We start from the raw sequence: 114507 nt of genomic DNA, 5'->3' as shown, positions 1-114507 counted from the left end.
CTCGTGCTGAGGCTGCCGCCATTGGCGGCCTTGGTGCTGAGCGCGGTGATTACGTCGCCGAGGCCGTTCGCAGCGTTCTTCGCGTCGGTGGAGTCCAGGTCCTTGGTCTTGTCGTTCAAGGTCTTCTGGAGATCGTCGAGCGCCTTGCGGGCCGCGGCCGGGTCGTTGAGGACACTGCCCAGGTTGGCGATGTCGTTGGTGAGGTTGGTGGCCAGTTCGGCGCACGAGATGGCCTTCTGCGCCTCGCTGCACGCGGCGGTGGCGAACAGCGCGCCCGCCATGGCGGCGGCCGCGATCGCGGTGCGCAGGACCCGGCGGGGACGGTACGTGGCGCGGAACATCGAGCTCCTCGTCGGCACGGGCCGCTCGGCCCGGTCGTGGGGGGGGGGGGGGGGGGGGGGGGGCGCCCCCCCCCCGGGGGGGGGGGGCCCCCCCCCCCCCCCGGGGGGGGGCCCCCCGCCGCGGCGGGGGGGGGGGGGGGCGCACCCCACAGCCCCGGGGGGGCGGGGGGGGGGGCGGGGCGGGGGGGGGGGGGCGGGGGGGGCCCCCCCCCCCCCACGACCGTACTGGTGTCCGGGCCCACGCCGGGCCGACGGTGGCACACCCGGTGCAGGTCGGTTGCGCGTACGTGACACTCGCAACCGGCACGTGATCATCCGGGCGCCGGTATGTCCGGAAGGCCGCTTCGGCGCACCGCCGTTGCCGATTTCCGGCACATTCGGCGGCACGGTTCGGCCGGGCCCTGCCGGGTCTCGACTCAGGACTCCAGGGCCAGCTCCTGAAGCACCGTCAGCTCCGCGCAGCCGGCCGTGCCGAGGTCGAGCAGGTCGTTCAGCAGCGCCCGGTCGAACGGCTCCTTCTCCGCGGTGCCCTGCACCTCGACGAAGCGCCCGTCCCCGGTGCAGACGATGTTCATGTCGGTCTCGGCGCGCACGTCCTCCTCGTACTGGAGGTCGAGCATCGGTACGCCGTCGATGATCCCGACGCTGACCGCCGACACCGAGCCGATCAGCGGGTTGGCGCCCTTGCGGGTGAGCTTGTGCTCGCGCGCCCAGGCCACTGCGTCGGCGAGCGCGACATAGGCGCCGGTGATCGCCGCGGTACGGGTGCCGCCGTCCGCCTGGAGCACGTCGCAGTCGAGATGGATCGTGGTCTCGCCGAGCGCCTTGGGGTCGATCACCGCGCGCAGCGAACGGCCGATCAGCCGCGAGATCTCGTGCGTACGCCCGCCGATCCGGCCCTTGACCGACTCGCGGTCGCCGCGCGTGTGGGTGGCGCGGGGCAACATCGAGTATTCGGCGGTGACCCAGCCCTCCCCGCTGCCCTTGCGCCAGCGCGGCACACCTTCGGTGACGCTGGCGGCGACCAGGACCCGGGTGCGGCCGAACTCGACGAGGACCGAGCCCTCGGCGTGGTCGAGCCATTTGCGCTGGAAGGTGACCGGGCGGAGCTGGTCGGGGGTACGGCCGTCTACTCGTGACATGGCCCCAGCCTAAGCCGTGCCGAGGTGCGGTTCAGACCGTGTGCGAGGCGTCCGGCAGGGCCAGGTCGACGGCGCCGGTGAAGGTCTTGCGGGCGTCGTCGAGGTTGCGTTCGCGGCTGGTCCAGGGCGGGATGTGGGTGAGCAACAGGCGCCCTACGCCCGCCCGTTCGGCGTGTTCGCCGGCCTGGCGGCCGTTCAGATGCACATGCGGCAGGTCCTCGCGGCCGTATTCGAACGAGGCCTCGCACAGCAGCAGGTCGGCGTCCCGGGAGATCCGGACCAGGTCTTCGCTGACCCCCGTGTCGCCGGAGTAGACCAGGGACCGGCCGCCGACCTCGATGCGGTAGGCGTACGACTCGACGGGGTGCGGCATACGGTCGGCGGTGATCCGGAACGGGCCGACCTCGAAGGTGCCGGTGACCACCGTACGGAAATCGAACACGTCGGCCATCCGCCCGTTGTCGATCGCGCCCTCGACGTCGTAGGCGCGCGCGATCCGCTCGTGCGTGTCGGCCGGCCCGTACACCCGCAGTGGTGGCAGCTCGCCGTCCGGGCAGTACTTGCGGGCCACGAAGTAGCACGCGAGGTCCAGGCAGTGGTCCGCGTGCAGGTGGCTGAGCAACACGGCGTCGATCGAGCCGAGCGGGACATGCCGCTGGAGGGCGCCGAGCGCGCCGTTGCCGAGGTCGATCAGGATCCGGACCCCGTCGGCCTCCAGGAGGTAACACGAGCAGGGGCTGTCCGGGCCGGGAAAGCTGCCGGAACACCCGACGACGGTGAGTTTCACGCGAGGACTCCGACCGTGTCGACCAGCACGAGCCCGCGGCCGTACCGCCGGCCACCACCGACCCCGAAGCCGAACTTCCCGCCCGCCGCGCCCTTGAATGCGAATGCCACCCCCCGAGAGTACGCAGTAGGGGGGTACGTCCCGACACACAACGGGCACAGGGGTGACCGACGTCACGGCCCCGCGATAAACACACCACACCCCAACCGACGCGTCCGCACCAGGCACCGCACCACGCGGCTGCCGTGCAGGGGCGGTACGCCCGCCCGGGCCCAGGTGCGGGCGATCCACCCGAGCTCGGCGGCCACCGGGGCCAGGTCGGCGGAGCCGGGTCGCAGGTCGGCGCGGTGGCCCGGCGCCATCCGCAGCCCCGGAGCCGCGGAAGGCACGGGCGGGACATCCCGGGCCCGCGAACTTCGCGGATTTCTCCGCACGCACACCGCTACCCGCAGCCACCCCGGGCAGGACAACATCGACCCATGACGCTCACCATCACCCACGCCGAGCCGGCCGACACCGCCGACCTCGTCTCCCTCGTCGAAGCACTGGAAACGCACTACGGCGTCACCGACTTCCCGCCCTTGGCGGCGCGTCTGGAGCAGACCCGCGCGCTGCTGTTCGGCCCGACCCCGGCGGCTCGCGTGCTCCTCGCCCGTGACGATACGAAGGCCGTCGCCCTGGCCGCCTACTCGTACCTGTGGCCCGCGGTCGGCACGGCGCAGTCGTTGTACCTGAAGGAGCTGTTCGTCCTCGAAACCCACCGCCGCCGAGGCGTTGCAGGACTCCTGATGCGAGAACTGCAAAGCATCGCCGGCGCCACCGGATGTGTGCGCATCGAATGGACCGCCCAACGCGACAACGACGCAGCCCTCAAGTTCTACGCCGCCCTCGGCGCAGCCGTAAACGACGACAAGGCATTCCACCGGCTGGTCCTGGACCGCTGACCGCATGGGCCACGCCCACGTCGTGCGCTCGGTCGCGGCTCAACCTTCCCCCGGCTCCCGCGCGTTCGCGAGCAAGGTGTGTACGGCGGGGTGGAAGCGCATTCGTGCCCATACCGGGTTGCGGAAGAGGACGGGAAGGGAGATCACCTTACCGACGCCGCACTCGTGGCGGACGTGCACGATGACAGCCCTGTCCCGGCGAGCGGGCCCACCGAGGGCGTAGGCCGCCCACTTGGGCCCCAGGTCGTGGACGGACGTGCCGTACGAGAGGATCCCGCATCGCCGATCGCTCAACAGCTTGGCCGCGGAGCCCACGATCCAACGGGAGAACTCGTCCCAGTAACCGCCCTGGAGATCGACCGGACGCAGCACTTCCACCCGTGGACGGTCGCCCGCCGTGCACACACTCACCCGCATCAGGGGTATGCGGGGATACTCGGTATGCCGGATCCGCCGAGGGACGTCCGCGACGAGCGCGGTCAGCACGTCGATCACGTCGGACCGTACGTCCGGAGGCAACTCCCGCAACCAGGCAGCCTCGTATTCGACCGAGACCTCCGCATTACGTTCTTTGCCGCGATCCATCCGCCAAGTCATACCACTTCGGTCCGTCACGAAGTACAGCGTCGGAGTACACCACCGACACATCCCACCCAACGCCTCCGGCAGCACGCCGCCCGCGCACCCCCTACACCTCCAGCAACACCCGCCCCAACTGCGCCCGACCGTCGAGTATCCGATGCGCCTCGACCGCCTCCGTGAGCGGCAACCGGGCATGCACCGCGACCCGCACCCGCCCCGAACTCAAGTACCCCGCAACCTCGTTCATCTCCCGCCGAGCCTGCGCCGGCCGCGCCCCCCGCCACGCCAACAAGGAGAACCCGCCGACGGACCGCAACGCGAACAACTCCGTCACCGGTACTTCCAGCAGCTCCCCCGTCGCCGCGCCATACATCACCACCCGCCCGAACGGCGCCAACAGCCCGAGGCTCTGCCGCAACACATCGCCACCCACCGAGTCCAGCACCACATCCACCACCCCCTGCGGCGCCACCTCCCGCACCCGCTCCGGCCAATCGGCCCTGCCATAGTCGACAACGAAGTCCGCCCCGCACCCCCGGACAAAGTCGAACTTGTCCGCCGACCCGGGCCCGGGCCCGGGCCCGGACCCGGACCCGGACCCCACCGTGGCAATCACCGTCCCGGCGCCCAGCAACTTGGCGAACTGCACCGCCAGATGCCCGATCCCGCCGGCCGCCGCATGCACCAACACCGTCTCCCCCGCGGCCAGTTGCCCGGTACGCACGGCCCGCAGCGCCACCGGCCCGGCCATCGGCAGCGCACTCGCCGCACCTAGGTCGAGCCCGTCCGGCACCTCCACCAACCACGCCGCATCGGCAAGCACGAAGTCGGCGAACGCGTCCTCCGCCAACCCCGCGACCCGACGCCCGACCGGCCACCCCTCGACCCCCGCGCCGACGGCCTCGACCAGCCCGACCACATCCCCGGTGAGCACCCCGGGCAACGGCCGCTGGAAGAGTGGCCCACTGACCGGCCCGCGTCGGAACCTGGTGTCCACGAAGTTGGCCCCGACCACCTCGGTTCGGATCAACACCTGCCCCGGCCCGGGTTCGGGCCGCTCGACCTCCTCCAAGGTGAGAACATCCGGATCGCCGTATTCGTGGTAGCGAACGCGTCGCATAAGGCCCTCCCGGCCGGCACGGAGCATGACTGAAACCCGACCGCGACTAAACTGGACCGCCGGTCAAGTTGATCCGAACGTACTGGACTGCCAGTCCAGTTGTCCACCATCAAGGAACGCGATGACAGCCCCCCGCCCCGAACGCCCCGAACGCGCCGACGCCGCCCGCAACCGACGCGCGATCCTGCGCGCCACCGAGGAACTCCTGGCCCACCACCGCCCCGAGCAGATCTCGATGGAACAGGTCGCCGCGGCGGCAGGCGTCGGCAAGGGCACGGTGTTCCATCGCTTCGGCAACCGGATGGGCCTGATGGTCGCCCTGATGACGGATCGTGCCCTGGCCCTGGCCGAGGCCGTCGAGTCCGGCCCGCCGCCCCTGGGCCCCGGCGCCCCACCGGACGAACGACTGCTCGCGTTCCTGGACGCCGTCGTCGACGTGGTCGCCCGCAACAAGGGCCTACTGGCCGCCCTCGGCCACGCCACGAGCACCGCGACCACACCGCGGTCCACCGAGGACCCGCGAACCGCCCACCCCGTCTACGGCTTCTGGCACGGCCACGTCACCGCCCTGCTCACCGAGCGCCGCCCCGACCTGGACGCCGAACTCCAGGCCCACCTACTCCTCGCCACCCTCCAGAGCCAGTCGATCCTGCTCCTCTTCGAACAGGGCGAGACCGCACGCGTGGCCACCGCCCTACGCACCCTGACCGACGCCCTGCTCAACGCCCCCGGCCGGTGACGACAACCGACCCGAAAAAGCAATCGCCCCCGGCGCCAAATGGCAACCGGGGGCGACGCCCAAACCCAACCAACCGACCAACCGACCGACAAACCAACCGGACCAATCAGGCCCAGAGCTGCCCGTGCAGCCCCTCCACCGCGGCCTCCGTGCTCTCCGCGGTGTAGATCCCGGTCGACAGGTACTTCCACCCCGCGTCCGCGATCACGAACGCGATGTCGGCCGACTCCCCCGCCTTCACCGCCTTGCGCGCGATGCCGAGCGCCGCGTGCAGCACCGCGCCGGTCGAGATCCCCGCGAAGATGCCCTCCTGCTCCAGGAGTTCGCGCGTACGCCGAACCGCGTCGGCCGAGCCCACCGAGTACCGCGTGGTCAGCACGTCGGCGTCATACAGCTCCGGCACGAAGCCCTCGTCCAGGTTCCGCAGCCCGTACACCACGTCGTCGTAGCGGGGTTCGGCGGCAACGATGGTGACCCCCGGCACCTTCTCCCGCAGATACCGCCCGACGCCCATCAGCGTCCCGGTCGTCCCCAGGCCGGCCACGAAGTGCGTGATCGTCGGCAGGTCCTCCAGCAGCTCGGGCCCGGTCGTCGCGTAGTGCGCGTCCGGATTGGCCGGGTTGCCGTACTGGTACAACATCACCCAGTCCGGATGCTCCGCCGCCAGCTCCTTGGCCACCCGTACCGCGGTATTGGACCCGCCCGCCGCCGGCGAGGCGATGATCCGCGCACCCCACATGCGCAGCAGCTCGCGGCGCTCCTCGGAGGTGTTCTCCGGCATCACGCAGACGATTCGGTAGCCCTTGAGCTTGGCCGCCATCGCCAGCGCGATGCCGGTGTTGCCCGAGGTCGGCTCCAGGATCGTGCAGCCCGGCGTGAGCAGCCCGTCCCGCTCGGCCGCCTCGATCATGTGCAGGGCGGGACGGTCCTTGATCGAGCCGGTCGGATTGCGGTCCTCCAGCTTGGCCCACACCCGCACCGTCGACGACGGCGACAGATTCGGCAGGCCGACCAGCGGAGTACGGCCGACCGAGTCGAGCAACGATTCGTACCGCATCAGATCGAGCCGCCGGCGACGGCCGGAAGGATGGTGACCGTGTCGCCGTCGTCCAGCTTGGTGGTGAGGCCGCCGGTGAATCGGACGTCCTCGTCGTTCAGATACACATTGACGAAGCGGCGCAGCTCGCCGTTCTCCTCCACCAGGCGAGCACGCACACCCGGGTGCCGGACCTCCAGGTCGACCAGCAGGTCGGCGAGCGTCTCGCCGGTGCCGGGTACGGCCTTGGCGCCGTCGGTGTAGGTGCGAAGGATGGTCGGGATGCGGACCTCGATGGCCATGGATGCGCTCCTCTGGTTTGACGCGAACGGAGAGAACGCAGTCCGGTCGCGGGCCGCACCCTGAACACCTCGTCGAGGACGGGGCCATGGGGCGGGGGTCGTTCGCGTGCGCCGGTGCTGCGGGACGTGCCTGCTGCCTGGGGTGCCTGGTGGGCCGATCCGGGTGCGGAAAGCGGGATCAGCCCACGCGCGCAGCGCGACAGAGGGCGCTGGAGAGTCGGCACAGATCGACGTGCAGGCGTGCGACGAGATACGCGCCCGGGGCACCGCCCGGGGCCGCTTCCGTCGTATTCACGCCCGCATAACGCATATGGTCATGCTAGCCATTCCTGCTCCGGCTCTCCGATGTGATCTCACGTGTCGGAACACCCCGTATCGACAGGTGAGACGGCGAAGTCCGAATCCGCCCACCGGATCAGGCATATCCGCAAAAAGCCGTCGCCCCGATCGGCCGGCGCGCCCTCGTCAGTAGGCGTCCACGACGTCGACCTCCTCCTCGGTGATCACCCCGTCGACGATCCGGTACGACCGGAACTCGTAGGTCTGCTCGTCCCGCGTCGACACGAGCACGTAGTGCGCGTTGGGCTCGGACGCGTACGACACGTCCGTGCGCGACGGGTACGCCTCGGTCGCGGTGTGCGAGTGGTAGACGATCACCGGCTCCTCGTCCCGGTCGTCCATCTCGCGGTAGAGCTTGAACAGGTCGGCCGAGTCGAACTCGTAGAACGTGGGCGACCGCGCGGCGTTCAACATCGGGATGAACCGCTCGGGCCGATCGGTCCCCGCCGGCCCGGCCACGACGCCGCACGCCTCGTCGGGGTGGTCGGCACGGGCGTGGGCAACGATCCGATCGCGCAGCTCTGCGGTGATGGTAAGCATCCCCCGAGCGTACTGAGCACCATCGATCGACCGGCCGGGCATCGCCCACTCACCCCCCACGCTCACCCCCCGACCACCTGCCGCCGCCGCATCGGCAGATACGCCACCACCAGGAAGCCCACCCAGATCGGCACCACGTACAGCGCGATCCTGGTGTCCGCGGAGAACCCGAGCAGCACCGTCACCATCGCCAGGAAGGCCAACACCGCCCACCCGGTGTACGGCGCCCCCGGCATCCGAAAGCCGTGCCCGGCCAGCCGCCCTCGGTCCACCGCGCGCCGATAGCGCATCTGGCAGGCGACGATCATCCCCCACGTCCACAGCGCGCCCACGGTGGCCACCGACGTGATGTACATGAACGCCTTGTCCGGGACCAACGCGTTGACCAGCACCCCGAAGCCCATCACGATCGCCGACACGGTGATCGCCATGGCCGGCACCCGATGCGAGCTGAGTCGGCTCACCTGCGGCGGCGCCTGGCCCTCGACGGCGAGCGTGCGCAACATCCGGCCGGTCGAGTACAACCCCGAATTGCACGAGGACAACGCGGCGGTCAGCACCACGAAGTTGATGATCGCCGCCGCGGCCGGGATGCCCACCCGGTCGAAGACCAGTACGAACGGGCTCTGATGGGCGTGGAAATCGGTCCACGGCGCGAGCGACAGGATGATGATCAACGCGCCGATGTAGAACAGCCCGATCCGGAACGGAATGGTGTTGATCGCGCGCGGCAACACCTTCTCCGGTTGTTGGGCCTCGCCCGCGGTGACCCCGACCAGCTCGACGCCCAGGAACGCGAACATCACGATCTGCAGCACCAGCAGCGTCTGGCCCACCCCGTTGGGCGCGAACCCGCCGTCCGACCAGATGTGCGAGACCGACGCCTGGTCACCGGCCTTGCCGAAGCCGAAGATCAGCACCCCGATGCCGACCAGGATCATCCCGATGATCGCGGTCACCTTGATCATCGAGAACCAGAACTCGAATTCGCCGAACAACTTCACCGAGATCAGATTGGCCGCGAACAGCACGATCAACACGACCAGCGCGGTCACCCACTGGGGGACGGACGGCCACCAGTACTGGACGTAGACCCCCGCCGCGGTGATCTCCGCCATCCCGGTAACCACCCACATCACCCAATACGTCCAGCCGGTCACGAACCCCGCGAACGGCCCGAAGAACTCCCGGGCGTATTCCGCGAAACTGCCCGCCACCGGCCGATACATCAGCAGCTCGCCCAGCGCGCGCATCACGAAGAAGATCAGTACGCCCGCCACCGCGTACGCGGCGATCAACGACGGCCCGGCCTTCTCGATCGCGCCGCCCGCGCCGAGGAACAACCCGGTGCCGATCGCGCCGCCGATCGCGATCATCTGGATCTGCCGGCCGTTCAGCCCCCGCTCGTACCCCTCGGCATCGACACTCGGCTTGCCCGCCTCGGCGGCGGACCCGGCTGAGGTGTCCGTCATGTGCGCTCCCCTTCGTCGGTACGGAGGCCGTATTACCAACGAACGAGTGCGGAAACGCGGATTCCCGATCTTCCGGCGTGTCCGAAATACCCGGTGAACCCGACGCCTACAACGCCCCGAGCAACGAGTCCTGCAGACCGCCCAGCCAGTGGAAGACCGCGAACAACCACCGCCGCGGATCGTCCTCGGCCAGCTTGGCCTCGAACTCCTCCATGTCCTCGGTGACTTCGAGCCGCGTCCCGATCACCAACCGCAGATCGTTGAGCGTGCCCAGCCACGCCTGCACGCCCGCCTCGTCCAGGACCACCCGGTGCTCGCCGCCTCGGGCGCGCAACTCCTCGGCGTCGGGCGGTTCGGTCAGGTCGACCAGGTCGGCCAGATCGGCGAGCACGATCCGGGCGTTGTCCCGCTTGCGCAGCCGCAGGTCGGTCTCGGTGTACCGGCGGAACTCGGCCGCCGCCTCGGCGTCGTCGGCGTAGGCGTCCGGGAGCAGCCGGGCCAACGCGGGATCGTCCGGGGTGCTCGGCGCGTCGGCCGAGCCGAGCCCGGTCAGCCCCAGCTCGGCGGCCAGCGGGTCGGTCTCCTCGTCGTCCGGCGAGACCATCTCGACCAGTTGACCGCACAGATCGGCCAGCACTCGTACGTGCATGTCCTCCAGGACGATCTCGGGTCGACCCGAGCGTCCGCGCATGAAGAGGCCGTTCACAGGCTGTGCAACTCCCGGGGAAGGTGGGGCGTGGACCGGCAGGACCGGCCCGGCCGAGCGAACCGAGCAGGTGTCACTTGTCGTGCTGGATGGTCGCCCACAGCCCGAACCCGTGCATCGCGGTGGTGTCGCGCTCCATCTCCTCGCGCGTCCCCGCCGAAACCACGGCCCGACCCTTGTTGTGCACGTCGTGCATGAGCTTCTCGGCCTTCTTCTTCGGATAGCCGAAGTAGGACTGGAAGACGTAGGTGACGTACGACATCAGATTGATCGGGTCGTTCCAGACGATGCACACCCATGGGGTCTCCGCCCGGACGTCCTCGTCCGGCTTGTGCTTCTCGACCTCGATGGGAGCGACACTCATGGGTCCCATGCTGCCATCCGGCCAGGGCCCGAGCGAACCGGCTCGACGGGGGGATCGGGGTCGGTCGCGACCCGGGGTGTACCCGTGCCCCCTCGGGTACGGCAAAATCCGGCGCATGTCCTCTGCGCCCGCACCGGGTTGGTACCCGGACCCGGAGATCACCGGCCACATCCGCTATTGGGACGGTGGTGCCTGGGTGCCGGACAGCAGCCGGCCGGCCGAGGAGCCGGGCCGGCCGGCGGGCGAACAGCCCGATCAGCCCGCCCAGTCCGGGCCGCCGGCCGGCCCCGAGGCGATCGAGCAGGGCGGCCGGGTGATCCAGGGCGAGGTGTTGGCCGCGCGCACCGGCGGGCTGTACGACATGTCCTCGACGGGGATGTACGCGCCGCCGACCACGACGCCGGGGCCCGGGGCCGGCCCCGCCGAGCCGAGTGCGGCCCGCTCCGGGCCGACCGCGCCCACCGGCGCGCCACCGCGCGATGCGACGCCGCCGGGCGACGCGGCGGGGCCGTGGCGGCCGGTCCAGGCCGACCTGTTCGGCAGCAACGAGCGGCGGCCCGCGCACCTGGGCCGGCGGCTGCTCGCCCGGGTCGCGGACGCGCTGATCCCGCTGGCGGCCGGTATCGCGGTCGGCATCCCGCTCCTCCCGAAGGCGGTCGACCACATCCGGGACAAGGTGGACCGGGCCCGCTACGAGGGTCGCGACACCACCGTCTGGCTGATCGACGGCACCACCGGCACGGCGCTCGCGGCGGTGCTCGGCACCGTGCTCGCGGCGGCGCTGCTCTACGAGGCGCTGCCCACCTGGAAGTGGGGCCGCTCGCTCGGGAAGACCCTGTTCGGCCTGCGGGTCGCGGACCTGGACAGCCACGACACGCCCACGCTGTGGCAATCGGTGCGGCGGTGGCTGGTGTTGTACGTCCCGGGCGTGTTCGTGGTGGGCCTGTTCGGCGCGTTGTGGGGGCTGTTCGACCGCCCGTGGCGACAGGGCCTGCACGACAAGGCGGCCCGCACGTTCGTCGCCCGGGACTGATTCGTCGCCCGGGGCTGATTCGCCGGCCGGGACCGAGCGGCGCCCGACGAGGGGTGGATCCGAGTCCGGGCGCGCCGCGTCACCCGTCCAGACGCGACACGCCCGGCTTGATCGAACACGTCACGCTCGCGCCGGCTTTGGTCGGCTTTACTCGGATTTATGACAGGAAGCCCGCCTCCCCCACCCCCCGGCCCATCCGGCGACGACCCCTCGGGGCGGAACCCGTACGGGCAACAACCGCCCCCGGGCCAACCGCCGCCGTCGTACGGGCAACAGCCGCCTCCGTATGGGCAACAGCCGCCCGCGTACGGGCAACAGCCCCCATCCGGACAGCAGCAACCCCCGTACGGGCCGGACCCGTCCGGGCAGCCGTCCTACGGCCAGGACCCGACCGGGCAGTATCCGTACGGCCAGGGCGGCCAGGGCGGCCCGTACGGCCAGGAGCCCGGCTACGGGGGCGGTGGCGCCGGCGGCGGATACGGCGGCGGGCCCACGCTCGGCGGGCCGCTGCGTCGGTTGGTCGCGCGGATCATCGACAGCCTGATCGTCGGCGTGGTCGCGGGATTGTTGTCGTGGCCGCTCACCGGCAACGACTACAACGACGTGTCCTTCGGCGCGCAGTTCACCTCGGGGCTGATCTTCTCGCTGCTCTACTTCGTCTACGACGGCTTCCAGAACGACCGGTATGGCCGCACCCTGGGCAAGCGGGCGATGGGCATCAAGGTCGTGCGCGTCGCCGACGGCGGGCCCGTGGCCGGTTCGATCGCCTGGACCCGCGCCGGGGTGTACACCCTGCCCGTCATCGTGCCCTGCCTGGGCACATTGTTCTGGCTGGTCAACGTGCTGTGGCAGTTCTGGGATCAGCCCTGGCACCAGTGCCTGCACGACAAGGCGGCCCGTACCACGGTGATCCGGGGCTCGTGAGCGGCGGTCGGCCGAGGAGCCCGACGCCGACCCGCCACGATCAGCCGCGAGGCGTGATCCGAGGTGTGATCCGAGGCGAGTGATGCCGCGCGCGGATGCCCAACACTGCCGTCGTCGTGCCGAGCGCGACCCCGATGCCCATGGCGACGGCAGCCCCCGCCACGGTGCGCGGCTCCCAGGCCGCCAGTAGTGAGACCGTCAAAACGATCGTGACGAACACGCCGTAGCCCAGTCGGAAGAAGTCTCCTCTCGCCACGACGCACCACCTCCCCTGCACCCCTTTGTGCATGCCCCCCATCTCAAGCTACTGCGCGGGCCGCGCGATGTAACCAGTCGATTGCGATCGGAATTTATCGATCGGAATTTATCGATCGATACTTGTCGCCGGCGCCTTCGGCCGCCCTCCCGCGATCGGTCGGAGCAGACCCGAAGGTCCCCGTGATGCGCAGGCGCGCCACCCGCATCGTCGCCGCCGCATCGTCGCAGCCGAGCCGTGCGCGACGCGGCGGCCCGGGCGCGCCGGCGGAGCACCCGGGGGCGACCACGCGTAGCGTGCCGGCGGGCGCGGGCGCGGGCGCCGCGGGGCGTGGCGGGGGCCGGTGAGACCCGACCCCCGGCCCAGGCGCGGGTGTTCGTGATCCTGGTCGAGTTCGGCGACCGCGCCGACGGGACGCGCGCCGAGGTCAGACGCCCGGGCCGACGGCGTTCCAGCCGTGCTCCAGGAGGTCGAAGGCGCTCTCGACGGCCGTTCGGGGATCGCCGCTCGCGCGGGCGAGGGCGGCGGTCTCAAGGACGAAGTGGGCCAGGGCCGCACAGGCGGGATCCCCCTGTGGGGCACCGCTCGCCTCGGTGATGGCCTGGGCGAGCGCGCCCTCGTGCCGCATCCACATACGGTGCGCGTACTCGCTCAACGCCGGGGTGGAACGGATGAGTTCGAGGAACTGTGCCATCTCCGCGTCCTGGGAGATGCTCGCCCCGGCCAGCACGTACTCCCGGAGGGCAGCCAGGATCGGCTGTTCCTTGGGGCGGTTGTGCACGGTGTCGAGCAGGCCGGTCTCCCGGTCGGCGTCCAAGTCGAAGACGAGCGCCTCCTTGCTCGGGAAGTGCTTGAAGAGCGTGGCGGTCGAGACGTCGGCGGCCTCGGCGATCTCGCGGATTCCCACGTCGTCGTAGCCGCGCTCGAGAAACAGCCGCAGCGCCGCATCGGCGATGGCCTGGCGGGTCGCCGCCTTTTTGCGCTCACGGCGTCCCGGTGTCTGCGGTTCCCGGATCTGTGTCGCTCCCATGCCCGCACTCTAGCCCGGAATGCAAGTCGAATCAAAAAGTAGAGTCGTTGCACTCTTAGGGTTGTTGTGGTTTTGTGGAGTGGTCGCCGCGGTGTTCCTGCCGGCCGCCGGCCTTCCTTTCCAACTTCTCGTTCACCCCACATCCGCACATCCGCATATCCGCACATGCCCACGTCCCCACATCCCCCGAGGGAGTGATTCGCCATGTCCACACCTCCGGCATCCCCCACCGCCGCCCTCGCCGCGGCCCCGGAACGCCCGCCCGGGAACGTCCGCCGGGTGCTGCTCGGCGTCATGCTCGCGATGTTGCTGTCGATGCTCGACAACATGGTCGTGGGCACCGCGATGCCCACGATCGTCGACGATCTCGGCGGTGTGGCGCACATCTCCTGGGTGGTGACCGCCTACACCCTGGTCACTGCCGTCACCACCCCGATCTGGGGCAAGTTCGGCGACCTGTTCGGCCGCAAACCCATGTACCTGGCCTCGATCGCCGTGTTCCTCGCCGGCTCCGCGCTCTGCGGCGCCGCCCGATCCATGTCCGAACTGATCGCCTTCCGCGCGGTGCAGGGCATCGGCGCAGGTGGCATCGGCGCGGGCGCCTTTGCCCTCATCGCCGCTCTCGTACCGCCGCGTGAACGCGGCAGGTACCAGGGCATGACCGCCTCCGTCATGGCGATCGGCACCATCGGCGGCCCGCTGCTCGGCGGTTTCATCACCGGGCACTGGGGCTGGCGCTGGGCGTTCTACGTCAACCTGCCGCTCGGCCTGCTCGCCCTGGTGTGGCTGTGGCGGACGTTGCACCTGCCCACCCGACGGATCAAGGCGAGGATCGACTGGCCGGGCATCGCCCTGCTGACCGTCACGATCAGCGCGATCGTGACGGCCGCGACCTGGGCGGGCACCACCTACGCGTGGGACTCCTGGCAGATCCTGACCCTGGGCGCCGTCGCCGTACTCGGGCCGGTCCTGTTCGTCCGCGCGGAGCGGCGGGCCGTGGAACCGGTGCTGCCGCTGACGATCTTCACCGGCCACCGCAATTTCCCGCTCGCCGCCATCCTGCTCCTGGCCGCCGGAGTGACCATGTTCGGCGCCGGCCTCTACCTGCCGCTGTTCCAGCAGACCGTCCAGGGCGCCTCGGCCACCAACTCCGGCCTTCTGCTGCTGCCCCTGATGATCCCCGTCGTGATCGTCTCCACCATCGCGGGCAAGGTCATGTCCGCCACCGGCAGGTACAAGATCTTCCCGGTCCTGGGCGCCGGCTTCCTCGCCCTGGGCCTCGGGCTCCTCGCGACCATGGGGACCGGCACCTCCCGAATCCTGACCTGCGCGTACATGGCTCTTGTCGGTATCGGGCTCGGCCTCACCCAGCAAATGGCCGGCACCATCGCCCAAAACAGCGTCCCCATGCGCGACATGGGCGCCGCGATGGGCTCGGTCACCCTCTTCCGCACGCTGGGCGGATCCCTCGGCGTCGCAGTCTTCGGCTCCCTGTTCACCCGCGCCGTCCAATCCCACCTACCCGGCACCGGCGCCGGCCCCGAGCACGACGCGCACGCAGCGACCCAGCTGCCCGCAGGGGCCACGGATGCGTACCTGCACGCAGTCGCCGACGGCACCCACCAGATCTTCCTCACCGCAACAATCCTGTGCGCGATCGCATTCATCGCAGCACTACGCATCATCGAAACCCCACTCCGCAAGGCAGGCCCACCGCCCGACACCGAAAAGACCGCCGAAACGACCCCGACACCGGCAGCAGCCACCTGATCCCCTGCCGCGCCAAGCCGCCGGCACCACATCGCCCGGGCACAATTCCGGCACCGGGGGCGGGCTGCGTCCACTGCCGGGCCGACCCACCCCACCTGGGACAACTGGACCAAGAAGTAGCGGCCCTGCGTGAGCCCGACACGGGCACCCGACGCGTGGCGATTCGGACACCGCCTTCGGGCATACATGCTTACATGCGCGCACAACTGGTGGAATGGGCATGGGAGGTGGCGGAGGCGGAGCTGGGGGAGGCACTTCCTCGGCGGTGGGCGCATTCGCAGGGTGTCACGGCCCGCGCAGGCGACTTCGCGGAGGTACTGGGTGACCGTGCCGAGTTGCTCTCCGCTGCGGCGATCCTGCATGACGTGGGGTACGCACCGAGGCCGGCGATCATCGGATTCCATCCGCTCGACGGCGCGCGCCATCTCCGTGACCGGCACTCGGCGGACGATCAGTTGGGGCGGCTTGTGGCGAACCATTCGTTCGCCCTTCTGGAGGCCGAAGAGCGCGGTCTACGTGCGGTGTTGGAGTCAGAGTTCCGCTGCCGGCGGATCCACGCCTCGTGGATGCACTCGTGCACTGTGACATGACGACGACTCCGGATGGCAACCGGACACGCGCTTCCGAACGCGTTGCGGAGATCGCAAGCCGCTACGGTCCGGACAGCGTGGTGGGGCGGTTCATCCGCCGGGCGTCGCCCGAGATCTTCGCGGCGGACACGCGGGCGCAGGCCCTGCTTGTGGCTCAGCCGAGGTGGGGATAGGTACCCGCGAGGTAGTCGCCGATCTGCCGGCGCATGCTGGGGTGGATGTCATAGCGGTCCAGGGTCGCCGGTTCGATCCAACGGACGTCGTCGGCCTCGTCGTTGACGGTGGGGGCACCGCCGACAGGTCGGCCGATGTAGGTGTTCTCGTAGGTTCTGGCCTGTGCCCGAGGCGCCCGGCAAGCCCCTGCTGAGGCGTGATCAACCTTCGATGACACGAATTTGCGTCCTTCAAAGTTCGATGGCACGCGCTCAAAGTTCGATGACACAGGACAGTTGTGCCGGCAGTCGGTGATCGGCAAGCTCGTTGTCCCGTCTCTGTTGATCCGGTCCCAATCTCAGATGAACGGGTCCGATTCGCTTCTCGTCTCGGATGATCTGGTCCGCCACATTGTTCGAGGCGAGGCTTCACCCCTTGGCGGCCATGGCTCCGGACATCGATCCTGCCGATGTTGCCCTGGCGTCCCAGCCCTTCCGGCTCGCCTGGTGTCGGTGTACGGGTCCTTCCTCCCAGTTGCGTCGATCGTCGTGTATCCATCTCCCGCGTGGGCCCTGTCGGAGCCGGCTGGCACCCTGCCGCGCATGACCGTCATTCACGAACCGCCCGGCCACGACGTCTATGCCTGGTTGGGGACTGCCGCCGACCGGATCCACGACGGGACTCTCGTCTTCGTCAAGGGGCTCGCGGCCGACGAGGTGCTGCGGCGGCTCGGCGCGGACCCCGCGTCGGCGCGCCTGATGAGCCGTGACGAGCGCTACGGCCGCCCCGACCTGCTGAGTGTGCACGCCCTCGGCGGGGACTGGCTGCTGGCCTTCGAACCCAACGGGTTCGACGCGTTCGTGGAGCTCCTGCTGCACGACCTGTCCGCCGGGGCGGAGGTGGTCGTGTTCAACCGGAACATCCTGGGCCACTGCCGCTTCCGGCACATCGTCGACGGCGACACCTGGACGTACTTCAGCGAGTTCGAACCCGACCAGCGATACGGCCTGCACCCCGACCGGCTCAACGACGCCATGCGGCGCATCGGGCTCGACCCCGACTACGACGACGCGGATGACTACGACGAGATCGGTGCGCCCATCGGCGACGAAGACCCGGCGCACGTGGAGCACTGGTCCGCGATGACCATGGCCCTGGTCGAGGCGGTGACCGGCGTACGCCTGAACCCGGACGTCCTCGACGCGCCCGCGCCAACCGTCGTCCGACGTTTCCCCTGACACCGGCCGGCGACGCACCATCGGTCGACGACACACCCGGCGCCCGGTTCATCCGCGACCTCAAGGCATCGGCGGTAGCAGGAGGCCGGTACCTCGCCTCCGGCGTGGTCGCCGCCCTCCCGGACCGGACCAACGGAGGAGGCCGCGCGGATCGCTGTCGCCACCCTCAGGTCCTCGTCGGGCAGATCAGGCTCGTAGCCTTTGACCAGCAGGCGCATGACTTGCTGGTTGCTGCGCTCGCTTTCCCGGACCGGTTGCCGGCCATCGGGGACAGACCAGATCAACTGAGACAACACCTTGCATCCCAGCTTCCGGAACCAGATCCCTTGAGATTTTCGGCATCCCGACGTCTCAATTGATCTGGTCGCCGCAGGTCACAGCACCACTCGCAGACCAGATCAATTGAGACGGGACACTCGTGGATGTTCACGAAAAATCGCGGCGCTTCCGCGTCCAAGCAGTCATATTGCCGTGCGTAACGTCCGACCGGGTCTCAGACTGCGGGCATGGATGAAACCACCGAGCGTGCGGCCGGCACGCCTGCAGAGCAGTCGAGTGAGTTACTGGGACATCCGCCCGATGCTCGGCTGCTGATCATCAACTGCGATGACTTCGGGATGTATCCAGCGATCAACGCCGCAGTGATCGAGTCGGTCGAAGAGGGAATCGCCAGTTCATGCAGTCTGATGGTCCCGTGTCCCGCAGCGCCAAAGGCCATGGAATTGCTCGGCCGACGGCCGCAGATCCCGTTTGGCGTCCACCTCACCCTGGTGTGCGAGATGCCCGACATCCCGTGGGGGCCGCTGACTGCCAAGGAACGAGTTCCCTCGCTGCTGGATCCTGCCGGCAAGTTGTTCGCGCCGACACCCGCCGGACGAGCGGCCCTGCTCGGCCAGGCTCGACTCGATGAAGTCGAACTCGAGTTCCGGGCCCAGATCAATACTGTTGCCGACGCCGGGCTCGCCCCGACCCACCTGGACTTCCATTGCCTGGCCGATGGCGGCAGCGACGACATCCTCGACCTGGCCGTAGCGCTGGCTGCGGAGTACGGCCTTGCGGTCCGGGTCTGGCTCGAACCCGGGCGCCGGACGATGCGACAACGCGGACTGCCGGTCACCGACAACGACTTCCTGGACAGCTTCTCCCTCGACGTCGAAGGGAAGGCGGCCCGATACGCTCAGCTGCTGCGCGACCTGCCTACCGGGCTCAACGAATGGGCGGTGCATCCCGGTCTGGGCGACGAGGAGTCGCAAGCCGTCGACGACGGCTGGCTCGTGCGCCGGACGGACTACGAGTTCCTGACATCGCCGCAGGCTCGCGACCTCCTCCAGCAGGAGGACATACGCGTGATCGACTACCGAACAGTCCGGCAAGTCTGGTCCCAGAACCCGAACTCCGGACCAGCCACGCGGTGATCATTCCGGCCCTTCTGCCGTCGCGGGTCCCATTTCCTCGGCCCAACGTCGACTCCAGGCGCCCAGCGGGCTCAGCGCCTCGACAAGATCTTGGCCGAGTTGGGTGAGGTGGTAGCCGTCGCCGTCCAGGGCGAGCAGGCGGGCGCCGGACAGTTCCTCGATCCGGGTACTGAGCACGCTGGAGGACATGCGCTCGCATCGGCGCTGCAATTCACGGAAGCCGGCCGGAGCTTGACTCAGTTCCCACAGGATCCGCATCGTCCAACGCCGTCCGAGCAGGTCGAGTGCGGCCATCACCGGACGACCCGATTCGGACCCCCGCACCGGCACACCCGGACGTGGCGCTCTGGCTTCCATACTCACTCCTTGCGCTTCGATTCTCGAAGCATTATAGTGATTCGAAAATCGAAGCAGGAGGTGTCGCGACGCCACGCATCGAACCACTCACCCCGCCCTACACCGCCGACGTCGACCGGGCGCTCCGCCGATGGATGCCGCCGGGTGTGCCGCACGAGCCACTCGCGCTGTTCCGCGTATTGCACCGTAACCCGGAGCCCGCCTGATCCTCGCTGCGGGCACCGGCCCCGGCCACCTCTCCCCCGACGACAGCGCCTACTCCACCGCGGCACTGGTCGGCATCGGCGCCATGGCGATCACGACGCGGACAAGCCCCGCCCTCGCCCGCCGCCGAGGCTCGTCCGAGACCAACCCGTAAGTCAGATGCACTCGTCCCAACACTGGAGGTTCCATGCCCAAGGGCTACTGGGTCAGCGCCTACCGCACCATTTCAGACCCTGAGAAGCTGGCTGCCTACACCAAGCTGGCCGGTCCGGCCGTCGCGGCCGGGGGCGGTCGGATCCTCACCCGTGGCAGTCGGGTCGTGGCGCATGACGCGGGAATCGCCGAGCGCACCCTCCTGATCGAGTTCGACAGCTTCGAGCAGGCCGTCGCGGCGCACGAGAGTGCGGCCTACCAGGAGGCGCTGGTTGCCCTCTCCGACGGCGTCGAGCGCGACTTCCGCATCGTCGAAGGCATCGACTGACCGAGGTCCGGTCGGATCTTCACTGAAGATCCACCATCTTGGTTTTCGCTGGTGCCGCTGCCGGTGTGGCGGGGTTCGTGGTGCTCGTGCCGGTCGTGAGCGGCTGTCTTCGGTCTTGATCGTCTGTCAGCGGTCGAGTTCGAGGTTCGTCAGGACGAGCAGGGCGCGGAGCAGGTGGCGTTGGGGGCCGTGCTGCTTGCGGTGGCGATGAGCAGGAAAGCGGCTCGGCGGTTGGGTCGCAGCTGACGAGTGCGGCCCCGGATCAGCCGATCAGCTCGCTCACAATCGGAGCCGGTGCAAGGCACCCTGCCGTCGGAACCGGTTCTAACGCGGCGCGGCCGGGTCCAGGAGCAGGACGTCGTGCAGGATCGCGCCGCGCCACGGATGCGCGGCACCCACGCGCCGGTAGCCCAGGCTGCGGTACAGCGCCTGGGCCGGGCCGGCGTCCGGTCGGGCGTTGAGCAGCACCCGTTCGTGGGTGCCCCCACGCAAGACCGCCGCGTGCAGGGCCCGCCCGACGCCGGCCCGGCGGTGGGCGGCGAGGACGGCGAGTTCGATCAGGCCGAATGTGCGGTCACCGGTCTCGCGGCGCAACTCCTCGGGCACGGGCACGGGTTCGGTCAGGGTGTCCCACCAGCCGGTGGCCGGGGAGAGGTTGTATCCGTACGCCATACCCACCACGGCGCCCACCTCGTCACGGGCCAACGCCAGGCGGAAGGTGGTCTTCCTCGTCTGAGTGCGAAAGCGGGTGGCGTTCGCGGTGACCTCGGCGGGCGTCTTGGCGTACGGCGCCTCCGCGAACACCGCAGCGTAGACCGCCCCGGCCTCCGCCTCGAACTCCGCCGCCGCCAGCCCCCGATGGACCTCGAACCTCACTACGCCCACAGCCCGCTCACCCCACGTCGCGTTCTTGGTGGCCCGGTAGATGGATGGGGCGCGGCGCAATGCATCGCGCCCCATCCAGTTTGGTGGTCGGGTAGCGGGGGCGGTCGCGGGTGCTCGGCGACAGGCTCGGCTGATGCTTAGCCCTTGAGCGTCTCGAGCAGGGTCGACCACGAAGTGGGTGTGATCTCGATGTGTCCTCGGCGGCGGGCTTCCGTGTCGCGGACGCCGGTGGTGTCGTCGAGGGGGGCGACCTCGACACATGCCTGATTCCCGTTACTCACACGCGACTTGCGCCAGGCGCGGTTGTTGATGTTGCTGTTCACGGCTGCCCAATCTGTCGGCGATACAGCAGATGGCGGTCTACTCGATGTGATCAACAAGGTATGCCGCGAACCGGGACCAGGCAGTGGCGTCGTACTCGATGATCCGACGGCTGGTGTCCTTGGAGTCGCGGACTCCGATAGCGGCGCGTATCTGTGCCACCTCTACGCATTCGTTTCCGCCGCCGCCGCTGTAAGTGGATTTCCGCCAGGTGGGCTGCTTGTTGATCACTCGTGTCCCTTGCTTGCCGTTGCCCAATGAATTCGATCAAATCAACTCTCTGCAAGGCATGTTCGCCCAGCGGATCAAATCTTCAGAACCCGGACAAGACTGCTCCATGAGGCATCCGTGACCGTCAGGTACCCGCGACTGCGATGCTTGCTGTCACGAACGAGTGCCCGCCGGTCAAGGGCACAGCCCTCCACACAGTCACCATCGACGTTCGAGTACCGGCTCTTCCTCCACGCGCGAGCTTGCGGGTCCAGAGGCATGCTCATGTCAGTCCAGTTCTCTCAGAGTGGCGCTGATGAGTGCACGACTATCTTCGCGACGCTGCACCCCTTGGTGACAGCGGCCGGCCGGCCGGCCGGACTTCCCCGTGAACGGCCAGATTTGGCACCCCGCCGGTGGACATGACCACTCCCCACCGGCGGCCGGTTGCACGTTGCGTCACCCCCGGCCTGTGCTCCCAGCCCGCAGGACGGGCAGCATCGGAAGCGCGCCGATCGATTCTCGGAGAAGCCGCGCAGGGGCCGGGGAGGGGTTCTCACGGTCGGGTGAGGCCGTAGGGACTGCAACCGGCCCACGGGGAAGTCCCCCCATTCGAGTGAAGATCGGTTTGGCGCGCGGACCCTGCCTCGTCGTGGCGGGGAGGATGCGCGTGAGTGGGGCGCGTGGGCGGTTCACCGACTTGCCGAGGAGATGTTGATGGCAGAGAAGCGCGTGAAGTCCTGGGGCAACAACCGTGCCGGCCAGCTCGGTGACGGTACCTGGACCGACTTCCGCACCACCGCCACCACCGTGCTCGGGCTGACCAGCGCCGAGGTGGTGAAGATCGCCGCCGGTGGAGCCGGGCCCGCCAACGGCCACGGGCTGGCTCTGCTGACGGATCGCACCGTGCTGTCCTGGGGCGGCAACAGCTCCGGGCAGCTCGGCGACGGCAGCGTGTTCGGCCACAACGCGCCCGGCCAGGTCGTCAACCTCTCCACCGCCACCGACATCGCAGCCGGCGGCGGCCACAGCCTGGCCCTGCTGGCCGACCGCACGATGGTCTCCTGGGGCAGGAACAACCACGGCCAGCTCGGTAACGGCACCAACATGGACTCCTCCGTGCCGGTCCGGGTCGAGGGCCTCGACAAGGTGGTGGCGATCTCCGCCGGACTCGGCCACTGCATCGCGCTCCGCGAGGACGGCACCGTCTGGGCCTGGGGCTGCAACATCAAAGGCCAGCTCGGCGACGGTACTTCGGCCGGCCGCAACGTGCCCGCCCTTGTCGGCGGCCTGACCGGGGTGACCCGGATCGCCGCCGGCGGCGACCACAACCTCGCTCTCGTCGGAGAGCCCGGCGGCAGCGGAAACACGGTGAGGGCCTGGGGCCACAACGCAACCGGTCAGCTCGGTGACGGAACCACGGAGAACCGGTACGCGCCCGTCGAGACGGCGATCGGGTCCGGGCCCGTCTCGCTGATCGCGGCAGGCGCCAACCACAGCATCGCCGTGACCGGCACCGACGGTGCCCTCATCGCCTGGGGACACAACGCCTCGGGCCAGCTCGGCGACGGCACCACCGACTCCCGCAACAAGCCCGTCACGGTGCGGGGCCTGGCCGGCATTCGGCTGGCGACGTGTGGTCGCGAGCACACCGTTGTGCTGCTGAGCGACGGCAGCGTGCGCTCCTGGGGCGCCAACGGCTCCGGCCAGCTCGGGAACGGCACCACCACCGACAGCGCCACCCCGGTCACCACGCTCACCGCCCTGACGGGCATCGACAAGATCGCCGCCCCTGTGGGCGGCGACTTCAGCATGGCCAACTGAGCCACTCTCGGCGTGGTCTCGACAGCGTTCCCTGTCGAGACCGCGCGGGCTCCCACACATGGTGAAACGAGCAGCCCGACAGTTCCTCCGGCAGCCCCGCCGCACCTCCACCCACCCGATCCGCGGCACATCCCGCGAGAGCCCACTGTTCGAATCGGCCCACTCTCGCCAACACGCCACTGAACTACGAAGAGTAGCGATATGGCGGCCAGTTGGTTTCCCGAAAACTGCCGGTAAGGGCACGGGTTCGGTCAGCGTGTCCCACCACCCGGCGGCCGGGGACAGGTTGTATCCGTACGCCATACCCACCGCAGTGCCCGCCTCGCCACGGGCCGACGCCAGACGGAAGGTCGTCTTCCTTGTCTGCGGCCTACGCGACGGGCGTCATCCGCAGACGTGATACGCAGGGCATTCGGCAGAAAGCCCCGCCACAGCACTCACGAAGCAGGCGAGGAGAGCGTGACGGGGCTTCGGTTAGTTCGGGGAGCCTTCGATCGCCTCGAAGATGTCGGCGTCGGTTTCCTGTTGCCACTTCGGCAGGTCCGGCCAGTCGGCGACGTAACCGGGCTTCGGGTCTTCGAAGTGCCTGAACATCTGCGCCGTCCAGCAGGTGGCGACGAATCGCCCCTTCTGTTCGCGCGTCAGTCGGGCCGCGTGACCCTCGCTCAGGTCCAGGAACTGACGCACCTGTTCGTACACGGCGCCTGCGGCTGCGCGTTCCCACTCGGGAGTGTCGTCCCAGGGCGTCACGTATCCCGGCTTGGGTTCGCCGGGGAAGTGCTTGTGCACGCTTGAGATCCACGTCTCGCGGAACAGTCGTGCCCCGTCGTGCTCCGACATGTCTACCCTCTCCTCACGCCGTATTCAGTGCGATGATCTCGGCCCGCAGATCGGCGATCCGATCATCATGTGCCGGTTGTCCGAACTCGATCAGCAGCCCTTGGAGCCTACGGGCCACGTATCCGGACGAGGACTCACGAGCCAGCCGAAGAGCTTCCCAACCGTAGGCCACCACCTGGTCCGGATCCCGCCGCTTGGCCCCGATGGCCGCAAGATCGGTAAGCACAGCCGCGCGTCGCCGGAACGACTGCCCGGGTGCAAGCACTGCTTGATCAAGGGCATCGACCAAGACCCGTTCGGCCATGTCGAGCCGCCCCAGCTGAACATAGCGAGCGCCGCGTTCCTCTGCGAGTCGGGAACCGTCGAACCGAAGCCAACCGCCGTTGTGGCCAGGGCCGTCGAGTTCGGCCACCCGCTCCGCATCATCCAGCGCGCGTTCGCAGGCCGTCAGGTCACCGAGGCCGGCATACGCCTCTGCCTGCACGCAGGCCACCCAGTGGCGTGTCGAGAGTGTGGTGTCCCCACGGCGTGCAACCCGCTCTGCGCCCAGCAGCGTTCGAGCCGCCTGCCGATAGCGCTGTTCGTACAATTCGACATACGCGTGCCGCACCAGTGCACATGCCCACAGGTCGAACGATCCGGAATCCCTGCTCGCGGTTGCGGCAAGTGTGTAGCAAGCGGTGGCCTCCGAATAGCGATCTCCGTCGAAAGCCAACTCGCCCGCAAGTTGGAAGAGGTCACCCGCAGCGCCACACAGTCCCCGGAAGTCGGAGGCCGACCCGCCTTCGAGCGAACTTCTCAGCGTGGAGAGCTGATCACGCACGATCGGGAACACAGACCCTTTGGTCCGCGCACGCAGGTACACCTGCCACAGGTGTTCGTTCATCCGTAGGTGATCGGACGAGTGTCCTCGCCGAACCCCCTCCGCCAGTGCCTCTGCCTCCTCTACAGGAAGGGTAGCCAGAGCGCTTGCCACGGTAATCGCACGCAGGAAGTCGCGTCGAATCATGTCGTCAATGCTCTCCGAGTCGGAGGGTTCACCTGACGGCGCCCCTATAAACCTCTTGAGAGCGGACTGGACCGGGAGCACCAACGCGTCGAGTTCACTGAGATCGACTTGCAACAACTCAGCCACTTTGGGGCGAAGTTGGGGCTGGGGCGTGGTGTCTCCCCGTTCCCAGCGTCCCACCGTTGTGCGATCGACACCGAGGGCATGGGCGAGGGACTCCTGGCTGTAGCCGAGGAGTTTCCGCCGATCTGCGAGGCTCACCGAGGCCCCTTTCCCTGTTTCACCCTGAACTACCAGGTAGCCCAGCGTGTGCATCGGATCTGCATCAAGAGTGCCGCGACGATGCCGTGGAGAGGACCAGCTCCACGCGGTTCGCTGAGGCAATGAAGGTCATTCACCCCAATCAACCGGTGGCGTCGCCTGTTGGACACGAGTTCGTAGATACAGCTCCGTCGCCTGCAGCGAACGTTCCCCGCTGCCGACAGCCCGGTGCGATGCTCCGGTGGCGGGTGCCTCCCACGACCAGTGACGTCGTCGAGCCGGCGATATCCGAATCGATGAGCAGCACTGTTCGACATGCCGACAGCCCATGGGTGCGAGCTGGCCTCGCCCGCGCGGGAAGCAGGGTGGTGGTCGTAGCCACCGACGGGGGAACTCGCTGCGCGCTGCTGCCCTTCGTACTCGGTGACTGTGGCGACCACGGACGGCGCTCAGCGATCATCGCGGCGGTGTCGCGCGCGCCAGTGACAGCGACGGCTGCATGGGCGGTGCTCGCGTGGTGACGGCCGATTCCCCGGGTGGGTCGAGGTCCGCTGGAGTCGAGGGACGCGACGATGACGGTCTGTACGTCGGGGCCGTCACGGTCGTGGCGACGCCGGATCCCGAGAGGCCCATCGGGCTGCGGTTCGCGTACGAATATGGGCCCGGTCGCCAGACCGGTGTGTGGCATCTGGATCGGCTGACCGAGGCTCAAGCCGTGCGGATACATCGCGAACTTGGTCGGGTCCTCCGTATCCGGAACCGGATCTGAGCATGTTGCCGCCGGGAATCTCTCGCTTTCATTCGCTCGAACTCGCGTGTGGGGATGCAGTGTTGCGCTCGCAAGTTCTCGTACCGCTCACGCCCTCCGACCGGGCCGCGCTGCCCGTGCGCCCTCCCGGAGCCGGACCGTCGCGGGCACGGCGTCCCCTCGAAGGTGTCGTGGTCGCGGCCTCGTATGACCGCAGCGGGCCCGTTCGGCCGCCCACGTCGCCCTGGTGGAATCGCATCGATCTCTCCATGCGGGCTGCGTCCCCTGTCGGGGCGTCGGGCCATGCCGTGGATCGGTGGTGCGAGCCCCGGTTCGAGCCGCGACTGGTGAGCCGGGTCGTGACCACCGGCCTGGAAATCGCCGCCGGGGACGCGCGGGTGGACGAACCCCACATGGCGCACCAGCAGTGGGTACACGACGTCCTGACCGGCGGCTGCGGCCTCCAGCTTCCTATCGCCCTGCTCGGTCCGGATATCGCGATCGAGTCGACCCGCCTCCTTGTACGCGGAGATGGGGCCGTCGGTTGCGTGCCGGTGCACCAACAGGGCCACGCGCCGGGCCTGTTGCTCGATCCGCGTCACACGATCACCGTGGTGTGCCTGCTCGCCCGTGACCCGACGTCACACCCCACGGCCTGGGCGGGTGTCGCCGAGCACACCCCCGGCGGCGGATATCTCCGGCACGACTACCGGCATCACTGCGGCGTGTTCGGGCAACTCCCCCGGCTTCGGCGAATGTCGGTCCCGGCCGCCCGCATACCCGGATCGGCCGTATCCCTGCGGCGCGGACCGGGACCGCGTTGGTACGGAACGTCAATCGGCCTGCACCCGGGCCAGATGCTCGTGGTCGACGCCCGCACGCTCTGGACGTGCGGAGCCGGCGACCAGCCGTGGATGGCCCTGATCGTCCGCCTGATCGCACCGGGTGCGGTGCTCGCCCGCCCCGAACATGCCCCGCCGATCGTGCGGTTGAGCGGGACGTTCGCGCACTGGAACAGCCCAGCCCGTCACCTGCGTGAAGCCCGGCGCGCATCCGATCGACGGCTCGGCCCGTGATCGACGTCGAACGCGAATGGCGTGCCGCACAAGGCTGTTGCGTCGAACTCGCAGGATGTCTGGTGCTGACCGCCGTGGTGATCACCGCACTGGCAGTGGCCACCTGGACGCCCTGGTGAGCCCGCGCGCTCGTGGCGCCGTCGTACCAAGGCGCGAGTTCCGCGCCCGAACCTGACCGCCGCCCCCGCCACCCGACGGCATGGGCGGCCGTGCGGGGCCGGTCGGTCTGATCGCGGGCCGGGTCCGTTCCTTCTTCTCCTTCTTCCTCCTTCCTTCTTCCTCCTTCCTTTGGCCTTGCGCAAGGAGTGGTGTCCTCATGTCGTCCTGGGCAACTGCGGCCCTTGGGCCGCATCTCGACGCGACGCGCCCACCGCCGTGGGTCGTCGAAACGCTCGCCGTCCTGATCGGGCCCGTCCAACGGCCGGTGCTCGTACAGCTCCGTCCCGGATCGAGCGTATGGCGGCTGGAAGGCGCTCGCGGCACCGTCGCCCTCAAGGTGTCGCCGACAAGCGCGGATCGGGGCGTGCCGCGCGAAGGCGACGTCATCGCCGCACTCGACGCCGCCGAACTGCTGCCCCGCCCCCTCCTGGCGGCACGCGGAAGAGGCGACGACGTCGTGTGGGTGGCGACCTGGTGGCAGCGAGCCCCGCATCTACGGGCGGCCTGGGCCTCGTTGCCCAACTCGGGCGACTGCTCCCCCGCCACCACCCGCGCCGTACTGGCCGACGCCGCAGCCTGCGCCCGCACCCTTGCCGACCTCCACCGCGCGGGCGTACGCCACGGGGATCTGCGCCCGGAGCACCTGCTCTGCGCGCCCGGCGACCGCGCGGCCATGATCGTGGACTGGGCCTCGGGCGCGCTCACCCGACGGGTCCCACCGAATGGGTCGGCGGCTCCGGCCTACACGGGCGGCTGCCCGTCGTACGCGCCGCCCGAGATCGGCCGCGCGATCGTCGACGGTCGCGTACCGGAACCATCCGAGGCCGCCGACGTATGGGCCCTGGCCGAGTCGATCCGCATCGCACTCGGCGGCCCGCCACCTCGCATCGGGCAGGGTGAGCCGGTGTGGGAGGCCGTAGCAGCAGGCCACGCACGCCCCCCCCGAAGGGAACCACCCGCCGCCTACCGGAACTTGCCGCGCTGCTGGCCCGCGCCCTCGACCCGAACCCACGCGCCCGGCCCACCGCCGACGAGATCGCCTGCCTCCTACGCGACGCCGTCTCGCATCGCGCCGCCCGAGCGGAGCGGGCCCGCTCGACGCACACCCGCCGCACCTGCCGGACACCGCTGCGATGGGCCGTATGACGCCGCTCCCGCGCCGGGCCACCACCGTCGACGCCACCGATGTCACCACCGATGTCCTCCCCAACGGCGTCGCCAGAGCCCTCACCACCCGCTTCGGCCAGCTCCTGACGCTCACCCACGTCAAACAGCGACCCGGCACCTGGTCGACGGTCGTCGACACGGAGGCCGGCAAGGTCTTCGTACGAGCCGCCACCCAAGACGGCACCGCCCCCGCCGCCGTCGAGAGCCTGCGTCGCGAAGCACTCGTCGCGCACGTGGTGTCCGGCCTGACCCCGCCGCTCCTGGCCCAATACGCCACGTCCGGGTGGCACGTACTCGTGTTCGGCCACGCGCCGGGCCGCCGCGCCGACCTCCGACCCGGTTCCGCCGACCTGGGTCCGGTAGCGGCCGAACTCAAGTGGATGGCCCGCACCTGGCCCCAGGCGGGCGTACCACCCCTGGCCCAGCTCTGGCGCGGCGACGAACGCCACGTCGGCCGGCCCCCGTTCGGCGGGGATGTATTGCTGCATCCCGACCTCGCCAAGAACCTGCGCGTACCCGCCGAGTCCCGGGTGTGGGCGCTCAACTGGGGCAACGTCCTGACCGGACCGGCGTGGGCCCAATTCGCCCTGTTGTACCCGTCGTTGCGGCGGGCCGGACACGACCCGGACGAAGCCCGAACGTGGCTGGCCCAGTTCGACACCTGGCGCCACGCACCACCCGATCGGGTAAGCGGCCTGGCCAACGCCCTGCTCGCCGGCACGTCCGCCAAGCAGGCCCGCTACTGGAGCGAACTCCTCACCCCCTGACGCCCGGGCGCCCACAGCCCCGAACACCCGCACCCGCACCCGCACCCGGAGAGATCCCCCGTGACACCCAAACCAAAAATCACCCTGGCCGAGGTGGACCTGGAATCGGTCGGCCGGCTCCACCCCAACAGCAAGCACGCCGCATTCTGGACGCCCCGCACCGGCAAATCGGCCCACTGGCAGTGTCCGCGATGCCGCCACACCTGGCCCGAAGCCGTCAAGACGATCACCGCACGCAAGCAAGGACTGCGCTGCCCCCGCTGCGGAATCGTCCCGCGCCGGACCTACAGCCTCGCCGCGCGCCGCCCGGACGTGGTCGTCGCCTGGCATCCCACGCTCAACACGCCCCTGACCCCCGACCTGGTCCGGGCCGGCGACACCATCTCGGTGTGGTGGAACTGCACGACGTGCGCTCGCCCGTACCAACGCACGATCCGCCTCCGCTGCGCACGCTCGTTCCCACGATGCCGCGCCTGTCCACCACCCCGATGATCTCGCCCGTGGGCCGGCCCGCAGGCATCCCGCACCCTGCGCGCGAGTCTGCGCGCGAGTCGACGGCCCCGTCCCGGCTCAAGACGCCGCCCGTTCACCCACCACAACCGCCCCCGCCGACCGAAGGTCCGCGAGCGCCGAAGCCACACTCTCGGCCGTGACCCCCGCCGTAAGCGGCAGCAACACCCGCGTCTCGAAGCCCTCCCGCACCGCGTCGAGCGCAGTGGCCTTCACACAGTGATCCGTCGCGATCCCCACCACGTCCACCGAGGTCACCCCACGCTCCCGCAACCACGCGGCCAGCGTCGTACCGTCCTCGGCCGCTCCCTCGAAGCCGCTGTAGGCAGCCGCGTACGCGCCCTTGTTGAAGATCTCCTCGATCCGCCCCGACTCGACCACCGGCGCGAACGCCGGGTGGAACCGCGCACCATCCGAACCGACCACACAGTGCACCGGCCAGCTCGTCGCGAAGTTCGGGGTCTCCGAGAAGTGGTCGCCGGGATCCACGTGGTAGTCCCGCGTGGCCACGATGTGCGCGTACGCTGTCGTCTCCGCGTGTACCGGGTCCGGCGGCTGCTCCGCCGCGTTGACCGCCACGTGATGCCGGATCGCCTCGGCGACCGCGGCCCCGCCCGCGACCGGGACGCTGCCGCCCTCGCAGAAGTCGTTCTGTACGTCCACCACGATCAATGCCCGAGTCATCGCTGCCTGCCTCCTCATACACCGCGCCGCGCGGACCCGTCGCCTCCGACGAACCCGCCCGCCCGCGCCGCCTACTCGTAGATGGTCGGAAGTACCGGTTCCCCGCGCGAGAGCTGCGTAGCCGAAAGCGGCAGTTCTTCACGCGAACGGGCATGCCGAGCCCGCGCCTCGGCCAATGGTTCGCGCCCCACGATCACCCCGTCCGTCACCAGCGGAACCAGCAACTCCCGCTCGCCCGGCACGGGTTCCGCGTCCGCCCGAAACGGGCGCAGCACCTCGGCCTCGGCCACCCCGTCCGCGTCGTAACGCCGTACCGCACTCTTGCGCCCCCCGCGGCTCGGCTTGCCCGGCGACGTCTTGGCCACCGGTACCAGCGGCGCGTCCGGCGCATCGCTCATCGCCCGCGCGACCAGCTTGTAGACCAGCGAAGCGGTGGGCTGCCCCGACCCGATGACCAACTGCGTACCGACCCCGTAGGCGTCCACCGGAGCGGCCTGCAAGGAAGCGATCGCGTACTCGTCCAGGTCGCTCGTCACCACGATCCGCGTCTTCACCGCGCCCAACTCGTCCAACTGCGCCCGCACCCGATGCGCGGTCAGCAACAGGTCCCCCGAGTCGAGCCGGACCGCGCCCAGTTCCTGCCCGGCCACCGCAACCGCCGTACGCACCGCCGTCGCCACGTCGTACGTATCCACCAGCAGCGTGGTATCCGACCCGAGCGCGGCCACCTGCGCCGCGAACGCCTCACGCTCGTCGTCGTGCAGCAGGGTGAAGGAGTGCGCGCTGGTGCCCCGGGTCGGAATCCCGTACTTCTGCCCGGCCCGCAGATTGGACGTACTCGCGAACCCGCAGATGTACGCGGCGCGCGCGGCGGCCACCGCCGCCTCCTCGTGGGTGCGGCGCGAGCCCATCTCGATACACGGCCGCCCGGCCGCGGCCGAGGTCATCCGCGAGGCCGCCGCGGCCACCGCGGCGTCGTGGTTGAGGATCGACAGGATCAGCGTCTCCAGCACGACGGCCTCGGCGAAGCTGCCCTCGACCACCACCAGCGGCGAGCCGGGGAACCAGCACTCGCCCTCGGCATAGCCCCACATATTGCCGGTGAAGCGATAGCCGGCCAGCCAGTCCAGCGTGGCCGGACCGACCACGCCCGCCTCGCCCAGAAAGCGCAGTGTGTCGTCGTCGAAGCGGAAGTTCTCGATGGCGTCGAGCAGCCGCCCGGTGCCGGCGGTCACGCCGTAGCGGCGGCCGTCCGGCAGTCGGCGGGCGAAGACCTCGAACACCGAACGACGGTGCGCCGCACCGCTGCGCAGTGCGGCTTCGAGCATCGTCAGCTCGTAGTGGTCCGTCAGCAAGGCCGTGGTCGCGGTGTCCATGTCGTCAGCATAACACGATTACTCGTCACTTTGACGATTACTGCCAAGCGTGGTGTACGCCACGGAAATTCGTCCGATTTAAACCCTATATCAAGGGATCCATCCACCACGTCGGGGTGGGTCCAGGGTGTCGCAAGGCGCCTGTCCGGCGGCCCGTCGGCCCGGCGGCCCGTCGGGTCCGGCACCCCGGAGGATCCGGATCGCGCCGCCGCCCAGAGTGGTGGCTGACCCGAAATGGCATACGCGGCCGTCGGCCGCGCCGGCAGGCCCCTGGTCCTGCCCGGGGGGGGGTTGCACGTATCGGCTGACCGTCCCCTTACCGGCACTCACCGTCGCCATCACCATCAACGGTCAGGGGGCCATCCTCACCCGCGCCGCCGACGTGCCCGACTTCCGGATCCTGCGCGACGACGGCGCGGCGGTAGCCGTGTCCGACCTGACCGTGACCGGCGGCCGGGCCGAGTCCGGCAACGGCGGGGGCAACGGCGGCGGCACCACCGTCGACGCGGGCACCCTGACCCTGATCCGCACCACCATCGACGCCAACCAGGCCGGAACAGGCGGACACGGCGCGGACACGACGGATCCCGCCCGGAACAGTTGGCCGAACTCCGGCGGCAACGGCGGCGGCATCGCCGCACGTGACGGCTCCCGGGTCACCGCACTGCGCAGCGTGATCTGCGGCAACACCGCCGGGCACGCTCCCGGTCACGACTCGGCTGCCACACACGGCGGCGGGATCAGGACCACATACAGCGAGCCGACCATCACCGACGCAACGATTACCGGCAACCGGACTTCAGACGATGGCGGCGGCATCTCGCCGGCGGTGTTTCGCTCCGATGACGCCGGGTCCATCAACGTCACCTCGACCACACTCGCCGGCAATTTCGCCGGTCGCGACGGCGGTGGCATCTCCTTTCGCAGGCACCGCCACCACTTCGACCGGTCGGGCAAGGGCTACTTCAGCACCCTCACCACCAGCACCGTCACCGGCAACACCGCAGCCCACCACTGCCGCCGGGCGATCCCGCGCCCGATGCCCGCCCCGGAGCCGGTAATCACCGCGGCGTGGTCCCGAAGACACGTCCTGCCATCGTGCTGCTTCCCACGTGGCTCGTTGCGCTCCGTGGGGATCCACAACCACCGAACGAAACAAGGGCCACCGGGTCAGCTGGGCCGCCACTGGTGATCACAGTCCCGACACTTGCGGTCCCCGTACGGCATCGAGGACACCTTGCCCGAGCCGCACTCGGGACACGTGGGCCCGTCGGCCGCGGTCGGCGGTCGCCAGCGCGCGGCGCACGAGCCGCACACGTAGTCCCCGACGATGTCCGTACTCACCTTGGTCGAACCACACTTGCCACACTGCACCTCGACATGCCGCCGCGTGCGGGGGGCGGCCCGCCCGATCGCGGCCTGCCGCTCGCGCTGCGCGGAGAAGCCCCAGTACGAGCGCAGCCGATCGGCCATGTCCGGCCGCAGATCGCCTACTTCGCCGGATCGGGCCTCGGGACGCGGCTGCTCGCTCATGGCCGCCACGCTAGGCCATCCGGGCGATCCCGGGGCACGGATATCCCGTCGATATCCCGTCGACTCCGGCGGATCGTCCCGTTATCGTCGGGACATGGCGATCCACGAGCAGCGAGCTACCGGCGTCGGGCCGGCGAACCGAGCGCGATAGCACCTCTCGGCCCGGCTCGGCGTGTGTGTACACCCCACCGCCCGCCACCCTCGGGAAGGCCGAACCGCCATGCTCTCCCCACAAATCCGCACCACATTCGTGGACTACTTCACCGAGCGCGGACACCAACCGGTGCCATCGAGCTCCCTCCTGCCGCCCGACCCCACCCTGCTGGTATCCAATGCGGGGATGAACCAGTTCAAGCCCTGGTTCCTGGGCGACGTCGAACCCGAATTCCCCCGGGCGACCTCCGTGCAAAAGTGCGTCCGCACCGTGGACATCGACAACATCGGGCTCACCCGTCGGCATTCGACGTTCTTCGAGATGCTCGGCAACTTCTCCTTCGGCGACTACTTCAAGTCCGAGGCGATCCCGTTCGCGTACGAACTCCTGACCGGCCCCTTCGGCCTGTCCCGGGACCGACTGTGGATCACCGTCTACCGGGACGACGACGAGTCGGAACGGATCTGGCGCGCGCTCGGCGTACCGTCCTCCCGGATCCAACGCCTCGGCGCGACGGACAACTTCTGGTCGATGGGTGTGCCGGGCCCGTGCGGCCCGTGCTCAGACATCACCTACGACCGAGGCCGGTCGTTCGGCCCCGAGGGCGGCCCGGTGGTCAACCCCGAGCGCTACGTCGAACTGTGGAGCCTGGTCTTCATGCGCCACATCCGCGGCGCGACCAACCCCGACGGCACGTTCCCGATCCTCGGCGACCTCCCCCGCACCGGCGTGGACACCGGCCTCGGCCTGGACCGCCTGGCCGCGATCCTCCAGGACGTCGACGGCTCCCTCCACACCGACCTACAACGCCCGACCCTCGCAACCGTCGAAGAACTGACCGGTCGCCACCACTCCGCAAATGCCCCCGACCGAGTGTCCTTCGAGCTGATCACCGACCATGCGAGGGCAATCACCTTCCTCCTCGCGGACGGCATCCGCCCAACCAAGGAGGGAACCGGCTACGTCCTACGCCGCCTGATTCGCAGAGCCATCCACCACGGCCAACGCCTGGGCATCACCGAGCCGTTCCTCCCCGAGGTCACCGCATCGGTAATCACCACCCTGAGCCCCGCCTGGCCCGAACTGGCCCAAGCGGCCCCCCAAATCCAAGAAGCAATCACCAAGGAAGAAGAGATCTACACCCGAACCCTCGACCGAGGCAGCCAACAAGCCCAAAAAGCAATCCGCCGCCAACTCCGCTCCGGCAGCCCCACCCTCCCCACCAAAACCATCCAATCCCTCTACGAAACCCACGGCTACCCACCGGCCCTGACCATCAAGGCAGCCAAAACCGCCGGCCTGACAATCGAAGGCCCCAACCCAGACTCCCTCCCCAACTCCCCGGGCGGGCCCACCACTTGACCCCAATCAGCCCAACTACCCACCCACCCACCCCGAACGCCGCCTGAACCCACCCCAACCCCAAACGCCGGCCGAGCAACTCCAGCCCGGCCGGCGTTTGAGCCAACATCAGCCGGGCCGGCGCTTGAGGCCAATCCGGCTCAACCAACACCCAAGGTCAGCCGCGCACATCCAGCCCGGCCGGCGCCAGGGGCCACCTCAGCCCAACCAACACCGATGCCCAGCAACAAGTCTTACGCTTGAAGCCAATAGCCGGGCTGATGCCCGAGACCGCTCACCTCGGCGGGCACTCAAGCCAAATCAGCCCGGCCGGCGCTTGAAGCCACTCAGCCCGGCCGGCGTTTGAGGCCAAGTAGCCCGGCCGGCGCATGAGGCCAAATGACGAGGCCGAATGGCCCACTCCGCACATGAAGCCAACCCCGGCCAACCCTCACCCCACCTCCGCCCCCATCGTCTGCACGCCAACCACCCGAAGCAACGCCAACCGCTCCGCCGCATCGCTCCCGGCCGCCGCCGTATACACAACCAACCGCTGAGCCGCCTCCGCGGCAACAAGCACCTCGCACCGCACCGTGATCTCCCCCACCGCCGGGTGCCGAATCGTCTTGTCCATCCCCCGCCGCACCGCCACATCGTGCGCGTCCCACAACCCGGCGAACTCCGCCGACCCCGCCCGCAACCGCGCGACAAGCGCGGCCGGCCGAGGATCCGCCGGCCGCCGCCCCACCGTCGCCCGCAGATCGGCCACGTGCGAGCGCGACAACCCGTCCGCGTCCGCGGCGCGGAAGCGCAGTCGCGACGCCGGCTCGGTGAACCACATCTCCAGGATGTTCCGCCCGACCGTGGGCCCCATCAGCGCGACCGCCATCGCGTTCTGCGCCAGCACGTCGCCCAGATCGGACACCACCTGCGCCGGTACATCGTGCAAACGATCAAGGACCAGCAACATCGCTGGCGACACGTGCGCGTCGGACCCCGACGTCCGCCCCGGCGGCACCTGCCCGGCCAGGTGGAACAGATGGTCCCGACCGTCCTCGTCCAACCGCAACGCCCGGGCCAACGCCGCGAGCAGTTGCGGCGACGGGTTGGGCCCCCGGTTCTGCTCCAGCCGCGCGTAGTAGTCGACCGACATCCCGGCCAAGCGCGCGACCTCCTCCCGCCGCAACCCCGCCGTACGCCGCCGCGCCCCAACGGGCAGCCCCACGTCGGCCGGGGTCAGCCGTTCGCGGCTGCGCAGCAGAAAGCCGGCGAGTTCCTGACGATCACTCATCCCTCAAGGATCCGCCGGCCGGCGCCCACTATCCAGGGACCACTTGTCCCCGGATCACCGATCCCCGGATCCCCAGTCCGCGGTTGATCAGGTCTCTCCCGCCCCCCGAACATCCCCGCCAAGCTGAAGCCACTCCAAGTCCGGAGCCCAACTTCGACAGTGAAACCCGCCACCCCACCCACCCCACCCACCCCACCAAGGAGCACCCATGACCACAGTCCTGGTCACCGGCGCCACCGGCAACATCGGCACCCGCTTCGTCCCGCGCCTGCTCGCCGCCCTCACCCCCCACGACACCGTCCGCGTCCTGGTCCGCAACGCCGACCGCGCACCGGCCGGTACCGAAGCCGTCGTCGGCGACCTGCTCGCCCCCACCGACCGGGCCAAAGCGCTCGCCGGCGTCGACGTCGTGGTCAACCTCGCCGCCGCGTTCCGGGGCGTCGGCGACGAGCAGGCCCGCGCGGTCAACCACGACGCGGCGGTGGCCCTGGCTCGCGAGGCGTCGGCGGCGGGCATTCGCCGGTTCGTACACACGAGCACGAACCTCGTCTACAGCGAGGACCTCGGCCGCCCGGCCCTGGAGAGCGACCCCATCGAACCCACCCCCGCGTTCGGCAACTACCCGCGGACCAAGGCCGCCGCCGATGCCGAACTGCTCACGCTGCGCGCGGAACTCGGGTTCGACCTGGTGATCCTGCGCCTGGCGTTCGTCTACGGCGACGGCGACTCGCACATGCGCGACTTCCTGCCACTGGGCGCCCGCTGGGCCGCGCACCGCCGGCTGCCGAGCGTGCACCACGCGGACGTGGCTCAGGCGCTACTCCGGGTGCTGCGTACCGAATGGGTGCCGTCGGCGGTGTACAACGTCGGCGACGACGCGCCGCTCACCGTGCACGAGCTCTACGCCCTACACGGCCTGACCTTCACGACCAACGGCGCCGGCGAAACCGAAGGCGTGGCCGGCGACCCGTGGGCGGGCCTGCCCGACACCACCCGCGCCCGTTACGAACTCGGCTACCGCCCGCTCTACCCGACCGTACGCTCCGCGGCCGAAGCCGGCGCCCTCTGACTCGGCGCCGAAAGCCTTATCGCAGGCCGTGCCGAGCACCGCACCGAGAACCGCATCGAGACCCACATCGAGACCCACTCAGCAAGCCAGGCCGACGACAACCGCACCGATAAGCAAAGAACCGGGCCGAAGACTCAGGCCGCCCGGCGGATCGCCGTGACAAGTCGGGCGGTGGCCTGCGCGCGTGCCTGACGCCGCCGCAGCAGCGCGATCGCCGCGACCCGTACCTCTCGACTGTCCCGCTTCTCCACGACCGCCACCTCCAAACGACCCGTCCCGCCCCGAGAGGGCGACACCGTGTGCCCCACCAGGGGCGACTCACCCAAACCTAGGTGTCGCACCCCTCCCACGGCGTCGCCCGCGAGTGCCGATCGCACCTACTACCGAAGGACGACCCGAACCCCGAAGTACCCCCGAAGCGTGCGCCCTGAGAAGTACAGGCACCACCAAAAGGCGCACTCCCACTCCCACTCCCAGGCTCACCCCCGCGCCCACCCTCACCCCCACCACCCGGCACCCCCACCACCCGCCGGCTCAGATCACCTTCCCCGGGTTGAGGATCCCCAGCGGATCGAACGCGGCCTTGACGCCCCGATGCACCTCGACCCCCACCGGCCCGAGTTCCTCGGCCAGCCACTCCCGCTTGAGCACACCCACGCCGTGCTCACCGGTGATCGTCCCGCCCAGGTCCAACCCGAGCCGCATGATCGCGTCGAACGCCACCCCGGCCCGCTCCACCGCCGCCGAATCGGCCGCGTCGAAGATCACGATCGGGTGGGTGTTCCCGTCGCCCGCGTGCGCGCACATCCCGATCACCGTGTCGTGGCGCTCGGCGATCGCGGCCACCCCGTCGAGCAGTTCGCCGAGCCGCGAACGCGGTACCGCGACGTCGTCGATCATGCTCGTGCCCAGCCGCTCCAACGCCGGCAGCGCCAACCGGCGCGCCTGCAGGAACTGCGCGGAGTCCGCCGCGTCCTCCGCCGTGAACGCCTCGAACGCGCCCGCCTCGACGCAGATCGCCTCGATCGCCGCCAACTCGGCGGCCGGCGCCGGAGTGTCCACCGCGACCAGGAGCAACGCCGCGCTGTGCTCGGGCAGGCCCATGTTGGCCATCGCGTTGACCGCGCGCAGCGTGGTGCGGTCCATCAGCTCCATCAGCGAGGGGGTGTGCCCGGCGGCCATGATCGCCGACACCGCGCGCGCCGCCTCGCCGGAGCTCGCGAACTGGGCCACCGTCACCAGCGCGGGCGGCGGCGTGGGCCGCAGTGCGAGGGTGGCCCGGGTGACCACCCCGAGGGTGCCCTCCGCGCCGACGAACAGCCGGGTCAGGTCGTAGCCCGCGACACCCTTGGCGGTCCGCCGCCCGGTACGCAGCAGCCGCCCGTCGGCGAGCACGACCTCAAGGCCCAGCACGTACTCCGCGGTCACCCCGTACTTGACGCAGCACAACCCGCCCGCACCCGTGCCGATGTTGCCGCCGATCGTGCAGGTCTCCCAGCTGGACGGGTCCGGCGGGTAGACCAGCCCGAATTCGGCGGTCGCCTTGGACAGTTCGGCGTTGATCACCCCCGGCTCGACCTCGGCCGTACGGTCCACCGGGTCGATCCGCAGGATGCGATTCATCCGAACGAGCGACAGCACAATGCATCCGTCGATCGCGTTGGCGCCGCCGGACAACCCGGTCCGGGCCCCCTGCGGAACCACCGGTACGCGCAGTCGGGTGGCCACCCGCAGCACGTGTTGCACCTGTTCCGTACTCTCCGCGAGCACCACCACCGCCGGGTGTCCGGCCGCGCACAGGCCGGCCATGTCACGCGCGTACGATGCGGCGATGTCCGCGTCCGTCACCAGAACGTGCGCGGGTAGTTCCTCCCGCAGCGCAGCGATCAGGTCGGTGGTCATGCTGCCTCCCGGTGTGGCCGTGAATGGCCCCAGGGTAGGCACCGGGAAACCAGTACCCCGAGGGAGGGCACTTTGCAGATCGACCGGTTGGATGCCGCGCTGATCCGACTGCTGGTGGAGACGCCGCGGATCGGTGTCGTGGAGTGTTCGCGCCGGCTGGCGGTGGCGCGCGGAACGGTACAGGCGCGCCTGGATCGACTGCGCGAGGCCGGCGTGATCCGGGGTTTCGGGCCGGACGTGGATCCGGCCACGCTCGGCTTCACGGTGACCGCGTTCGCGACGCTGGAGATCCGCCAGGGACAGGGCCGCGATCTGCGCAAACACCTGGAGTGTGTACCGCAGGTGCTCGAAGTGCACGCGATCACCGGCCGGGGCGACCTGCTGTGCCGGATCGTGGCGCGCTCGAACGCGCATCTGCAGCAGGTGATCGAGCAGATCATCGAACTCGACGGCGTGGTCCGCGCGTCCACCACGATCGCGCTGGAGAACCCGATCCCCTACCGGGTGCTCCCGCTGGTCGAATGCGCCGTCGCGGACGGGTGACTCGGGCGCGCCGTGGCGGACGGGTGACGGCGCGCCGAAACGGGTGACGCTCGCGCCCCGCTCGGCCCATCCCGCGTTTCCCCACCGACTACCCGCGGTAACCGCCTGCGGTCGGCATCGGGATCGCGGGAAGGGCCGCCTTGAGCTTCTGGGACTACGTCTCCAGCCGCCGTGAGCAGCTCTGGATCGAAACCTGGATGCATGCGAGCGCGGTCTTCCAGTGCATGCTGATCGCGACGCTGATCGGGGTCGCGGTGGCGATCGCCACCTACCGCAGCCCACTCGCGTCCCGGATCGCGATCGGCACCACCGCAACGATCCTGACCGTGCCCTCGTTCGCGCTGCTCGGCCTGTTGATCCCGATGCTCGGCCTGGGTGTGGCGCCGACGGTGGTCGCGTTGGTCCTGTACGCGCTGCTCCCGATCGTGCGCAACGCGATCGTCGGGCTGGCCGGCGTCGATCCACAACTCGTGGACGCCGCGCGCGGGATCGGGATGAACCGGCTGATGATCCTGCTGCGGATCGAGCTGCCGCTGGCGTGGCCGGCGCTGCTCACCGGGATCCGGGTGTCCACCCAGATGATCATGGGCATCGCGGCGATCGCGGCCTACGTGTCCGGCCCGGGCCTGGGCAACGAGATCTTCACCGGGCTGGCCCGCCTCGGCAGCAAGAACGCGATCAACGCGGCCTGGGCGGGCACGTTGGGCGTGGTGCTGCTGGCCCTTCTCTTCGATGCCGCCTATGTACTCCTCGGCCGGCTGACCGTTCCCAGGGGGATTCGTGACTGACGTCACCGGCGCGACGATTCGACTCGAAGAGCTCACCAAGCACTTCCCCGGGCAGAAGACGGCCGCCGTCGACCGGGTCACCCTGGAGATCCCGGCCGGGCAACTGGTGGTGCTCGTCGGCCCGTCCGGCAGCGGCAAGACCACGACCATGAAGATGATCAACCGGCTGATCGAGCCGACGTCGGGGCTGATCTCGATCGACGACCGCGACGTGACCCACCTGGATCCGGTCAAGCTGCGCCGCAAGATCGGCTACGCGATCCAGAACAGCGGCCTGTTCCCGCACATGACGGTCGCTCAGAACATCGCCCTGGTACCGAGGATGCTCGGCTGGAGTCGGTCGCGGGTGTCCGCGCGGGTGGATGAACTGCTCGAGACCGTGGGCCTGGACAGCGCCGAGTTCCGCAACCGCTATCCGCGCCAGCTCTCCGGCGGTCAGCAGCAGCGGGTTGGGGTGGCCAGGGCACTGGCGGGCGATCCGCCGGTGTTGCTGATGGACGAGCCGTTCGGCGCGGTGGACCCGATCACCCGCGGCCATCTCCAGGACGAACTGATCCGGATCCAGCACGAGTTGCACAAGACGATCGTGTTCGTCACGCACGACTTCGACGAGGCGGTCAAGCTCGGCGACAAGATCGTGGTGTTGCGCGAGCAGTCGCACATCGCCCAGTACGACACCCCCGAGGCGATCCTGACCAACCCCGCCGACGAGTTCGTGGCCGGCTTCGTCGGGGCGGGCGCCGCGCTCAAGCGGCTGACCCTGTCCCGGGTGCGCGACGTGGAGGTCAAGCCGTACGCCACGGCGGGTCTGCGCGACGACATCGCGACCATCCGCCGGGCCGCGCGCGAGTACGGCGGCGACGAGGTATTGCTCCTGGACGATCGGCGGCGGCCCACCCGGTGGTTGCGGCGCGAGGAGGTCCGACGCGGCGGCCCGGGACTCGCGGTGACCGCGCATGAGGTCGGCGACACGGTCACGCGGGATGCGACGCTGCGGGACGCGCTGGACGCGATCCTGACCGAGGGCGGCGGGAAGGTGGCGGTCACCGGGGCGCGCGGCGAATACCTCGGGGTGGTCTCGATCGAGACCCTGATGGCCTCGATCCAGGAGATGCTCGAGGCCGATCGCGAGGCGGCGCGGGCGCACCTGGAGGAGTTGGAGGAACAGCGCGAGGTGCAGCGCATCGAGGAGGAACAACGCGCCGGACACGAGGACGGCGCGCACCCGGCCGAGAGCGACCAGCGATGAACGAGCCGCAGGTGCGGCCGGTGGGGCCCACCGTGGACGCCGACACCCGAGCCGCGCGCCCGCCGGCGCTGCCGTCGCGGTTCGGCTGGACCGACTTCGTGGTGATGCCGGTCTTCCTCGGCCTGGTCCTGCTGGCGCTGTGGCAGTGGATCACCCACCAGGACCTGGACTCGATCGAACGCACCACGCTGGCCTGGTCCAACGTGCAGCGCCGGGTGCTGGAACACATCCGACTGACCGCGCTGTCCACGGTGTTGGTGCTGGTCATCGCGATCCCGCTGGGCGTGCTGCTGACCCGCCGACGGGCCCGCCGCTTCGCGCCGTTCGTACTGGCGCTGGCCAACATCGGCCAGGCCACCCCCGCGATCGGGCTGCTCGTACTGCTCACCCTGTGGCTGGGAGTGGGCGTCAAGGTGGCGATCATCGGCGCGGTCGCCTACGCGGTGCTCCCGGTGCTGAGCAACACGATCGCCGGACTCAAGGACGTGGACCGGCAACTGGTCGAGGCGGCGCGCGGGATCGGGATGTCCATGCCGGGCGTGCTGCTCAGGGTCGAACTCCCGCTCGCCGTGCCGCTCGTGCTGGCCGGTGTACGCAACGCGCTGGTGCTCAACGTGGGTACGGCGACGCTGGCCACGTTCGTCAACGCGGGCGGGCTCGGCGACATCATCCAGGACGGGATCCTGCTCCAGCGCACCCGTGTCCTGATCGTCGGCAGCGTGCTGACCGTGGTGCTCGCCCTCACCGTGGACTGGCTGGCCTCGCTCGCCGAACAGGGCCTACGCCCACGCGGCCTGCGGAACGGGAGCTGAGCAGATGTGGTGCCACGCGAGCCGACGGGCAGCCCTCCCGACCCTCCTCGCCATCCTCGCCGCCCTCCCGGCCTGCGGCCTGACCAGCGGCCTGCCCCTCACGGTCGACGCCAAGCCGGGCTCGATCCACACCGAGCCCTCCCTCAGCGGCAAAACCCTGACCGTCAGCTCCAAGGAATTCAGCGAACAACTGGTCCTCGGCGAGATCGCGGGCATCGCGCTCAAGGTCGCCGGCGCCAAGGTGATCGACAAGACCAACATCAAGGGCTCGATCGGCGCCCGCGAGGCCCTGAAGAAGGGCTCGGTCGATCTGTACTGGGAGTACACCGGCACCGCGTGGATCAACTACCTGGGCCACACCACCCCGATCGCCGACCCCCAGGCCCAGTGGTCGGCGGTAGCCACCCAGGACCTCAAAAACGGCATCGTCTGGCTCCCCCCGGCCCCCCTCAACAACACCTACGCGTTCGCCGGAACCCAGCCGAACATGCTCAAGTACCACCTACAAACCCTCACCGACGTGGCCACCCTCGCCAAACAAAACCCGGGCGCGGTCACCTTCTGCGTGGAAAACGAATTCGCCGCCCGCAGCGACGGCCTGACCGGAGTCCTGGCGGCCTACGGCATCAAGGTCCCCGACAGCAACATCCGCAAAATGCAATCCGGCCTGATCTACACCGAAACCGCCAAGGGCGGCACCTGCCTCCTCGGCGAGGTATTCACCACGGACGGCCGAATCGCCGCGATGAACCTAAAAGTCCTGGAAGACAACAACCACTTCTTCCCGAACTACAACGCGGCAGTGACCATCAACGAAAAAACCTACAAAAAATACCCGGCAATCCGAGAGGTCCTGACCCCGATCACCGAAAAACTGACCACAGACGTAATGCGCACCCTAAACGCAGAGGTAGACGTAGCCGGCCGCGAACCAAGAGACGTAGCCAAGGACTGGCTGAAACAGGAGGGCTTCATCCACTAACCGAGCACCCCGGTCCGGCCGGCAACCCCTCCAGCCCGGGCGGCAAACCATCCAGCCCGGCCGGCGCTTGAGGCCACCCAGCCCGGCCGGCGTTTGAGGCCAAGTAGCCCGGCCGGCGCTTGAGGCCAAAAAACCCGCGCGTCAGCAAGAAGGCACGGGCCCCCCCGAGTTCAACGCATGAAGCGCATCCACCGCCCCCGAAAGCGTCTCCACCGGGATCAACTTCAGCCCACCATGCCCAACCCGCCCAGCCTCGCCACACTCCCCCTTGGGCAAAACGAAAACCGTGGCCCCCGCCCGCTTCGCAGCAAGCAGCTTCATCGGCAACCCCCCGATCTCCCCCACCTTGCCATCCCCGTCGATCGCCCCCGTACCGGCGATCGTCCGCCCCCCGGTAAGCCCGCCCTCGGTCAGCTTGTCCACGATCCCGAGCGCGAAGAAAAGCCCCGCACTGGGCCCACCCACATCGGTCAGATGCAACGTCACCTTGACCTGGTCCGGCGACTTGCCGAGATACTTCAAGGCCGCGACCGTCGCGTTGTCCTGCGACTTGACCATGTCCTTGACATTGCCCGCGACGACTTCCTTGACCGACTTGCCGTCCGGGTAGATCGACTTCTTCGGCACCACGGCCTCGTCCGTGTTCCACCACGCGCTGATCAACGAGCCCAGCCGATGCGTCTCGTCCCGCCCGCTCGCATGGATCGTGGTGAGCAGCAGACGCCCGTTCGTCGGGTACACCGGCACGGGCCCCGAGATCTCGACCACCGGCCGCCCTCCGTCGTCGCCGAGCGTGTCGGCGACCGATCCCGGCGTGATCAGGACGTACGGCATCGGCACCAGGAACGCGAAGCCGAACAGGATCGCGACAAGGAGCAGAGACACCGGCAGGGTGAGCTTGGTTCGGGCCACGCTTGGCAATTAAACACGGCGCGCCCCCGCCCCTCGTACCGGACTCGCGCCAACCCCGCCCGCAACCCGCGCCACCACGCCCGCCGCGCCCGCCACACCCGCCACGCGCCCGCCGACCGGCGCGCCACCCGAACCCGCCGCCCCGCCGGAGGCGCCCGCGCCGCGCTACGCCGCGGAGACCCGAACCCCACCGAGTTCGTCGGAGAGTTCGGCCGCCGCCTCGGCCACCCGATGTCCCAGCCGCTCGGTGTCCAGGTTGCCCAGCGAGACGATCCCGACACTCGATTCCACCGCCGCCAGATCCGGCACCGAGGCCGCGATCCCGGGCACCGTGTGCCGACCGTCGCCGGGGGCGTACACATACGACCGAGGCCCGTCGAGGCCCGCCATCACGCGCCGCGCGGCCAGGATCGCCAGCCCCGCCGCCCCCGCCTCCAACGCGTGCCGCGAGCCCACCCGGTAGGCCACGTGGTAGTCGGTCCAGGTCGGTTCGGCCACCGCCACCACCAGCGCCTCCATGCCGTCCACGATGGTCAGGTGCGCGGTGGCCCCGGTCTCCTCGGCCAGCCGACGCAGACACGGCACCGCCGCGTCCCGAACCAACGGATGTGCCCGCCGGGCCAGTTGCAGGGCACCCAGGCCGAGCCTGGTCCGGCCGCTCTCGTCGCGTCGGATCAGACCGTGCTGCTCCAGCGTGGCGAGGATGCGATAGACGACGGTGCGGTTGACACCGAGCGCGGCGGCGATGTCGTGCACGGACAGTCCGTCCGAGGCATCGGCGAGCAGTTCGAGAACCTTGAGTCCTCGGTCCAGGGTCTGTGACGTTTCGGCTACCACCGGGCCCCTCCCTTCGCGTGACGTTGCATTACGTCCAGGGGCGTTCGCTCCCCGTACGGAACGCCACATTCGCGAGGCTGTGCGGCGCCAGGTCATGGGGCCAGGACACGTACTCGTCGCCACTCGGCGGGCAGGCCGAACGGATTCCCACGCCCACGCAGGACGGTTTCTCCTTCGCAGCGCGTCGGAAGATCACGCTAACCAGAGGGGGCATTTTTGGCACCGGATATCCGGGATACGGACAGGTAAAATATCAAATCAATGAGGACAAATAACACAAGCAACGCAATTCCCCAAACGCGATCCTCATCACGTCCGACTCGAACCGCCTTGAGCCCACCAGCCGGACACCCCGTCCCACACCCTGAGACCACTTCCCGAGCACCCGACACAACCCGACCCCACCCGACCCGATCAACGGGCCCAACGCGGCCGACCGGGCTCACCGCCCCGACGTGGCCCACTCCCGAATCTTGCCGATCCGAGCCTCCAACTGCCCCGCGGAAGCCTGCGCCACCGCCGGCCCCCCACACACCCGCCGCAGCTCGTTGTGAATCTGCCCGTGCGTCTGCCCGGTCCGGTGATGCCAGGCGGCCACCATCGTGTTCAGCTCCTTGCGCATCGCGGTCATCTGACGATGCGTCACCACCGGGCGCTGGTCCGCCGGTTTCTCCGACAGGTCGGCCTGGTGGTCGGGCTTGCGCCGGCTCTTGGCCACCTGCTTGGCCTGCCGCGACTGGAGCAACATCTGCACCTGATCGGGTTCGAGCAGCCCCGGCAGACCCAGGTACTCCTCTTCCTCCTCGCTGCCCACATGCGCCTGAAGCCCGAACTCGGCGCCGTCGAACAACACCCGGTCGAACCGCGCCTCGCTCTCCAGCGCCTCGAACGCGAACTCCTCCTGCTGCCCCGGTTCGTCCTTGGTCGCGTTGGCCTGCGCGACGAGCGCGTCCTCCTCGTCGTACAGCCCGCCCTCCTTCTTCGGGCGGTCCAACACGTGATCGCGCTCGATCTCCATCTCGTTCGCATGCTGAAGCAACGTCGGCACCGACGGCAGGAACACCGAGGCGGTCTCGCCCCGCCGCCGAGCCCGCACGAAACGACCGACCGCCTGGGCGAAGAACAACGGCGTGGAAATCGTGGTGGCGAACACCCCGACCGACAGCCGCGGCACGTCCACCCCTTCCGAGACCATCCGCACCGCGACCATCCAGCGATCCTCGGACCCGGAGAAGTCCTCGATCTTCTTGGACGCGCCGACGTCGTCGGACAACACCAGGGTGGCGCCCTCGCCGGTGATCTCGCGGATCATCCGCGCGTACGCCCGGGCCGACTCGTGGTCGGTGGCGATCACCAGGCCGCCCGCGTCCGGGATCGCCTTGCGTACCTCCCCCAGCCGCTTGTCCGCCGCCCGCAACACCTGCGGCATCCACGCGCCCTGCGGGTCGAGCGCGGTCCGCCAGGCCTGGCTGATCGCGTCCTTGGTCATCGGCTCGCCCAACGACGCGGCAATCTCGTCGCCGGCCTTGGTCCGCCAGCGCAGATCGCCCGAGTAGGACAGGAAGATCACCGGCCGCACCACGCCGTCCCCGAGCGCGTGGCCGTACCCGTAGGTGTAGTCGGCGGACGAGCGCCGAATCCCGTCCCTGCCCTCCTCGTAGGCCACGAACGGGATCGGGTTGATGTCCGAGCGAAACGGCGTACCGGTCAGCGCGAGCCGTCGGGTGGCCGGCTCGAACGCCTCCATGCACGCCTCGCCCCACGACTTGCTGTCGCCCGCGTGGTGGATCTCGTCCAGGATCACCAGCGTCTTGCGGTTCTCCACCCGGCGGCGATGCAACATCGGATGCACGCCGACCCCGGCGTAGGTGACCGCGATGCCGTGATACTCCTTCGACACCGGCCCGGACGAACTCGAATAATTCGGGTCGATCCGCAGGCCGATGCGCGCGGCGGCCTCGGCCCACTGCTTCTTGAGATGCTCGGTCGGCGCGACGATGGTGACCTGGTGGATCACATGCGCGTCCAACAACTCGGAGGCGATCCGCAGCGCGAACGTCGTCTTGCCGGCGCCGGGCGTGGCCACCGCGAGAAAGTCCCGAGGCTGCCGCTCCAGATAGGCGTCCAACGCCCCCTGCTGCCACGCACGCAGCTTGTTCGCGGTGCCCCAGGAGGCACGATTGGGAAAGGCCGGGGACAGATGGGACGCGGCTGCGGTACTCACTACGACGTTTCCGCTCCAACCCGGGAACCCACCAAAGACAAACGCTCAGCCTACCCGAGCCCCCATCGGGTCCCCGGCTGTCCGGCCCGCGCGCGGGCCGGAAACCGGTTCGCTGGACGCCGATTCGGCCCGGCACGCCGGGTCGGCCGCAGCCTCGCCGACCACGTCACCGACCCGGCTCCGGCACGTCGCGGGCGCGTCGCGACAAACCGCCCGGTGGGCAGCGGGTGACGTGTCGTTGCTCACGACGCCCGCTGCGCCACGACGATGCCCCGCACCTACACCCGGCGAGTCCCGTACCGGGCCTTCGCCCGCGGACACCGTCGCGCGGTCACGCCACCTCGGACACGCGATCCATCACCACGACGCTCCAACTCACCCCGCCCCGCCCATGCGGGTCCCCCCGCTCCCCCACCCACACCGGCACGAAGCCGAACCGGCCGCCCAACTCGACCGTCTCCGCCGCGGACACGTCCCACATCAACCGCCCGGCCGGCACCGGCCCATGACGCAACACCAGCACCATCCGCCCGCCGGGCACCACCAACTCCCCCAGCCGCTGCATCCCCGCAGCCCGCTCGGCCGGGTCCAGATGCATCCACACGGCGGTCAGCAGCACCAATTCGAACGGCCCCCGAAGCGTCCCGAGCCCGGGCAGCGAGTCGTCGACCCACTCCACCCACGCTCCGGCATGCACCCGCTGCCCCGACTCCCGCAATTCCGGCGTCGGTTCGACGGCTACGACCACATGACCGAGCGCGGCCAACGCGGCGGCGTCCCGCCCACTGCCGGAGCCGACATCAAGCACCCGGCACGGCATCTCGGGCAGCAGGTGCAGGACGTCCCGATGCACCTCCCGAAAGCTCACGCTCTCGTACTGCTCCACCAGCTCCGAAGCGTCCGCCCCGTACCCGACCGTCCCCCGAACTCGCAAAGCCCCGTCACCGACCACGTCATCCATCCCCGTACGATCCATCCCCGCACGCTACGACACATCCCCCACGTGCGACCCACTCGGCCTCGGGAGTCCCGCAAAGGCATCGACGACTGCACCCTCGGACGCGACCACCGCCGGCTGTCCCAGGGCGCACCACCGAATGCGCTCACTCGGAAGTGGTCGGACGCCGTCGCACCCTCGGAGCCAGGAGTGCCCCGACCAATGCCACCACGAGCATGATCGTGAAGATCACGGTGAAGACGCCGCCGTCCCGGCCGGTGCCCTCGTGGAGGGCGGCGAAGATGGCGCCGGCCAGGCCGACCAGGACGATCGTGCCGAGCGAGTCGGCCACCTGGAGGGACGAGGAGTTGGCGCCGGCCTCCTCGGGTGTGGACAGGTCCAGGGTGAGCACACTGACCGAGGAGACGGCCATCCCCATGCCCATGCCGCCGAAGAACCAGCCCACCGTGACCGTGTAGGCGGGCATCCCCGGCGCCAGCGCAAGCAGCGCCCCGCCGATCGCGAGCGCCACGCATACGAAGCCCGCCTGGACCAGGCGCGGCCGCAGTTCGTGCGGTGAGCGGCCCTGGATCCAGGAGCCGATCGCCCAGGACAGCGCGCCCACCGTCAGGGTCAGCCCGGCCCGCGTCGGCGACAGGCCGTGTTCACTGATCAGCATCAGCGGCACGAACGACTCGACCGTGAAGAACGCCCCCGCGAGCACGCCCCGGGACAGGATCACTGTCGGCAACCCGCGCGCCGCCCGCAGCGTGCCCGCCGGCAGCAACCGCGACACCGTCGCGGCCATCAGCGCCAATCCCACCACCAGCAACACCACGCCCACCGCGTCCAGATGTTGCCCGCCGTACTGCAGCAACCCCGCGCCCGCCGAGGCCCCCACCGCCGCGCCGATCCGCCGCCGGTTCATCCGCACGCCCGCATCCGGCGCGCCCGCCATCCGCTCCACCTGCGGCAACATCATCACCAGCGGCAGTACCACCAGCACCGGGATGGCCAGGAACACCCAGCGCCAGCCCAGGTGATCGGTGACCAACCCGGACACCGGCGGCCCGACGATCGAGGGCAGCACCCATGCCGCGGAGAACGCCGAGAACACACGCGGGCGCAGCGCGGACGGATACGCGCGACCGACCACCACGTACAGCGAGACGATCACCAGCCCGCCGCCGAGGCCCTGCACGGCCCGACCCGCGATGAACGGCCACATCGACTGCGCCGTGCCGGCCAGCAGCAGCCCGGTGGCGAACGCGCCGATCCCGCCGAACAGCGGCAGCCGCGGTCCACGCGCGTCACACCACTCGCCGGAGACCACCATGGCCAACAGGCTGGTGGTGAAGAACGCGGAGAAGGCCAGGGCGTACAGCGGCACTCCGTCGAGTTCCTTGACCGCCACCGGCATCGCGGTGCCCACGGCCATCGCCTCGAAGGCGATCAGCAGTACGACCGACACGATGCCGAGCGTGAGCGCGCGATAGGGCCGGGTCAGTACCCCGGGTGCCCGGTCGGACGGTACGGCGGGCTCCCCGTCGGGCTGTTCCGCCCGATCCGGTATTCGCTTCGAATCCCCGACATTCGACTCTCCGACTGCTGTCACCTCGACAGCGTAGAGCTTGGTCGGATCAGCCTCTTATCACACCAATAGCCGCAACCTCTCGATCCCCGACCAAGGCGACAGCCCGAGCCGAAGCCCCGCCTCAGTCCACCACCACATCCCGAGGCCGCAGCGGCAGCCGAGGCAGCTCCAACCCGGTCGCGTCCCGCACCGCCGCCGCCACCGCCGCCGGCACCGGCACGATCGCCGCGTCGCCCAACCCCTTCGCCCCGAACGGCGCGCCCGGTTGCGGCTCCTCGATCCACGCGGCCACCCGGATCGGCGGCACGTCCCACGTCCCCGGCGGCGACCACACCGACTCGGCGTCCTCGGTCAGCGCCAGCCCGACCCCCATCGCCACCGAACTCTCCACCCGCACCCGCGCCTGCGCCGGATCCAGCACCCGGCCCGCGTCATAGGCGCCGGTCACGTCCACCACCCGGATCGTGCCCAGCTCCGGATCCAGGTCGACCACCACACGACACGCCGCGAACGCCACCGCCGGATACGCGTTGCCCTGCCCCGCGTCGTCCAACGGCTCCGTACTCGGCGCCCGATACGCGCCCGCCGTGGTCACCGTCGCAGTGTCCTCGTACATCACATCCACCGACAGGTCGATCAGCCCGTCATAGGACCTGATCCGCCCGTCCCGCACGTCCAACAACCGCGCCGTCATCCCATAACGCGCCGCCACCGGCGCCAACAACCGCTCCCGGATCTCCCGCGCCGCCTGCTCCACCGCGCCCGCCGTCAGCCACGTATGCCGCCCCACCCCCGGCGCCCCCGCCGTCGGCAGCGCCGTCCCGGCCTGGAGCACGATCGCGTCCGACACGCCCAGCACCTCGTCCACGATCTGCCGAACCAGCGTCACGAAGCCCTGCCCGACCTCGACCGCCGCACAGGTCACCGTCACCACGCCGCCGTCGAGGCGCACCGTCGCCGTCGAGGACTCGTCCGCCCCCTCGATCCCGAGCAGCGGCATCAGCCCGACCGCGTACCCCGTCCCGCGCAACGTCCCCGGTGCGGGCGGCGCGGCCGGCGGCGCCGCCTCGGCCACCGCGCGCAACGCGGCCCCCACCGGCACCGGCCCGTCCAGCACCTGACCCGTCGTCAGCATCGTTCCCGAACTGAGCGCGTTGCGCAGCCGCAACTCCACCGGGTCCATCCCCAGCGCGTCCGCCAACTTGTCCATCTGCGCCTCGTGCGCGAAGCACACCTGCACCGCGCCGGGCCCGCGCATCGCCCCCGCCGGCGGGTTGTTGGTGCGCACCGCCCACGCGTCCACCGCCGCATACGGCACCATGTACGGCCCCGCCGCACACCCGATCAGCCGCCCGATCACCTCCGGCGACACCCCCGCGTACGCGCCGCCGTCCAGGATGATCTGCGCCTCCACCGCGAGCAACCGCCCGTCCCGGTCCGCGCGATGCGTGTACTTCATCCGCGCCGCGTGCCGATGCCCGCCCGACCGCAACGACTCGTCCCGATCGAGCACGGCCTTGACCGGCCGCCCGGTGCGCAGCGCCAACAGCCCCACCACGGCGGTGAGTCCGACGTCCTCGCGGGTGCCGGAGGAGCCGCCCGCACCGGTGGGCATCAGCCGCACCATCCCGGCGGGCAACCCCAGGCACTCGGCGACCTGGTCCCGGTCCGAGTGCGGATACGGCGAGGCCACGTGCAACTCCACGCCGCCGTCCGACGAGGGCAGCGCGAGCGCCGCGTCGGTGGCCGGGTTGGCCTGGTACTGCGCGGGCACCTCGTACAGCCCCTCGACCACCACCTCCGCCACCGGCGTGCCGTCCCGGCGCAGCTTGACCGGTCGCCCGTGGCGCAGCGCGATATGCCGCAGCACATTGCCGTCGGGGTGCAACGGCGGCCCGGCGAAGGCGTGTTCGGGATCCGTGGCGACCTCGAGCGGCTGGTACGACACGAGCACCGCCGCGGCGCCGGCCCGCGCCGCCTGGAGGGTCTCCGCCGCGACCGCCGCGACCGCCTCGCCGGCGAAGCGCACCACGCCGTCCGCGAGCACCGGCCGATCCGCCACGATCACCCCGTGGCAGGCGCCCGGCGGCAGGTCCGCGGCGGTGACCACGCGGTGCACGCCCGGCACCGCGTAGGCCGGCGCCGCGTCGATGCCCAGGATCCGGGCGTGCCGATGCGGCGAGCGCACCAACGCGCACCACAGCAGGCCCGGGGCCCACAGGTCGCCGGTGTAGGAGAACCGCCCCCGGGACTTGGCATCGCCGTCGGGCCGCGGCACGGACTCGCCGATCACCGTTTCCCACCGCTCACTCGGCGCCGCCGGGCGGTGGCGCGATCACGTTGAACATCATCGTCGAGTGGGTCTCCTGCGGTACCCGCCGGCGGGCCGCCGCCCGGACCGCGTCCACCATCGGGTGCGGCCCCGCGCACCGGCACGGGTGCCCGTCCAGCGCCCGCCGGATCTCCACCTCGCCCGGTTCGCTCACCCGCGCCAGCAGCGCACACGCCGAGGCGACCACGCCGGGCACGCAGTAGCCGCACTGGACCGCGCCGGCCTCCACCAACGCACGCTGCACGTCCGCCGTCTCCGGGTCGTTGTCCAGATCCTCGATGGTGCGTACCTCACGATCGCCCAGCGTGGCGGCGGCGATCAGGCACGCGGCCACCGCGACCCCGTCCAACTGCACCGTGCAGGTCCCGCACACGCCCTGCCCGCAACCGTCCTTGGCGCCGGGCAGGCCGAGCCGCTCGCGCAGCACGTACAGCAGGTTCTCGCCGATCCAGGCGTTCTCGATCAGCCGGGCCTCGCCGTTCACCCGCAGTACGTACGACGTGGTCGGGGTCGTGCCGGCGTCGAATCCGGGCTCGCTCATCCGCCGAACGCCCGCTGTACCGCACGCCGCGCGCACACCGCGACCACGTGCCGCAGATGCGCCCGGGCGGCCCGCTGCTCCGCGTCCGGCCGGACCTCGTCGGCGACCAGGCGCCCGAAGTCGGCCGCGTCGCGCGCGTCGAGCAGTCGCCCGGTACGCGTGTCCATCCGCCCCGCCAACCACTGTTCGGCCTCGAACGCGCGCACGGGACCGGGATGCGCCCCGCCCACCGCACAGCGCACGTCCCCGACCACGGGACCGGCCACCAGGGCCAGGGTCAGGTACTTCCCCCCGCCCACCGGCGCCTTGACGAACTCCTGCACGCCGCGCAGCAGCGGCACCCGCACCCCGGTGATCAACTCCCCGGGGCGCAACAGCTGTTCGGCGATCGGACCCGCCTTGGGCGCGAGCAGATGCGGGGCGACCTCGCGCACTCCGCCCGGCGAACGGCACGACACGGTGGCCTCCAGGGCCGCGAGTACGGGCAGCGAGTCGGCGGCTCGGCCGCTCGCGAGGATGTTGCCGCCGAGCGTGCCCATCGCGCGGACCTGCGCGGTGCCCACCTCGTTGGCGGCGGCGGCCAGGGCTGGGACGAGCGAGGCCAGATCGGCGTCCGCGAGCCGGGCCCAGGTGAGCCCGGCACCGAGCATGGCGAAGCCGTCCTCGTAACCCCACCGCCGCAGATCGGCGACCTTCGCGAGACCCACCAGGGCCGGCGGCCGCAACGTTCCGGCGTTGACGCGGGGCATGAGGTCGGTCCCCCCGGCCACCGGCAGCGCCCGGGGATCGCGCGCGAGGGCATCCACGGCCTCGTCGAGCGACAGCGGCATCAAGATCGTCGCGTCCACAGCGCCGCCCACCCTATTGCCCCGCCACCCACGAACGACCCGCCCAAACCGAGATTTGAGCCAACCCAAATCCGCGACACAACCAAGGACCAGACCCACCCCGAAGCCCTAAAACCCCAGCCTCGACACATAACGCAACGGGTGGGCGGGCGGGCAAAACAAATCCCAACCCAACCAAGACGCAACGCAAGAGGCGCCGGCCACAACCTCGACCGACGCCTCCGACCAACCTCAGCGACTACTTCTTGCCGCCGCCCTGCCCGCTTTTGTCCTTGTCCCCGCCGGCCCCGCCGGCCGGCATCGTCTCGTAGATCTCCTTGCACATCGGGCAGACCGGGTACTTCTTCGGGTCGCGACCCGGCACCCAGACCTTCCCGCACAAAGCGATGACCGGACTCCCGGACATCGCGCTTTCCATGATCTTGTCGCGCTGGACGTAGTGCGCGAAGCGCTCGTGGTCACCGTCGCCGTGGGAGAGCTTCGGCGTCTCCTCGATCAGCGTGCCGGTGCCCGTCCCGTGCTCCGGCTCCGGGAAGCTCTGGGGAGTGGTCATACCCACCAGGATAGCCAGACCCCGACGGTGCCGATCGGCGCCCGGTTCACGCGCCTCCCCACCTCCGGTGCCGCGCACTAGTTCAGCGTCGGATCCTCGGGATAGGTGGCCACCATCGCCAACTCGCCGACCTGCCGGCGCAGTACCGCCCGCCACAACCGGTCCGGCGTGGGCGTGAACGCGTCGCCCGGCTCGGACTCGACCACGTACCACGCGCCCGACTTGAGTTCGGCCGCCAACTGCCCGGGGCCCCAACCCGCGTAGCCGGCGAAGACCCGCATCGACCCGAAGTCGGCGGCGACCAGTTCCGGCGGCACGTCCAGGTCCACCAGCCCCAGGCCGCCGTGCACCCGACGCCACCCCAGCGGCTCCGCCCCGCCCGGCACCGACGCGATGGCCAGCGCCGAGTCCATCGCCACCGGCCCGCCCTGGAAGACCACCGACGGCGCGCTGACGAGCCCCGACCAGGGCACCAGTACGTCGTTGACGTCCACCGGACTGGGCCGGTTGATCACCACGCCGAGCGTGCCGTCCTCGTCGTGTTCCAGGAGGAAGACCACACACCGGTCGAAGTTGGGATCGGCCAACGCGGGCGTGGCCACGAGCAGGCGTCCGGTGAGCGATACCTCGGTCATGGCCTCATGATCCCGCAACCGCCGGGTCGTGGTGCGCCGGTCGGCGAGGAAGTCGGCGGGCGAGGAGCAGCCCGCCGCCGGCGCCGCACACGTCCGCGATCGCATCCCACGGATCGCCGCTGCGCTGCGGCACCACGAAGTGCTGCACCAACTCGCTCTCCACCGCGTGTGCGGCCAGTGCCGCAGCCAGCACCACGGAACCGATGCCGACACGCCGACCGGTCCAGGCAATGGCCGCGAACGAGAGAAAATGCACGATCTTGTCACGATGCGGAACAAACGGAGCCGGGTCGCCCGGACTGCCCGGATTGAACAGGAGCAGCAGATTCACCAGCACCGCTCCCGCGAACGCGCAGTACGCGAGCCGGTTACCGCTCGTCCCGCCGGTCATCGCAACCCTTCGACGCGGCTCGCCCACGGGCCGAACGACCCTGTTTCCCGGGCCCTTCGGCCCCCCGAGCCGGCACGGGAGCGGGACGGATCCGACTACCGTGTAGCGCTGTCGGCCCATCTCCCCGGTCGGGTTTCGGTACCCACGGAAGTGCGAGGATTCATGCAAGACGACGTGCTCTTGGTTCACGGCGGTTCCCCGCTCGAGGGCGAGGTTCGGGTCAAGGGCGCCAAGAACCTGGTGCCGAAGGCGATGGTGGCCGCGCTCCTGGGCGAGGCGCCGAGCCGACTGCGCAACGTCCCGGAGATCAGCGACGTACGCATCGTCAAGGGCCTGCTCCAGCTGCACGGCGTCGCGGTGCGCGACGGCGAGGAGCCCGGCGAACTGCTGATGGACCCCACCCAGGTGGAACAGGCCAACGTCGCGGACATCGACGCGCACGCCGGCTCCAGCCGGATCCCGATCCTGCTCTGCGGCCCGCTGCTGCATCGCCTGGGCCGCGCGTTCATCCCGGACCTGGGCGGCTGCATGATCGGCGACCGGCCGATCGACTTCCACCTGAGCGTGCTGCGCGAGTTCGGCGCGGTGATCACCAAGCGGCCCGAGGGGCTCTACATCGAGGCGCCGAACGGCCTGGAGGGAGCCAAGGTCCGGCTGCCGTTCCCGAGCGTGGGGGCCACCGAGCAGGTACTGCTCGCGGCGGTGCGCGCGGAGGGCACCACCGAGCTGTCCAACGCGGCGGTGGAGCCGGAGATCATAGACCTCATCTGCGTGCTCCAGAAGATGGGCGCGATCATCTCGGTGACCACCGACCGGGTGATCCGGATCACGGGGGTGTCCAAGCTCGGCGGCTACGACCACCGCGCGCTGCCGGACCGCCTGGAGGCGGCCTCCTGGGCCTGCGCGGCGCTGGCCACCCACGGTGACATCTACGTCCGCGGCGCCCGCCAGCTGGACATGATGACCTTCCTGAACGTCTTCCGGCAGGTCGGCGGCGCGTTCTCGATCGACGACGAGGGCATCCGCTTCTGGCACCCGGGCGGCCCGCTGAACGCAATCGCCCTGGAGACGGACGTACACCCCGGCTTCCAGACCGACTGGCAGCAGCCGCTGGTGGTCGCGCTGACCCAGGCCACGGGGCTGTCCATCGTGCACGAGACGGTGTACGAGCGGCGGCTCGGCTTCACCTCGGCGCTGAACCAGATGGGCGCCACCATCCAGCTCTACAGCGAGTGCCTGGGCGGTACGCCGTGCCGCTTCGGTCAGCGCAACTTCCAGCACTCCGCGGTGATCTCCGGCCCGGCCAAGCTGCACGCCACCGATCTGGACATCCCCGACCTGCGCGCGGGCTTCTCGTACCTGATCGCCGCGCTCGCCGCGGAGGGCACCTCGCGGGTCACCGGGATCGATCTGATCGAACGCGGCTACGAGGACTTCCAGGCCAAGCTGGAGGCGCTGGGCGCCCGGGTGGAGCTGCCGGTGCGGGTCGCCGAGAGCGTCGCGTAGTCGTTTCCGGGCCCGGCGCGGCCCCCGATGCCCCGTCCCGGGGCCTCAGGGGCCCGACAGGGCCCGGAAACGGGCCCGGTGGGCCCGAACACGCCGGAAGGGCGGCTCCCCGAGGGGAAGCCGCCCTTCCGGTTTTCCACCGGGGCGCTACGGACCTACTTGCCCGAGGCCGCGGCCTTGAGCTTCGAGCCCGCCGAAACCTTTACGCCGAAGCCGGCCGGGATGTCGATCGGGTCGCCGGTCTGCGGGTTCCGCGCGGTGCGGGCGGCGCGGTGGGTGCGCTCGAAGGTGAGGAAGCCCGGGATCGAGACCTTCTCGTCACCCTTGGCGACGATCTCGCCGACGACGTCGGCAAGCGCGCTCAGTACGGCGTCGGCGTCCTTGCGGGTCACGTCGGCGCGCTCCGCGAGGGCGGCCACCAGCTCACTGCGGTTCATGTGTCACTCCCGTGTCTTGCTGACCTCCGCCGACGACCACGAACGTGGTCGCAAACGTGGTTCAGTCCAACTCGCTGTTCTTGCCCCGGGGACGAATCCTGCACTCATCCATGCCCGGAAGCTAATCAAGGACACGCGAAATCACTGGGAAAGCCCCGTGATTTCGCGGTTCCGGCAGATTACGGGGCCGTTCGGGGGCCCCTGCAACCGGGATACGTACGGACAGTACGACGATCATCCCGCGGGGTTCTGACGCTCCGCCAACACCGCGTCCCGCACCGCCGCGGCGACCACCGCGGACACCTCCGGGTGGAAAACACTCGGAATGATGTAGTTCGGGTTCACTTCGTCGTCGGAGACCACCGACGCCAGCGCCCGCGCGGCGGCGAGCAGCATGTCGTCGCTGATGTGCCGGCTCTGCGCGTCCACCAGACCGCGGAAGACGCCCGGGAAGACCAGCACGTTGTTGATCTGGTTGGGGAAGTCGCTACGGCCCGTGGCGACCACCGCGGCGTGCTCCAGGGCCGCCGCCGGGTCCACCTCGGGATCCGGGTTGGCCAGCGCGAACACGATCGAGTCGGCGGCCATCGCGGCGATGTCGGAGCCGTCGAGTACGTTCGGCGCCGACACGCCGATGAACACGTCCGCGCCGACCACGGCCTCCTTGAGGGTGCCGGTCAGGCCCTGCTCGTTGGTGTGCTCGGCAACCCAGCGCAGGTCCTCGCCGAGGTCCTCGCGACCGGCGTGCACCACACCCCGCACATCGGCGACCACCACGTGTGCGGCGCCGGCCGACAGGAGCAGCTTGATGATCGCCGTGCCCGCCGCGCCCGCGCCGGACATGACAATGCGCACATCCTCGATCTTCTTGCCGACCACGCGCAGCGCGTTGGTGAGCGCGGCGAGCACCACGATCGCGGTGCCGTGCTGATCGTCGTGGAAGACCGGGATGTCCAGCGTCTCGCGCAACCGGCGCTCGATCTCGAAGCAGCGCGGCGCGGAGATGTCCTCGAGGTTGATCCCGGCGAACCCGGGCGCGATCATCTGCACGGCCCGGACGATCTCGTCCGGGTCCTGGGTGTCCAGGCAGATCGGCCATGCGTCGATCCCGGCGAACCGCTTGAACAGGGCCGCCTTGCCCTCCATCACCGGCAGCGCGGCCTTGGGCCCGATGTTGCCCAGGCCGAGCACGGCGGAGCCGTCGGTGACCACCGCGACGGTGTTGCGCTTGATGGTCAGCCGGCGGGCGTCGTCCGGGTTCTCCGCGATGGCCAGACACACCCGGGCCACCCCCGGGGTGTAGATCATCGAGAGGTCGTCACGGTTGCGGATCGGATGCTTGGACTGCATCTCGATCTTGCCGCCGAGGTGCATCAGGAAGGTACGGTCCGAGACCTTGCCGAGGGTGACCCCCTCGATCTCCCGGATCGACTCCACCAGGCGATCGGCGTGATCGGTCGAGGTCGCGGCGATCGTGACGTCGATCCGCAGGCGCTCGTGACCGGACGCGGTGACGTCGAGCGCGGTGATCGACCCCCCGGCGGATTCGACCGTGTTGGTGAGCAGACTGACCGACCGGCCCCCTGCGGGGACCTCCAGTCGAGCCGTGATCGAGTACGAGGCGCTGGGCGCTGCGGGCATGAACTCTTTCTCCTCCGATCGCTGCGACCCCCGTCTCCCACGGCGTCGCATCGCTCCCGATGGTCTCACTTCGTGGACACCCCCGGCCCCGGGGCCCGCCCCATACCCGACCGACACACCCCCGCAAACTGTGATCCTCATCCTCCACAGATCATTCCGACCCGGCCGCCGAGGTCGGTTACGCTGTCCGAAGACACCGACTCGATCCAAGCCCCCGGGCCCAACCATTAGTCCCCTAGAGGGACCACTTGCCGAGAGGCGAGCATTGGCGGGTCGGTGTCCTCGACATAGCAAAGCGGCGGCCCCCAGGGGTCGCCGCTTTTGCATGCACGGGACGCGTCAAACGCCCAGGATCTCATCCAGCATTTCGTCCATCCGCTCCTCCCCGAGGCCGGGGTTCCTGGCCGCGATCGCGGCCGTGTCGACGTCGTCGAGCAGTTCGAGCAGACGGTCGATAGGCAGCCGAGCGTCCCGGATTGCGGATTCCCGAACCCCCTCGTCCGGGTCACGCGTGAGGTGGGCGATCAGTTCCGGTGCGATCTCGGGGTCCCGTAGCGCGACCGTGCGCAAGCGTGGATTCGGGTCGTCTGCGTAACGGGCCATTCCGACGGCCGGGAAGTTCGGCTGCAATACCAAGTACCCCCACCACTTGCCCGAGTCGTGGGCGTACATGTCCAGGAGCAACTCGGACGGCGCGTCATCGCACGACCGACACAGAGTGAGGCGGACGTAGTAGTCCGGGTCGGCGGCAAGGCGTGCGACGAGGTCGGGAGGCAGGTGCCTGGCCTCGGCCGCGTTGCGTCGCAGCAACACATGCGTCGAGGTCGCCGCCCGTCGCACGACGTCGGGATCGTCGAGCCGGCTTCGGATCCAGCCCAGACCGAGCTGCCGCGTCTCGGGAATGGTGTAGTCGATCGTGGCGCGCTGTTCCTCGGTGAGGTCTTCCCGGGTGGACACCGCCAAGCGGACCCCGTTGTCCGAGTCGGTAGCCATGGACAGCGCAAGTTCGGTGCGCAGGGCGGGATTCCGGGCGACCACCCGACGCACCTCGACGTCCTCGTCCCGGATCAGTGATCGAGCGAGTTCGTCATCGAGTTCCGCCTCGTCCGCAAGTTCCCGGCGATCCTTCTCCGCTTCGTCGATCGCGCCACCGGAGTCGGCCGGTCCGGCTGTCGCCCCGTCGATCTCCGCGAGCAGTTCTCGGATGTCGGGGTCAGGGTCGTTGCGTAGAGCTTCCTGGACCTCGGGCCGCAACCGACCCCAGATCCGCTCGTGCAGCGCCGCGTAACGAACCTTGGTCTCCGGGTCTTCGACCAGGCGCATCCGCACCTCGTCCGGCGTATCACGGTGCATGACCGCCCAGTACCGGGTCGACGCCTCGGGCGCCGCGCACAGGGCCGCAATCGCCTCGGGCGGCATCGGCACACCGAACTCGCCGGCGTTGACCGCGCACACCAACCGCACCTTGGGGTCCGGATCCAAGGCCATCGCGGCGAACAGGTCCGCCGGCAGCTTCCGGTTCTCCAACAACCTTGCGCGAGCGGCCGGGTCCGGGTGCACGACCGCCCGTTGGAAGAGCTCCCTGGGCCACGACACCCATGCCAGGCAATACCCGTGCTCCGGAAACGGATCGATCTCCAACACCCGCAGCAAAACGGACACGGAGGCCGCAGGGTTACGAACCAGCCCACCTCCCCACGCCTCGGCCCGCCCGGGCCGGTGTACTTGTCGCCGCACGAGTTCCCCCCGGTCCGTCGATCGGTCACCCCAGTCACGTCACAGAATGCAGCGGGCTCGCTCCCAGCGCATTGCCGCCTGGCGCAGATCCGGGCACGTCGGCCGCCGGGCCGGTGGACGGGCGTGGCCTGCGGTGGGATTCGGCCGGGTCGCCGCCGGCGGCGACCTCGGGGCCGGCCGGGCCCACTGCGGGTGTGCTGTCGTTTCCGGCCTGTGGGCGCTGCGGGTTGGGACGCGGGCGGCCGTGTCCTTCCGCCGGTGGCGGTGAACGCGCGGCACGCTCGCCCGGGGCGCCGGGGCCTTGTTCAGTTGAGGTCGAGCACGAACCAGACTCGCTTGCCGATACCGAAGGGGATTGCCCCGCAGTCGGCGGCGAGCGCGCGAAGGAGCGGCAAACCGTAGCCGCACTCCGCGTCGCCGGGAGGCAGGTCGGCGTGGTCGGGGACGACCACCGCCGATCGACCGGTGTCATCCACGGAGACCGCCAGGCTGTTGGTCGCGATGTCGCGGAAGAGGGCAACGCGCACGTCGGTATCGGGCGCGTGCCGAACGCAGTTGGCGAACAACTCGCCGGTGAGCAGCCGCACGGTGTCGGCGGCGTCGGCTCCGGCACCCGCCTGTCCCGCCGCTTCCCTCGTGAGGTCGCGCACGGACTTGGCGTAGGCGCCCGTGGCCGCGCATTCCACGGCGATCACGGGCTGGTATCCCTGCCCGGCAGTTGGCCGGGCCAGGGGGTCGAAGGGGCTTCTTGCTGCGGACATGTCCTCTCCCAGGGGTTGGTGGGCAGGTGGCACATGTCGCTGCGCGCAGCGTGACTTGCCGGTCACGAAGTGTTCCGTCGCACATCATGCAGCTCCGAAACGTTTCCAGAGAAGTCACCCGGACTATTTCCACTCCGATGAGTGAAAACTTCTCGTTTCGAACGACAACCGCAGGTGGACCACGTCATGATGCGGGCGCACACTCGACGATCAGGGGGTGACGACGTGTCAGCCGTGCCGACCTACGCCCAACGACGACTCGGCGGCGAGTTGCGTCAGTTGCGCGCCAAGGCAGGATTGAGCCTCGAAGGGGCAGCGGGCGCATTCCATTGGAGCAAGTCGAAACTCAGCCGTATCGAAACGGCGAAGCTCCCCATCTCGCGACACGACATGAATCGGCTGGCGATTCTTTATGGCGCGTCCGCAGAGGAACTGGCTCGTCTGGAAAACTGGGCGGCTCGAAAGCCGCAGTCGTATACGTGGTGGAGCGAATACTCGGACGTCATCAGCTCCACCTACGAGGAATTCATCACACTGGAGGCGCAGGCCACCGAAATTCATCTGGTGAACTCGAGCGTAGTTCCCGGAATTCTTCAAGTCCGAGGCTACGCACACGCAATCACAACCAGCGGACCCTTTATTCCGGATCCAGACATTGCAGATGCACTGGTGGATGTTCGACTGAAACGACAGAGCGTGCTCACCGAAGCGAGCCCGGTGCTGGTTTCGGCAACGCTGAGCGCGACAGCTCTGCACATCAACCTAGGAGACCCGCGCCTACTTCGGGAGCAGCTTCGACACCTCCTGGAAGTCGGCGACCTCCCAAACGTTGAAATGAGAATCATTCCACTCGACTCACCGCTCGGAGCGTTCATCGGTGGCCTGACTCTCTTCGAGTTCGAGCACAAGCAGGAGCCGAGCGTCGTCTATATTGAGTACCACGGAGGCATGACGCCGAAAGAAAGCAATCGCGAAGTCCGTCAATACCGCCGACACATCCAGCATCTACACCAAAACGCACTATCGCCCGACGAATCCAGAAAACTGATCAACCGACGCTTGGAGGACCTTCGATGAGCATGCCCTCGCATTGGCGCAAGTCATCCTATTCGGCATCGAATCAGGAATGCGTCGAGATCGCTTTATTTTCTGCAGCCACCGTGGTGCGAGACACGAAAGACCGGGAGCGCGGTCACTTGACAATGCCCCCAAAGGCATGGGTGGCGCTGCTGGGCACCGTGAAGAGCGCGCGCTGAACGTCACCTGGGTACCCTCGCCGTCTGGAGTTGCGTCGAGAGAAGCAGCCAAGGCCCGGTCGGCCAGACCAGAAGCGGGGGGCGGGACGGTGCCGGTGCCCCCGGTTCCGAAGATCGTCCTCCGCGTGAGCCGCGCACGATCAGTTCAGTCACTTCATTCCGGATGAGACCGAGCCCCCCGGTACGGCACTCGTAGACCCGCAATCTCATCGCTCAGCGAGCGGTGGCCGTCGCATCCTGGGTTGCGTTTGTCGAGTCCATAAAGCACGTCTGATCCGCCGCTGCGCGCGCCGTGAAGTGGCGGCACTGATCAAGCCGCGTCGGTGTGGTGCGCGATGAGCTTGATTCGGGTGTCCTCATTGCCCAAGGCGATGTTGCCAGAAGAGTCCAAGGCCCTGGCCAGTTTGGCCAAAAGCGGAAGCGTCGGGACGGTGTCGGAGCCCTCGATCCCGGAGATCTGCACTTTGCCGAGCCCCGCCCGATCGGCCGGTTCGTCCCGAGTGAGGCCAAGCTCGGTACGGCCCTCGAAAACGGCTTTGGCCGGCGCCATCGAAAGCCGGATCTCACGACGGGCCTCGGCGACGCCGTCCGCTTCGGTAAAGCCCTCGGCGAGTTCGCGCTCTCGCCGGGTCTTCCAGCGACCGTGGCTCATCTCTCGGCTTCACCTTCCGCAATTACCCGGTGGGCGACAAAGAAGAGCCCGGTGTGCGGACACACCGGGCTCTTCTTTTCAACAGGGGTGGAGGTGGCGGGAATTGAACCCGCGTCCTACGGTGCAAAACCAGAGCTTCTCCGAGCGCAGTCCACAACGATTTTCTCGGCCCCGGTGTTCATGTGGACAAGACACCGACGGGCTCAGCTACTGTTTAGTGTTCCGTATGACCCCGTAGCCGGGTCGTACGGTGGAGTCCCCTAAATTATGCCAGGGTCCGGGGCGGGGACGCACCCGGTCTGACACCTTCGGATACTCGCTTAGGCAGCGAGGGCGAAGGAATCGCGCTTGGTATCGGCGATTATTTGTTTGCGACAGGTGGTTAACGAGATCATTGTCGCTTCCTCGGCTCGCTTCCTCTGCTTCGACAGCCGCAGTCGAAACCGATCACCCCCTATTGAGTTTTCAAGCAACCACCCGAGGGTGTCCTGCTCGACGGCCCGACCCGCCACACTTGCTCGGCCCGAACCAGGCACATCGTACGGTCCAACGCCGGACCGGTCCACTTCATTCCTCGTCGGTCACCGTCATTGCCGACGGCCGCGCACGTACTTCGACATCGCGCGCTCCGCCTCGCGCCTGTCCTGCTGTTCGCGCAGGGTCTGTCGTTTGTCGTAGTTCTTCTTGCCCTTGGCCAACGCCAGTTCGAGCTTGGCCCGGCCGTCCTTGAAGTACAGGCTGAGCGGCACGAGCGTGTGACCCGTTTCCTGGGTCGCCTGCACCAGCTTGTCGATCTCGTGCCGGTGCAGCAGCAACTTGCGCTTGCGCCGGGCCGCGTGGTTCGTCCACGTGCCCTGCGAGTATTCCGAGATGTGCACGTTGTGCAGCCACACCTCGCCGCCGTCGATGCTCGCGTAGCCGTCCACCAGGGAAGCCTTGCCGGCCCGCAACGACTTGACCTCGGTGCCGGTCAGGACGAGGCCGACCTCGAGGGTGTCCTCGATCAGGTAGTCGTGCCGCGCCTTCTTGTTCTGTGCGATGAGCTTGCGCCCGGTCTCTTTCGCCATGATCCCTGAATTGTCGCGCATGGCCGCAAGCTCATTACCCCGCCCGGACCCGGTCCCGGAGCGGGCTTCAGATCCACACCTTCGGGTCGACGAACTCGCCGTCGACCAGGACCTCGAAGTGCAGGTGGGCGCCGGTGGACCAGCCGGTGTCACCGGAGCGGCCGACCTGGTCGCCGCGGCCCACCCGTTGGCCCTCGCGCACCGTGATCCGGGACAGGTGGTTGTACGTCGTGGTCAGCGCGACCCCGCCGACCCGGCCGTGCGAGAGCACCACGCGGTAGCCGTACGCCGCGTTGTAGCCGGTCTGTACCACCGTGCCCTCCCGGGCGGCGCCCACCGAGGTGTCCTCGGGGACCGCGAAGTCGGTGCCGGTGTGCAGCTTCGTGTACTCCAGGATCGGGTGGTAGCGCATCCCGAAGCCCGAGCTGATCGGACCGCGCACCGGGTAGGACAGCGCGCCGCCCTGCGCCGAGGACCCGACGGGCGATCCCGCGCCCGCCGGCGCGTTGCGCCGGTTGACCAGTTCGGTCAGCCGCTTCTGCTCGGCCCGGGTCGCCTCGTAGCGCTGCTGGTCGGCCGCCTTCTCCTCGCGCGCGGTGGCCAGCGCCGCCTCGCGTTGCGCGGCGAGCCCGGCCACCCTCGCCGCCGCGTCGCTCGCCGTCTTCTCCAGGGCGACCACCTCGGCCAGCTTCCGACCCGCCTCCGCGTGCCGGACCCGGGCCTCCGCCCGGCGGCGCTCCAACTCGGCCCGCCGGGCGTCGATCGCGTCGCGGGTGCGCTCCAGTCGGTCGATCGTCTCGTGGTCCGCCTGCAACATCTGCCGGTAGGCCTGGAGGTTGCTCAGCAACTCCCCCGGGGTCTGCGCCCGCAACACCATCGACAACTGCGCCATCTGCCCGTTGCGGTACGCCCGACCCACCAGGCGCGTGACATCGTCCCGGACCTCCTGGGTCGCCGCCGCCACGTCGCGCAGTTCGGCCTCGGCCCGGCCCACCGCGGCCACCGCCAGTTCCTCCCCGTGGCTCAGCTCGGCGGACCGGGCCCGCGCCTCGGCCACCCGCGCCCGGGCGGCCTCCAGGGCGGCGCGCGCGCCCGGCCCGGCGGTCTCCGCCTCGGCGAACGCCTTCTCGGCTGCGGTCAGCCGGGCCAGCGAGGCGTCCAGGTCGGCCCGCATGTCCCGGGCCGCGGCGTCGGCGCGCTGCTTGCGGGCCCGCGCGTCACCGTCGTCGTCGCCGTCGGCGTACGCGGGCACGAAGCCCACCGCGGCGGCCGTGATCACCACGAGCACCGACAATCCGAGTCGCCTGGACCGAGTTCTCCGCATGATGTTATTAAAGGGTATTTGTTATTAATTGCCGGAAAACACACCGGTATGGAAGTAATACGAACCCGTCCGGATGCACACAGACGTTCGAAGGCCCCGCTTCGCCCTGCCGAAGCAGGCAGGAACGAAACGGGGCCTTCGAAGCGCGGTCCGGGTCGGCCGGACCTCAGACCTTGAGGTATTTCAGCAGCGTGAAGAACGACGCGATCGCCGACATCAGCACGCCGAACGCGACCAGCAACGGCAACGTGGTCAGCACCGGTCCCCACCCGATCAGCTCGAATGCGTTGAACTGCTGCCCGAGACCCTTCTTGACGCCGAAGAAGAATCCGGTGCTCAACAGACCGGAGGCCAGCACGCCGCCCAGGAGTCCGGCGATGGCGGATTCCATGATGAACGGCAACTGGATGTACAGGTTCGATGCCCCCACGAGCCGCATGATGCCGGTTTCCCGCCTGCGGCTGAATGCGGATACCCGTGCCGTGTTGACGATCAGCAGGATCGCCACCAGGAGCATGAATCCCATGACGCCGTAGGCCGCGTATTGCGCGTTCTTCAAAAGCTTGAAGAAGGGCTCCAGGATCTTGCGCTGGTCCTGCACGGACTGCACGCCCGGCCGGCCGGCGAAGGCGCTGGCCACCACCTGGTACTTGGTTGCGTCCTTCAACTTGACCCGGTAGGACTCCGGCAGCTGGTCGGCGGTGATGTTGCCGGAGAGCGGGGAATCCTTGTTCGTGTCGTTGAAGTGCTTGAACGCTTCCTGCTTGCTTTCGTAGTAGACCTTCTTCACGAGCGGCATCCGGCTCAGTTCCGCCTTGAGCCCCTCGCGCTGTTCGTTGTTGACCTCGCCGCCCGCACAGCTGGGGACCTTGTCGCTCTTGCCGCACAGGAAGATCGAGACCTCGACCTTGCCGTACCAGAAGTCCTTCATCTGGTTCACCTGAGTGCGCAACAGCAGACCCGCGCCGGCGAGGGTGAGGGAGAGCGCGACACTGACGATCACCGCGATCGTCATGGTCAGGTTCCGGCGGAGACCGACTCCGATCTCCGAGAGGACGAACTGGGCGCGCATGATGTCCTAGTCGCTCGGGGCGCGGCCCAACTGCCGCGCCGTGGGGGTCCGCTGGATCAGTGCTGGTAGCCGTAGACACCGCGGGACTGGTCGCGGACGAGTCGGCCCTGCTCCAGCTCGATGACGCGCTTGCGCATCTGGTCCACGATCGCCTGGTCGTGCGTGGCCATCAGAATCGTGGTGCCCGTCCGGTTGATCCGGTCGAGCAGCTTCATGATGCCGACACTGTTCTGCGGGTCCAGGTTGCCGGTGGGTTCGTCGGCGATCAGGATCATCGGCCGGTTCACGAAGGCACGGGCGATCGCCACGCGCTGCTGCTCACCGCCGGAGAGTTCGCCGGGCATACGTTCCTCCTTGCCGCCCAGCCCCACCAGGTCCAGCACCTCGGGCACCACCTTGCGGATGGTGCCCTTGGGCTTGCCGATCACCTCGAGCGCGAACGCGACGTTCTGGTACACCGTCTTGTTCGGCAGCAGGCGGAAGTCCTGGAAGACGGTGCCGACCTGGCGGCGCAGCGCCGGCACCTTCCAGTTGGACAACCGACCGAGGTCCTTGCCCGCCACGAAGATGTCGCCCTGGGACGGCCGTTCCTCTTTCAGGACCAGCCGCAGAAAGGTGGATTTGCCCGAGCCCGAGGACCCGACGAGGAAGACGAACTCACCCTTCTCCACTTCGAGGGAGACGTCGTGCAACGCGGGGCGCGGCTGCTTCGGGTAGGTCTTGCTGACGTTGTCGAATCGGATCACGGTTGCATCACGGTGCGCCAGTGTAGGGGGCAGGGCATGCCGCCGGGGGCAGGGAACAGACCAAGGGACCGGACTGTCGGGAGCCGGGCGCCCAGGCTCGAACAGAGTGGTCGTCGGGCATGGCCATTCCGTGAGTGTAAGCGGCACAGTGGAACGGGACGGGAACTTCCCACCGCGTCGTGAGCGTTATGGGTAGTGATGCGCGATAGCGGAGCAACGGAGGCGGAGGAGTCGAGATGACCTTGGACCGCCTGGTGTGCGCGAACTGCGCCGGACTGGTCGCGGAGGGTCGCTGCCCGACGTGCCGGGCCAGCCGCGAACGACTTCAGCGTTCCGGCGGGCTCAATCCCGCGATGCTGGCGGCACTCGCGCTGCTCGTGTTGGTATGCGCGCTGCTGCTGACCCGCGTGGGCGGCTGAGCCGCCGCAGGGCCCCCTGACGGACGATCGACGAAACACGAAGGCCCTGGGTGCCCCCAGGGCCTTCGCGCTGTTCAGCGGCGCTCCGCGGCTTCCGGAACCCGGATCGGCCGACGTCGTCAGCTGTCCGACGCAGACCGCCCCGAGCGGGCGCCCCGTTCTCGACGCCGGGCACAGGGCCCGACCTCACACCGCGGTGCCGCCCACCGCCCCCGATTCCGAGCCGACCGTTTCACAGACGCACTCGCGATGACGCGGTGCGCCCGGCTCGGAACGCCGGGACGGCGCATTCAGTGCCCCGGAACCGCCGCGCCGGGGCACAAGTCTTCGACTCAGGCCGCGGTGGCCTGCTGCCGGCGCTTGAGCCGCGCGGGCAGCACGGTGAAGGTGAAGCCACCGGCCGCCATCGCGGCGCCGCCGACGATCAGGAACGCCACGTTGGCGCCGGAACCGGTCGAGGCCAGCTCCTTGTTCGCGGCCTGCTGGGCCGGCGCGGTGTCGCCGCCGCCGAAGTCGCGCACGGGGGCGTTCTGTTGGTCGTTGCCGCCGCTCGTCCGGGTGTTCCCGTCGCCGCCGCAGTTCAGGTCTAGGCCACCGGAGGCGTGCGTGGCGTCACACGTATTGCCGCCGGTGCTGCCACCGGAGGTGCCGTTCGAGGACCCGCCCGAACCGCCCGAGTTGCCCTTGGAGGTACCGCCGCCACTGGTGGTGCCACCGGTGGTGGAGGTACCCGTGGTGCCGCCACCCGTGGTGGACGTACCCGTGGTGCCGCCACCTGTAGTGGACGTACCCGTCGTACCGCCGCCGGTGGTGGACGTACCGGTCGTACCACCACCCGTGGTGGACGTACCCGTGGTCCCGCCACCCGTGGTGGAGGTACCCGTGGTGGACGTACCCGTCGTACCGCCACCGGTGGTCGACGTACCGGTGGTACCGCCACCCGTGGTGGACGTACCCGTGGTCCCGCCACCCGTGGTGGACGTACCCGTCGTACCGCCACCCGTGGTGGACGTGCCGGTGGTCCCGCCACCCGTGGTGGACGTACCCGTGGTCCCGCCACCCGTGGTGGAGGTGCCCGTGGTGGAGGTACCGGTCGTACCGCCGCCCGTGGTGGACGTGCCGGTGGTCCCGCCGCCCGTGGTGGACGTACCCGTGGTGCCCCCACCCGTGGTGGACGTACCCGTCGAACCGGAGGTCCCGCCCGGGCACGTGTGCGTCTGCTCGCACCCGTCGTCCGGACCACCGTCGGGCGACGCGCTCGCGACGCCCGCGACCGCGAAGGACGCGCCCGCCGCAAACAGCGCGGCAGCGGCTATCCGAGCCGTCCGGACGCGCATTTTGGTTGTCATCAATTAACCCCCAGTTGGATGAGATCCCCGTGTCCGCGCCGGCGCGGGTGGGGTCCCAAACGCCGATGGGCATCACCTCGACGCGCGCCCGTGCCCATCTGTCGATGTGCCCCGCGCTCCCGATCGGATGCGTCGCGGTAATGCCGCCGTTCAGACTGGTAACCGGGTGGATGCCGCGTCAAGGGCGTTCGGAGAGGGTTGCGGGGGTTAATTCCGATTCGCCGAGAAAATCGGCACGAAAGCGCAACGCCGGACGGCCCGAAGGCCCCCGCGAATACGCGAGGGCCTTCGGGTCGTGAATCCGGTCGAGACCTGGGTTTTGCGACTACGCGGCGGCCGTCTGCTGGGTCTTGCGCCAGCGGATGCCCGCCTCGATGAAGCCGTCGATTTCGCCGTCGAGCACCGACTGCGGGTTGCCCACCTCGAATTCGGTGCGCAGGTCCTTGACCATCTGGTACGGGTGCAGCACATACGAGCGCATCTGGTTGCCCCAGGACGAACCCTCGCCCTTGAGCGCGTTCATCCGGGCCTGCTCCTCCTGGCGCTGGCGCTCGAGCAGCTTCGCGGAGAGCACCGCCATCGCCGAGGCGCGGTTCTGGATCTGCGAGCGCTCGTTCTGGCAGGACACCACGATGCCGGTCGGGATGTGCGTGATGCGCACCGCCGAGTCGGTGGTGTTGACGCCCTGGCCGCCGGGACCGGAGGAACGGTAGACGTCGACCCGCAGTTCGGACTCGTCGATGTCGACCTTGTCGCTCTGCTCGACCACGGGCAGCACCTCGACACCCGCGAAGGAAGTCTGTCGGCGGCCCTGGTTGTCGAACGGCGAGATCCGCACCAGGCGGTGGGTGCCCTGCTCGACGGACAGCGTGCCGTAGGCGTAGGGCACCTTGACCGCGAAGGTGGCCGACTTGATGCCGGCCTCTTCGGCGTACGAGGTGTCGTAGACCTCGGTGGGGTAGCCGTGTCGCTCGGCCCAGCGGGTGTACATCCGCAGCAACATCTCGGCGAAGTCGGCGGCGTCCACGCCACCGGCCTCGGAGCGGATGGTCACCAGTGCCTCACGCGAGTCGTACTCGCCGGACAGCAGCGTGCGCACCTCGAGTTCGCCGACCGACTTGTGCACGGCGGTCAGCTCGTTCTCGGCCTCGGCGCGGGTGTCCGCGTCGTCCTCGGCCTCGGCCAGCTCGAACAGCACGCCGACGTCGTCCAGTCGGCGACGCAGCTCCTCGACGCGGCGCAGCTCGCCCTGGAGGAAGGAGAGCCGGCTGGTCACCTTCTGGGCGGCCTCGGGGTCGTCCCACAGGTCGGGAGCCGCCGCCTTTTCGTTGAGCGTGGCCACGTCGGCCCGCATCTTGTCGAGGTCGAGGACGGCCTCGATCGACGCCATGGTCGACTCGACGGACTTGAGCTCTTCGGAAGGATCAACGGCAGCCACGCCCCCATCCTAAGTGGACGAGGACCCGCTCCGGGACTCAGCCCGCGTCGGGGCTCGACGCGGCGGTCTGCAGACGGCCGTTGTCGGTACGGATATAGACGTCCACCCGGTCGGGTCCGCCGGCCACCGCGGCGGGGGCGTCGGCGGTGGCCGTGTTCGGATCCACCGGCCGCCATCCCCCCTCTCCGGGCACCGCGCCGAGCAGTCGCCCGCCCGCGTCCCGGGCCAGCACGACCAGGCCGCGACCGGTGCTGTAGGCGGCGGCCGGCCGCGCGGACGCGGCGAGCCCGACCCGCTCCGGCTCGCGCCAGGTGCCGTCCACGCACGGGATGTGCAGCACCGCGTGGTCGCCCGCGCGCACCACGAACGCGTCCAGCGTGCCGGCGGCGCTCGCGGTGAGCGCGGGGGCGGCCTCGATCCGGCCCGCGCTGGGCACCGTGGTGAAGCCGCTCCAGCCGGACCCGGTCAGCGATCCGGCGGCCAGCCCGTCGGTGCTCGTGCGCGCGACGACGTCGATCCGGTCGCCGGTGGCCACCGCGGCGGGCGCGCCGCCCAGCTTGGTCTTGCCGTCGGTACGGGTCCACTCGCCGAACCGGCCGTCGGCCAGCGTCGTGCGATACAGCAGTTTGTCGCTCGACCCGACGGCGAACACGTCCATCCGCCCGGGCGCGGTGCTCACCGCCGCGGGGTCGTCGGCGGTCCGGAAGGTGGGCAACCGGCGCCACTCGCCCCAGCGCCCGCCGTCGCCGGCGAGGTACCAGAGGCCACCGTCGCCGTCGCGCTGTACGACGTAGTTGTGCTCGGCGTCGGCGCGGGTCGCCGCGGGGCCGCCCTGGAGCAGTACGGGAGCCGGCGGCAGCGCGGCGAACGCGGGCCATGCGTAGCCGCCGGCGCGGGGCGCGGCGGACGGGTCGGCGGTCCGGCCCGGCCCGGCACCGGCCTTGCCCGGCGGGCCGGAAGTCTGCCCGGCGGGTTTGGTCGGGGTGCCGTTGTCGCGGGTGAACCACACGGCGCCGGCGCCGACCGCCGCGACCGCGAGCACCCCGCAGACGATCACGATCAGTCGGCGGCGGGCGACCGCCGGGGTGCGGACCGGTTTGCCTCGGCGGTGCGACTGCACCGGCACCGCGTCGTCGAATACCGGGCGGGTCAGGTTGGTGTGCGTGTCCCGGCTGCCGTCGGCGGCCTCGGCGGTGCCGGACACCAGCGGGACCACGCCGGCCGGGCGCGGCACGGGGGTGTCCTGGCGGCCGACGTTGCCGTTGGGGTCGGGGACGTCGAAGGCGGGCAGGCCGATCAGCGCGGGCAGCGCCGAGCGCAGTCGTTCGCCGAACTCGCGGGCGGTCAACCGGGCGGCGGGCGCCTTGGACAGGCAGGACGCGAGCACCGCGGCCAGCGGGTCGGGCAGGCCGGGGATGCCGGGCACCGGTTCGGTGACATGGCGCCGCAACACCGCGCCGGGGTGGCCGCCGCCGAACGGGGTCCAGCCGGTGAGCAGTTCGTAGAGCACGGTGGCCAGCGCGTAGACATCCACCGCGGCGGTCGGTTGCAGGCCCTCGATGATCTCGGGGGCCAGGTAGTCGGGCGTGCCGATGATCCGGGTGGCCCGGGTCCGGCGCGGCGCGTCGACCAGGCGGGCGATGCCGAAGTCGGTGAGGCGGGCCCGGGAGACCCCGGCCGAGTTGTCGATCAGGATGTTCTCGGGTTTGACGTCGCGGTGGATCACCCCCTCGGCGTGCGCGGCGGACAGACCGTCCGCGACGTCCGCCACGATCGCGGCGGCCAGGCGCGGGGTGAGCACCCGGTCGCGCTCGAGCCGGGCGCGCAGGTCCGGGCCGATCACCAGGTCCATCACCAGGGCCAGGTCCGTGCCGTCCACGACCAGGTCGTGCACGCCGACGATGTTGGGGTGGTCCAGGCTGGTCAGCGCGGTGCGCTCCTGCACGAAGCGGGCCACCAACACCTGGTCGGACGCCAGGTCTTCGCGCAGCAGCTTGATCGCGACGGGTCCCTCGGGGCCCTCGCCCTGCCAGACGGTCCCGCTGGCGCCGCGCCCGAGCACCTTCAGGGCGACGTATCGGCTACCGATCTTGCGTGCCAAAGCAGCTCCGTGGACCCAGCGAGCGTGGTGCTCACAGCGGACTTCCCCGACCGCACCCTACGCGGCCGGCCCCCGGATCCGGGGACCGTCGGGCAGGACGGCGTGTACGAGGTCGCCCTCGACGCGGGCCGACCGGGGATGACTATGCGTCAGTTCTTGGTACCACCACTGCCGCCCGAACTGCCGCCGCCCTTGCCGCTGTCGCCGCCGGAGACGAAGTCCTTGACGTTGTCGTACCAGCCTCGAACGGTATCGAACCAGTCGATAGCGTCGTTCACCCAGCCGTGCACCGGGCTGAACCAGTAGACGGCGAACAGGATCGCGCCGATGATCACCAGCCGCAGCAGGCAGCCGAGCGTGCAGCCGACACCCGGGATGCTGGTGAGCCGGAAGCGGCGCCGACGCGGCTCACGGTCACGGTCGCGGTCGCGGCGGTCGCGCGGCTCGCGGTCCCTGGAGTCGCGCTCCCGGCGCTCCTCGGCCTCGCGTGCGGCGCGTTCGCGCCGGCTGGGTTCACGCTCGGCCCGCTCCTCGCCGCGCCGGCGCGCCGGCGGGGGTGGTGGAGGCGGCGGTGGTCCGGGGTCGACGCGCGGCGGCGCGGCGGGGGGTGGGGCGGGTCGGACCGGCTCGGCGTAGGCCGGTTGCGGCGGGTAGTTGGGCGCGGGTTGCGGGTGGTTCGGCGCGGGCGGCGTCGGTTGCGGGTAGCCGGGCGGCTGGGTGCCCATCACCCGGGTCGCGTTCGGCACGCTCGGCGGCGCGGGCGGCGTCGGCGGCGGGGTGGTCGGCGGGGTCGGATAGCCGCCCCGGGTCTGCGGGATGGCGCGGGTGGCGTCGGTCGCGCCGGGATGCGCGCCGAACGCGCTCGCCGCCAACACCCCGGCCAGCGAGCCGTCGTCGGGTCGTACGCCGGAGACGATGTCGGCGGCCAGGCGCAGCGCCCGGCCCAGGCCCACCGCGTCCGGTCGGCTGTCGGGCTGTTTGGCCAGGCAGCGCTCGGTGATCAGCCAGTAGGCGTCCGGCATGTTCGCCGGTCGGGTGGGCGCCTCGGTCAGGTGGTGGTGCAGCACCGCGATCGGGTTGGTGTCGCGGAACGGCGGGTGCCCGGCGACCAGTTCGTAGAGCACCACGCCCGCCGCGTAGACGTCCACGGCCGGGGTGAGCGGGCGGCCCTCGGCGGTCTCGGGGGCGACGTAGCTGGGGGTGCCGACGAGTTCGTGGGTGCGGGTGAGCGCGGGCGAGTCGGCGAGGCGGGCGATGCCGAAGTCGGTGAGCATCGGGTAGAGCGAGTCGCCGTTGCGGGCCAGCATGATGTTGGCCGGCTTCAGGTCGCGGTGGATCACCCCGTCCGCGTGCGTGACGGTCAGCGCGTCGCAGATCTGGGCCATCGTCAGCGCCGCCGCGGCGGGCGGCAGCGGGCCGTTGTCGCGCAGGTAGGTACGCAGATCCGGCCCGTCGATCAGGTCCATCACCAGGGCCAACGTCTCGCCCTCGACGACGAGGTCGCGTACGTGGACCAGGTTGGGGTGGCGCAGCTTGAGCAGCAGCGAGCGCTCGCGCAGGAAGCGGGTGACCACGTCCGGGTCGGCGGCCAATTCCTCGCGCAGCACCTTGACCGCGACGACCTCGCCCGAATCGCGCACGCTCGCGCGCCAGACGGTGCCACTGGCACCGCGCCCCAGCGTCTCCTGGAGCAGATACTTGCTGCCGACCGGCCGATCCACGAAGCTCCCCACTGTCCTGTCCGCCACCTGGGGCGTGCCGCGGTTGCCGTCCACCCTAGGCGCTACGAAGCTACGGACGCATCGCCCCCGGGTACGGTTCGGCGGCTCGGGTCGAAGCTTGTTCGACGTGTACCGGGCGGATACTCGACGGCGTGGTCGGCCCGGGGTGGGCCCCGGGTCGGCGTGGCGTTCGGGCGATTCGCCGGCGACTCGGTCCTTTGTAGTCGAAATTAGGACAAGGTCCTCCGTCTGTTCGGCTTCCGTCCGGCCGTGGGCGACATGACGGTCGCGGGTGCGAGGATGCCTCTTGTTTTCTGCTCGGAGGAGGGAGGCGCGCATGCAGATCCGGCTCACCGTGCACGGACCGCAGCGGACCGGACCGGGCGCCGACGTGCTCGTCACCGCGCCGTCCGGGACAACTTTCGCGGGGATCGCGGGTGCCCTGCGGACCGCCTCCGGCACCGACGGGCGGCGCTTTTGGGTGGGCGACGTGCGGCTGCGCGACGACACGCCCGTGGGCCGGCCGCCGCTGGTGGACGGCGCGCTGGTCACCGTGGACGCGCTCGGCTCCCCCTCCCCCGCCGCCGGTTCGCCGCAGCTGCGGGTGGTCGGCGGGCCGGATGCGGGCGGGGTGCATCTGTTGCATCAGGGCGGGGTGCGGATCGGCCGCGCGCCCGAGGCCGAGGTGCGGCTCGGTGATCCCGATCTGTCCCGGCTGCACGCCGAGTTGTGGATAGAGCCTGGCCGGATCCGGGTCGCCGACCTCGGCTCGACCAACGGCACCACGGTGGACGGGATGCCGATCGGCCGCGAACCGGTCGAGTTGCCGCCGGGTTCGCTGCTGCGGGTCGGCGAGTCCACCCTCCAGACCTTTCTGCCCCTGCCCTACGGTTCGCTCGAGGACGCCCCGGGCGAGCCGGCCCGGGCCGACGGCACCGGGCATCTCGAGGTGCGGCGGACCGCCCGGGCGCAGTTGCCGGTGCCCGCGCGGGCCCGCTTCGAGCTGCCCGAGGAGGCGCCGGGACGACGGCGACCGTTCGCGCTGCGCCGCAAGGCCGCGGGCGACGAGCGGGAGACGATCGAGGCGGCCGCCCGCTCGGCGCTGCTCGACGAGGTGCGCTGGCGCCGTGACCAGTCGCCCGACCCGGCCACCCTGCTCCTGGACGCGCTGGCCACCGGCGAGCCGGGTCCGGCGGGGCGGTTGTGGGAGCGGGCGGCCGGCCATCCGGAGGCGCTGAGTGTGCGGCTGGGGGTGGGTGATCTGCCGTCGCGGGTGACCGTGGTGCGGACGGCGGACGGTGCGGGCACCGCCGCCGAGGAGCGCACGCTGACCGCGTTCTCCGTACCGGTGACCGTCTCGCTCAAGGACACCGTGCTCGGCCTGACCGGCCACCGCCCCCGACTGCTGGGTCTGGCCCGCTCGGTGGTGGCCCAACTGGCCGGGCTGCACGGGCCGCAGGACGTCGAGTTGGTGGTGTTGTGCGCCGACCCGGGCACCGCCGCCGACTGGTCCTGGGCACGCTGGTTGCCGCATCTGCGGCCGGGCGAGGGCCAGGACTGCCGGCTGCTGGTCGGCCTGGGCCCGGATCAGGTCTCGGCCCGGGTGGGCGAATTGCTCGATCGCCTCGACACCGCCGAGCGGGTGCCCACCCGGCGCACCGTGGTGGTGCTCGACGGGGCCGGCCGGCTGGCCGCGCGGCCGGAGATCGTCCGGCTCCTGGTCGAGGGCCCGGCGGCGGGCGTACACGCGCTGTGTCTGGACGAGCGGGCCGAGGAACTGCCGCCGCAGTGTTCGGCGGTGGCGCATGTCACCGGCGAGGTGGGCACCCGAATCGACCTGCTCGGCCCGGGCACCCGGCGGATCGACGACGTGGTCGCGGACGCGGTGTCCTCGGCGTGGGCGGACCGATTCGCCCGCGCGCTGGCCCCGTTGCGCGAGGCCACCCGGCGGGTCACCTCGCCGCTGCCGGAGTCGGTCCGGCTGCTCGACCTGCTCAACCTGGACCTGCTCACCCCCGCCAAGCTGCTCGCGGGCTGGCGCGAGGCGGGCCGCTCGCCGCGCATGGTGCTCGGCTCGGACGCCCGCGGGGCGGTCACGGTGGACCTGTCCACCGACGGGCCGCACGTGCTGATCGGCGGGGCGGCGGGCTCGGGCCGCTCCGAGTTGCTGGCCTCGGTGCTGTGTTCGCTCGCGGTGGCGAATCGACCGGACGAATTGGCCATCGCGCTGGTCCGCGGCCCCGAGGGGCTGGCCGAACTGCCGCACGTGGTGGGCTCGCTCACCGACGCGGCCGGCCCGGCCGGCGGCGATGCGATCGCCGCGGTGCGGGACGAGTTGGACCGGCGTGAGCGGCTGCTGCGCGGCACCGCGTTCGAGGCGTACCGGGCGGGCCCCGGGCATCCGCTGCCTCGGCTCGTGGTGGCGGTGGACGACATAGACCTGCTGGCCGAGGCGTACCCGGGGTTCGTCAAGAGCCTCGCCGATGTGGCCCATCGCGGCGGCGCGCACGGCGTACACCTGCTGCTCACCACGGGTCGGCCCGCTCGCGCCATGGAGATCGAGGCCGCCGCCGGCGCCGAACTGCGGATCGCACTGCGGGTGGACGACCCGCAGTCCTCGCGGGTCCTGATCGACGTCGAGGACGCGGCGGGCGTCGACGAGGACTATCCCGGCCGAGGCTTCGTCCGCGGCCGGGACGGCGCGGTGGTCCCCTTCCAGGCCGGCCGCGTGACCGGCCGCATGCCCCGTACCGCCACCCTGCGCCCCACGGTGGTCCGCCAGGAATGGCAGGAGATGGGCAACCGCCTGTCCCGCCGCCCCACTCCGGTGGGCGGCGGCAACGGCCCCACCGACCTGGCCCTGCTCACCGGCGCGGTCCGCCGGGCCGCGGAACAGCTGGGCACCCCCCACCCGCCCCGCCTCTGGCAGGAATCCCCCCTACGCCTGGCCCACAAGGCCCGATAACCCGCACAACGCGGGCCACAATGCACCGGCCGACCCACCGGACCCGATCAGATATCCCCGCCACAACAATCCCGCAGTCGCCACCGCGCTAATCCCGCAACCCCCGCCCCAAACGCAAGCACCCGCAACACCGGGCAAAGGCGCCAACCCGGCCGCCGGGCCCCATCGGGCACCCCCGCCGCAGTAATTCCGCAGCCTTCGCCGCAAACGCAACGGGTGGGCCCGCGGGCCCAAAAACCCCTCCCCACACACAGCGCGACCACCACCGCCGAACCGATTACGCAGCGATGATCGAAAGTCACGAATCAAGCTCGTTGCCCGCGCCGGGGGTTGTGGCGAGCGCCACACCAGGCGTAACACAGGACATCGGAAGGCGATGTCTGCCCACCATCGGGGGAAAATTACGTGGCGGAAGTGATTCTCGAACGGGTCGGAAAGGTTTACCCGGACGGCACGAGAGCGGTCACCGCACTCGATCTGACCGTGGCGGACGGGGAGTTCCTGGTATTGGTCGGACCGTCCGGATGCGGGAAAACCACCGCGTTACGGATGGTGGCCGGCCTCGAGGAGATCAGCGAGGGCACGGTCAGCATCGGCGATCGGGTCGTCAATCGAGTCCCCTCGCGCGACCGGGACGTGGCGATGGTGTTCCAGAGCTACGCCCTGTATCCGCATCTGAATGTCCGGGACAACATCGGATTCGGGCTCCGATTAAGGAAGTTGCCCAAGGCGGAGATTCGCGAACGGGTCACCGCGGCGGCCCGGACCCTTGGCCTGGAGGAGCATCTGGGCCGCAAGCCGCGCCAACTCTCCGGCGGCCAACGGCAACGCGTGGCGATGGGCCGGGCCATCGTGCGCGAGCCGCAGGCGTTCCTGATGGACGAGCCGCTGTCCAATCTCGACGCGAAGCTACGCGTGCAGATGCGCGCCCAGATCGCCCGGCTGACCCGCGAACTCGGGGTCACCACGCTGTATGTGACGCACGATCAGACCGAGGCGATGACCCTCGGCGATCGGGTCGCGGTGATGAAGAAGGGGGTGCTCCAACAGGTCGCCCCACCGCAGGAGCTCTACGACCACCCGGTCAACCTGTTCGTGGCCGGCTTCATCGGCTCACCCGCGATGAACCTGCTCACCGGCACCCTCACCCACGACGACGGCGCGGGCACCACCGCGGTGACCGTGGGCAGCCAACGGCTGATCGTGCACCCCGACGTAACCGCCGCCCGGCCCGCCCTGGCCCGCTACCGCGACCGGTCGCTGATCGTCGGCATCCGTCCCGAGGACCTGCACGACGCCGCGTCGGCGGGCACCGAGCCCGCCGACGGCGCGATCTTGCGGGCCGAGGCCGACCTGGTCGAGGCGATGGGCTCCGAGGTGCTCGTACACGTGAGCGTGGACGCGCCGCCCGCGCTCACCGAGGACGTCCGGGAACTGGCCCGCGACGTGGGCGCGGACGAGCGGATGCCCGACGCGAGCGCCGCGCGTTGCGAGATCGTCGCCCGCTTCGGGCCGCGGACCCGGGTCCGCGAGGGCTCCGCCGTGGTGATGCGGGTGGCGACCGACCGGCTGCACTTCTTCGACCCGGAGACGGGTCTGTCCATTACGGAGGATGCGTGAAGCGGCTTGTGGGCGCCTTGGCGGTCGCCTCGATGCTCGCCATGGGTCTCGCGGCCTGCGGCGACGACGGTGGCAGCAAGGACAAGAAGAGCGACGGCACGCCGAGCGGGAGCGGCGCGCCGGCCGTTCCCCGACTGGACGGCACCACGGTCAGCGTGGCCGCGGTGTGGACCGGCGACGAGCAGGCCGCGTTCAAGAAGGTGCTGGCCGACTTCGAGAAGCGCACCGGGGCCAAGACCGAGTTCGTCCCCACCGGCGACAGCGCCTCCACGTTCCTGGGCCAGCGGGTCGAGGGCAACGCGCCGCCGGACGTGGCGTTCCTGGCCCAGCCCGGCGTACTCCAGCAGTTCGCCCAGAAGGGCTGGATCAAGCCGCTCGCCGCGGACGTGCAGCAGGCCGTGCAGGCCAACTTCGCGCCGCAGTGGCAAAAGCTGGGCTCGTACCAGGACAAGCTCTACGGCGTCTACTACAAGGGCGCCAACAAGTCGCTGGTCTGGTACAACGCCAAGGTCTACGCCAACGCCGGTGCCACCGAGGCCAAGACCTGGGACGACCTGCTCAAGAACGCCGGGCTGATCTCCGACTCCGGCACCCCGCCGTTCGCGATCGGCGGCGCCGACGGGTGGGTGCTCACCGACTGGTTCGAGAACGTCTACCTGAGCCAGGCCGGGCCGGAGAAGTACGACCTGCTGACCAAGCACAAGATCCCGTGGACCGACCCCTCGGTCAAGGCCGCCCTGGAGACCCTGGCCCAGGTGTTCGGCAAGAGCGACTGGTTCCCGGGTGGTACCGGCGGCGTGCTGCAGACCGAGTTCCCCGCGTCCGTACCGCAGGTGTTCGGCGACCCGCCGAAGGCCGGGATGATCCCGGGCGCCGACTTCATCGGCACCAACATCATCAAGGACACCAAGGCCAAGATCGGCGCCGACGCGAAGTTCTTCGCGTTCCCCGCGGTCGGCACCGGCAAGGCGCCGGTGGTCACCGGCGGCGATGTCGCGGTGGCGATGAAGGACTCCCCCGGCGCCCAGGCGCTGCTGAAGTACCTGGCCTCGCCGGACGCCGCCAAGGTGTGGGCGCAGCAGGGCGGTTACCTCTCGCCCAACAAGAACCTGGACTTCGCGGCCTACCGGGACGACAACACGCGCGGGATCGCCAAGAATCTGATCGCCGCGGGCGACGACTTCCGCTTCGACCTCTCCGACCAGGCGCCGGCGGCGTTCGGCGGCACCAAGGGCGAGGGCGAGTGGCGCGACCTCCAGGACTTCCTGCGCAACCCCTCCGACGTGGCGGGGGCGCAGGCCAAGCTGGAGGCGGACGCCGCCAAGGCCTACTCGGCCGGGTGATCGACGGCCATGAGTGACAAGGCACCCGTCAAGGTCGCGGTGCCCGAGAAGACAACACCGACGCCCGCGCGCGAGTCGCGCGGGCTCGGTTCGGGCGCCCTGTTGGGCTGGCTGTTCCTGCTGCCGGCCCTCGTCGTACTCGCCGTCCTGGTCGCCTATCCGATCGTGTGGTCGTTGCTGCGCAGCCTGTTCGGCGCGGCCGGCTGGTCGGACTTCGTGGGTCTGGACAACTACAAGGAACTGTTCACCGACGACAACACGTTCACCGCGCTGAAGAACAACCTGATCTGGGTGCTCGTGGTGCCCGCCGCGGTCACCTCGCTGGGCCTGGTCTTCGCGGTGCTGACCGAACGGGTGCGCTTCGCCACCGCGTTCAAGCTGATCGTGTTCATGCCGATGGCGGTGTCCATGCTGGCCGCCGGCATCACCTTCCGGCTGGTCTACGACCGCGACCCCGACCAGGGCGTGGCCAACGCGGTGCTCACCAGCGTGCACGACGTGTTCAGCGAGGGCGCGCCCTATCCCGGCGCCCGCCCGCGCGGCGACACCGTGCTCACCCCACAGGACGGCGGCTTCATCAGCCGGGCGGGCACCGGGCCCGGCGGCACCGCGCTGCTGCCCCTGGTCGCGCTGAGCGCGGACAAGATCCCCGCCGACGCCCGCCAGGCAAGTCCCGGCGTACCGCCCGCCGGCGGCGTGGGCGGCGTGGTGTGGATCGACTTCACCAAGGGCAACGTGGGCAAGCCGGGGGTGATCGACCCCGGCGAGAAGGGCCTGCCCGGGGTGCACGTCGAGGCGGTGCGCAACGGCCGGACCGTGGCGAGCACGACCACCGGCAAGGACGGCTCGTTCACCCTGCCCGCGTCCGCCGTCAAGGACGGCCCGGTGCAACTGCGGCTGACCGCGGCCAACTTCGCCAAGGCCTTCGGCGGCTACGACTGGCTGGGCCCGAATCTGATCACCGCCGCGATCATCGGCGCCTACATCTGGATGTGGGCGGGCTTCGCGATGGTGCTGATCGCCGCGGGCCTCGCGGCGATCCCCCGGGACGCCCTGGAGGCCGCCCGGGTGGACGGCGCGACCGAGTGGCAGGTCTTCCGCCGGGTCACCATCCCGCTGCTCTCCCCGGTCCTGGTCGTGGTGATGGTCACGCTGGTGATCAACGTGCTGAAGATCTTCGACCTGGTCTACATCATCTCGCTGGGTTCCTCGCAGAAGGAGGCCAACGTGCTGGCCCTGCAGATGTACATCGCCTCCTTCGGCGGCGGCAACAACCAGGGTCTGGGCAGCGCCATCGGCATCCTGCTGTTCCTGCTCGTGCTGCCGGCGATGTTGTTCAACATCCGTCGCTTCCGAAGGGAGAACCGGTGAGCGCCCCCGCGACCCCCGCCCCGACGAAGCCGGTACGCCCCCCGGTACCCCCGGACGGCGGCATCAGGCGCGGCCTGGCCGCGCGGATCGTCGGCCGCACCGGCGGCGGCCTGGCGAGCGTACTGCTCGTGCTGATCGCGCTGTTCTGGCTGATGCCCACCTTCGGCCTGCTGGTGTCCTCGCTGCGCGATCCGCAGGAGCTGAGCAAGTCGGGGTGGTGGAAGGTGCTCGGCAAGCCGAGCGAGCTGACCTTCGCCAACTACAGTCATCTGCTCGACAACAAGGACATGACCCGGGCGTTCTTCAACACGATCTGGATCACCGTGCCCAGCACGGTGCTGGTGATCCTGCTCGGTTCGCTGGCCGCGTACGCCTTCGCGTGGCTGGAATTCCCCGGTCGGGACTGGTTGTTCCTGATCGTGGTCGGGCTGCTGGTGGTGCCGGTACAGGTGGCGCTGATCCCGATCTCGAAGCTCTACGGCAACACCGGGTTGTTCGGCACCATCACCGGCGTCGTGCTCTTCCATGTCGCGTTCGGGCTGCCGTTCGCGGTATTCCTGCTGCGCAACTACTTCGCGGGCATCCCGCGCGACCTGCTCGAGGCCGCCCGGATGGACGGCGGGACCGATCTGACCATCTTCTTCCGGGTCATCCTGCCGCTCGGGCTGCCCGCGATCGCCTCGCTGGGCATCTTCCAGTTCCTGTGGGTGTGGAACGACATGCTGATCGCGCTGATCTACGCGGACACCGAATCGGCGCCGCTGACCGTGGCGTTGCAGTCCCAGTCCCGGGCGTTCGGCGCCAACATCAACGTGCTGGCGCCCGGCGCGTTCCTGTCGCTGATCGTCCCGGTGGTGGTCTTCTTCAGCTTCCAGCGCTACTTCGTCCAGGGTGTGATGGCGGGCGCCGTCAAGTAGTCGAACGGCGCCTTTCGTACGCCATCGTTACGGATATCGGGCTCGGGAACTCGATTCCGTGTGGCATCGTCCGAAGGCGTAGGGTGCTCCCCGCCGCTGCGAACCGGCTCCGGGGAGCATCACGCGGGGGGCAAACGTCATTTCGGGGGAACAATGAGGGGAAGTCGTCGAATCGGTTTTCTGCGGACCCTGCTGATCGCGCTGGCCGTCGAGACGCTGCTGATGAGCGCGACCGCGATCACGGTGGCGGTCATGTCGTTCGCGGTGCGCGACGATCAGACGAGCCTGGAGGGGCTCGGCGACCTGCTGCTGGTCGCGTCGGTGTTGTGCGCGGGCATCGCCGTGGTCTGCGGGCTGGCCGTGGCCGGCGTGTTGGACGCGATGCGGCGCGGCACCGGAGCCCTGGCACGCGCGGCGGCGGTGGGCCTGATCCACGTGTTCGTCGCGCTGGTGGCGGCCCTGATGAGCTGCCCGACCTGGTCGATCCTGGTGGCCGGGCTGCCCGCGGTGATCTATCTGCCGTGCTGGTGGGCGGTGCGCGAACGCAGCCGGCACGAACTGCTGATGCTCGAACCGTAGGAGTTCGGCCCGAACAACGGCCGCCGGCCCGGAACCCCAGTGGGTTCCGGGCCGGCGGCCGCACCGATCGATCACTCCCGCACCGATCAGCTCTTGGCGCCGGTGCGCAGCAGCGTACGGATCGTGCGCATCGCGACCGAGAGCGTCGCGAGGTCGTAGTTCTCCGCCTCCTGCAACTCGTCCAGCGTGGACCGGGCGCGGGTGATCACCGCCGCGTTCTTGTGCTCCCACGCCTTGAACCGCAGTTCCGGGGTGTCCTCCGGCTCCCCGGAGGCGAGCACGTCGGCGGTGAGTCCGGCCTGCGCCGCGTACAGGTCCTCGCGCAGCGAGGCCCGGGCCATCGACTTCCACCGGTCGCTGCGCGGCAGTTCGATGATCCGGTCCAGCAGGTGCGCGATCGGCAGCCGGTCGGCGATGTCGAAGTAGACCTGGGCCACGTCGACCACCCCGCGCCCGGAGTCGTCCGCGACCTCGACGATGTCCAGGGCCGCGTACGCCGAGGACATCCCGGCCACCGCGGCGGCCAGTTCGGTGGGCACCCCGGCCGCGGTGAACTCCTCGTGGAGGCCGTCCATCCAGGCCAGGTCCGAGCCGCGGAGCACCTTGGGCAGGTGCGCGATCACCTCGGCCACACCGTCCCGGAAGAACTCCACCTGTGCGGCGATGTCGATCTCCCGCCGGCTGCCCAGGAACCAGCGGGTGGCCCGCTCGATCAGCCGCCGGCTGTGCAGCCGCAGTGTGGTCTGCATCTCGGCCGGGACCCGGTTGTCCAGTGCCGCGATCGCGCCCATGATCCGGTCGGCGCCGAAGATCTCGCGCGCGGTGATGTGCGCCCGCGCGACCTCCTCCGCCGTGGCGCCGGTCTCCTCGCGCATGCGGAACATGAACGACAGACCCGCGAGGTTGACCACCTCGTTGACCACGACCGTGGTGATGATGTCCCGGCGCAGCGGGTGCCGGTCCATCTGCGCGGCGAACTTGGCCCGCAGCGCGCTCGGGAAGTAGCGGTACAACTCCCGGGCCAGGAACGGGTCGTCCGGCAGGTCGGAGGCGATCAGGTCCTGGGCCATCACGATCTTGGTGTACGCGAACAGCACGGCCAGTTCGGGCTGGGTCAGCGCCTGCCCGTTCTGCTGCCGCTCGCGCAGCTGCCGGTCCGTCGGCAGGAACTCGATCTCCCGGTTCAGGTGCCCCTCGCGAACCAGCCGGCGCATGTACCGCATGTGTACGTGCAGCAGGCTGGAGGCCTGCGCGACCGCGTTGGAAAGCGCCCAGTTCTGCCCGTAGTTGGCGGCCAGCACCAGGTGCCCGACCTCGTCCGTCATGGCCGCGAGCAGCGCGTTGCGCTGCTTGAGGGTCATGTCGCCGGCGGCGGTGACCTGGTTGAGCAGGATCTTGATGTTGACCTCGTGGTCCGAGGTGTCCACGCCCGCCGAGTTGTCGATCGCGTCGGTGTTGATCCGGCCGCCGGCGAGCGCGAACTCGACCCGCCCCAGCTGGGTGCAGCCCAGGTTGCCGCCCTCGCCGACGACCTTGACCCGCAGGTCGGCGCCGTTGACCCGGATGGCGTCGTTGGACTTGTCGCCGACGTCGGCGTGCGACTCGTTGCCCGACTTGATGTAGGTGCCGATCCCGCCGTTCCAGAACAGGTCCGCGGGGGCCTGCAGGATCGCCTTCATCAGCTCGGCCGGGGTGAGCCGGATCAGCCCGTCCGGCAACCCCAGGGCCTGGCGTACCTGGGCGTTGATCGGCACCGACTTGGCGGTGCGCGGGTAGACCCCGCCGCCGGCCGAGATCAGCGCCTTGTCGTAGTCCGCCCACGAGCTGCGCGGCAGGTCGAACAACCGGCGCCGCTCGGCGAAGGAGGTCGCCGCGTCCGGGTTGGGGTCCAGGAAGATGTGCCGGTGGTCGAACGCGGCGACCAGCCGGATGTGCTCGGAGAGCAGCATGCCGTTGCCGAACACGTCGCCGGACATGTCGCCGATGCCGACGACGGTGAAGTCCTCGGTCTGGGTGTCGTGGCCCAGTTCGCGGAAGTGCCGCTTGACCGACTCCCACGCGCCGCGCGCGGTGATGCCCATGCCCTTGTGGTCGTAGCCCGCCGAGCCGCCGGAGGCGAACGCGTCGCCGAGCCAGAAGCCGTAGGACTGGGCCACCTCGTTGGCGATGTCGGAGAACGTCGCGGTGCCCTTGTCGGCGGCCACCACCAGGTAGGTGTCGTCGCCGTCGTGGCGCACCACGTCCGCCGGCGGCACCACGGCGCCGTCGACGAGGTTGTCGGTGATGTCCAGGAGCGCGCCGATGAAGGTGCGGTAGCAGGCGATGCCCTCGGCCAGCCAGGCCTCGCGGTCCGCGGGGTCGGGCAGCTGCTTGCAGACGAAGCCGCCCTTCGCGCCGACCGGCACGATCACCGTGTTCTTCACCATCTGCGCCTTGACCAGGCCCAGGATCTCGGTACGGAAGTCCTCGCGCCGATCCGACCAGCGCAGCCCGCCGCGCGCGACCGCGCCGAAGCGCAGATGCACACCCTCGACCCGGGGCGAGTAGACGAAGATCTCGAACCGCGGCCGGGGCGCGGGCAGGTCCGGGATCGCCTGCGGGTCGAACTTGAGCGAGAGGTAGTCGTGCGCGTCGCCGTCGTCGCGGTGCTGGAAGAAGTTGGTCCGCAAGGTCGCCTTGACCATCGCCAGGAACGACCGCAGGATGCGGTCCTCGTCCAGACTGGCCACCTGATCCAGGGCGCCCTCGATGGCCTCGACGATGCCGTCCACCAGCTCGGTGCCGGCCTGCTGGTGGCCGGGCGAGAAGCGGGCCTCGAACAGGTTGACCAGCAGCCGGGTGGTGTGCGGGTTGGAGACCAGGACACCTTCGATGTACTCCTGCCCGAAGGTGACGCCGGCCTGGCGCAGGTACTTCGCGTAGGCGCGCAGCACCATCGCCTGCCGCCAGGTGAGCCCGGCCCGGAAGACCAGCGCGTTGAACCCGTCGTTCTCCGCGCGCCCGGTCCAGGTCGCCGAGAACGCGTCCTGGAACAGCTCCTTGACGTCCTCGGGCTGTCCGTACACCGTCGCCGCGTCGTAGCGCAGCCCGAAGTCGTAGACCCAGGCCACGCTGCCGTCGGCGCGGCGCAGCTCGTAGGGCCGCTCGTCGACGACCTCCAGGCCCATCCGCTGCAGGATCGGCAACACCTCGGACAGCGAGACGTGGCCGCCGCTGCGGTAGATCTTGAAGCGCCGCTCGCCCGGCAGTGCTCCTATCGGTTCGTACAGGTGCAGCTTGAAGTCCGCCTCGGGGGTCAACTCCTCGACCCGCTTGAGGTCGGCGACCGCGGTCCGGGGCGGGAAGTCGGACTTGTAGCCCTCGCTGAACGCGTGCGCGTAGCGGCGGGACAACTCGGCCGCGCTCTCCTCGCCGCATTCGGCGACGAGGGCCTCGCCGAAGTCGTCGATCCACGAGCGGGTGGCTTCCGACAGCAGTCGTTCGATGTAGTCCACGTCCGGGTCGCCCAGTTCGGCGCCGGTGGGCACGCGCACGGTGAAGTGCAGGCGGGCCAGCACGGACTCGGTGTTGCGCGCGGTGTAGTCGACCACCGAGCCGGTCAGCTCGGCGAGCAGGATCTCCTGCATCTTGAGCCGGACCTCGGTGGTGTAGCGGTCGCGCGGCAGGTAGACCAGGGCCGAGTAGAACCGGCCGTACTCGTCCTTGCGCAGGAACAGCCGCAGCCGGCGGCGCTCCTGCAGGTAGAGCACGCTGATCACGATGTCGTGCAGCTCGTCCACGGCGATCTGGAACAGGTCGTCGCGCGGGTAGGTCTCCAGGATCTGGAGCAGGTCCCGGCCGTCGTGGCTGACCGGCGGGAATCCGGCCTGGTCGAGCACCGCGTGCACCTTGCGGCGCACCACGGGGATCCGCTGCACGCTGTCCGTGTAGGCGGCGGAGCTGAACAGCCCCAGGAAGCGGCGCTCGCCGACCACGTTGCCGGCCGCGTCGAACTTCTTGACGCCGATGTAGTCCAGGTAGGCCGAACGGTGCACGGTCGCCCGCGAGTTGGCCTTGGTCAGGATCAGCAGCTGTTTTTCCCGGGCCTTGGCGCGGGCCCGGGAGGAGAGCCGGCTGAAGGACGCGGACAGGTCCTGGTCGGCGCGCAGGATGCCGAGCCCGGTGCCGGGCACCGCGCGCAGCACGTCCTCGTCGTCCTCGGTGACCAGGTCGTACTCGCGGTAGCCGAGGAAGGTGAAGTGGTCCTCGGAGAGCCAGCGCAGCAGCTCCCACGCCTCGCCGATCTCCTCCTCCGGCAGCGTGGCCGGCGGGTCGTTGGCGAGTTCGTCGGCCAGGCGCAACGACGTGTCGCGCATCTTGGTCCAGTCCTCGACCACCTCGCGCACGTCGCGGATGATCCGCTGCAGCCCGCTCTCCACCGCGCGCAGGTCCTCGCGGTCGCTCTCGCGGTCGATCTCGATGTGCATCCAGGACTCGATGACCGCGTCCTCGGGCACCCCGTGCGCGTCGGTGGTGTCCACGATCTCCAGCAGCTCGCCGGCGATGGTGCGCCGAACGATCAGCTGTGGGTGGATCACCACGTGGATGCTGCGTTCCTGGCGGGAGAGCTCGTTGGTGACCGAGTCCACCAGGAAGGGCATGTCGTCGGTGACCACCTCGACCACGGTGTGCCCCGACGCCCAGCCGTTCTCCTCCACCGTGGGCGTGTAGGCCCGGACCCGCGCGGTGCCCTGGGGGCGCTCCGCCGCGAGTCGACAGTGCGAGATCGCCGCGCCGTACACGTCGACCGGATCACGATCGATCAGGTCGTCGGGTGCGGTGTGCCGGTAATAGCGGGACAGGAGGACGTCGAGGTCCACCCGGTTCGGGCCCTCGGGCCCGCCGCCTCCGTGCTGTGACGATGCCGCTCGTGCCGCTTCCGCCGCTCGGGCGAGAAGCTCCGCCTTCGCCTCGTCCAGCTTGCTCTGCATGATGCTGCCGCTCCTGTCGCGCGCCGTTGCGTGACCATTGCCGTCCCCGGGCGTGCCCGGCCGTGTACTGCCGGTACCCGCCGACGGCGGGTACCCGTTGCAGGCGACGTCCCCGGGCAAGTGGTGGTTCCGGGACTCCGTCGTCCCGGCCCGCGAGCCGCACGGCGTCGCCGCATCGTCAGGCTACTCGCGTGCCCCCGGGCCGCCGAGAGGGGATCTCGGATCACCGGGTAAGTAATTTCCGGGTCGGTCCGGACACCTCGTACCCATTGCCCCGAAGGCGACCCTCGGGGCACCGTGGATGCGGGTGCGAGGACGCCGCGCACGGCGGGACGAACGAGGTGGGGAGACGATCGTCATGGCCAGGAAGGTGCTGCTGATCACCGGGGACGCGGCGGAGTCGCTGGAGGTGCTGTATCCGTACCAGCGCCTGCGCGAGGAGGGCTACGAGGTGCACGTGGCCGGTCCCTCGCGAAAGAAGCTGAGTTTCGTCGTGCACGACTTCGTCGACGGCTTCGACACCTTCACCGAGAAGCCCGGCTATACGTGGCCGGCCGACTTCGCGTTCGTGGAGGTGCGGCCGGAGAACTACGTGGCACTGGTGCTGCCGGGCGGACGGGCGCCGGAATACCTGCGCAACAACCCGGTCGTACAGCGGATCGTGCAGCACTTCTTCACGGCGGACAAACCGGTCGCGCAGATCTGTCACGGCCCGCTGGTGTCGGCCGCGGCCGGGGTGCTGACCGGGCGCCGCACCGCCGCCTATCCGGCGATCGCGCCGGACATCCGGGCGGCGGGCGGCATCTGGGTGGACGGCGAGGCGGTCGTCGACGGCACCCTGGTGTCCGCCCGCAGCTGGGTGGACCACCCGGCCTGGATGCGCGAGTTCGTCCAGGTGTTGCGGGCCAAGGCGCCGGCCTGAGCACGCGACGCGGGGTTCAGCCCATGTGCGGGTAGCGGTAGTCGGTCGGCGGGTCGAACGTCTCCTTGATCGTGCGGGTGCTGGTCCAGCGCATCAGGTTCTGCATCGCGCCGGCCTTGTCGTTGGTGCCGGACGCCCGCGCGCCGCCGAACGGCTGCTGCCCCACCACCGCGCCGGTGGGCTTGTCGTTGAGGTAGAAGTTGCCGGCCGCGAACCGCAGGAAGCCCGACGTGTGGGCCAGCGCGCGCCGATCGCGCGCGATCACCGAGCCGGTCAGCGCGTAGGGCGCGGCCGACTCCATCTGCCGCAACATCGCGTCCCAGTCGCCGTCCTCGTAGACGTGCACGCCCAGGAACGGCCCGAAGTACTCGGTGGTGAACACCTCGTCCCACGGATCCTCGGCGAGCACCACGGTCGGCCGGACGAACCAGCCCACCGAGTCGTCGTACGTCCCGCCCGCCAACACCCGCAACCCGTCGTCCACGTGCGCCCGATCGATCGCCGCCTTGAGCTTGGCGAACGCGCGCTCGTCGATCACCGCCCCCATGAAGTGCCGCAGATCCGTCACATCGCCCATCGACAGCCCGTCCACCTCGGCCAGGAACGCCTCGCGGAACTCGCTCTCCCAGATCGAGCGCGGAATGTACGCACGCGAGGCGGCCGAGCACTTCTGCCCCTGGTACTCGAACGCGCCACGCACCAACGCGGTGCGCAGCACGTCGTGATCGGCACTGGGGTGGGCCACCACGAAGTCCTTGCCGCCGGTCTCGCCGACGATCCGCGGATAGCCGCGGTAGGTGTCCAGGTTGGCGCCGATCGAGCGCCACAGATGCTTGAACGTCGCGGTCGACCCGGTGAAGTGCAGCCCGGCGAAGTCCGGATCGGCCAGCGCCACATCGGAGACCGCGATCCCGTCCCCGTGCAGCACGTTGATCACCCCCGGCGGCAACCCGGCCGCCGCCAGGAGGCGGATCAACTGCTGTGCGGCGAACGCCTGGGTCGGCGCGGGCTTCCACACCACCACGTTGCCCATCAGCGCCGGCGCGGTGGGCAGATTGCCCGCGATGGCGGTGAAGTTGAACGGGGTCACCGCGTACACGAAGCCCTCGAGCGGCCGATGGTCCAACCGGTTCCACACCCCGGGTGAGTTGATCGGCTGCTCGGCCAGGATCCGCCGGGCGAAGTGCACGTTGAACCGCCAGAAGTCGACCAGTTCGCACGGCGCGTCGATCTCCGCCTGCTGCACGGTCTTGCCCTGACCGAGCATGGTCGCGGCGGCGACCGTCTCGCGCCACGGCCCGGCGAGCAGATCGGCGGCCCTGAGCAGGATCGCGGCCCGGTCGTCGAAGTCGAGCGCCCGCCAGTCCGGCGCGGCCTCCTTCGCCGCGGTCAGCGCCGCGCGCGCGTCCTGGTGCGTCGCGTTGGCCAGCGTGCCGAGTTCGGCCGCGCGCCGATGCGGCTGGACGAGCTGCACCCGCTTGCCCGCGCCCATCCGCTGCTCACCGCCGATCACGTGCGGCAGATCCACCGGCGCGGCGGACAACTCGGCGAGCCGCGCGATCAGGCGGGCCCGCTCGGGCGAGCCCGGCGCGTAGCCGTGGACGGGTTCATTGCTCGGCCGGGGCACCCGGGTGACAGCATCCATGGATGCGCAGTGCCCACGAACCGGACAATCGATGCGAAACCCCGACGGTCAGGCCGCCCGGCCACGCGCGAGCGCCACCGCGTCCGCGAGCGAGTCCACCACCGGCACGCCGGCCCCCTCCAGACTGGCCCGGGCATGCGAACCGCCCGAGTACAACACCGCCCGCGCCCCCACGTGCCGCGCCGCCGCCGCGTCGTCCGCCGCGTCGCCGATCAGCACCACGTCGGCGGGCTCCCGGCCCAACGCGGCCAGATGCCGCACCAGGTGCTCGGCCTTGCCACCACCCGGCGGACCCACCCGCCCGTCCACCCGGACGAACCGCTCCTCGATCCCGAACCGCCGCACGAACGGCATCAACGCCTCGTGCGCGGTCAGCGAGAGCAACGACTGGGTGCCGCCGTCGCGCTGCCAGCCGCGCAGCAACTCATCGGCGCCACCCGCCAGTTCGCAGCGCACACTATGCGCGGCGTAGACCTCCTGGAAGGCCCCGTCCAACAGCGCCCACTCGCCCGGATCGGGCACCCGACCGGTGACCTTCTCGTAGAACCTCGGCACCGGCACGCAATAGAGCTCGCGATAGCGCTCCAGCGTCATCGGCGGGAATCCGAGCAGGGCGAACGAGGCGTTGGTGGCCGCGATGATCGCGTCCAGGTCGTGGAACAGCGTGCTGTTCCAGTCCCAGACCAGGTGCGGGGTTCGACTCTCCATGGACCTTCATTGTGCCGTGGGCGCCCTCACAGCAGGTCGGCCAGCTCCTGTGTCGCGAACCACAACAACTCGTGCTCCTCGGTCGCCTCGATCAGCTCGTCGGTAAGCCCACCGGCGAGCGCGTCGCCGATCGTGCCCTCGGCCGCCGCGGTATCCATGTGCACCGCCGCGATCCGCTTGCGCGGCACGGTGGCCGCCACCACCACCGCCCCCGGCCCCTCCTCCGGTACGGCACGCACCAGCCCATCCGGCACATCCGCCGCAAGCACCACCCGCCGCCGCCGAGCCCCCGGCCCATCCGCGGCCAGCAACCGCAACGAAGCCTCGGCCGCCCGGGTCAGCGCCCCATACTCCAACTCCTCCTCGTCCTCGCTCCCGTACCACGCGCGAAACGCCTCGGTGACCGCGTACGCCGGCAGCGGCGCCGACTCGAGCCCGCCGGCGGCGTGCACCGCGGCCAGGCCGGCGGGCGTCGTAGGGATGAACACGCGCATCGGGCGACTCCAATCGGGTGAAATCCCGGCATCCCTTCGGGTTCGAAGGCGACCGGGGCAACGGCCGACCCACCGCCACAGTGCGTGAGTCGACGCGCGTCAGCGTAATCACTTAGGGCGATCGAACCCGGCGCCACCCCGGAAACACCGGCCACGGATGGTCACCACGAGTGCCCAGACGAATGGTTGACCGAAAGCTCCCGGCCGGCTAGGAAGTCCCTGCACACGACCCGGTCGGGGGAACGAGCGGGACGACGTGCGCGCACACCGACGCCTGCCTTTTTTCACCTTTTCGGGGAGGACCCATGGTCCACAAGAACACGCCACCGCACCTGTACGTGGTACCCGCGCCCGCCGCCGAGACCCCCTTCGACCCGCCCACGGCCGAGGTGGTCCCACTACGCCCGTGGGCCCACCGCCGCCCACTCGTGCACGGCACGCTCGCCCTGGCCGGCCCCGCTCCCGAGCCCGCGCTCCGGCCCGCCCTGCGCCTGATCCACACCCCGGCCGACCCGGACCCCGCCGAGGGCCGCCTGCGCGCCCGCCGCCTGGCCCACGCCCTGGCCGAGATCGCCTCCGGCCTACGCGCGATCAGCCAACTGCGCCCACACGCCTCGGCAGCGGTCTACACCACCACCCAACACCTGGTCCGCCGGCTGGCCGCGCGCAAAATCGGCCGACTACGCGTCGAATCCTGCGGCGCCCACGCCCCGGCCGACGGCGTAGCCGAGGCCTACGCCCGCCTACACGCCCAGAACTGGATCCTGACGGTCGCCTTCCGCCTGGAACGAGACGCCCCAACCCGCCACCCGACCAACACGTGGCTGTGCACCGCCCTGGAACACGACAACCGAGCCTGACCCCAAACAAAAGAGACCCGGACCGCAACCAACGCACCCCAGCCGGTGGGCCCACGGACAGACGCCCCGCAGCCCCTCGGCCGAGGTCCGCAAAAATCCAGCCCGTCCGGCGCTTGAGGACAATGCAGGCTGCGGGCCGGCCAACCCACCAACCAAGTCATCCGCAGCCCTCGGCCAAAGGCCCGCAATCCCCCCGGCCCGTCCGGCGCTTGAGGACAAGCAGGCCGCAGGCCGGCCAAGACCGACCCACCCAAACCGCAGCGGGGCCCGGACCGAAACCACCGATCCGGGCCCCGCACACCACCACACGTCAAGCCACAACGCCCGCCGACCGGGCCGTCCACAGCCCTCGACCAACGAGCCATCCGCAGCCCTCAACCAAAGGTCCGCAAACCCCCAGCCCGTCCGGCGCTTGAGGACCAGCGGGCCGCCGGCCGGCCAGGACCGACCCGCGCCACCGCCGCGAACGCCGCCTACTTCTTCTTGCGCTTCGCGCGTTGCGCCCGCCGCCGCTCCGCGCGAGTCGCACCCTCGTCCACCTCGACATCGTCCTCGTCGAAGCTCTCCTCGGAGGTGATCACGCCACCCTCGCCGTCGATGGTCGGCGCGCTGTACTGAAGGTGTGCCGGCCGCTGCGGCGCGTCCAGCCCCTTCGCGTGGATCTCCGGCAGCGGCGCGGCCTTGTCGATCGAGATGCTCGGCGCCTCCGGCACCTGCTCGATCTCCACCTCGACGTTGAAGAGGTAGCCGACCGACTCCTCCTTGATGCCCTCCATCATGGCGTTGAACATGTCGAAGCCCTCGCGCTGGTACTCCACCAGCGGGTCGCGCTGCGCCATCGCGCGCAGCCCGATGCCCTCCTGGAGGTAGTCCATCTCGTAGAGGTGCTCACGCCAGCGGCGGTCCAGCACGGACAGGATCACCCGGCGCTCCAGCTCGCGCATGACCTCCTCGCCGAGCTTCTCCTCGCGCAGCGCGTACGCCGCCTGCGCGTCCGCCCGCAGCAGTTCGACCAGCTGCTCGGTGTCCAGCTCGGAGCGGTCGCCGAACTCCTCCTCGACCTCCTCGATCGTGATGCTGACCGGGTAGAGGCGCTTGAGGTTGGTCCAGAGCGCCTCCAGGTCCCACTCCTCCGCGAAGCCCTCGGTCGCACCGTGCACATACGCCTCGACGGTGTCGTCGATGAAGTGCCCGATCTGCTCCTGCAGGTTCTCCCCCGCGAGCACCCGGCGCCGCTCGCCGTAGATCACCTCGCGCTGCCGGTTCAGCACCTCGTCGTACTTGAGCACGTTCTTGCGGATCTCGAAGTTCTGCTGCTCGACCTGGGTCTGCGCGGACTTGATCGCGTTGGAGACCATCTTCGACTCGATCGGCTGGTCCTCCGGCACGTTGGCCAAGGTCAGCACCCGCTCGACGATGTTCGCCTTGAACAGGCGCATCAGGTCGTCGCCCAGCGAGAGATAGAACCGCGACTCGCCCGGGTCGCCCTGCCGGCCGGAACGACCACGCAGCTGGTTGTCGATCCGTCGCGACTCGTGCCGCTCGGTGCCCAGTACGTACAGGCCGCCGAGGTCGGAGACCTCCTCGTGCTCGGCCTTGACCGCCTTCTTGGCCTTCTCCAGCGCGGCCGGCCAGGCCGCCTCGTACTCTTCCGGCGTCTCGGTCGAGGTCAGCCCGCGCTGCGCCAGTTCGGCCGCGGCGAGGTGGTCGGGGTTGCCGCCGAGCATGATGTCGGTACCGCGGCCGGCCATGTTGGTGGCCACCGTGACCGCGCCCTTGCGGCCCGCCTGCGCGACGATCTGCGCCTCGCGCTCGTGGTGCTTGGCGTTGAGCACCTCGTGCGGCACGCCGCGCTTGCGCAACTGGGCGGAGAGGTATTCGGACTTCTCCACGCTGGTCGTGCCGACCAGGACCGGCTGGCCCTTCTCGTGCTTTTGGGTGATGTCCTCGACCACCGCGTCGAACTTGGCCTCCTCGGTCTTGTACACGAGGTCGGACTGGTCCACACGCTGCACCGCGCGGTGCGTGGGGATCGGCACCACGCCGAGCTTGTAGATCTGGTGGAACTCGGCGGCCTCGGTCATCGCCGTGCCGGTCATGCCGCCGAGCTTCTTGTACAGGCGGAAGAAGTTCTGGAGGGTGACGGTGGCCAGGGTCTGGTTCTCGTCCTTGATGTCCACCCCCTCCTTGGCCTCGATCGCCTGGTGCATGCCCTCGTTGTAGCGGCGACCGGCGAGGATGCGGCCGGTGTGCTCGTCGACGATGAGCACCTCGCCGTCCACGACCACGTATTCCTTGTCCCGCTTGTACAGCTCCTTCGCCTTGATGGCGTTGTTCAGGTAGCCGACCAGCGGGGTGTTGACCGCCTCGTAGAGGTTGTCGATGCCCAGGTAGTCCTCGACCCGGCCGACGCCCGACTCGTGGATGGCGACGGTGCGCTTCTTCTCGTCGACGTCGTAGTCGCCGGTCTCCTCGATGCCCTTGAGCGGGTTGGCGGCCTCGCCGCGCTTGAGCCGCTTGACCATCACGGCGAAGTCCGCGTACCACTTCGTGGCCTGGTCGGCCGGGCCGGAGATGATCAGCGGCGTACGGGCCTCGTCGACCAGGATCGAGTCGACCTCGTCGACCACGGCGAAGAAGTGGCCGCGCTGCACCAGTTCGTCGGCCGACCACGCCATGTTGTCGCGCAGGTAGTCGAAGCCGAACTCGTTGTTGGTGCCGTACGTGATGTCGTAGCCGTACGCCTTGCGCCGCTCGTGCGGCGGCATGTTGGCCAGGATGCAGCCCACCGACAGGCCCAGGAAGCGGTGCACCCGGCCCATCCACTCCGAGTCGCGCTCGGCCAGGTAGTCGTTGACGGTGACCACGTGCACGCCCTGGCCGGCGAGCGCGTTGAGATAGGCGGGCAGCGTGGAGACGAGGGTCTTGCCCTCACCGGTACGCATCTCGGCGATGTTGCCCAGGTGCAGCGCGGCGCCACCCATCAGCTGCACCTTGTAGTGCCGCTGGCCCAGGGTGCGGCGCGCGGCCTCACGAACGGTGGCGAAGGCTTCCGGAAGCAGGTCGTCGAGGGTCTCCCCGTCGGCGTAGCGCTGCTTGTACTCGTCCGTCAGTGCCCGAAGCTCGGCATCGGAGAGGTCCTTGAAGTCTTCTTCGATCGACTCGATCTGATCTGCGATGCGGTTGAGCTTGCGCAGGATTTTGCCCTCGCCGGCGCGCAGGACCTTGTCGAAGATAGACACGCTGGATGAGCTCCTTGCCCGACGGCGCCCGCCCGCCTTTCGGACGTGACGGCACGGCGGGGCCCGTCCCGCCGATACGGCCATCGTATGCGAGGAGGCAAGCCGGGATCGAGCCTCGCGGGCCGGCACAGTGACGGGCATGGAACCTGTGGAGATCGCGGCGGGCCGCTTTCAGCTCCGCCCCTGGAACGAACACGACGCCGACGTGCTCACCCGCGCGCTCGGCGACCCTCGGATAGCACACCACCCGCCCGAGCCGGAGGACGCGGATCCGCAGGCGTGGCTGGCCGAGCGCGAGCGGCGCTGGGCGAGCGGCGAGGGGCCCTCGTTCGCCGTGATGGACGCGGTGACCGGCGAGATCCGGGGCCATGTGGCGCTGCGCAACGTGGCCCCGAGGTGGCGCACGGCGGAGATCGGCTACTGGACGCTGCAGGACGCACGTGGTCGCGGGGTGGCCCGGCACGCGGTGGGCGCGCTGACCCGATGGGCGTTCGGCGCACTCGACCTGCATCGCGTCGAACTGCGCCACGCGGTCGCCAACGAGGCCTCCTGCGCAGTGGCGAAGGCGTGCGGATATGCACTCGAAGGAGTACTCCGGGGCTGCGTCACCGGCTTCGACGAGGACTTCACCGACGTCCACCTGCACGCCCGGCTCGCCACGGACCTCTGATGCGAACATACGTTCTAAGGTGGCGCCCATGACCACACCGCCGCCTCCCGCCGCCCAGGTCGAGCTCACCGCCGACGAGGCCCGCCGGATCGTGCTGGCCGCACAGGGTTTCCTGGGCGCCCCCGATCGCCGCGCGGGCGTACCCGGCGTGCTGCGCGCACTGGGCGCGGTACAACTCGACACCATCTCCACGCTGGCCCGCTCGCACGAATTGGTGCCGTACGCCCGCCTGGGCGCGATCGGCCGCCCGGCCGTCGAGGCCGCCTACTGGGCGGGCGACACCGCGTTCGAGTACTGGTCGCACGCGGCCTGCGTACTGCCGATGTCCACCTGGCCGGACTTCGCCTTCCGCCGCCGGCACTTCCGCGGTCGCGGCGGGCTGTGGAACCACCGGGTCACCGAGGAGGCGTACAAGACCGTCCTGGAGCGCCTCCGCACCGAGGGCCCGCTCACCGCAACCGCCCTGGGCGGCGCGCTGCAAACATCGGGGGACGACCCCCGGACCCCCGAGGCCAAGGGCGAATGGTGGGACTGGAGCGACACCAAGATCGCCGTCGAACGCGCCCTGGCCTTCGGCGACGTCGTCTGCGTGCGCCGCGAGGGCTGGAAGCGGGTGTACGACCTCCCGGACCGGGTGATCCCGGCCGCGCTGCTCGCCGAGGACCCCGACGACGCCGAGTGCCTACGCCGCCTGGTCCGCCTGGCCGGCCGCCAACTGGGCGTGGCCACCCGGACCGACCTGATGGACCAGTACCGGCTGACCCGAGCCCAGGTGGACGCCGCACTGCCCGGCAGCGGCCTGATCCCGGTCACCGTCGCCGGTTGGGGCGAGCGGGCCGCCCGCGAGGGCACCTGGGCCGACCCGGACGCCCTCGCCGCTCCCCCACGCGGCCGGCACCGCACCACACTCCTGTCCCCGTTCGACTCCCTGGTGTGGGACCGCCCGCGCACGGCCCGAGTCTTCACCGGCTTCGAACACCGCCTGGAGGCCTACGTACCGGCCGCCAAGCGCGTACACGGCTACTTCGTCATGCCACTACTCGCCGGCGGCCGACTACTCGGCCGAGTCGACCCGGCCCGAGACGGCCAAACCCTGGTGGCCCGCCGCGTGTCCTTCGAATCCGGCCCGAAGATCCCCACCCGCACCCTCCAGTCGATGTCCGAAGCCCTCCGCACGGCCGCGGAATGGGTCGGCTGCACCAACGTCCGCATAGAACAACTGACCCACGAACAAACCAGAAAGCCCTTGACCGCCCTACTCGCAAGCTGACCCGGCTCCGCCGCCACAACCCCAAGCGCCGACCAGGCCACCAACAGCCCGGCCGGCGCTTGAGGCCAACCCAACGCAACCAAAGCCCAAGGCCGGCCGCACACTTCCAGCCCCGCCGGCATTTGAGACCACCTCAGCGCAACCAACACCCAAATCGAGCCGCACACTTCCAGCCCGGCCGGCGTTTGAGGCCAATCCAGCCCCGCCGGCGTTTGAGGCGACCAGCCCGGCCGGCACTTGAGGCCACCTCAGCGCAACCAACGCCCAAGCCGAGCCGCACACTTCCAGCCCGGCCGGCGTTTGAGGCCAAGTAGCCCGGCCGGCGCGTGAGGCCAAAATCAGCCCGGCCGGCGATTGAGGCCAAATCAGTCGCCGATCTCCAAAATCTTCTCGCGCATCGCGTAGACCACGGCCTCCATCCGAGAGTGCAACTGCAGCTTCTCCAAAATGTTCCGCACGTGGTTCTTCACCGTGTTCTCACTGATGAACAACTGCTTGGCGATGTCGCGATTGTTGCGCCCGGTCGCCACCAACCGAAGCACCTCGATCTCGCGATCCGTCAACCGAGGCGCCGGCACCAACCGCCGCTCGTCGTCCCGCCGACTCATCGACTTGAACTCGGTGAGCAGCTTGACCGCCATCGACGGACTGATCTGCGACTGCCCGTCGGCCACCGCGCGAATCGCCGAGGCCACCTCGCCGTGCGAGATCTCCTTCAGCAGGTAACCGGTCGCGCCGGCCTTGATCGCGTCGTAGAGGTCGGCCTCTTCCTCGCTCATCGTGAGCATGATGATCTGCGTACTGGGCGCGACTTCCTTGATCGCCGTACAGGCCTCGATGCCGCCGCGTCTGGGCATCCGCACGTCCATCAGGATGATGTCCGGCAACAGATCCTGCGCGGCCTCGAGCGCCTCGGCGCCGTCCCCGGCCTCGCCCACCACCGTGATGTCCGGTTCGGGTGCGAGCACGATGTCCAGACCCCGGCGAAACAGATCGTGGTCGTCGACCACCAGCACGCGAATCGGTTCGCCCGCTGAGCCGTGCTCCACGCGGGTCGGAACGAACTGTTCACCCACCGTGTTTCCCCCCTGGGTCGGCACGATCCGTGTCCAGGACATGATCCCACGTGATCGCCACGACGCCAGGCCCTGATGGGCGTTATGTGCGGAACCTACTTGCGATGCGGAACATTCGCCAGGCAACGCCAGGGTCGAAGACGCAACCGGCGCCGAAACCTCGGGGGGTTTCGGCGCCGAATCACGGCCGAAGGGCACGCGTCGACGGCCCGACCGCTGCTACTGCGGTCCGCCGTCCTCGCGGTCCTCGGGCTTGAGGTGGATCACACCGTAGTCGTAGCCGTGCCGGCGGTACACCACGCTCGGCCACTTGGTGCTCGAATCGATGAACAGATAGAAGTCGTGGCCTACCAACTCCATCTCGTACAGCGCCTGGTCGAGCGCCATCGGACGCCCGGCGTGTACCTTCTCGCGAACCACGAGGGGGCCTTCGCCATCCACCTCGATCGGGCCCGCCATGTGCGGCTGGGGCCGGAGTTCGCCGTTCTTCACTGCCTCGATGTCTTCCGCTGACGCCACCACGGCCCCGTTGAGCCGGTCGGCGTGGTTGATCTCCGCAGTGGCCGCGCCCACCGATACGGGGGAGCGGTGACCATGGTGCACGCGCCGCCGGTCGGCGGCCTTGCGCAACTGCGCTTCGAGCCTCGCGCACGCCATGTCGAGTGCGGCGTATGGGTCGGACGCGGCGGCTTCGCCCCGGATGACGGGACCGCGCGTGTTGAGCGTGATCTCCACCCGGTCCGAACGCTCCGCCAGCCGCGGGTTCCGCTCCTTGGACACCTCCACGTCAACGCTGATCACCTTGTCGTCGAGCTTGCGGATCTTGTCCAGCTTCTCGACGCAGTGCTTGCGGAAACGCTCGGGTACCTCGGTCTTGCGGCCCTTGACGACAATGTCCACGCAGAACTCCATCCATTGCGCCATGCCGGAGGGCTGGGCACCCGTCCGGCCGACCAGGTCGACGATGGCCCTGCTCCGCCCCGCGCCGCCGGGCGGTCGCGGCCACCACGGCCGCCGCCTCGACTCGCCCTCCCACGGCTCGGACCGCACGGGTCGCCTCCGCGAGAGTTGCGCCGGTGGTGCAAACATCATCGACGACGATCACCACACTAATGCCCGTAAACAAGGGCGCCAACCTGGTCGAAACGATCATTGCTCGACCGACGTTCATCCTCCGTTCATGTGCGGAAAGGCCCGCCTGGTCCCGAATTCGACGGGTATGACGCAGTGCCGGCAGCACCCGCGCCGGCACGCCGGCCGCGCGCAGTCGCCGGGCGGCACGCAGCGCCAACTCACCCGTTGCGTCTCGGCCGCGACGCCGCAGCGCGGCGCGGGACGAGGGCACCGGGACCAGCAGGCACGGCCGGTCCGGATCGGTCAGCCCGGCCGCGGCGGCGCGGGCGAGCGCGTCCCCCAGCGGGTGGGCCAGCCGATGGGCGCCGCGCTCCTTGTACGCGGCCAACACCGAGCGCACCGGCTCCTGGTAGGCGGTGATCGCGTATACCGGCGGCAGGCCCGGCGGGGCGGGCGTGGGTCCGGCGGGCCCCGGCGCCGGGGCGAACACCTCCCGGCACCGCGCGCACAGCAGCGCGCCGGGCTCGGCGCAGCCCGCGCACCGCACGGGAAGCACCAGGTCGGCCCAGGTCGCGAGCACCCGAAGCGGTTCCATCTCCCCAAGCTCGCACGCCGGGCCCCGAAGCGGACCGGGCACCGCCGGAACCACCCGATCCGGTCATGGCGCGCCCTGGCGAACCCGCGCGCCGAGACCCGAGCGAGGTCCAGGGCGTGTCGTCAAGCCCTGGGTCGTGTCGTCAAGCCCTATCCGGGATAGACCGGATACAGCCCGCTGTGCACCTTGGTCCAGTTGTTGCCCTGGGACAGCTGGTAGATGTTCTCCTCGCCCGAGTCGGCAAGCAGCGGCTGGTCCGCGCCGTCCGGGGCGGCGATCCGCAACATGCCGCTGACCGGGGCGATCGAGACCGAGATGCCGCCGTCGATGTCCACGATCTGCGGCTGCAGCGCGCCCTGACCGTCCTTGCCGAGCACCGCGATCCGGTCCGCGCCGTTCCAGGAGATCGCCTTGACCTCCACCAGCGAGGGGAGCACCGAGCGCGGCGCGGCGATCGTGATGGCCGGCGCGCCGTTGCTGACGTGCCGCTCGACCCGGCCGATCAGCACCTTGGCGTTGTCCACGATCAGCGCGGCGCGGGTGCCGTCCGGGGACAACCGCAGGCCGGTGATCCGGGACGCCGGTACGTCCGGTACGTCGACCGAGACCTGGGTGACCTGGTGACGCTCGTCCTCGTACAGCGCGAGCACCCGTTCGGCGTTCTTCGTCCGGTCCAGCACCCACAACACGCCGCGGCCGTCCCAGGTCGGGCTGAGCAGTGCGGCCGGGCCCGCGCTCAGCCATTCCTTGACCTCGCCGCGGCCGTCCACATCGCCGACCACCAGCTTCTGGCCGCTGGTGTCGATGCCGGCGATCCGGCGCCGGAAGGGGTCTCGCGAGACGGCGATCTGGTCGACCTTGTAGGTGCCGTCACCGAACGGGCCGGGCAGTACGGGCGGATTGCCGTTGGGGCCGGGCACCACGTTGACCACGTTGCCCTTGGCGATGAAGTAGCCGGTCGGCGCGGCGATCTTGGCGGCCCGGCCGGGGTCGTACTGCGCGGCGTCGGCGTCGGAGAGCGAGCACATCGGCGAGCCGCCGCCGGTGATCGAGACCCGGTCCACCCCGGAGACCTGACGCAGCGTGTAGAGCAGTTGCGCGGCCATCCGCTCACAGCCCTTGGTCTGGGCCAGCTTGGCCTGCCGGTTGAGCTGGATCCGGGCGATCCGGTTGTCCTCGATCGTGACGACCCGGTCGGCGGGCTCGGTGCCCGCCGGGAACGCGGTCTCCACCACCGGGCGCAGCCAGTCGGTGGGGCCGTCCACGAGCTGTTGCACCAGCGCCGAGGTCAGGCCGACCCGACTGCGCAGGTAGACCGGGTCGGGGACGAGCATGTCCTTGCCCACCGGCAGCGCGGTGGCGAACCAGTAGGTGTTGACCGAGCGGTAGATCCGGTGGAACTCGGCCTTGGACAGGATCAGTCCGTCGGGCAGGTCGGCGATCCGCCACTGGTTGTCGGTACCGAGGCGCACCTGCAACATCGCGTGGTAGGACGTGCCCGCCTGCTGCTCGGGCTGGTAGGCGTTGCGGCCGTCGACCGTGCCGATCCGGGTGCCGGACACCTCCGCCAGGTAGGTCTTGTCGTCGCCGCCGGGGACCGGTTCGATCCTGGCGATCGAGTCGAGCACCACGATCTCGCGGGTGGGCACCCACTTGGCCCGGGCCTCCGGGGTCAGGTAGGCGCGCGCCGTCGCGTAGTCCGGCTCGTCGCTGGTGACCGCCTCCAGGAAACCCGCGACCATGCCGCGCGGCTGCTCGCCGGGCTTGGGCGGCACGGCGAACACCCGTACCTGCTGCTCGGAGCCCTGGTCCTTGGTACCGCCCTTGCCCGCCTCGCGCACACTGCCGCTGTGCGGCATGGACGCGCACGAGGTGAGCACGCACAGCAGGCCCAACAGGGCCAGGAACGGGGTGATGCGCCTCATCGATTGCCTCCCGCCGGGCCGACCGCACGCACCCCGCGCCGATAGGGCGAACCGGCCGGGCCCAGGCCCCGGTTGGCCCGCGAGTCCTCGGGCTCCAGCGGCAGCGGCGAGCGCACCAGTTCACCGCCCGCGGTCTTGGGCAGGCTCAGCCGAAATTGCGAGCCGCCGCCGGGCTCCCCCCACGCCTGCAGCCAGCCCCCGTGCAGATGCGCGTCCTCCAGCGCGATGGAGAGCCCCAGACCGGTACCGCCGGTGGTCCGGGCCCGGGCCGGGTCGGCCCGCCAGAAGCGGGCGAACACCAGCGAGGACTCGCCGGGCTTGAGCCCCACGCCGTAGTCGCGCACCGCGACCGCCACCGAGTCCTCGCCGCCGGCGACGGTGACCACCACGTCGTGCCCCTCGCCGTGCTCGACCGCGTTGACCACCAGGTTGCGCAACACCCGGTCGATCCGGCGCGGGTCCACCTCGGCCACGCACGGCTTGTCCGGGGCGCGGATCACCAGCCGGCTGCCGCGCCGCTCGGCCAGCGGCTCGGCGCCCTCGACCACCCGGCGGACCAGGTCGCGCAGGTCCACCGGCTCGGCGTCGAGCACGGCCGCGCCCGCGTCGAACCGGCTGATCTCCAGCAGGTCGGACAACAGCGCCTCGAACCGGTCGAGCTGGTTCTGCAGCAGCTCGGCCGAGCGCCGGGTGGCCGGGTCGAAGTCCTCGCGCGCCTCGTGCAGCACGTCGGCGGCCATCCGCACGGTGGTCAGCGGCGTACGCAACTCGTGCGAGACGTCCGAGACGAAGCGGCGCTGCACGCGCGAGAGTTCCTCCAGCTGTCTGATCTGGTTCTGCAGGTTGGAGGCCATCTTGTTGAACGAGGAGCCGAGCCGGGCCAGGTCGTCCGCGCCGACCACGCGCATCCGCTCCTCCAGCCGCCCGGCGGCCAGCCGCTCGGCGATCCGCGCGGCCATCCGCACCGGGGTGACCACCTGCCGGGTCACCAGCGCCGCGATCGCCACCAGGAGCAGCACCAGAAAGACCCCGGCGGTGGCCAACGTGCTGCGCACCAGGCCCAGGGTCTTCTCCTCGGGGCCGAAGGAGAAGAAGTAGTAGAGCTGGTACGACCCCCCGTCGGGGTCCTCCAACTGCGCGCCGACCACCAGACCCGCCTCGCGGGTGGTGCCGGCCGAGCCCTCGCCGCGCTGGCCGTCGCGGACGATCTGGGTGTACTGCAGCAGCGCCACCCTGGGCTTGAGGCCGACCTCCCGGCGCAGCTCGGCGGGCACGCTCTCGTCCGGGACCACGTCACCGGACGCGCGGGGGCTGCGGCCCGAGCCGGGCGGGTTGTCCGCGGGGTCCTGGCTGGTCGCGGCCACGTCGTAGACCCCCTGTCCGCCGCTGGAGAGCTGCTTGACCAGCGCGTTGAGCCAGTCGCCGGTGTTCACCCGGTTGCCCGCCGCCGGGGTGCCGGCCGGCACCCCGGCGGACATCTGGAGATGCCGGCCCGGGCTGGTGGCGATCTCGTCGGCCTGCGCGCGGGCATCGGCGAACCCGCCCTTGGCCTGGGACCGGGCGGAGGCCACCTTCGCGTCGAGCAGGCCGTTGCGGACCTGGCCGACCACCACGACCCCGAGCAGGACCATGACGGCGACGGACAGGACCAGCGTCATGGCCACGACGCGAAACTGGATGGATCTGTTCCACAGCGCCATGCCCCGGCCCACCCCACCGCGCACCCGACGCAGGGCGAGGGACCAGGCCGACGGCGAGGGCGGCCGCCGTGCGGTGCTCATCGGGACGATCTCGATCTCAAGGTCAGGCCGGTCCCGCCTTGTAGCCGACCCCGCGCACGGTGACCACGGTCTCCGGACGCTCGGGGTCGCGTTCGATCTTCGAGCGCAGCCGCTGGACGTGCACGTTCACCAAGCGGGTGTCGGCCGCGTGTCGGTATCCCCAGACCTGTTCGAGAAGCACCTCGCGGGTGAACACCTGCCAGGGCTTGCGGGCGAGTGCGACAAGGAGGTCGAACTCCAACGGGGTCAGCGCGATGTTCTGCCCATCCCGCTTCACGGCGTGGCCGGCCACGTCGATCACCAGATCGCCGATCACCAGCTGCTCCGGGGTGGGTTCTTCGGCTCTGCGCAGGCGGGCCCGCACACGAGCGACAAGCTCCTTGGGCTTGAACGGTTTGATCACATAGTCGTCGGCTCCGGATTCGAGACCGACCACGACATCCACCGTGTCGCTCTTGGCGGTGAGCATCACGATCGGTACGCCGGACTCGGCCCGGATCTGGCGGCAGACGTCGATGCCGTCACGGCCGGGCAGCATCAGGTCCAGCAGCACCAGGTCCGGTTTTACATCCCGGAAAGCCTGGAGTGCCTTGTCGCCGTCCGCCACGAACGACGGCTCGAACCCTTCGCCACGCAGCACGATGCCGAGCATCTCGGACAGTGCGGTGTCGTCGTCAACGATGAGGACGCGTCCCTTCATGTGCATCATCGTCGCATTACCGGATTGTGACCTGCACTCATCCGACCGATTCCGGCCGCGTCCATCGCTGACAAAACGCTCTTTATGGTGACGATTGCCGTGATCGAGGAGGGCGGAGTCACCTCGAACACGGGGTCGTACGCCGCAGCGCCCACCGACGCAACGGACGTTTCGGCCACGCCCGTGGCTTCCGGGGGCGCCCGGCGCTCGACCGCGATGTCCGCGCGGGTCGCGATACGACCACGGGCCGTGATCGAGACGACCACGACGAACGACACCGTGGGCGGGCGGGCACGGCCATGGCGGGTCCGGCGGTGCCGGCGCCGACCGGCACGGACCGGCGCGCGGTCGACGCCGTACGCCGGATTCGCTGCGGTCGGCCGGGCGGTGGCCGGCGCGCACCGCGGCCGGTACGTACCCGCCGGTGTCGCGGCCGGCGCAAGCCCGTACACCCCGGACGGCCCCGAGCCGCGGCGCCCCACGTGTCACCAACCGCCGGATCGCGGCGGGCACTTCGGGCGTATCCGGACGGATCACCTCGGTCGGCTCGACCGGTGACCGCCCCGAGCGAGCGGATTCGGCGCCGGCTCGACCGCGTCCACCCGGCACACCGGAACGAGCGGTGTGCGCCCCACGTTGTCCTCGCGGCCGGTGTCCCCCGGCCGCGAACCAAAACCGGTGACCGCCCGTTCATCAAGGGCCGGCAAAGGCATGCCACGATGAGTCACCACCAGATCAGGACGAGGAGCGCAATCGCATGACGGACTCGCCCGGCCGGCCCGCCCCGGACGCCCCGGGGCCGGACGGAGTACGCCCGGCGGACGACGCCACGTCACCCGACGGGCCCGCCCCCACGTCCCCTTCGCCCGCGCCTGCGCCTGCGCCGACCCCGCCGGCGTCGCCCCCGCCGACGTCGGCATCGGCGGACGAGCCCGCGTCGCCGGGTGAGCCTGCGGCCGCGAACCAGCCCGCGCCGGCGGACGCCCCTTCCTCGGCCGCGAACGGGTCCCCGTCCCCGGCCGCGCCTTCGGCCACGGACCAGCCCGCCTCGGCGGACCAGCCCACCCCACCGGCCCCGTCCGCGTCCTCGGGCGACGCTTCGGCCCAGGCCACTCCCCCGTCGCCGGCCACACCCCCGTCCCTGGCCAAGCCGCCGTCCCCGGGCGAGCCCTCGTCCGCCGGCCAGGGCCCGTCCCTGGACAAGGGCGAGCCCAAGGCCACCGGGCAGACCGGCTCGCCGGCTCCCGCTCCCGGGTGGGCGTCCGTACAGCCGCCCGCCGCCGGGTGGGGGCCGCCCGCCCAGGGGCCCGCGACCGGGTGGGGGCCGCCGCAGTCGGGACCCGATCCGCGCTGGGGCGGCCCGCAGCAGCCGCTGTGGAATGCGCCTCCCGGCTGGAACGGACCCTACGTACAAGCCGCCAAGCCCGGCGTGATCCCGCTGCGCCCGCTGAGCATCGGCGAGATCCTCGACGGCGCGTTCGCCGCCATGCGGGCGCACTGGAAGGTCATGATCGGCATCGCCGTCGTGGTCGCCCTGGTCACCCAGTGCCTCGAGGTGCCGATCACCTGGCTGCTCGACCAGAAGATCTCCCCCAGCGACCTCGGCGACCACCCCACCGGCGACGAGGCGTGGCGCTACCTGCGCGACACCGCCGCGGTGACATTCGTGCCGCTCGTGGTCGCCACCCTGGGCCAGATCGCCGCCACCGCCATGCTCACCGTCCTGGTCAGCCGCGCCGTGATCGCCAAGACGATGTCCGCGGCGCAGACCTGGACAGCGGTCCGCCCGCTGCTCCCGCGCCTGCTCGGGGTCACCTTCGCGACCTGGCTGATCCCGGTCGGCACCCTGCTGATCGCACTGCTGCCCGGACTGGCCCTGCTCGCCGTCGGCGCCGACGGACTCGGCGCGCTGCTGCTGCTCCCCGGCATCATCGGCGGCGTGGTCGCGGCGATCTACCTCTACGTCTGCTTCGCCCTGGCCGGCCCCACGCTGATGCTGGAGAAGCAGTCGATCCGCCGCTCCCTGGAGCGCTCGCGCAAACTGGTCACCGGCTCGTGGTGGCGCGTGTGCGGCGTCCTGCTGCTGATCGCGCTGATCATGACGATCGTCGGCGGCATCATCCAGACGCCGTTCCTGCTCGCCTCCGACGGCTTCTCCGCGCTCACCGCGTCCAAGCCCTCCGAGGTGCCCACCCGCTCGTTCGTCGACCTGCTGATCACCGGCGTCGGCGCGGTGATCTCCGCCGCACTGCTCTACCCCTTCGCGGCCGGCGCCACCGCGCTGCTCTACATCGACCAGCGCATCCGCCGTGAGGCCCTGGACCTCGAACTCGCCCGCGCGGCGGGGATCCCGACCCAGGACGCGGCCTCGGGACCCACGTCGGCGTGATCGGCTTCGCACTCCCGATCCTGGCTCGGGACCGGCCCCCGGTGGACATCTCGCGCGATGACGCGCGGGATGCCGCCCGGGACGAGCTGTCCCGCAGCGAGTACCACCGCAACGACCCCAGTCCGGTCCGCAAGGCGCTGGACTGGGTCTTCGACCGGCTCGGCGAGCTGATCTCGCGAGCCGGCGACCACACCCCCGGCGGCGCTGTCGGCCTGGTGGTGATCCTGCTCCTGGTGATCGCCGCGATCGTGGTACTGCGGATGCGCCTGGGTCCACTGCGCACCGCCCCCCGCGTCGACCTCCCGCTCTACGGCGAGGACGGCCCGCTGTCCGCCGCCCGACACCGCGCCGCCGCCGACGCGCACGCCGCCGCGGGCCGCTGGGACGAGGCGGTGCGCGAACGTTTCCGCGCCATCGTGCGCGCCCTGGAGGAACGCGCCGTCCTGGACGTACGCCCCGGCCGTACCGCCGACGAGGCCGCCGCCGAAGCCGGTCGCGCGCTGCCCGAGACCGCCGCCGAACTGCGCGCCGCGGCGGCCGGCTTCGACGCCGTCCACTACGGCGGACGTGCCGCCGACCCGGCCCTGGACCACGAGCTGCGCGAACTCGACGCCCGCTGCGCCGCCGCCCGCCCGCACACCCGCGAGCGGGTGCCCGGATGAGCAACGTGGCACTGAGCCCCACCACCGACCAACTGTGGCGCCGAATCCGCCTCCCCCTGGCCGTGATCGCACTGATCCTGATCGTGGTCTCCGGGCTGATCCTGATCCGGGGCGACCGATACGAGGGCCGCCTCGACCCGCGCTCCACCGGCAAACAGGGCAGCAAGGCACTGGCCCAACTGCTCCGCGAGCGCGGCGTCGAGGTGAACCTGGCCCGCTCCGCCGACGAGGCGAGCCGCGCGCTCGGCCCCGACAGCACCCTCGTGGTGGCCTTCCCCGACCTGGTCACCGAGCCGCACCTGCGTACCCTCGCCGCCGCCGCGCCCGCCCGTACGGTCCTGGTCCGCCCCGGCGAGGACGCGCTCGCGATCCTGGCCCCCGGCGTACACACCGCCCGCGACGCGGGCCGCCGCACCCTGGAGCCCGACTGCCCGCTCCCCGCCGCGACCCGCGCGGGCGACGCGGACACCGGCGGCGCCCGCTACGACACCGACCTGCTCCCCGGCGCCACCGGCTGCTACCCGTACGCCGGCCGACCGACACTGGTGCTCACCCCGCCGACCGCCGGCCACGACACCGTCGTGCTCGGCTCCACCAGCCCATTGGTCAACGACCGCCTCGACGCCCACGGCAACGCCGCGCTCGCGCTCAACCTGCTCGGCGCCCACCCGCACCTGGTCTGGTACCTGCCCGGCGCCGACGAACTCCCGCCCGCCAAGGACTCGTTGTGGAGCCTGCTGCCCGCCGGGTGGCGCTGGGGCGCCGCCCAACTTGCCATCGCCGTCGTCCTGCTCGCACTGTGGCGGGCCCGCCGGCTCGGCCCGGTGGTGGCCGAACCGCTGCCGGTGGTGGTCCGTGCCGCCGAGACCGTGGAGGGCCGCGCCCGGCTCTACCGCCGGGGCCGCGCCCGCGACACCGCCGCCGAACTGCTGCGCGCGGCAACCCGCGAACGCCTCGCCCGCCTACTCGGCAGCGACCCCACCGAGGCCGCCCTGATCGCCGCGATCACCGCCCGCACCGACCACACCGCCGCGCACCTGCACGCCCTGTTGTACGGTGCGATCCCGGCGGACGACGAAGCCCTCGTCACCCTCTCCGACGAACTCGACGCGCTGATAAGGCAGGTACGCACGACGTGAGCGCACCCGAGCAGACCCGTGGGCCGCGCGACGCCCTCGAAGCCCTGCGCGGCGAGATCGGCAAGGCCGTGGTCGGCCAGGACGCCGCCGTCACCGGTCTGGTGATCGCCCTCCTGTGCCGGGGCCACGTGCTCCTCGAGGGCGTCCCCGGCGTGGCCAAGACGCTGATGGTCCGCGCCCTCGCCCGCAGCCTGGAACTGACCACCACCCGCGTCCAGTTCACCCCCGACCTGATGCCGGGCGACGTCACCGGCTCGATGGTCTACGACGCGCGCACCGCGGCCTTCTCCTTCCGCGAGGGCCCGGTGTTCACCAACCTGCTGCTCGCCGACGAGATCAACCGCACCCCGCCCAAGACCCAGGCCGCGCTCCTGGAGGCGATGGAGGAGCGTCAGGTCTCGGTCGACGGCACCACCCGCCCGCTGCCGGACCCGTTCCTGGTCGCCGCGACGCAGAACCCGATCGAGTACGAGGGCACCTACCCGCTGCCCGAGGCCCAGTTGGACCGCTTCCTGCTCAAGCTCACCCTGCCGATGCCCGAACGCGACGACGAGATCGTGGTCCTGCGTCGGCACGCGGAGGGCTTCGACCCGCGCGACCTCGAGGCCGCCGGGGTGCGCCCGGTGGCCGGCCCCGCGGACCTGGCGGCGGGCCGCCGCGCGGTGGCCGAACTGCGGGTCGAGCCGGACATCCTGGCCTACGTCGTCGACATCTGCCGAGCCACCCGAACCTCCCCGTCCCTGGCCATGGGCGTATCCCCACGCGGCGCCACCGCGCTCCTCGCCGCCGCCCGCGCGTGGGCCTGGCTCGCGGGGCGCGACTACGTCACCCCCGACGACGTCAAGGCGCTGGCCCGGCCGGCGCTGCGACACCGGGTACGACTGCGCCCCGAGGCGGAGATGGAAGGCGCCGGCGCCGACATGGTGATCGACTCCGTACTCGCCCACACCCCGGTCCCGCGTTAACCGCCGATGGCCCTGACCGGTCGCGCCGCTCTGGCCGCAGCACTGGGCGTGTTGGTGGTCGGCCTGCTGCTGCCTTCCTTCCTCGGCCTGGCCGTGGTCGAGGGCGCCCTGCTGCTCGCCATCCTCACCGACCTGCTCCTCGCCGCCGGCGTCCGCGGCCTGACCTTCGAACGCACCGGCGACACCGCGGTCCGCCTCGGCGAACGCGCCGAGGTCACGCTGACCGTCACCAACCCGGGCACCCGCCCGCTCCGCGGCCGACTGCGCGACGCCTGGCCACCCAGCACCGGCACCACCACCCAGCGGTACGACCTGGCCATCCCGGCCGGCGAGCGCCGCCGGCTCACCACGACGATGACCCCGACCCGCCGCGGCGACCGCCACGCACACCGGGTCACGGTGCGCTCGGTCGGCCCACTGGGCCTGGCCGCCCGCCAGGGCTCCCACCAAGTACCTTGGCGCGTACGGGTGTTGCCCGGCTTCCCCAGCCGCCGCCTGCTCCCCTCCAAGCTCGAACGCCTCCGCGAACTCGACGGCCGCTCGGCCCTGCTCACCCGAGGCGCCGGCACCGAATTCGACACACTCCGCGAATACGTCCCCGGCGACGAAGCGAAGTCCATCGACTGGCGCGCCTCCGCCCGCAACCAGGGCGTCGTGGTCCGCACCTGGCGTCCCGAACGCGACCGGCACATCCTGGTCGTCCTGGACACCGGCCGCACCTCCGCCGGCCGCATCGGCGACGTCCCGCGCCTGGACGCCGCGATGGACGCGACACTCCTGCTGACGGCGGTGGCCAACCACGCGGGCGACCGAGTCGATTTGCTCGCCTACGACCGCCGAGTCCGCGCCGAGGTCCGCCGCGCGCCCCGAAACGCGATACTCCCCGCCTTCGTCCAGGCGATGGCCACCCTGGAGCCGGAACTGGTCGAGCCCGACGCCCGCGGCCTGACCGCCGAAATCCTCCGCCGCTCCCCACGCCGCGCACTGATCGTCCTGATCACCGGCCTGGAACGCGAGGCGATCCAGGAGGGCATCCTCCCGATACTCCCCCAACTCGCCGCCCGCCACGAGGTGATCGTGGTCGCGGTAGCCGACCCGGCAATCACCGAAATGGCCACCCACAGAGGCACCCCAACCGCCATCTACGAGGCCGCAGCCGCCGAAAAAGAACTGGCCGAACGACGCACCACGGCCACCGACCTACGCCGCCGAAACGTCACGGTGGTAGACGCCCCTCCCCACGAACTGGCCTCAACCCTGACCGACACATACCTGTCCCTGAAACTGGCAGGACGCCTGTAGCAACGACGACTCGGCGGGGGGACGAAGGCTACTGCGGTCGCGCCGGTCTGCTGGGTGGCCGGTGCTGCCTCGTTGGCTTTTGCTGATTCGTGGTCGGGGGCGGTTGGCGGGTTGGGCGTGGCGGTGTTGGGCTGCTGTCGTGGTTGGCGCTGGGTCCGTTCGGCGGGGCTGGGTCGTGGGGGTGCCGCCGTGTCGTCGTTGCTCGTCCCCTCCGGGGCCCGGGGTCTTTTGCTTGGTGCTCCGCATCCGTTGTTGCCCGTCCACTACGTGGCCGTCACTGCCCTGGTCGGCATCCCCTGGCTCGCGATCGGGAGCCGTTGTCCGCTTGGCGGCCTCGGTGGCCGGTGGCCATGCCGCGTTTCGCGGCCCGTCACGGCTCCCGCTCTCTCCTCGGGTCCGAAAACGGATCGCGACGAGACTCCCAGGGCTTGGGTCGATGCGTGACCTGCGGTTTTACCCGGCGCTCGGGTCTGCGCGAGCCGGCGAGTGCGGGTTTCGTGCCCTCCGAGTCGAAACCGAGGCACGACAAGGCAGAAAAGGCCGCGCACCCCGCTGAAACCCGAGCGCTGGAGACACACCCGACCCAAGACCCCGAGCCGGCGCTCCACATGCACACCGCAACACCCGCCACCCAACCCCAGCGGGGCCGGAACGCCTGCGCAGCGGCCGAACACCCCGACGCCCCACGGACAACGGCTCCCGACCGCGAGTCAGGGGAAGCCAACGAGGGCAGTAACGGCCACGTAGTGGACGGGCAACAACGGATGCGAAGCACCAAGCAAGACCCCGGCCCCGGAGGGGACGTGCAACGACGAGGCGGTGGCAGCCGCCACGAGTCGGCCCCGCCGAACGGACCCGGGGCAAGCGCAGCACCAGCCCAACCCCACGACGCCAAGCGGCCAACCGCCCCCGACCACGAGTCAGAGGAAGCCGTCCAGGGCAGTAACGGCCACGTAGTGGACGGGCAACAACGGATGCGAAGCACCAAGCAAAAACCCCGGCCCCGGAGGGGACGAGCAACGACGACACGGCGGCACCCGCCACGACCCAGCCCCGCCGAACGGACCCGGCAGACCCGCGGAGCGGCCCCGCAACACAGCCCGCCACGAACCTGGTTGCGCCACCTGCCCCGCCGCGGCCCCCGGATGGTTGCTGGGCAGCCCCCCGGCAGCGTTCCCGCGCGAACCGTGCCCGAGGACTCCGGCCCCGGCGCTCCATCGCTCCGCCGTCCCGCTCAACGCCTGCGAAGTTTGTCGCCCCCGTCGGCGATCAGTTTTCCGTCCCGCCCGTAAGCCATGAGCAGGGCGTGGTCGGTGTTGGTGGCGGCGATCGAGAAGCCACGGGCGCCCGCGATGCGGCGGTCCTCGATCGGTGTGGACGGGGTCATGCCGGGAAGTTCGTGCCGTGGGGCGCGTACCGGTCCGTTGCCGGGGCCGGGTTGGGGCAGGAGGGGGACGTCGATCGCCTTCGTGCCCTCGACGGGGACGAAGACCAGGCGGGCCACTTCCGGGCCGACCTGACCCTGAATGGTGTCCATCCCGCCCGGACCACCCGCCCCACCACCGAAGTTGAGCTGCCGTCCGCCCACCGGATCCACCACGCTCCGGCACGCGTAGCCGACGGTGCCGTCCGCCCGTTGTACCGACCCATACGATTCGCACCCGTCCGTCGCCGGCCCCCACAACGCCTCGTCGCGATGATCGGGCGTCTCGAACCGCACGTCGATCGGCGATTCCCGGACCAGGAACACCACCGCGCCAGCAACCACCGCGATGACGCCCGCGTACACCATCGCCGTGCGCGGGCGTACCACCAACCGCACGCCCGGCAGGAGTCCGACGGTCGCCGGGGCCCGGTCCCGCAGCGGCGCGAGCCCCCACGTGCACACCGCGAGCGCCGCGAACAGCCGCACGTTCTCGCGCGCGAACCCGCCCGGAAGCCACCCGCCCACGCTCACCGTCATGGCCACGAGTAGCACGACACCCCACGCCACCCGCGCCTTGCGCGGGCCCGCGATCAGCAGGGGGCCCGCCAAGACGAGCCACACCTGGTGGTGCGTCCACGAAACGGGAGAGGCCACCACCGTCGCGCACCCCACGACCACCACGCCATGCGTCGTACGACCCTCGCGATGGCACTCACGCGCGCCGATCAACGCCACCACACACACCATGGCGGACAGGACCAACCACGCCACAGCACGCTCCGGCGGCACCACCCCGACCCGGATCAGCGCGCCGTTGAGCGACTGGTCCCCGGTCGCGGCCAGGTTCCCGATCCGCGAGGTGCTGAAGATCGCGTCGGTCCAGAACGTCGCGGACGCGGCCGGCCACACCAGGTGGGCCAAACCCGTACAGGCCACGAACGACACGCCCCCGCGCACCGCGTCGCGCCGTCGACCGGTGATCCACAGATACAGCAGGAACAACAACGGGGTCAGCTTGATCGCCGCAGCGACCCCGATCAACACCCCGCGTACCGGACGCGGCGTCAGATCAAGCGCGTCCACGAACGCCAACAGCACCAGGAACACACTGACTTGGCCCAACCTCAGGTTGCTCTGCACCGGCGCCGACAACATCAAGACCGCGGCCCCCACGAGCATCGGCGTCAGGAACCAACGCCGCCCCACGATCCCGTGCTACGCAACAAGTGCAGCCACAGTCCCGACAACCGCCACCAGCGTGGCCAGGGTCCACACCACCCGCGCGACCGGCTCCGACACCCACCCCAACGGCCAGAACACCACAAGCGCGAACGGCAGATAAAGAAACTGCGCCGAAGTTCGGAGCACCAGGGTCCGGAAAACGCAAAAGGCCCGCCCCCGAAAAGGGGCGGGCCTTCCACACGAAAATTCCGGCGGCGTCCTACTCTCCCACACCCCTTCGAGTGCAGTACCATCGGCGCTGGAGAGCTTAGCTTCCGG

General features: G+C 70.3%; 106 protein-coding genes, 1 other RNA gene and 3 pseudogenes (1 of these 110 only partly in view). 42 read left to right on the top strand and 68 right to left on the bottom strand.

Annotated features, from left to right (window positions below):
- The 4 genes from ABIA38_RS31290 to ABIA38_RS31275 form a co-directional block, all read right to left on the bottom strand.
- Positions 1–341, bottom strand: the 5' portion of a protein-coding gene (locus ABIA38_RS31290; protein ID WP_424642245.1) for a hypothetical protein. The gene continues 58 nt to the left of window position 1, outside the view; 341 of the gene's 399 nt are visible here — the first part of the coding sequence; the start codon lies at positions 339–341; its stop codon lies off the left edge, out of view.
- 416 nt (positions 342–757) lie between these two features.
- A complete protein-coding gene (gene rph / locus ABIA38_RS31285) occupies positions 758–1483 on the bottom strand; it encodes a ribonuclease PH (RefSeq protein WP_424642244.1) in 726 nt (241 codons plus the stop codon).
- A 31-nt stretch (positions 1484–1514) separates the two neighbouring features.
- A complete protein-coding gene (locus ABIA38_RS31280; RefSeq protein ID WP_424642243.1) occupies positions 1515–2270 on the bottom strand; it encodes an MBL fold metallo-hydrolase in 756 nt (251 codons plus the stop codon).
- Positions 2271–2443: 173 nt separating this feature from the next.
- Positions 2444–2659: a hypothetical protein gene (locus tag ABIA38_RS31275; RefSeq protein ID WP_424642242.1), complete on the bottom strand. Its 216-nt coding sequence runs from the start codon at positions 2657–2659 to the stop codon at positions 2444–2446.
- A gap of 90 nt (positions 2660–2749) precedes the next feature.
- On the opposite strand from ABIA38_RS31275, the gene ABIA38_RS31270 reads away from it, so the two are divergent.
- Positions 2750–3214, top strand: a complete 465-nt coding sequence (locus ABIA38_RS31270; RefSeq protein ID WP_424642241.1) for an N-acetyltransferase family protein — start codon at positions 2750–2752, stop codon at positions 3212–3214.
- Between the two features lie 39 nt (positions 3215–3253).
- Here ABIA38_RS31270 and ABIA38_RS31265 read toward each other — a convergent pair whose 3' ends face one another.
- Together ABIA38_RS31265 and ABIA38_RS31260 are read right to left on the bottom strand one after the other, a co-directional pair.
- Positions 3254–3799, bottom strand: coding sequence for a hypothetical protein (locus ABIA38_RS31265; protein ID WP_424642240.1), 546 nt, complete (start codon positions 3797–3799; stop codon positions 3254–3256).
- Positions 3800–3902: 103 nt separating this feature from the next.
- Positions 3903–4916, bottom strand: coding sequence for a quinone oxidoreductase family protein (locus ABIA38_RS31260; RefSeq protein ID WP_424642239.1), 1014 nt, complete (start codon positions 4914–4916; stop codon positions 3903–3905).
- A 121-nt stretch (positions 4917–5037) separates the two neighbouring features.
- Between ABIA38_RS31260 and ABIA38_RS31255 the strand changes: the two genes are divergently transcribed.
- Positions 5038–5655, top strand: coding sequence for a TetR/AcrR family transcriptional regulator (locus tag ABIA38_RS31255; RefSeq protein ID WP_424642238.1), 618 nt, complete (start codon positions 5038–5040; stop codon positions 5653–5655).
- Positions 5656–5761: 106 nt separating this feature from the next.
- Here the strand turns inward: ABIA38_RS31255 and ABIA38_RS31250 are convergent, their stop codons facing one another.
- From ABIA38_RS31250 to clpS, 7 genes are all read right to left on the bottom strand, one after another.
- Positions 5762–6712, bottom strand: coding sequence for a PLP-dependent cysteine synthase family protein (locus ABIA38_RS31250; protein ID WP_424642237.1), 951 nt, complete (start codon positions 6710–6712; stop codon positions 5762–5764).
- Entirely contained in the window at positions 6712–6993 is a 282-nt protein-coding gene (locus tag ABIA38_RS31245) for a MoaD family protein (protein ID WP_424642236.1), read from the bottom strand. Before ABIA38_RS31245 ends, ABIA38_RS31250 begins: the two co-directional genes overlap by 1 nt.
- A gap of 178 nt (positions 6994–7171) precedes the next feature.
- A complete protein-coding gene (locus tag ABIA38_RS31240; RefSeq protein WP_424642235.1) occupies positions 7172–7288 on the bottom strand; it encodes a putative leader peptide in 117 nt (38 codons plus the stop codon).
- Between the two features lie 170 nt (positions 7289–7458).
- Positions 7459–7872 (bottom strand): Mov34/MPN/PAD-1 family protein, encoded by a 414-nt coding sequence (locus tag ABIA38_RS31235; protein WP_424642234.1) that lies wholly within the window; start codon positions 7870–7872, stop codon positions 7459–7461.
- Positions 7873–7934: 62 nt separating this feature from the next.
- A complete protein-coding gene (locus ABIA38_RS31230) occupies positions 7935–9344 on the bottom strand; it encodes an amino acid permease (RefSeq protein WP_424642233.1) in 1410 nt (469 codons plus the stop codon).
- Between the two features lie 106 nt (positions 9345–9450).
- Complete coding sequence (locus tag ABIA38_RS31225; protein ID WP_424642232.1) at positions 9451–10050, bottom strand: DUF2017 domain-containing protein; 600 nt, start codon at positions 10048–10050, stop codon at positions 9451–9453.
- A gap of 73 nt (positions 10051–10123) precedes the next feature.
- A complete protein-coding gene (gene clpS, locus ABIA38_RS31220; RefSeq protein ID WP_424642231.1) occupies positions 10124–10414 on the bottom strand; it encodes an ATP-dependent Clp protease adapter ClpS in 291 nt (96 codons plus the stop codon).
- A 115-nt stretch (positions 10415–10529) separates the two neighbouring features.
- Between clpS and ABIA38_RS31215 the strand changes: the two genes are divergently transcribed.
- Together ABIA38_RS31215 and ABIA38_RS31210 are read left to right on the top strand one after the other, a co-directional pair.
- Positions 10530–11447: an RDD family protein gene (locus tag ABIA38_RS31215; protein ID WP_424642230.1), complete on the top strand. Its 918-nt coding sequence runs from the start codon at positions 10530–10532 to the stop codon at positions 11445–11447.
- 159 nt (positions 11448–11606) lie between these two features.
- A complete protein-coding gene (locus ABIA38_RS31210; RefSeq protein ID WP_424642229.1) occupies positions 11607–12371 on the top strand; it encodes an RDD family protein in 765 nt (254 codons plus the stop codon).
- Positions 12372–12411: 40 nt separating this feature from the next.
- Here the strand turns inward: ABIA38_RS31210 and ABIA38_RS31205 are convergent, their stop codons facing one another.
- Together ABIA38_RS31205 and ABIA38_RS31200 are read right to left on the bottom strand one after the other, a co-directional pair.
- A complete protein-coding gene (locus ABIA38_RS31205) occupies positions 12412–12627 on the bottom strand; it encodes a hypothetical protein (protein WP_424642228.1) in 216 nt (71 codons plus the stop codon).
- Positions 12628–13054: 427 nt separating this feature from the next.
- Entirely contained in the window at positions 13055–13657 is a 603-nt protein-coding gene (locus ABIA38_RS31200) for a TetR/AcrR family transcriptional regulator (protein WP_424642227.1), read from the bottom strand.
- A 204-nt stretch (positions 13658–13861) separates the two neighbouring features.
- Between ABIA38_RS31200 and ABIA38_RS31195 the strand changes: the two genes are divergently transcribed.
- Positions 13862–15427: a DHA2 family efflux MFS transporter permease subunit gene (locus ABIA38_RS31195; protein ID WP_424642226.1), complete on the top strand. Its 1566-nt coding sequence runs from the start codon at positions 13862–13864 to the stop codon at positions 15425–15427.
- 194 nt (positions 15428–15621) lie between these two features.
- A pseudogene (locus ABIA38_RS31190) lies at positions 15622–16190 on the top strand (HD domain-containing protein).
- Here ABIA38_RS31190 and ABIA38_RS31185 read toward each other — a convergent pair.
- Positions 16172–16342 (bottom strand): annotated as a pseudogene (locus tag ABIA38_RS31185) (NUDIX hydrolase); the annotation flags it as partial. The pseudogenes ABIA38_RS31190 and ABIA38_RS31185 sit on opposite strands and share 19 nt — an antisense overlap.
- Positions 16343–16772: 430 nt before the next feature.
- On the opposite strand from ABIA38_RS31185, the gene ABIA38_RS31180 reads away from it, so the two are divergent.
- Both ABIA38_RS31180 and ABIA38_RS31175 read left to right on the top strand, forming a co-directional pair.
- Positions 16773–17408 carry a DUF6461 domain-containing protein gene (locus ABIA38_RS31180; protein ID WP_424642225.1) on the top strand — a complete coding sequence of 212 codons (636 nt, stop codon included), beginning with the start codon at positions 16773–16775 and terminating at the stop codon, positions 17406–17408.
- Between the two features lie 506 nt (positions 17409–17914).
- Entirely contained in the window at positions 17915–18823 is a 909-nt protein-coding gene (locus ABIA38_RS31175) for a polysaccharide deacetylase family protein (protein WP_424642224.1), read from the top strand.
- On the opposite strand, the gene ABIA38_RS31170 is transcribed toward ABIA38_RS31175, so the two are convergent.
- Positions 18824–19180, bottom strand: coding sequence for a winged helix-turn-helix transcriptional regulator (locus tag ABIA38_RS31170; RefSeq protein ID WP_424642223.1), 357 nt, complete (start codon positions 19178–19180; stop codon positions 18824–18826).
- A 391-nt stretch (positions 19181–19571) separates the two neighbouring features.
- On the opposite strand from ABIA38_RS31170, the gene ABIA38_RS31165 reads away from it, so the two are divergent.
- A complete protein-coding gene (locus tag ABIA38_RS31165) occupies positions 19572–19865 on the top strand; it encodes a DUF1330 domain-containing protein (RefSeq protein WP_424642222.1) in 294 nt (97 codons plus the stop codon).
- Between the two features lie 324 nt (positions 19866–20189).
- Here ABIA38_RS31165 and ABIA38_RS31160 read toward each other — a convergent pair whose 3' ends face one another.
- The 4 genes from ABIA38_RS31160 to ABIA38_RS31145 all read right to left on the bottom strand — a co-directional run bounded on the left by ABIA38_RS31160 (position 20190) and on the right by ABIA38_RS31145 (position 21562).
- A complete protein-coding gene (locus tag ABIA38_RS31160) occupies positions 20190–20750 on the bottom strand; it encodes a GNAT family N-acetyltransferase (RefSeq protein ID WP_424642221.1) in 561 nt (186 codons plus the stop codon).
- A gap of 137 nt (positions 20751–20887) precedes the next feature.
- The gene (locus tag ABIA38_RS31155; protein ID WP_424642220.1) at positions 20888–21073 is read right to left on the bottom strand and encodes a DUF397 domain-containing protein; all 186 of its coding nucleotides are present in this window, start codon (positions 21071–21073) and stop codon (positions 20888–20890) included.
- A 37-nt stretch (positions 21074–21110) separates the two neighbouring features.
- Positions 21111–21302: a DUF397 domain-containing protein gene (locus tag ABIA38_RS31150; RefSeq protein WP_424642219.1), complete on the bottom strand. Its 192-nt coding sequence runs from the start codon at positions 21300–21302 to the stop codon at positions 21111–21113.
- Between the two features lie 74 nt (positions 21303–21376).
- Positions 21377–21562 (bottom strand): DUF397 domain-containing protein, encoded by a 186-nt coding sequence (locus ABIA38_RS31145; RefSeq protein WP_424642290.1) that lies wholly within the window; start codon positions 21560–21562, stop codon positions 21377–21379.
- 436 nt (positions 21563–21998) lie between these two features.
- Between ABIA38_RS31145 and ABIA38_RS31140 the strand changes: the two genes are divergently transcribed.
- A complete protein-coding gene (locus ABIA38_RS31140; RefSeq protein WP_424642218.1) occupies positions 21999–23105 on the top strand; it encodes an RCC1 domain-containing protein in 1107 nt (368 codons plus the stop codon).
- Positions 23106–23579: 474 nt separating this feature from the next.
- Here the strand turns inward: ABIA38_RS31140 and ABIA38_RS31135 are convergent, their stop codons facing one another.
- From ABIA38_RS31135 to ABIA38_RS31125, 3 genes and pseudogenes are all read right to left on the bottom strand, one after another.
- Positions 23580–23945: a hypothetical protein gene (locus ABIA38_RS31135; RefSeq protein WP_424642217.1), complete on the bottom strand. Its 366-nt coding sequence runs from the start codon at positions 23943–23945 to the stop codon at positions 23580–23582.
- A gap of 13 nt (positions 23946–23958) precedes the next feature.
- The gene (locus tag ABIA38_RS31130; protein ID WP_424642292.1) at positions 23959–24831 is read right to left on the bottom strand and encodes a transcriptional regulator; all 873 of its coding nucleotides are present in this window, start codon (positions 24829–24831) and stop codon (positions 23959–23961) included.
- Between the two features lie 216 nt (positions 24832–25047).
- Positions 25048–25269, bottom strand: a pseudogene (locus ABIA38_RS31125) (helix-turn-helix transcriptional regulator); the annotation flags it as partial.
- A gap of 1041 nt (positions 25270–26310) precedes the next feature.
- Here ABIA38_RS31125 and ABIA38_RS31120 point away from each other — a divergent pair.
- From ABIA38_RS31120 to ABIA38_RS31105, 4 genes are all read left to right on the top strand, one after another.
- Complete coding sequence (locus ABIA38_RS31120) at positions 26311–27039, top strand: hypothetical protein (protein WP_424642216.1); 729 nt, start codon at positions 26311–26313, stop codon at positions 27037–27039.
- The gene (locus ABIA38_RS31115) at positions 27036–27158 is read left to right on the top strand and encodes a hypothetical protein (protein ID WP_424642215.1); all 123 of its coding nucleotides are present in this window, start codon (positions 27036–27038) and stop codon (positions 27156–27158) included. The genes ABIA38_RS31120 and ABIA38_RS31115 overlap by 4 nt, the downstream gene beginning before the upstream one ends.
- Before the next feature lie 1182 nt (positions 27159–28340).
- Entirely contained in the window at positions 28341–29132 is a 792-nt protein-coding gene (locus ABIA38_RS31110; RefSeq protein ID WP_424642214.1) for a hypothetical protein, read from the top strand.
- A 60-nt stretch (positions 29133–29192) separates the two neighbouring features.
- Positions 29193–29624, top strand: a complete 432-nt coding sequence (locus ABIA38_RS31105; RefSeq protein WP_424642213.1) for a zinc-ribbon domain-containing protein — start codon at positions 29193–29195, stop codon at positions 29622–29624.
- Positions 29625–29702: 78 nt separating this feature from the next.
- Here the strand turns inward: ABIA38_RS31105 and ABIA38_RS31100 are convergent, their stop codons facing one another.
- Both ABIA38_RS31100 and ABIA38_RS31095 read right to left on the bottom strand, forming a co-directional pair.
- Positions 29703–30326: an isochorismatase family protein gene (locus tag ABIA38_RS31100; RefSeq protein WP_424642212.1), complete on the bottom strand. Its 624-nt coding sequence runs from the start codon at positions 30324–30326 to the stop codon at positions 29703–29705.
- 71 nt (positions 30327–30397) lie between these two features.
- A complete protein-coding gene (locus ABIA38_RS31095) occupies positions 30398–31702 on the bottom strand; it encodes a nicotinate phosphoribosyltransferase (protein WP_424642211.1) in 1305 nt (434 codons plus the stop codon).
- Between the two features lie 220 nt (positions 31703–31922).
- Between ABIA38_RS31095 and ABIA38_RS31090 the strand changes: the two genes are divergently transcribed.
- Positions 31923–32894 carry a hypothetical protein gene (locus tag ABIA38_RS31090; RefSeq protein WP_424642210.1) on the top strand — a complete coding sequence of 324 codons (972 nt, stop codon included), beginning with the start codon at positions 31923–31925 and terminating at the stop codon, positions 32892–32894.
- Here the strand turns inward: ABIA38_RS31090 and ABIA38_RS31085 are convergent.
- Positions 32873–33235 (bottom strand): hypothetical protein, encoded by a 363-nt coding sequence (locus tag ABIA38_RS31085; protein ID WP_424642209.1) that lies wholly within the window; start codon positions 33233–33235, stop codon positions 32873–32875. The two genes, ABIA38_RS31090 and ABIA38_RS31085, sit on opposite strands and share 22 nt — an antisense overlap.
- A gap of 220 nt (positions 33236–33455) precedes the next feature.
- Here ABIA38_RS31085 and ABIA38_RS31080 point away from each other — a divergent pair, with 220 nt between their 5' ends.
- Positions 33456–34751: an alanine--tRNA ligase-related protein gene (locus ABIA38_RS31080; protein ID WP_424642208.1), complete on the top strand. Its 1296-nt coding sequence runs from the start codon at positions 33456–33458 to the stop codon at positions 34749–34751.
- Between the two features lie 430 nt (positions 34752–35181).
- Here ABIA38_RS31080 and ABIA38_RS31075 read toward each other — a convergent pair whose 3' ends face one another.
- The gene (locus ABIA38_RS31075) at positions 35182–36021 is read right to left on the bottom strand and encodes a helix-turn-helix transcriptional regulator (RefSeq protein ID WP_424642207.1); all 840 of its coding nucleotides are present in this window, start codon (positions 36019–36021) and stop codon (positions 35182–35184) included.
- Between the two features lie 208 nt (positions 36022–36229).
- Between ABIA38_RS31075 and ABIA38_RS31070 the strand changes: the two genes are divergently transcribed.
- Positions 36230–37090, top strand: a complete 861-nt coding sequence (locus ABIA38_RS31070) for an NAD-dependent epimerase/dehydratase family protein (protein WP_424642206.1) — start codon at positions 36230–36232, stop codon at positions 37088–37090.
- Between the two features lie 534 nt (positions 37091–37624).
- Here ABIA38_RS31070 and ABIA38_RS31065 read toward each other — a convergent pair.
- A complete protein-coding gene (locus tag ABIA38_RS31065; RefSeq protein WP_424642205.1) occupies positions 37625–38992 on the bottom strand; it encodes an FAD-binding oxidoreductase in 1368 nt (455 codons plus the stop codon).
- Between the two features lie 72 nt (positions 38993–39064).
- Here ABIA38_RS31065 and ABIA38_RS31060 point away from each other — a divergent pair, with 72 nt between their 5' ends.
- The 5 genes from ABIA38_RS31060 (at position 39065) to ABIA38_RS31040 (ending at position 43366) form a co-directional block, all read left to right on the top strand.
- Positions 39065–39535, top strand: a complete 471-nt coding sequence (locus ABIA38_RS31060) for an Lrp/AsnC family transcriptional regulator (RefSeq protein ID WP_424642204.1) — start codon at positions 39065–39067, stop codon at positions 39533–39535.
- Positions 39536–39675: 140 nt separating this feature from the next.
- Positions 39676–40323, top strand: coding sequence for an ABC transporter permease (locus tag ABIA38_RS31055; RefSeq protein WP_424642203.1), 648 nt, complete (start codon positions 39676–39678; stop codon positions 40321–40323).
- Complete coding sequence (locus tag ABIA38_RS31050) at positions 40316–41572, top strand: ATP-binding cassette domain-containing protein (protein WP_424642202.1); 1257 nt, start codon at positions 40316–40318, stop codon at positions 41570–41572. The genes ABIA38_RS31055 and ABIA38_RS31050 overlap by 8 nt, the downstream gene beginning before the upstream one ends.
- Positions 41569–42384 (top strand): ABC transporter permease, encoded by an 816-nt coding sequence (locus tag ABIA38_RS31045; RefSeq protein ID WP_424642201.1) that lies wholly within the window; start codon positions 41569–41571, stop codon positions 42382–42384. The genes ABIA38_RS31050 and ABIA38_RS31045 overlap by 4 nt, the downstream gene beginning before the upstream one ends.
- A 4-nt stretch (positions 42385–42388) precedes the next feature.
- Positions 42389–43366 (top strand): glycine betaine ABC transporter substrate-binding protein, encoded by a 978-nt coding sequence (locus ABIA38_RS31040; protein ID WP_424642200.1) that lies wholly within the window; start codon positions 42389–42391, stop codon positions 43364–43366.
- A gap of 141 nt (positions 43367–43507) precedes the next feature.
- On the opposite strand, the gene ABIA38_RS31035 is transcribed toward ABIA38_RS31040, so the two are convergent.
- The 11 genes from ABIA38_RS31035 to ABIA38_RS30985 form a co-directional block, all read right to left on the bottom strand.
- Positions 43508–44200 carry a S16 family serine protease gene (locus ABIA38_RS31035; protein WP_424642199.1) on the bottom strand — a complete coding sequence of 231 codons (693 nt, stop codon included), beginning with the start codon at positions 44198–44200 and terminating at the stop codon, positions 43508–43510.
- Positions 44201–44443: 243 nt separating this feature from the next.
- Positions 44444–45115, bottom strand: a complete 672-nt coding sequence (locus ABIA38_RS31030; protein WP_424642198.1) for an IclR family transcriptional regulator — start codon at positions 45113–45115, stop codon at positions 44444–44446.
- Positions 45116–45557: 442 nt separating this feature from the next.
- The gene (locus tag ABIA38_RS31025; protein WP_424642197.1) at positions 45558–47339 is read right to left on the bottom strand and encodes a DEAD/DEAH box helicase; all 1782 of its coding nucleotides are present in this window, start codon (positions 47337–47339) and stop codon (positions 45558–45560) included.
- 331 nt (positions 47340–47670) lie between these two features.
- On the bottom strand, positions 47671–48315 hold the full coding sequence (locus tag ABIA38_RS31020) for a class I SAM-dependent methyltransferase (RefSeq protein WP_424642196.1): 645 nt from the start codon (positions 48313–48315) through the stop codon (positions 47671–47673).
- A 127-nt stretch (positions 48316–48442) separates the two neighbouring features.
- On the bottom strand, positions 48443–49891 hold the full coding sequence (locus tag ABIA38_RS31015; RefSeq protein ID WP_424642195.1) for an MFS transporter: 1449 nt from the start codon (positions 49889–49891) through the stop codon (positions 48443–48445).
- 100 nt (positions 49892–49991) lie between these two features.
- Positions 49992–52163: a xanthine dehydrogenase family protein molybdopterin-binding subunit gene (locus tag ABIA38_RS31010; RefSeq protein WP_424642194.1), complete on the bottom strand. Its 2172-nt coding sequence runs from the start codon at positions 52161–52163 to the stop codon at positions 49992–49994.
- 13 nt (positions 52164–52176) lie between these two features.
- Positions 52177–52743, bottom strand: coding sequence for a (2Fe-2S)-binding protein (locus ABIA38_RS31005; RefSeq protein ID WP_424642193.1), 567 nt, complete (start codon positions 52741–52743; stop codon positions 52177–52179).
- Positions 52740–53573 carry an FAD binding domain-containing protein gene (locus ABIA38_RS31000; RefSeq protein WP_424642289.1) on the bottom strand — a complete coding sequence of 278 codons (834 nt, stop codon included), beginning with the start codon at positions 53571–53573 and terminating at the stop codon, positions 52740–52742. Before ABIA38_RS31000 ends, ABIA38_RS31005 begins: the two co-directional genes overlap by 4 nt.
- Before the next feature lie 256 nt (positions 53574–53829).
- The gene (locus ABIA38_RS30995) at positions 53830–54144 is read right to left on the bottom strand and encodes a DUF3039 domain-containing protein (protein ID WP_424642192.1); all 315 of its coding nucleotides are present in this window, start codon (positions 54142–54144) and stop codon (positions 53830–53832) included.
- A 77-nt stretch (positions 54145–54221) separates the two neighbouring features.
- A complete protein-coding gene (locus tag ABIA38_RS30990; RefSeq protein ID WP_424642191.1) occupies positions 54222–54779 on the bottom strand; it encodes a YqgE/AlgH family protein in 558 nt (185 codons plus the stop codon).
- A gap of 4 nt (positions 54780–54783) precedes the next feature.
- Positions 54784–55170: a hypothetical protein gene (locus tag ABIA38_RS30985; RefSeq protein ID WP_424642190.1), complete on the bottom strand. Its 387-nt coding sequence runs from the start codon at positions 55168–55170 to the stop codon at positions 54784–54786.
- Positions 55171–55332: 162 nt separating this feature from the next.
- On the opposite strand from ABIA38_RS30985, the gene murA reads away from it, so the two are divergent.
- The gene (murA, locus tag ABIA38_RS30980; protein ID WP_424642189.1) at positions 55333–56676 is read left to right on the top strand and encodes a UDP-N-acetylglucosamine 1-carboxyvinyltransferase; all 1344 of its coding nucleotides are present in this window, start codon (positions 55333–55335) and stop codon (positions 56674–56676) included.
- A gap of 155 nt (positions 56677–56831) precedes the next feature.
- On the opposite strand, the gene ABIA38_RS30975 is transcribed toward murA, so the two are convergent.
- From ABIA38_RS30975 to ABIA38_RS30960, 4 genes are all read right to left on the bottom strand, one after another.
- Complete coding sequence (locus tag ABIA38_RS30975; RefSeq protein WP_355539945.1) at positions 56832–57113, bottom strand: HU family DNA-binding protein; 282 nt, start codon at positions 57111–57113, stop codon at positions 56832–56834.
- A gap of 234 nt (positions 57114–57347) precedes the next feature.
- Positions 57348–58754 (bottom strand): NAD-dependent malic enzyme, encoded by a 1407-nt coding sequence (locus ABIA38_RS30970; protein WP_424642188.1) that lies wholly within the window; start codon positions 58752–58754, stop codon positions 57348–57350.
- Positions 58755–59093: 339 nt separating this feature from the next.
- Positions 59094–60416: a hypothetical protein gene (locus ABIA38_RS30965; protein ID WP_424642187.1), complete on the bottom strand. Its 1323-nt coding sequence runs from the start codon at positions 60414–60416 to the stop codon at positions 59094–59096.
- A 380-nt stretch (positions 60417–60796) separates the two neighbouring features.
- Entirely contained in the window at positions 60797–61318 is a 522-nt protein-coding gene (locus ABIA38_RS30960; RefSeq protein WP_424642186.1) for an ATP-binding protein, read from the bottom strand.
- A gap of 159 nt (positions 61319–61477) precedes the next feature.
- Between ABIA38_RS30960 and ABIA38_RS30955 the strand changes: the two genes are divergently transcribed.
- Both ABIA38_RS30955 and ABIA38_RS30950 read left to right on the top strand, forming a co-directional pair.
- Positions 61478–62329: a helix-turn-helix domain-containing protein gene (locus ABIA38_RS30955; protein ID WP_424642185.1), complete on the top strand. Its 852-nt coding sequence runs from the start codon at positions 61478–61480 to the stop codon at positions 62327–62329.
- On the top strand, positions 62326–62508 hold the full coding sequence (locus ABIA38_RS30950; protein ID WP_424642184.1) for a DUF397 domain-containing protein: 183 nt from the start codon (positions 62326–62328) through the stop codon (positions 62506–62508). The genes ABIA38_RS30955 and ABIA38_RS30950 overlap by 4 nt, the downstream gene beginning before the upstream one ends.
- A gap of 310 nt (positions 62509–62818) precedes the next feature.
- On the opposite strand, the gene ABIA38_RS30945 is transcribed toward ABIA38_RS30950, so the two are convergent.
- From ABIA38_RS30945 to ftsE, 6 genes are all read right to left on the bottom strand, one after another.
- Entirely contained in the window at positions 62819–63160 is a 342-nt protein-coding gene (locus ABIA38_RS30945; RefSeq protein WP_424642183.1) for a helix-turn-helix domain-containing protein, read from the bottom strand.
- A gap of 85 nt (positions 63161–63245) precedes the next feature.
- Positions 63246–63615: a transfer-messenger RNA gene (gene ssrA / locus ABIA38_RS30940) on the bottom strand.
- 132 nt (positions 63616–63747) lie between these two features.
- Entirely contained in the window at positions 63748–64227 is a 480-nt protein-coding gene (gene smpB / locus ABIA38_RS30935; RefSeq protein ID WP_424642288.1) for an SsrA-binding protein SmpB, read from the bottom strand.
- Between the two features lie 67 nt (positions 64228–64294).
- Entirely contained in the window at positions 64295–65551 is a 1257-nt protein-coding gene (locus ABIA38_RS30930) for a peptidoglycan DD-metalloendopeptidase family protein (RefSeq protein ID WP_424642182.1), read from the bottom strand.
- A gap of 166 nt (positions 65552–65717) precedes the next feature.
- Complete coding sequence (gene ftsX / locus ABIA38_RS30925; protein WP_424642181.1) at positions 65718–66623, bottom strand: permease-like cell division protein FtsX; 906 nt, start codon at positions 66621–66623, stop codon at positions 65718–65720.
- A gap of 56 nt (positions 66624–66679) precedes the next feature.
- Complete coding sequence (gene ftsE / locus ABIA38_RS30920) at positions 66680–67369, bottom strand: cell division ATP-binding protein FtsE (RefSeq protein ID WP_424642180.1); 690 nt, start codon at positions 67367–67369, stop codon at positions 66680–66682.
- Positions 67370–67605: 236 nt separating this feature from the next.
- On the opposite strand from ftsE, the gene ABIA38_RS30915 reads away from it, so the two are divergent.
- The gene (locus ABIA38_RS30915) at positions 67606–67788 is read left to right on the top strand and encodes a hypothetical protein (RefSeq protein WP_424642179.1); all 183 of its coding nucleotides are present in this window, start codon (positions 67606–67608) and stop codon (positions 67786–67788) included.
- Between the two features lie 332 nt (positions 67789–68120).
- Here ABIA38_RS30915 and ABIA38_RS30910 read toward each other — a convergent pair whose 3' ends face one another.
- Positions 68121–68309: an LPXTG cell wall anchor domain-containing protein gene (locus tag ABIA38_RS30910; RefSeq protein WP_424642177.1), complete on the bottom strand. Its 189-nt coding sequence runs from the start codon at positions 68307–68309 to the stop codon at positions 68121–68123.
- Between the two features lie 85 nt (positions 68310–68394).
- Between ABIA38_RS30910 and ABIA38_RS30905 the strand changes: the two genes are divergently transcribed.
- Positions 68395–69144 (top strand): hypothetical protein, encoded by a 750-nt coding sequence (locus ABIA38_RS30905; protein ID WP_424642176.1) that lies wholly within the window; start codon positions 68395–68397, stop codon positions 69142–69144.
- A 318-nt stretch (positions 69145–69462) separates the two neighbouring features.
- Here the strand turns inward: ABIA38_RS30905 and prfB are convergent, their stop codons facing one another.
- The 3 genes from prfB to ABIA38_RS30890 all read right to left on the bottom strand — a co-directional run bounded on the left by prfB (position 69463) and on the right by ABIA38_RS30890 (position 74451).
- Complete coding sequence (gene prfB / locus ABIA38_RS30900) at positions 69463–70575, bottom strand: peptide chain release factor 2 (protein ID WP_424642175.1); 1113 nt, start codon at positions 70573–70575, stop codon at positions 69463–69465.
- Between the two features lie 37 nt (positions 70576–70612).
- Positions 70613–72676 (bottom strand): protein kinase domain-containing protein, encoded by a 2064-nt coding sequence (locus ABIA38_RS30895; RefSeq protein WP_424642174.1) that lies wholly within the window; start codon positions 72674–72676, stop codon positions 70613–70615.
- A 149-nt stretch (positions 72677–72825) separates the two neighbouring features.
- Complete coding sequence (locus ABIA38_RS30890) at positions 72826–74451, bottom strand: serine/threonine-protein kinase (RefSeq protein ID WP_424642173.1); 1626 nt, start codon at positions 74449–74451, stop codon at positions 72826–72828.
- 283 nt (positions 74452–74734) lie between these two features.
- Here ABIA38_RS30890 and ABIA38_RS30885 point away from each other — a divergent pair, with 283 nt between their 5' ends.
- The 6 genes from ABIA38_RS30885 to ABIA38_RS30860 all read left to right on the top strand — a co-directional run bounded on the left by ABIA38_RS30885 (position 74735) and on the right by ABIA38_RS30860 (position 83192).
- A complete protein-coding gene (locus ABIA38_RS30885) occupies positions 74735–77362 on the top strand; it encodes an FHA domain-containing protein (RefSeq protein WP_424642172.1) in 2628 nt (875 codons plus the stop codon).
- Positions 77363–77767: 405 nt separating this feature from the next.
- Positions 77768–78982 (top strand): ABC transporter ATP-binding protein, encoded by a 1215-nt coding sequence (locus ABIA38_RS30880; protein WP_424642171.1) that lies wholly within the window; start codon positions 77768–77770, stop codon positions 78980–78982.
- Entirely contained in the window at positions 78979–80325 is a 1347-nt protein-coding gene (locus tag ABIA38_RS30875) for an ABC transporter substrate-binding protein (protein ID WP_424642169.1), read from the top strand. The genes ABIA38_RS30880 and ABIA38_RS30875 overlap by 4 nt, the downstream gene beginning before the upstream one ends.
- 9 nt (positions 80326–80334) lie before the next feature.
- Positions 80335–81696, top strand: coding sequence for an ABC transporter permease subunit (locus ABIA38_RS30870; RefSeq protein WP_424642168.1), 1362 nt, complete (start codon positions 80335–80337; stop codon positions 81694–81696).
- The gene (locus ABIA38_RS30865) at positions 81693–82613 is read left to right on the top strand and encodes a carbohydrate ABC transporter permease (RefSeq protein ID WP_424642167.1); all 921 of its coding nucleotides are present in this window, start codon (positions 81693–81695) and stop codon (positions 82611–82613) included. The genes ABIA38_RS30870 and ABIA38_RS30865 overlap by 4 nt, the downstream gene beginning before the upstream one ends.
- Before the next feature lie 153 nt (positions 82614–82766).
- The gene (locus ABIA38_RS30860) at positions 82767–83192 is read left to right on the top strand and encodes a hypothetical protein (RefSeq protein WP_424642166.1); all 426 of its coding nucleotides are present in this window, start codon (positions 82767–82769) and stop codon (positions 83190–83192) included.
- 86 nt (positions 83193–83278) lie between these two features.
- On the opposite strand, the gene ABIA38_RS30855 is transcribed toward ABIA38_RS30860, so the two are convergent.
- A complete protein-coding gene (locus ABIA38_RS30855; protein WP_424642165.1) occupies positions 83279–88162 on the bottom strand; it encodes an NAD-glutamate dehydrogenase in 4884 nt (1627 codons plus the stop codon).
- Positions 88163–88520: 358 nt separating this feature from the next.
- Between ABIA38_RS30855 and ABIA38_RS30850 the strand changes: the two genes are divergently transcribed.
- Complete coding sequence (locus ABIA38_RS30850) at positions 88521–89084, top strand: DJ-1/PfpI family protein (RefSeq protein ID WP_424642164.1); 564 nt, start codon at positions 88521–88523, stop codon at positions 89082–89084.
- A 16-nt stretch (positions 89085–89100) separates the two neighbouring features.
- Here the strand turns inward: ABIA38_RS30850 and pruA are convergent, their stop codons facing one another.
- Genes pruA through ABIA38_RS30835 form a run of 3 tightly spaced genes read right to left on the bottom strand, consistent with a single transcriptional unit; the run spans position 89101 to position 91931 of the window.
- Positions 89101–90729, bottom strand: a complete 1629-nt coding sequence (gene pruA, locus ABIA38_RS30845; protein ID WP_424642163.1) for an L-glutamate gamma-semialdehyde dehydrogenase — start codon at positions 90727–90729, stop codon at positions 89101–89103.
- A 48-nt stretch (positions 90730–90777) separates the two neighbouring features.
- A complete protein-coding gene (locus tag ABIA38_RS30840) occupies positions 90778–91437 on the bottom strand; it encodes an HAD family hydrolase (RefSeq protein WP_424642162.1) in 660 nt (219 codons plus the stop codon).
- A gap of 26 nt (positions 91438–91463) precedes the next feature.
- Entirely contained in the window at positions 91464–91931 is a 468-nt protein-coding gene (locus ABIA38_RS30835; protein WP_424642161.1) for a DUF6912 family protein, read from the bottom strand.
- Positions 91932–92236: 305 nt separating this feature from the next.
- On the opposite strand from ABIA38_RS30835, the gene ABIA38_RS30830 reads away from it, so the two are divergent.
- The gene (locus tag ABIA38_RS30830; protein ID WP_424642160.1) at positions 92237–92791 is read left to right on the top strand and encodes an Rv3235 family protein; all 555 of its coding nucleotides are present in this window, start codon (positions 92237–92239) and stop codon (positions 92789–92791) included.
- A 473-nt stretch (positions 92792–93264) separates the two neighbouring features.
- On the opposite strand, the gene secA is transcribed toward ABIA38_RS30830, so the two are convergent.
- Positions 93265–96033, bottom strand: a complete 2769-nt coding sequence (gene secA, locus ABIA38_RS30825; protein WP_424642159.1) for a preprotein translocase subunit SecA — start codon at positions 96031–96033, stop codon at positions 93265–93267.
- A 139-nt stretch (positions 96034–96172) separates the two neighbouring features.
- Between secA and ABIA38_RS30820 the strand changes: the two genes are divergently transcribed.
- Complete coding sequence (locus ABIA38_RS30820; protein WP_424642158.1) at positions 96173–96703, top strand: GNAT family N-acetyltransferase; 531 nt, start codon at positions 96173–96175, stop codon at positions 96701–96703.
- A gap of 28 nt (positions 96704–96731) precedes the next feature.
- Positions 96732–97973: a winged helix-turn-helix domain-containing protein gene (locus tag ABIA38_RS30815; RefSeq protein WP_424642157.1), complete on the top strand. Its 1242-nt coding sequence runs from the start codon at positions 96732–96734 to the stop codon at positions 97971–97973.
- A 365-nt stretch (positions 97974–98338) separates the two neighbouring features.
- On the opposite strand, the gene ABIA38_RS30810 is transcribed toward ABIA38_RS30815, so the two are convergent.
- From ABIA38_RS30810 to ABIA38_RS30780, 7 genes are all read right to left on the bottom strand, one after another.
- A complete protein-coding gene (locus ABIA38_RS30810) occupies positions 98339–99049 on the bottom strand; it encodes a response regulator (RefSeq protein ID WP_424642156.1) in 711 nt (236 codons plus the stop codon).
- 219 nt (positions 99050–99268) lie between these two features.
- Positions 99269–99949 (bottom strand): ribosome hibernation-promoting factor, HPF/YfiA family, encoded by a 681-nt coding sequence (hpf, locus tag ABIA38_RS30805; protein WP_424642287.1) that lies wholly within the window; start codon positions 99947–99949, stop codon positions 99269–99271.
- Positions 99837–100202, bottom strand: coding sequence for a phosphoribosyltransferase family protein (locus tag ABIA38_RS30800; protein ID WP_424642286.1), 366 nt, complete (start codon positions 100200–100202; stop codon positions 99837–99839). The genes hpf and ABIA38_RS30800 overlap by 113 nt, the downstream gene beginning before the upstream one ends.
- A gap of 665 nt (positions 100203–100867) precedes the next feature.
- Positions 100868–102643: an LpqB family beta-propeller domain-containing protein gene (locus ABIA38_RS30795; protein WP_424642155.1), complete on the bottom strand. Its 1776-nt coding sequence runs from the start codon at positions 102641–102643 to the stop codon at positions 100868–100870.
- Positions 102640–104424 (bottom strand): MtrAB system histidine kinase MtrB, encoded by a 1785-nt coding sequence (gene mtrB, locus ABIA38_RS30790; RefSeq protein WP_424642154.1) that lies wholly within the window; start codon positions 104422–104424, stop codon positions 102640–102642. The genes ABIA38_RS30795 and mtrB overlap by 4 nt, the downstream gene beginning before the upstream one ends.
- A gap of 22 nt (positions 104425–104446) precedes the next feature.
- On the bottom strand, positions 104447–105124 hold the full coding sequence (gene mtrA, locus ABIA38_RS30785) for an MtrAB system response regulator MtrA (RefSeq protein WP_026219725.1): 678 nt from the start codon (positions 105122–105124) through the stop codon (positions 104447–104449).
- Positions 105125–105129: 5 nt separating this feature from the next.
- On the bottom strand, positions 105130–105390 hold the full coding sequence (locus tag ABIA38_RS30780; protein ID WP_424642153.1) for a hypothetical protein: 261 nt from the start codon (positions 105388–105390) through the stop codon (positions 105130–105132).
- A 491-nt stretch (positions 105391–105881) separates the two neighbouring features.
- On the opposite strand from ABIA38_RS30780, the gene ABIA38_RS30775 reads away from it, so the two are divergent.
- Genes ABIA38_RS30775 through ABIA38_RS30755 form a run of 5 tightly spaced genes read left to right on the top strand, consistent with a single transcriptional unit; the run spans position 105882 to position 111581 of the window.
- Positions 105882–107513, top strand: a complete 1632-nt coding sequence (locus ABIA38_RS30775) for a hypothetical protein (RefSeq protein WP_424642152.1) — start codon at positions 105882–105884, stop codon at positions 107511–107513.
- Positions 107510–108175, top strand: a complete 666-nt coding sequence (locus tag ABIA38_RS30770; protein ID WP_424642151.1) for a DUF4129 domain-containing protein — start codon at positions 107510–107512, stop codon at positions 108173–108175. The genes ABIA38_RS30775 and ABIA38_RS30770 overlap by 4 nt, the downstream gene beginning before the upstream one ends.
- On the top strand, positions 108172–109314 hold the full coding sequence (locus ABIA38_RS30765; protein WP_424642150.1) for a DUF4350 domain-containing protein: 1143 nt from the start codon (positions 108172–108174) through the stop codon (positions 109312–109314). The genes ABIA38_RS30770 and ABIA38_RS30765 overlap by 4 nt, the downstream gene beginning before the upstream one ends.
- A complete protein-coding gene (locus ABIA38_RS30760; RefSeq protein ID WP_424642149.1) occupies positions 109311–110279 on the top strand; it encodes an AAA family ATPase in 969 nt (322 codons plus the stop codon). Before ABIA38_RS30765 ends, ABIA38_RS30760 begins: the two co-directional genes overlap by 4 nt.
- Before the next feature lie 6 nt (positions 110280–110285).
- Positions 110286–111581, top strand: coding sequence for a DUF58 domain-containing protein (locus ABIA38_RS30755; protein WP_424642148.1), 1296 nt, complete (start codon positions 110286–110288; stop codon positions 111579–111581).
- 1234 nt (positions 111582–112815) lie between these two features.
- Here ABIA38_RS30755 and ABIA38_RS30750 read toward each other — a convergent pair.
- Both ABIA38_RS30750 and ABIA38_RS30745 read right to left on the bottom strand, forming a co-directional pair.
- The gene (locus tag ABIA38_RS30750; protein WP_424642147.1) at positions 112816–114213 is read right to left on the bottom strand and encodes a glycosyltransferase 87 family protein; all 1398 of its coding nucleotides are present in this window, start codon (positions 114211–114213) and stop codon (positions 112816–112818) included.
- A 9-nt stretch (positions 114214–114222) separates the two neighbouring features.
- The coding region (locus ABIA38_RS30745; protein WP_424642146.1) for a hypothetical protein at positions 114223–114507 on the bottom strand (285 nt) is incomplete at its 5' end.

It is taken from the genome of Embleya sp. AB8 (genome assembly GCF_049739465.1).
In the GTDB taxonomy this organism is placed as follows: domain Bacteria; phylum Actinomycetota; class Actinomycetes; order Streptomycetales; family Streptomycetaceae; genus Embleya.
The sequence above is the reverse complement of the archived record's forward strand: the minus strand, read 5'-3'. Positions and strand labels throughout refer to the sequence as shown.

Coding starts and splice junctions, on each gene's coding strand:
- rph (WP_424642244.1), bottom strand. CDS start 1,483: ATGTCACGAGTAGACGGCCGTACCCCCGACCAGCTCCGCCCGGTCACC.
- ABIA38_RS31270 (WP_424642241.1), top strand. CDS start 2,750: ATGACGCTCACCATCACCCACGCCGAGCCGGCCGACACCGCCGACCTC.
- ABIA38_RS31265 (WP_424642240.1), bottom strand. CDS start 3,799: ATGGATCGCGGCAAAGAACGTAATGCGGAGGTCTCGGTCGAATACGAG.
- ABIA38_RS31260 (WP_424642239.1), bottom strand. CDS start 4,916: ATGCGACGCGTTCGCTACCACGAATACGGCGATCCGGATGTTCTCACC.
- ABIA38_RS31255 (WP_424642238.1), top strand. CDS start 5,038: ATGACAGCCCCCCGCCCCGAACGCCCCGAACGCGCCGACGCCGCCCGC.
- ABIA38_RS31250 (WP_424642237.1), bottom strand. CDS start 6,712: ATGCGGTACGAATCGTTGCTCGACTCGGTCGGCCGTACTCCGCTGGTC.
- ABIA38_RS31245 (WP_424642236.1), bottom strand. CDS start 6,993: ATGGCCATCGAGGTCCGCATCCCGACCATCCTTCGCACCTACACCGAC.
- ABIA38_RS31235 (WP_424642234.1), bottom strand. CDS start 7,872: ATGCTTACCATCACCGCAGAGCTGCGCGATCGGATCGTTGCCCACGCC.
- ABIA38_RS31230 (WP_424642233.1), bottom strand. CDS start 9,344: ATGACGGACACCTCAGCCGGGTCCGCCGCCGAGGCGGGCAAGCCGAGT.
- clpS (WP_424642231.1), bottom strand. CDS start 10,414: ATGAGTGTCGCTCCCATCGAGGTCGAGAAGCACAAGCCGGACGAGGAC.
- ABIA38_RS31215 (WP_424642230.1), top strand. CDS start 10,530: ATGTCCTCTGCGCCCGCACCGGGTTGGTACCCGGACCCGGAGATCACC.
- ABIA38_RS31210 (WP_424642229.1), top strand. CDS start 11,607: ATGACAGGAAGCCCGCCTCCCCCACCCCCCGGCCCATCCGGCGACGAC.
- ABIA38_RS31200 (WP_424642227.1), bottom strand. CDS start 13,657: ATGGGAGCGACACAGATCCGGGAACCGCAGACACCGGGACGCCGTGAG.
- ABIA38_RS31195 (WP_424642226.1), top strand. CDS start 13,862: ATGTCCACACCTCCGGCATCCCCCACCGCCGCCCTCGCCGCGGCCCCG.
- ABIA38_RS31180 (WP_424642225.1), top strand. CDS start 16,773: ATGACCGTCATTCACGAACCGCCCGGCCACGACGTCTATGCCTGGTTG.
- ABIA38_RS31175 (WP_424642224.1), top strand. CDS start 17,915: ATGGATGAAACCACCGAGCGTGCGGCCGGCACGCCTGCAGAGCAGTCG.
- ABIA38_RS31170 (WP_424642223.1), bottom strand. CDS start 19,180: ATGGAAGCCAGAGCGCCACGTCCGGGTGTGCCGGTGCGGGGGTCCGAA.
- ABIA38_RS31165 (WP_424642222.1), top strand. CDS start 19,572: ATGCCCAAGGGCTACTGGGTCAGCGCCTACCGCACCATTTCAGACCCT.
- ABIA38_RS31145 (WP_424642290.1), bottom strand. CDS start 21,562: ATGCCTCTGGACCCGCAAGCTCGCGCGTGGAGGAAGAGCCGGTACTCG.
- ABIA38_RS31140 (WP_424642218.1), top strand. CDS start 21,999: ATGGCAGAGAAGCGCGTGAAGTCCTGGGGCAACAACCGTGCCGGCCAG.
- ABIA38_RS31135 (WP_424642217.1), bottom strand. CDS start 23,945: ATGTCGGAGCACGACGGGGCACGACTGTTCCGCGAGACGTGGATCTCA.
- ABIA38_RS31130 (WP_424642292.1), bottom strand. CDS start 24,831: ATGAACGAACACCTGTGGCAGGTGTACCTGCGTGCGCGGACCAAAGGG.
- ABIA38_RS31110 (WP_424642214.1), top strand. CDS start 28,341: ATGACGCCGCTCCCGCGCCGGGCCACCACCGTCGACGCCACCGATGTC.
- ABIA38_RS31100 (WP_424642212.1), bottom strand. CDS start 30,326: ATGACTCGGGCATTGATCGTGGTGGACGTACAGAACGACTTCTGCGAG.
- ABIA38_RS31095 (WP_424642211.1), bottom strand. CDS start 31,702: ATGGACACCGCGACCACGGCCTTGCTGACGGACCACTACGAGCTGACG.
- ABIA38_RS31085 (WP_424642209.1), bottom strand. CDS start 33,235: ATGAGCGAGCAGCCGCGTCCCGAGGCCCGATCCGGCGAAGTAGGCGAT.
- ABIA38_RS31080 (WP_424642208.1), top strand. CDS start 33,456: ATGCTCTCCCCACAAATCCGCACCACATTCGTGGACTACTTCACCGAG.
- ABIA38_RS31075 (WP_424642207.1), bottom strand. CDS start 36,021: ATGAGTGATCGTCAGGAACTCGCCGGCTTTCTGCTGCGCAGCCGCGAA.
- ABIA38_RS31070 (WP_424642206.1), top strand. CDS start 36,230: ATGACCACAGTCCTGGTCACCGGCGCCACCGGCAACATCGGCACCCGC.
- ABIA38_RS31065 (WP_424642205.1), bottom strand. CDS start 38,992: ATGACCACCGACCTGATCGCTGCGCTGCGGGAGGAACTACCCGCGCAC.
- ABIA38_RS31045 (WP_424642201.1), top strand. CDS start 41,569: ATGAACGAGCCGCAGGTGCGGCCGGTGGGGCCCACCGTGGACGCCGAC.
- ABIA38_RS31040 (WP_424642200.1), top strand. CDS start 42,389: ATGTGGTGCCACGCGAGCCGACGGGCAGCCCTCCCGACCCTCCTCGCC.
- ABIA38_RS31035 (WP_424642199.1), bottom strand. CDS start 44,200: ATGCCGTACGTCCTGATCACGCCGGGATCGGTCGCCGACACGCTCGGC.
- ABIA38_RS31020 (WP_424642196.1), bottom strand. CDS start 48,315: ATGGATCGTACGGGGATGGATGACGTGGTCGGTGACGGGGCTTTGCGA.
- ABIA38_RS31005 (WP_424642193.1), bottom strand. CDS start 52,743: ATGAGCGAGCCCGGATTCGACGCCGGCACGACCCCGACCACGTCGTAC.
- ABIA38_RS31000 (WP_424642289.1), bottom strand. CDS start 53,573: ATGCCGCTGTCGCTCGACGAGGCCGTGGATGCCCTCGCGCGCGATCCC.
- ABIA38_RS30995 (WP_424642192.1), bottom strand. CDS start 54,144: ATGACCACTCCCCAGAGCTTCCCGGAGCCGGAGCACGGGACGGGCACC.
- ABIA38_RS30990 (WP_424642191.1), bottom strand. CDS start 54,779: ATGACCGAGGTATCGCTCACCGGACGCCTGCTCGTGGCCACGCCCGCG.
- ABIA38_RS30985 (WP_424642190.1), bottom strand. CDS start 55,170: ATGACCGGCGGGACGAGCGGTAACCGGCTCGCGTACTGCGCGTTCGCG.
- murA (WP_424642189.1), top strand. CDS start 55,333: ATGCAAGACGACGTGCTCTTGGTTCACGGCGGTTCCCCGCTCGAGGGC.
- ABIA38_RS30975 (WP_355539945.1), bottom strand. CDS start 57,113: ATGAACCGCAGTGAGCTGGTGGCCGCCCTCGCGGAGCGCGCCGACGTG.
- ABIA38_RS30970 (WP_424642188.1), bottom strand. CDS start 58,754: ATGCCCGCAGCGCCCAGCGCCTCGTACTCGATCACGGCTCGACTGGAG.
- ABIA38_RS30950 (WP_424642184.1), top strand. CDS start 62,326: ATGAGCATGCCCTCGCATTGGCGCAAGTCATCCTATTCGGCATCGAAT.
- ABIA38_RS30945 (WP_424642183.1), bottom strand. CDS start 63,160: ATGAGCCACGGTCGCTGGAAGACCCGGCGAGAGCGCGAACTCGCCGAG.
- smpB (WP_424642288.1), bottom strand. CDS start 64,227: ATGGCGAAAGAGACCGGGCGCAAGCTCATCGCACAGAACAAGAAGGCG.
- ABIA38_RS30930 (WP_424642182.1), bottom strand. CDS start 65,551: ATGCGGAGAACTCGGTCCAGGCGACTCGGATTGTCGGTGCTCGTGGTG.
- ftsX (WP_424642181.1), bottom strand. CDS start 66,623: ATGCGCGCCCAGTTCGTCCTCTCGGAGATCGGAGTCGGTCTCCGCCGG.
- ABIA38_RS30915 (WP_424642179.1), top strand. CDS start 67,606: ATGACCTTGGACCGCCTGGTGTGCGCGAACTGCGCCGGACTGGTCGCG.
- ABIA38_RS30885 (WP_424642172.1), top strand. CDS start 74,735: ATGCAGATCCGGCTCACCGTGCACGGACCGCAGCGGACCGGACCGGGC.
- ABIA38_RS30870 (WP_424642168.1), top strand. CDS start 80,335: ATGAGTGACAAGGCACCCGTCAAGGTCGCGGTGCCCGAGAAGACAACA.
- ABIA38_RS30860 (WP_424642166.1), top strand. CDS start 82,767: ATGAGGGGAAGTCGTCGAATCGGTTTTCTGCGGACCCTGCTGATCGCG.
- ABIA38_RS30855 (WP_424642165.1), bottom strand. CDS start 88,162: ATGCAGAGCAAGCTGGACGAGGCGAAGGCGGAGCTTCTCGCCCGAGCG.
- ABIA38_RS30850 (WP_424642164.1), top strand. CDS start 88,521: ATGGCCAGGAAGGTGCTGCTGATCACCGGGGACGCGGCGGAGTCGCTG.
- pruA (WP_424642163.1), bottom strand. CDS start 90,729: ATGGATGCTGTCACCCGGGTGCCCCGGCCGAGCAATGAACCCGTCCAC.
- ABIA38_RS30840 (WP_424642162.1), bottom strand. CDS start 91,437: ATGGAGAGTCGAACCCCGCACCTGGTCTGGGACTGGAACAGCACGCTG.
- ABIA38_RS30835 (WP_424642161.1), bottom strand. CDS start 91,931: ATGCGCGTGTTCATCCCTACGACGCCCGCCGGCCTGGCCGCGGTGCAC.
- ABIA38_RS30830 (WP_424642160.1), top strand. CDS start 92,237: ATGGTCCACAAGAACACGCCACCGCACCTGTACGTGGTACCCGCGCCC.
- ABIA38_RS30820 (WP_424642158.1), top strand. CDS start 96,173: ATGGAACCTGTGGAGATCGCGGCGGGCCGCTTTCAGCTCCGCCCCTGG.
- ABIA38_RS30815 (WP_424642157.1), top strand. CDS start 96,732: ATGACCACACCGCCGCCTCCCGCCGCCCAGGTCGAGCTCACCGCCGAC.
- ABIA38_RS30800 (WP_424642286.1), bottom strand. CDS start 100,202: ATGATCGTTTCGACCAGGTTGGCGCCCTTGTTTACGGGCATTAGTGTG.
- ABIA38_RS30795 (WP_424642155.1), bottom strand. CDS start 102,643: ATGAGGCGCATCACCCCGTTCCTGGCCCTGTTGGGCCTGCTGTGCGTG.
- mtrB (WP_424642154.1), bottom strand. CDS start 104,424: ATGAGCACCGCACGGCGGCCGCCCTCGCCGTCGGCCTGGTCCCTCGCC.
- mtrA (WP_026219725.1), bottom strand. CDS start 105,124: ATGAAGGGACGCGTCCTCATCGTTGACGACGACACCGCACTGTCCGAG.
- ABIA38_RS30775 (WP_424642152.1), top strand. CDS start 105,882: ATGACGGACTCGCCCGGCCGGCCCGCCCCGGACGCCCCGGGGCCGGAC.
- ABIA38_RS30765 (WP_424642150.1), top strand. CDS start 108,172: ATGAGCAACGTGGCACTGAGCCCCACCACCGACCAACTGTGGCGCCGA.
- ABIA38_RS30755 (WP_424642148.1), top strand. CDS start 110,286: ATGGCCCTGACCGGTCGCGCCGCTCTGGCCGCAGCACTGGGCGTGTTG.